Consider the following 114,681-nt stretch of genomic DNA (forward strand, 5'->3'; position numbering starts at 1 on the left):
GTTGCAGCTGCCGCTGTTCGCGCTGCTCGCGGGGCTCATCGGCGGCGCGCTGTCGCTCGGCTTCGCCATGCGGCTCCAGCGCCACGCGGCGGGCGTGCCCGGCGCCCCGGCCATGGAGACGAGCCTGCCCTATGCGGTGGCGCTCGCCGGCGCGGGGCTGCTGCTCCATCCCTATTCCAGCCTGATGCTCGGCGCCTGAGGCGCTTCTCCAACGGCGCGCCGGCATGCTACCCCGCAAGGCGAGGAGCAATGACATGCGTGAAGTGATCGTGAGCGCGCCGGCCGAGAGCCGGCCCATCTGGTGCGTCACCAAGACGGGCTTTGCCGAAGCCTCCCTGCCCGAGCCGGCGCGGCGGTTCGCGCGGAGCGCCGGCTTCGAGGCCGCCGCCGGCAAGCACCTGCTGGTGCCGGACGCCGACGGGACGCTGGCCGGGGTGCTGTTCGGCCTGGCCGAGGGCGGCGACCCGTTCGCGCTCGGCGTCCTGCCCGCGATCCTGCCCGCCGGCACCTACCGGCTCGAAGGCGCGCTCGAGAACCCGCGCCTTGCGGCGCTCGGCTTCGCGCTCGGCGCCTACCGCTTCACGCGCTATCGCAAGGCAACGGAGCGGGGCGTGCGCCTCGCCCTCCCGCCGGGCGTGGACGCCGACGGCCTGTCGCGCACCATCGCCGCGGTGGAGCTGGTGCGCGACCTCGTCAACACCCCTGCCAACGACCTCGGCCCGGCCGAGATCGAGGCCGCCGCGCGGGCGCTCGCCGCCGCGCACGGCGCGCGGGTGCGGGTGATCCGGGGCGAGGAGCTTTTGGCGCAGAACTTGCCCATGATCCACGCGGTGGGGCGGGCCTCGGCTTCGGCCCCGCGCCTGATCGAGCTCACCGCGGGCGAGGCGGGCCTGCCCAAGGTGACCCTGGTGGGCAAGGGCGTGGCCTTCGACACCGGCGGGCTCGACATCAAGCCCTCCTCGGCCATGCTGCTGATGAAGAAGGACATGGGCGGGGCGGCCTGCGCCCTGGGGCTCGCCCACCTGCTGCTGGCCCGCCGCGCCAGGGTGCGCCTCAAGGTGCTGATCCCGGCGGTCGAGAATTCCATCTCCGGCTCAGCCTTCCGGCCGGGCGACGTGCTGGCGAGCCGCAAGGGGCTGACGGTGGAGATCGGCAACACCGACGCCGAGGGCCGGCTGGTGCTCGCCGATGCGCTCACCCTCGCCTGCGAGGAGGAGCCCGACCTGCTGATCGACTTCGCCACCCTCACCGGCGCCGCGCGGGTGGCGCTCGGCCCGCAGCTGCCGGCCGCCTTCACCCATGACGAGGCGCTCGCCGCCGACCTCGCGCGCCATGCCCAGGCCGAGGCCGATCCCTTGTGGCGCCTGCCTTTGTGGAAGCCCTACGCCGCCATGCTCGACTCGAAGGTGGCGGACACCAGCAACGTCTCGTCCGGGGGGCTCGCGGGCGCCATCACCGCCGCCTTGTTCCTGGAGAAGTTCGCCGCCCCCGCCGGTTCCTGGCTGCACCTCGATCTGTTCGCCTGGAACCCCTCCACCCGGCCGGGCCGGCCCGAGGGCGGCGAGGCGCAGACCATCCGCGCCCTGGACACCCTGATCGCCGAGCGCTACGGCGCGACGAGATGAGCCCGCCGCGCTTTCCCCCCGGCCTCGACCCGCGCATCACGGCCGCGCGCCCGGACCTCGCCTGGGAGGGGTTGCGCGGGCAGGTTCCGGCGCCGCGCTACGTGGAGGGGGAGCTGCGGCGCGTGGCGGCGCCCACGGCGCCGCTGCGGCGCCAGCCGGCGGCCGACGCCCCGCTCGACACCGAGGCGCTCCACGGCGAGGCGGTGCGCGTGCTGGAGGCGGACGCCGAAGGCTGGTCCTGGGTGCAGCTGCTCGCCGACGGCTATGTGGGCTACATGCCCTCGCAGGCGCTGCTTCCGCTCGAGCCGGCGCCGACCCACAAGGTGACGGCCCTGCGCACCTTCCTGTTTCCGGGGCCCGACATCAAGCTGCCGCCCCTCGGCGCGCTGCCGTTCGGCAGCCGCGTCACCGTCACCGGCGAGCGCGGCCGCTTCCTGTCCACCGGCGACGGCTTCCTGTTCGCCGGGCACCTCGCCGGCCTGGACCAGAGCGAGAGCGAGCCGGTCGCGGTGGCGGCCCGCTTCCTCGGCACCCCCTATCTGTGGGGCGGGCGCTCCAGCCTCGGCCTCGACTGCTCCGGCCTGGTGCAGACCGCGCTCGAGGCCTGCGGCATCGCCGCCCCGCGCGACAGCGACATGCAGGAGGCGGCGCTGGGGGCGCCGGTCGCGCCCGAGGGCCCGTTCCGGCGCGGCGACCTCCTGTTCTGGCCCGGCCACGTGGCGTTCGTCGAGGCGCCGGACACCCTGCTCCACGCCAACGCCTTCCACATGGCGGTGGCGCGCGAGCCGCTCGGCCCGGCGCTGGCGCGCATCGCCGCCGCCGGCGCCGCGCTGCGCGCGGTGCGGCGCCTGTGAGGCGGGCTCAGCCGCCGGCCGCCACCACGCAATTGCGGCCGCGCCGCTTGGCCTCGTAAAGGGCAGCGTCGGCGCTCGCCACCAGCGCGTCGGGACCGCTGCCATTGGGTATCACGCTGGCGACGCCGAGGCTGATGGTGAGGCGCCGCGCCGCCGACTGGCGGTTCTCGATCCCGAGCGCCGCGACCATGGCCCGCACCTCCTCGGCCAAAGCGATGCCGTGCTCCACCTCCACCCCGGGGAGGAGGATCACGAACTCCTCGCCGCCGTAGCGGCCGACGAAATAGCCCGAGCCGGTCACCGCGGCGGCGAAGGTGCGGGCCACCGCCCGCAGCGCATCGTCTCCGGCGAGGTGTCCGTAGGTGTCGTTGAACGCCTTGAAGCTGTCCACGTCCGCCATCACCAAGGTGAGCGGCGCGCCCGCCTCGCGCGCCGCCACCCAGTCCTGGGAGAACTGCACGTCGAAGGTGCGCCGGTTGGCGAGCTCGGTGAGGCCGTCGGTGCGCGCCAGCGCCGTGAGCCTGTCATTGAGGCCGCGCAGCTCCCGGTTGCGCTCCGAGAGGCGACGCGCCATCTGGTCGACCGCCTCCACCAGCGGCTCGAACTCGGTGACGCCCACGTCGTCGACGGTCTCGGCCTCCTCCTGGCCCACCGCCTTGACCGCGCGGGTGAGCCGCTCGATGGGGGCGATGATGAGCCGCTCGGCGGCGAACCAGGCGAGCGCCAGGAAGCAGGCCAGCGCCACCAGATGGGCGACCGCGGTGGCGAGGATCTTCTGGTCGACGGGCTTGACTATGCGGTCGGCGTCGACGCCCACCGCGATGTGCACGTTGGTGCCCTCGAAGCGCATGAAGGCGAAGATGCGGTCGCGCCCGTCATAGCCCGGCAGGCGCACCACCCCCTCCTCGTCCGCCGCCACGGCGCGGGTGAGCGGATGATCCGGAAAGCGCCGGCCGACGAGGTCGGGGCCGATCGGGTAGCGCGCGATCACCGCCCCGTCGCTGCCGATCACGTTCACCACCGTGCCGGAGCCCGCCGCGGCGCGGGCGGCGATGCGCGAGAACCACTGCAGGTCGATGCTCGCCATGCCCACCGCCACCGGCTCGCCCGTCGCGTCGCGCTCGGCGCGCGCCAGGAACAGCGCGTTGCGGCCGGTGAGGCGGGAGATGGTGAGCTCGCTCATCACCATGTCCTGGGAGGCGAGCGCCGCCGTCATCCAGCGCCGGTCGGAAATGTTCACGCCGACGGCGGCCGGCGTGCTGGCGCACGCCACCCGCCCGTCCGGCAAAGCGATCTCGAGGCCCTGGATGCCGACCACCTCCTGCACCAGGGCGGCAAGGTGCGCGCTGCAGGCCGCCGGGTTGGCGAGCAGCATCGTGCTCTGGCGCGAGACCACGTCGAGCACCGCCTTGGCCGAGGCGAGGCCCTCCTGCTGGGCGAGGGCCGCGCGCTGCGCCAAGTCGCGCACCGTGTCCTCGGCGGCGGCGATCTGGTTCTGGCGGTCGGTGAGCAGCGACAGGATGCGCTCGGCCGAGAGCGGCACGGCGGCGAGGCAGATGAGCGCAAGGATGCGCAGGCGAATGCTCGTGCGGCGTTCGTGCGTTGCCAAAGCGGCGCGCTGCCTTCCCCCGCCCATCGACCGGACCGCCTCCCCGCCCGCGGCGCTTCGGCGCGGACCGAATCCTTCTAACCCCTTCTTGATCCATTGGGGAGATCGGTCCATCACGCCGTGGTGCAGGAGAGGACGGCCATGACGGACCCCGGTAGTGACGCCCACGCACCGCTTGCGGCGACCAGCGCCGCGCGGCTCGAAGCGGTGCGCCGGCAGATCGCCGACGCCTGCCGCCTCGCCGGGCGCGACCCGGCGCAGGTGTGCCTGGTGGCGGTCTCCAAGACCTTCCCCGCCGGCGACATCGCCCCGGTGCTCGCGGCGGGCCAGCGCGTGTTCGGCGAGAACCGGGTGCAGGAGGCGCGGGCCAAGTGGCCGCAGCTGCGCGCGGACCACCCGGACGTGCGGGTTCACCTCATCGGTCCGTTGCAGTCCAACAAGGCGCGCGAGGCGGTGGAGACGTTCGACGCCATCCACACCGTGGACCGCCCCAAGATCGCCGCCGCGCTGGCCGAGGAGATGGCGCGCCTCGGCCGGCGGCCGCAGCTGTTCGTGCAGGTGAACACCGGCGCCGAGCCGCAGAAGGCCGGGGTTCTGCCGGAGGCGGCGGACGCCTTCCTCGCCCGCTGCCGGGACGACTTCGCCCTGGAGATTTCCGGCCTCATGTGCATCCCCCCCGTCGACGCGGTGGCGGCGCCGCACTTCGCCCTGCTCGCCGAGATCGCGGCGCGCAACGGCCTCGCGGGGCTCTCCATGGGCATGAGCGCGGATTTCGAGGCCGCCATCCTCCAGGGTGCGACCCATGTGCGGATCGGCAGCGCCATCTTCGGCCACCGCCCCTCCCCGGCCTGACCTGCGGCCGGCAGCGCGCCCGCCGGCGGGGCGCCCCTGAGGCCGCCGGGCAGGCGCCAGCCGCCGAGGCGCCGGCGCATGGCGGCTTCGGAGGGCGGCGACCCGGGAGCATGGGGCGCCGGGGCAAGGTGGCCCTGCCCGCGGCGGAGCAAGTGGGGGAAATCACGCGCTCCACGCAGGCGCAAGGCTTGAAGTCGCCCCCATTCGCCGCTATGAAGACCGCCTTCCGCGAGATGCTCCCATCGTCTAGCGGTCTAGGACGTCGCCCTCTCACGGCGAAAACAGGGGTTCGATTCCCCTTGGGAGCGCCACCCGCGAAGCTAATCATTTGATTTTCCCTCGTTCTGAGAGGGTTTCCCCAAACTTTTCCGGTTTGGTTTGGGGCTTATTGTTCTCCCTTTGACCTTGAAGCTTCTCGAAGGCGCTGCTCGCGAGCCGCACCTGATCGGCCGCGCGCGTGTAGCGCTCGGCCTCGGCCAGGGTGGAATGGCCGAGCACCGCCATGATCTCGTGCGCCGTGCACCCCGCCTCGGCGAGCCGGCGCCCCGCCGCCTTGCGCAGACCATGGGGCTGGCACTCAAGCGGCAGGCCCGCCGCTCGGATCGCGTCGCGCATCCACTGGCTGAAGCCGTCGACCGTGAAGGGCTTGCCGAACTCGGTGTTGAGGATGGTCACATGCTCCCTCGGTGCCACGTCCAGCACCGCGCGAAGGTGCGCATGAACGGGAATGCGCAGCTTGCAGCCGGTCTTCTGTTGCACCACGTCGACGAACTCGCGGGAGATGTCCGCCCACGTCATGCGGTGCACGTCGGAGCGTCGCTGCCCGGTGTAGAGCATGAGGGCGAAGCCGAGCCGCTGCTTGGTGCCCACTGGCCACCGCTTCTCGAAGGTCGCAATCTCCCCCTCTTTCCAGGCCGAAATCTCCTTCGTCTTCGGCCGCTTTATGCCGAGCGTAGGATCGTGCCGCAGCCACCCGAGAACGATGGCGTGCCGCACGAGGATGCGCAGCTTCTTCAGGGTGTCGAGCGCGGCGCCCGGCTTTTCCGCGAGTGGGTCAAGGATCTTCATGACGCGGTCGCGCGTGAGGCCGGCAACGGTGCGCTTGCCGTGGGCAAGGCGGATCGCCTCAAGGCGCGATACATAGCCCGCGCGCGACGTCGCCCTCAGGCTGCGGAATGCAGTGCTGTGCATGTAGGAGATGATCAACGCCTCGAAGGTCCCCGGCTTGGCTGGCTGGCGCTTCTGGCGCATGCCGGGCACTGGCTCGCCAGCAAGGCACGCGGCATAGGCGATGTTGAAAGCCTCGGAGCCGATCTGGTCCGGCAGCTTGGTGCGTGGTCCCTTCCCGCGCCGGAAATAGACCCGCAGAAGGCCGCACCGATCCCGCCAGGTCTCCACATAGGGCGGCGTGCTACGCGGCATCGATGTCGTCCCACGTCTCATCGTCGGTCGGCCCCTCGTCGGGCAGGCCGTCGAATGCGCGGTCGAGCGCACGCACGTCCCACACCTTGCGGGCGTCGATGCGCTTCGGCGGCGGCATCCGATGGTCGTTCACCATCTCGTCGAACTTGGTCGGCGAGACGCCCACATAGGCCGCCGCTTCCACGCGGCAGATGCCGCGCGGCGAAAGATTGGGGGGCAGGGTCCGCGTCTTCGCCATGGCCGTTGTCCAACCTTCAAATCTATGCGGCTTCGTTCGCCTTGGCCCCGATATGCAACTCGGCGTGGGAAGGGAGGCGAACTTGTCGTTGTTGGGCCAGCCGCCGGCCCTCAAGGATGCCCACGCCGAATTCGTCAAACGCCCTTGGAAGAGTGGATGAGCACCGTGCGAACCGGTGCCCGTGTGAGAGCGGCAAGGCGCCGCTCCAGATCGGTGATCACGCGGCCCAGCTCATCGAGCGAGCCGTATTCGTGCGCGCGGCCGTCCGAGTACTGCACCTTGCGGACGCCGCGCGCCCGCGCCGCGCGAAGCTCGGCGAGCTGTGCTTCGAGGGTGGCGGCGTCCTCTGCCATGTCAGTTCCCCGGGTTGCGGTACCAGCCGCGCCAGTCGATGAAGGCGCACCCGAAGTCGAGCCGGATGCGGGTCTCGATGCCGTCCACGTCGAAGCCGGCGCGGCTCTCCAGCTGGGGGCCGGGCTCGCTGGCGAGATGGGCGTAGATCAGGCCGTCGACCAGGGGGTCGACGACGTACCAGGCATTGCCGGCGAGGCGCGGCTCGACGTGCACCGCCAGGGCGCCGACGAAGGGGTTCACCTCGCTCGGCTCGATCGGCGTGGTGGCCGCCGTGATCAGCTGCGCCTCGGTCTCCTTCGCCGGACCGACCACGAGGGCCTTGGGCACCACGCTGATGAGCTGGCCGGCGTCGTCCGTCTGCCCGCGCATGGTGAAGCGGGCAGTGCCGAGGCTGGTCACGTCGATGGCCGCTCCGGCGCCCGCCAGGTTGTGGTGGTCGGCGTGGAAGAGGGTCTTCCCGTCCGCCATCGTCGGGCCGGCGCCGGCCGCCTTCACCAGCAGCTTCGCGAGCTGGGCCGCCTCGAAGCGGGCGGCAGCGTCGCCGAACTTGCGGGGCACGTCGGAGAGCGCCCCGGTGTCGTCGTTCACGAGCGCCTGGCGCGTGATGCCGAACACCTTGCCGAAGGTCTCCAGGCTGACGGATTCGCCCGCCTCGCCGAAGGTGCCGCGCTTGAACTCCCCGGCCTCGTTCACCTTCTCCAGGTCGGAGATGCCCGAGGTGCGCAGGAACGTGCGCTTGCGGAAGTCCGGCAGCGTCACCTGCCGTGCCACCGGCTTCAGGCCGGAGGCAGCGGCGCGGTAGGCGGTCGCCAGCACGCGGCCCTGGGTATCGGCGAGCGCGAGCACGAAGTCCGAGGTCGAATGCAGCGCGCGCGTCACCACCTCGGCGGCGCCGAGGCCGGTCACGGACACGCCGCGCGCCCGCAGGCAGTCGCGGGCGATCTCCGGGATGGAGAGGCCCACATAGGCGCGCGCCGCCTCGGAAGGCGTATGCCCCGGCGTGGCGCGGGTATAGAGCGCCTCGCCGATGGCCGCCGCCCGCAGGGCCGGGTCGGTGTGGTCGACGCCGATGCTGATGGTGGTGGTGCGCAGTTGCCCGGCCGGGGCCGAGCGCGAGCGCAGGGCCTCGAAAGCGGCGGCGCGGGCCGCGTCGGTGGTGGCGGCGGCGTCGATCTGACCGTCGATCCACGCTTGATCCAGTCCCGCAACGGCGGCGATGGAGCGGATCTCCGCATTGACGGCGGCCCGTTCCGCGGACGCCGTGGGGGTGGGGGCCGCCGCGGCGGGCGGGGTCGCGGCCGCCGGGTCGGCGGTCGCAGGGGTGGGGGCCGTCATGGTCTCACCTCGAATGGTGGCCTGGCGGTCGGCGGGAATGGGGACGATGGAGAGTTCGACGGGGGTCCAGCGGGTCGCGGTCTTCACGCGCCGTCCGCCTTCCGTGCTCTCGCTCCACGCGTTAACGACGTAGCCGACGGACACCCCGCGCAGGTGGCCGTCGAGGATGTCCTGAATGATGGGCTCAACATCCCCCCGCCGGGACAACTTGATGACGGCGCGGGCCTCTCGGTTCCCGCCGACCGTCCAAGCCTTTTGGACGGAGCCCAGCACGTCGGTCAGGTCGCCCCGGCGGTGGCTGTTCAGGACCGGGGCGCCGATGAAGGCCGTCCAGTCCTGAGCAAGGTTGAGGCGCTCGGCATAGGCGCCGCGCGCGTCGAAGCGCTCCACCTCGGCGCCGGTGGAGAACGTCACCTCAAGGGTGCGCTCTTCGGCATTCCAGCTCGTGGCCGCGAGCGGCGCCCGGCGGGTGACGATGTCGGCAGGCGCGTTCATGCGGCAGTCTCCGGCTCGGGGTCCACCTCGGCCGAGGGGGCCGCCTGGAAGGTCAGGCCGAGGGCTGCGGCGCGGGCATTGTCGGCGGCGATCTCGGCGTCGAGCGCCTCAAGGTCGTAGCCGCGCGCCGCCACCGCCTGCCGGCGGCTCATGAGGCCGGCGCCGATGGCGGCAATCTCGGCCTGGCTGTCCTTCGCCGGGTCCACCCACTCCTGGCGCGGGGTGATCCAGCGGGCGGCGAGATAGGGCTCGGGGTCGCGCTCGAAGCCCGGCGCCGGGAGGCGGCCCGAAAGCACCTCTGCGGTGACGAACCGGCGCCAGACCGGGCGGCAGATCTGATAGACGAGCACGTTGTGCTGGAGCGCCTCGACACGGCGGCGGAAGGCCACCAGGCCGGCGCGGATCGACGAATAATTGGTGCCGGAGAGGTCGCCGGTGAGCGTCTCGTAGGGGACGCCGAGGCCGGCCGCGATCTCGCGCGCGGTGATCTTGAGGAACTCGATCACCTCGGCGCCGACGCTCGCGGGGTCGGAAAAGCGGATGTCCTGCCCCGGATGCAGCACCTTCAGCGCGCCGGGCTCCATGCCGCCTTCGAGGTTGCCGGAGCTGTCCGGCTGCCCACCGAAGCCCGCCGGCTCGGCGTTGGGGTCGATGATGAAGCCGGTCAGCAGCGCCGCCACCTTCTGGCGCACGAGCTGGGCATCGGAGGCCGCGTCATAGTCCGCGAGGCGCAACAGCACCGGCGCGAACCACGAGAGCCCGCGCACCTGGCCGGGCACGTCCATGCGGAAGACGTGTTGCACGTCGGCGGCGGGGACGCGCACCGTCTCGAAGCTGGTGCCCAGCGGCAGGCCCGGCCGCTCGCGGAACACGTGGTAGGCCAGCCGGCGGCCCGCCGCGTCGAACTCGATGCCGGCGATGATGCGCACCCCGTTCGCCAGCTCGCGGTGCAGCGAGGCGTCGACCTGCTCGGCGTCGATCAGGCGGACCTGCAGCGCGCCGCGCGCGTCGTACGTCAGCGCGCCGAACGCCTCGCCGTCCACCACCAGGCGGCGGGCCGCGAGCGCCTGCATGGCGTAGAAGTCGCCGAGCCCCTCGGCGTCGGCGTCGTCCGTCCAGCGCTCGAAGGCGGCGTTGAGGCGCGTGCGCGTGGTCTCGTCGGGGTGGGTGGACTGCGGCTTGATGCCGGTGCCCACGAGGGCCGACACCCACGCCTCGGCGCCGGAGGCCGCCAGCGGGTTGTTCGCCACCAAAGCGCGGGCACGCTTGCCCACCGGGCCGCGCGCCGCGAGCTGGGCGGCGAGCTGGTTGGGCATGTCGTTGAAGCCGCGCCAGCGCCGGCCGCCCCCGGCGCCGTCATAGGAGCGGCGGGCGGGCGCCAGCGCGCTTAGGATGCGGGCGAAGAGGCGCGCCATGGTGGCCTCAGAGCGTGTCCAGGCGCTGGAGCACGCGCGCCTGCAAGTCGGAGAAGTCGAGCCCGAAAAAGGCGGTCCCGACGCCGCCGGGATATTGGTTGGTGCCGCCGAACGTGGTCACATTGGCGAAGCTCTCCGGATTGCCGCGCACCGGCTGGCAAACCGCGAAGAGGTGCCCGCCCTCGGGGCGGCGGAAGTCGAAGGGTATGAGGTCATCAAACCGCTTCGAGCTGGCAAAGTAGGCCGACTCCTCCAGGCCGATGCCCATGCCGGACACCTCGCCGAGGATCGCCCAGCGCATAATGTCGCTCCAGCCCATCATGCGCTTGCGCTCCATGATGATCGGCTCGGCGTTCTCGAACGGCAGCGCCACGCGCGCACGGATGACACGCTGGCGGGACTGCTCGACCCCCGTGAGGATGGACTGCTCGCGCGGATCGAAGAACCGGCAAGCGATGAGGTGATTGGGGAGCGTGTCCATGGGCTTCCAACTTCCATATCTGCTACGTTCAGTAACAGATATCGCAGCGTTCATTGAAGCCGTCAAGGCTGACCCATCGTCGGCGCGTACCTTTCGGCCTGCACTTCCCCATCGGCCCACCCGAGGGCCGGCTCTTCGTCGGCGTCGGGCTCGATGCCGTCATGCTCTTCTTCGAGGTCGGCGCCGTGGTGGGTGTCGCCCTGCGCCCAATGCTCTTGGGAGGCATTGCCGAGGGGCGCGTACCAGCCCCAGCCGGGCGTCTTCAGGCCGCGCGGCCAGGAATAGGCGATGCCGCTGGGCTCAAGCGCCGCGAGGCTCGGTTCATCGTCGGCGCCGGGCTCCTCGTCCGTGTCCGGCTCAAGGTCCGGATCGCCCTCCAGTTCATCGAGCATGGCGATCATGGCCTCGATGGTCGCCTCGATGCGTTCGCGCAAGCGCGATTGATCGACCATCACGAACTCACGGACATGCCTTTCCCGTTCGCGGACATGGGTGCCCATGCGCGTGCTCCTGTGATATAAGCCGAAATCAGGCGAGATTGCCGATTTGAAGTATACCTAAAACAGGCAACATTGCAAGATGTCGCTCACACCAGCGCAATGCCGGGCAGCTCGGGCCCTGATTGATTGGTCTAGGGAAGATCTATCTCGCCATGCAGGTGTGGCGGTCCGAACGATATCGGACTTCGAAGCCGGCCGCCGAGACCCTATTAACGCGACGATGACCTCAATGCGGTCGGCACTTGAAGCCGCCGGAGTCGAATTCATCCCTGAAAATGGTGGCGGATCAGGAGTTAGATTTAAGAGAAAATCCGATCACTGATCGTTATTGTTGTGATTTTTTCCAAGAAGCGGCGCAATTTCAAATGCCGCATCTGTTATGTCAAATAACGCAAATGCCGCCATAAGAATGCAACCAATTGCGAACGAATTAACTGCGCAAGTTGCAAAATCCGTTGCTGGCATGAGCGGCTTTGCGACGACTACCACCAGAGATATCAACAGGAGATATATAAGAAAAAAAGAAGCGTCTTTAACATCTTTTCGAGTTTCTTTGAGGCTGTCTTTGCCAAAATTTGCCTCCAAACGATGCAGAGATACAAATAAATTTGCCGAGGAGGCAAGTGTAATAGTGACTAGAACGCCCATAAAATTCAAGAACTCATGATTCACGAAATTCCTTAGAAATTCATTGCGATCACTAAGAAGGCTAGGCGCCTGAACTGTGACCGCAACCGCGATCACAAACCACGTTATTAGCCCCCATCTCATCCACATCAGTTTTGCCCCAGGGCTTGCTGCGGATTTATCATCACATTTTGATGAACCTCAGCAGACTCGCCAGAAACAATCGCCGATTTCTGACTGGCGTCTGAATTATATTTAGTTCCACTTACCGTTCTAGCTTTAATACTTCCGCTACCTGACTCTGCATAATCAACAGCATCCTTGAGACCATTAGAAGATGTATCAAGGCCATTTGGGTTTGATACCGTCGTCTTGACTTTTGTGGCTCCGGTATTATTGACAATTTGCTTGACTTCTTCCCTTGCGCTCGAACCGGCGGTCCAAAGTCCGTTTGGAGGCGTGAACGTAATTGACAGGTACGAAATTGGCGATTCCGATTTTTCGACAAAACTGAAAAATGTTCCAGGATTATTGATGGGATTAATCTCCAACTCAAACGGAGAATCTATCAAATTGTTAATATGTCGTATCATAGATTTAAGTATGCTGAATCCATTTCCAATTTGGGGATTAACTTCAAATCCTAACTTATGTCCATCTGCATGATCTGTTGGATCTATTACTAAAGTTGACGCTTGCCATGCAGGCATTTGCTCGCGTTCGAATCCGCGCTCTGGAGCAGAGTGATACTCAATTAATCTCGCCCTTCCAATTCGCGCTATTATACGTTGATGAGAATTTTTTATATAAACGTAATCAAACGTTGTTTTTCGGTGCTCAAATTGCCAGTTTTGGGAAAAAATTTTCTCCATATAGGAATCTTTTTCTTCTACAGTTGCGAATAGAGAGGGTCTGCGCGTTGCCACAACAGAAATTCGAAACAGGTCAAATTGAGTTGCCATTCTACTAGTCCCCACCCCGACTCGCGCCATGGTTGCCGAGATTGGAAGCCGTGTCGAGAGGCCTATGTTTCAAGCCATCGCGAGCGGATGACTTCGCTCGGCTTTTGGCGCGAGCTTGGTTCCGCTTCATTCGAAATGGCTCGCTCCCCCCGCATTGTTATTGCGAGACGCTGGCCTATTGCCTGCATCGCAGCATAAGCATACACTCGGCAATCCAGGGCCTCATTCCTGACGCCTGGGTCTTTCCGCCATTCCCGAATTGGCACGCCGCGTCGCCAGGTCTTCATGAGCCGCTCGGCGCCGAGCTGGCGGAAGTAATCCAGGTCCCTCCCCACCGGGAAATGGCAGTAGCCGGGGCCTGGTGCGGCGAGGCGCAGGCGATTGGTGATCGCCTCTTTCGCCGCGTCCACGCCGACGATGAAGGGCGTCAGCAGCTTCGCCCGGTCCTTCGGCTTGGGCGGGCGCTTCGGCCACACCGGAAGGCCGGGACCGGCGCGGCCCTTGATGGCCCACACCCGCCGGCCGCCGCGGTCGCGGGCGAAGCGATAGACGGTTTGCGTGTGGTGGCCGCCCGAATCGATGGCGACGGCGCGGATGGGTACGGCGCCCATCATCCGATGCGGGAAGGTCCGCAGCAGCTCAGCGTCGAGCGCGCGCCACACCTCCGGCTCGGCCGGGTTGCCCCACAGCACCGTGTATTCGAGCGACCATGATTCCTCGCCCGGCCCCCAACCGACTATTTCAAGCTCCAGGCGGTCGCCCTGCACGTCCACCCCGGCGGTGATGACCGCCACCGGCTCCGGCAGTTCGTGGCCCCAATCTTCGAGGCGGGAGAGGAAGCCCGCCGCCTCGATGGCCGCGTCGTCGCGGTCCTCGAAGGGCTCGCCAAGCTTCAGGTTGGTCCAGGCCTTCAACCGCAGCGGGTCGTTCTTGGCGGCGAGGAAGTCGGCCGCGATCTCGCCCCAGCTCTCGAAAGGCGAATAGAGCGCCGAGAGGTGGAAGCCGGCGGTCAGCCCGTCGCCCTCGGCGGTCGCGCGCCACTCGCCGGCCGCCAGTAGCGCCGGCTTATCCGCCTCCTCGATCACGCCCCCGCACGTCTCACAGGCATAGAAGGCCCTGCGCGGCTCGCCCTGCGGCCATGTCACGCCGCGCCAGGCGAGCACCTGAGGCGTGCCGCAATGGGGGCACGGCACAAAGAACCGGCGCCGGTCACTCTCCGCATAGGCCTTCTCGATGCGGGAGAGGCCCGCCTCGGTGGGCGTCGAGATGAGGAAGATCTTGCGCCGGCCGCGAAAGGTCACGGTGCGCTGGATCGCGAGCGCCACCGGGTCGCCCTCGCCGTCCGCGTCGGCCGGGAAGGCGTCCACCTCGTCGAGCACCAGGTAGCGCGCCGGCGTCGAGCGCAGGCCGGTGGCCGAGTTCGCGCCGGTCATCACCAGGGCGCCGCCGGGAAACTCCTTCATGCCGACCGTGTTGCCGGGGTCCTTCGCGCGGGCGGGCGCGATCTTGTCCTTCAGGGCCGGCGTGCCCTCGATCAAGGGCTCGATGCGCGTGCGCGAGTTCCGCCGCACCATGTCGATGCTCGGCCACACAGCGAGGATTAGGCCCGGCGCATGGGCGATCCAGTAGCCGATGGCGTTGAGGCCGGCTTCGGTCCCGCCGGTCTGCGCCCCCTTCATGAGCACCACCCGTTCCATCGGCGAGGCGGTCGAAAGGCAGTCCATCACCTCGCCTAGATAGGGCACGCGGCCGGTGCGCCAGGGTCCGGGCTCGGCGTTCATGCCGGGCAGGATGCGGTGCCGATCCGCCCACTCGGTCACGGTGAGCTGGAGTTCGGGCTTGAGGCCCGCGCGCCAGGCGGCATCCACGAGCGCGGCGGTGAGGTCCGCGAGGTCATCCATGGTCGATGTCTCCGAGCGGCAGATCGGCGAGGCGCGAGAGCTGCTCGCGCACGAGGCGATCCAGCAGGGGCACCACGGCGGCGAGGTCCGCCCCCGTGAGGCGGGCGAGGTCCGGGGCGGCGCGGTGCACCCATCCGATCCAGGCGTCGCGCTCGGCGCGGGCGCGGGTCTCGACGGTGCGCAGCGTCGCCCGCCGGTCGATGAGCTGGCCGCCCATGCGCTCGGCCTTGAGGCGGGCGATCTCCGCCTCGGATTCCTCCTTCGCGGCGCGGGGCGAGAGCGGCGCCGGCCGGCGGTCCTCGTCGAGGGACGCGCGGCGACGGTTCGGGTCGACGTTCGCGGCCACCCACGCCCGGCCGCGCTCGATGTTGATCCGCCCGTTCGGCTCCACCGGGAGGCCGGCGGCGATAAGCTGCGACACCCGCCCCGGCGAGACGCCGATCAGCTCGGCGAAGCCCTTCTTCGACATAGTCTCCGGCGGCTTCCCGCCCCCGCCGAAGAGGTCGGAGCCATGCGTTTCCGGCATGCTCAAGCCTTTCTCAAGCCCCTGATTTTAGGTCTAAAATTGTTCCCCTCTAAAAGAACGTCGCACTACGACTGCCCGTATTGAGGTGGGCATCGGAGTACCTTTGCGAGCCCCCGCAATTCGGCTTCGATGGCCGACTTCTCCTCGTGGAATGCCTCGGGGTCGCGGTGCGACGGGGCCAGCCGGCGCACCCGGCCGGCGAGGCTCGACAAGGCGGCGGTGAGGCTGGTGTCGGGACACGGGACACCCCCCTTAGGGGGATGTCCCGTGTCCCGCTCCCACCGGGACAATCGGGACTGTCCCGCCGGGACATTGGTGTCCCGTTTCATCGGATGATCCATGCGAAGGGCTCCCAGATGCCGACAATGCCCTTGGCTTTGAGGCTCTCCCGCGCACGCTGGAACGCCTTCTTCTTCGCGTCCGGTGTGTCGCCGAGCCCTCGCCTGTAGGCGTACTCCCGCCACGTATCGATGCGCACGCCGCGGGTGGATGCCGGGGCATGACTGCCCGCCATCTCTTCGCCCTGCTCATCGATCGCCTCGGCCAACGCCTCTCGCGCAATCCGCTCGGAGTTGGTGAGCTTGGACAGTCCCTTCGTCTCACCGGGGCTCGCATCCGCTGGCGACACGACGCAGGAGGTGATGTCGTCACCCTCCTCATCGACGCCGAGAACCGATGGCCGCAGCTCGTACGTGAAAGGCGCGATGTCCCCGCCGTCCTTCACCTTCGCGATCTTGCCTTCACACAATCCCGTCTCATGACGGGATATCTCGATGGCCGCGTCGACGGCGCCCAGCAGGGCATTCGAGCCCCGCGCGCCGCGCTCGCGGTCCTTTCCGGAGTGGTGCACCACGAGGACGTGGCAGCCGAGTTCGCGCTGCATGCGCTCGGCCCGCTGCACGACGAGATTGATGTCTCGCGCCTTGTCCTCGTCGCCTGATCCGATCATGCGCGAGAGGGTGTCCAGCACCACCAGGCGCAGCGGCTCGCACATGAGGCCGGCATGCTGCTTCACGTCCGCAATGAGCGTCTCGACGCCGTCCTCATCGTCGAACAGGTTGACTGAAGAGGGCACGAGGACGAACGGGCGCCCCGCCTCCCCTGCCCGCTCCTGGCGCCACGCCTTCATGCGCTGGCGCATGCCGGAGCCGCCCTCACCCGACACGTAGACCACGCCGCCCGCCACGACGCGCCGACCAAACCAGGCGCGGCCATGGGCGACGTGCAAGGCGAGGTCCAGCACGAGGAACGTCTTCGACGTGCCGGGCGGGCCGTAGACGGTCGAAAGGCCGCCATCGATCAGCAATCCCTTCACGAGCCAGGAGAGCGCCGGCTGCTTGTCCTCATCGCCCCACCAGACCGCCGGCAGGCGCGTGGCGACGCTCGGCTTCCAGGGCGGCGCTTCTTCCGCAAGGCGGTGCAGTTCGTCGGCCGTGCCGCCAGCATCAAGCCAGTCCGACACATCGCCTTTGCGCGGGAGGTTCGCGAGCGAGAGCACGCGCACGCGCGCCGCAACAGGCGAGAGCGACCGTGCCACCTTGTCGGCGTGGTCCCGGCCGGCGTCGTCATTATCGGGGATGATGACCACATCGGCCCCGGCGAAATGGCCGGCGAACTCGTCGCGCCACTTTCCGGCGCCAGCAGCGTTGCACGTGGCCGGGATGTTCAGCGCTCCGAGCCGGTCAACGTCCTTCTCGCCCTCGACAATGAAGACGGTGCGCTCCTGTGCAATGGCCTCCAGCACCTCGGGAAGATGATAGGGTGCGAGGCGAACCCCCTTCAGGTTCCACAGGTGGCCGCCGTGCCCGTCCGGCCGGCGCTGGCGGAACTCCTTCGGCTCGAAGCGCACCACCTCGAAAAGCAGCGTCCCCGTCTCGTCGTGATAGGGATACGTGGCGACGATGCGCTTGCCCGCGCTGGGCATCTCGGGGCGGCCCGCGAAGTCGGGGAACTCCTGGCGCAGCCATTGAAGAGCAGCCTCTCTACCGCCCGCGATGCAATGCGCGATGAAATCGAGGACGCCACCGCCTTTGTCTGCCTCATTGTCGAACCAAGTGCCCTTGTGGGGACCTCCGATCTTGACCGACAAGCTGCCGTTGGTGCCGTACCGCCAATCCATCTCGGTAGACAAACGCGCGTTCGGCTCTCCACGGAGCCGCAGCGCAACCGCACCCATCATCTCGGGGAAATCGCTCATCGCGCACACCTCGTGCGCTTGGGGAGCGAGGCGGAAAACGATGGAATATCAATGGCCTCATTCGGCCCAAAACCATCGTCAACGCTTTGAACTAGATCAGGAAAACCCCATCCCTTGGGAGCGCCATTCTTTTCAAGATCTTAGCCCCGCCATTCGCGGGGCTTTTGTGTCTTTGGGAAGTATGCGTCGGCGGACGCCAGCGGATTTTGGCGGGATTTGGTGAGTCGGTGGGTGGAGGGCTGAACCGCCCCGCGTTTTCTAGCCGCCCCGGCTTTGGCTTTGTGCTGCCGTTCGAACTCGATGGGCGACAGCATCCCGTTGCGTGCGTGCTTGCGGGTGGGGTTGTAGAACATCTCGATGTAATCGAACACGTCCGGCCAGCTGCCCGCCGGCCCATGGCGACCGAATTGGCGCGATTCTGCACCGCCTCCTTCGCGGCTTCATTGCGGCGCCCGGTCCAAACGTGGGCGGCCGCTGGATGATCAGCGGGAGCGTGGCGTGGGTCGGCATGGGCTGCGCTCCGCGCGTTGGATCGGGGCACTCGATCCGTCAGCCGCGTGGGTGCCGGCAAAGTTCCGTATCAGGTCGCGGCCCGATGCCGATGCGCAGGGACATCGTCCGCTTTGGCGACCTCCGCCTGGCTCGGCCGCCGGTCGGCCCCGCCCGTTTCCGGCGCGCGGGGCGCGCTGCTCCCGCCGCGGGGGCGAGGCACGGCGGCCGCGCGCGGATGCGGCCGGCACTTCCGAGCAAGACTTGGCGCAAGCAAGAAGACTGCGCTGCTTGACGCGGATCAATAATATTTCGGACATAAATATTTCGCGAAACATATGCGATGCACGCCTAGCATTGAGGTCGGATCTTCCCGGCGCGCCATCCGGACAGGCGGACGCATCGCTTGAGTTCGCTTGGCCGGCGGACCCGCCGTCGGCGGGGTGACGCGGGACCGATTTGTCGCGTGGGGCGTGCATCCAAGACGAAACGAGCTGGACCAAACGGACTGGACCAAACGGACTGCCGGGGGCACATGTTCGCTCTTCACGATCACAAGGCGCTCGTGGTCGGCGTCGCCAATGACCAGTCCATCGCCTGGGGCTGCGCCAAGGCCCTGCGCGATCAGGGGGCGGACCTCGCCATCACTTATCTCAACGGGCGTGCGGAGAGCCATGTGCGCCCGCTCGCCGAATCGATCGGCGCGAGCCTCGTCCTGCCGCTCGACGTGAGCGTGCCCGGCGAGCTCGAGGCGGTGTTCGATCAGATCGCCGCCCGATGGGGGCGGCTCGACACCGTGCTGCACTCCATCGCCTTCTGCCCGAAGGAGGATCTGCACGGCCGGGTGATCGACTGCTCGGCCGAGGGCTTCGCCAAGGCGATGGACGTCTCGGTCCATTCCTTCCTGCGCATGATCCGCCTTGCCGTGCCGCTGATGCGCGAGGGCGGCACCTGCATGACGGTCTCCTTCTACGGCGCCGAGAAGGTGGTCGAGCACTACAACGTCATGGGTCCGGTGAAGGCGGCGCTGGAATCGGTGGTGCGCTACGCCGCCGCCGAGCTGGGGGAGAAGCGGATCTCGGTCCATGCCCTGTCCCCCGGCCCGCTCAAGACGCGCGCGGCCTCCGGCATCGGCCATTTCGACGACCTCTTGACCGCCGCCGCCGAGCGCGCGCCGACCCACCTGCTGGCCTCGATCGAGGACGTCGGCGCCTTCGCCGCCTTCCTGGCGAGCCGGGAGGCCGCCAACGTCACCGGCGGCGTCCACCAGATCGACGGCGGCTACAGCATCATCGGCTGACCTGCCGCCGCGCGCCGGAGGTCCGCCGGCCGTGATCATCCTCCAGCCGCCGCCCCCCGGGCGGCCGACACAGAAGGCTGCCTGTGCATGAAGCGCGAGAACAGGACGTTCGATGAACTCCAGGTCGGCGACGGCGCGGAGCTGCGCCGCGTCTGCACCGCCGACGACCTCTTCGTGTTCGCCACCGCCTCCGGCAACCACAATCCGCTGCATCTGCCGGGCTACGATCTCAACCGGGACGGCAAGCACGACGAGGTCACCGCCCCGGCCATGTGGGTCGGCTCGCTGATCTCGGCGGTGCTCGGCAACATCCTGCCCGGCGCCGGCACGCGCTACCGCGCGCAGACGCTCGAATTCCTCGGCCAGGCGAAGGCGGGGGACGACCTCGTGGTGCGGGTGCGCATCACCGAAAAGCGCGGCGACGGCGACGTGGTGCTGGCCACCACGGTCTACCGCGAGGCGCCGGAAGAGCTGCTGCTGCGCGGCGAGGCGGTGGTGACCGCGCCGCGGGCCAAGATCGAATACGAGGAGCAGGACATTCCCGGCCTGCTGGTGCAGCGCCACCGTCACTTCGACGCGCTGGTGGCCCGGGCCGAGGCCCTGCCGCCGCTCACCGTGGCGGTGGTGGCGCCGGAGGAGCCGAACTCCCTCGGCGGCGCCCTCTTGGCGGCGCGCCACGGCCTCATCACGCCGATCCTGATCGGCGCGCGCGACAAGATCGCGGCCGCCGCCAAAGAGTGCGAGGAGAGCCTCGAGGGCATCGAGATCATCGACGTCGGCGATCATGCCGCCGCCGCCAACACCGCGGTGGACCTGGTCGCCCAGCACCGCGCCAGCGCGGTGATGAAGGGCCACCTGCACACCGACGAGCTGCTGCACGCCGCTTTGCGCAAGGAGAACGGCCTGCGCAGCGGGCGTCGCTTCACCCACATCTTCGTCATGGACGTGCCGGGCCTGCCCCACCCGCTGCTGGTGACGGACGCCGCCATCAACATCCAGCCCGACCTTTCGACCAAGATCGACATCGTCCAGAACGCCATCGACCTCGCCATCTCGCTCGGCATCGCCCAGCCGAAGGTGGGCGTGCTGTCGGCGGTGGAGACGGTGAACCCGCAGATCGCCTCCTCGGTGGACGCGGCGCTGCTCTCGAAGATGGCCGAGCGCGGCCAGATCACCGGCGGCCTGGTGGACGGCCCGCTCGCCATGGACAACGCCATCGACGTCGCCGCCGCCCGCACCAAGGGCATCACCTCGCCGGTGGCCGGCCACGCCCAGGTGCTGGTGGTGCCGAACCTCGACGCCGGCAACATGGTGGCCAAACAGCTGACCTATGTCTCCCACGCCGAGGGCGCGGGCCTGGTGATGGGCGCCAAGGTGCCGATCATCCTCACCTCGCGGGCCGACAGCGCCAAGGCGCGCCTCGCCTCCTGCGCGGTGGCCGCGATCCACCATGCGCGCATGGCCGCGGAGAAGGCCGGCTCCAGGGACGCCGCGCCGAAGCAAGCCGCGCCGAAGGAAGCCGCCCCCAAGGAAGCCGCTCAATGACGACGCTGCCGGTCGCGCTCACCCTCAATGCCGGCTCGTCGTCGCTGAAGTTCAGCCTGTTCGACATCTCCGCCGCGCCGGCGCAGATGGCCATCGGCCTGGTGGAGAATATCGGCGGGCAGCCGCGGCTGAAGGCCGATCTCGGCGACACCCTGGCGCGGGTGGAGCGCGAGCTTCCCCCGCATGAGGCCGCCGACCACATCGGCGCCCTCGCCACCGTGCTCGATCTGCTGCGCGCCGCCTTTGCGGACGCCAAGGCCTCGGTGGTGGGCCATCGCGTGGTGCATGGCGGCCCGCTCCACGCCGAGCCCATCGTCGTCACCGAGCCGGTCCTGGCGGAGCTCAGGCGCCTGTCGCCGTTCGCGCCGATCCACCAGCCGCACAACATCGCCGGCATCGAGGCCGCGCGCGCCGCGTTCCCCGACGCCCTGCAGGTGGCCTGCTTCGACACCGCCTTCCACCGCCATCACCCGAAGGCCAACGATGTGTTCGCCCTGCCGCGCGAATATTACGACAGGGGCATCCGCCGCTACGGCTTCCACGGCCTCAGCTACGAATACATCTCGGGCGAGCTGAAGCGCATCGCGCCGCAGATCCATGCCGGGCGGGTGGTGGTGGCGCATCTCGGCAACGGCGCCTCCATGTGCGGCATCCTCGGCGGGCGCTCGGTGGCGTCCACCATGGGCTTCACCGCCCTCGACGGCCTGCCCATGGGCACGCGCTGCGGCCAGGTGGATCCCGGCGTCATCTTCTACATGGTGCAGCAGGAGGGCCGCACCATCGACGAGGTGCGCGACATCTTTTACACCAAATCGGGCCTGCTCGGCCTGTCGGGCATCTCCAACGACATGCGGGTGCTGGAGGGCGCGGGCGTGCCGGAGGCCAACGAGGCGATCGATTATTTCGTGTTCCGCATCCGCCGCGAGCTGGGCGGCCTCGCCGCGGCGCTCGGCGGCCTCGACGCCCTCGTCTTCTGCGGCGGCATCGGCGAGAATTCGCGCAAGATCCGCCGCCGCATCTGCGACGGGCTGGACTGGATCGGCCTGGAACTGGACCATGACCGCAACGACAGCAACGCCCGGGTGATCTCGACCGATTTCAGCCGGGCGCGGATCATGGTGATCCCGACCAACGAGGAAATCGTCATCGCCCGCGCGGCCCAACGATTGCTGTCCGCCCGGCAGGACGCGGCGAGCTGAAGGAGGGGAACATGAGGAAGGCAATCCGAGCGGAGGAGGCGGCGGAGATCATACCCGACGGCTCCGTCCTGCTCATCGGCGGCTTCATGGGCGTGGGCACGCCCGAGCGCATGATCGACGCGCTGGTGGCGCGCGGCGCGAAGAACCTGACCGTGGTGGCCAACGACGCCGCCATGCCCGGCCGCGGCATCGGCAAGCTGGTCAGCGCCGGCGCCGTCTCGCGCGCGATCATGTCGCATATCGGCCTCAACCCGGAGATCCAGAAGAAGATGATCGCCGGCGAGGTGGAGGTGGAGCTGGTGCCCCAGGGCACGCTGGTGGAGCGCATCCGCGCCGCCGGCGTCGGGCTCGGCGCGGTGGTCACCGCCACCGGCATCGGCACGCCGGTGGAGGACGGCAAGCAGGTTCTCGAGATCGGCGGCAAGCGCTATCTGGTGGAGCTGCCGATCCACGGCGACTTCGCCCTGATCGCCGCCCAGCAGGCCGACTATGCCGGCAACCTCATGTATTCGCTGACCGCCCACAACTTCAACCCGATCATGGCCCTGGCGGGGCGCACCGTGATCGTGGAGCCGGAGATGATCGTTCCGGTCGGCGTCATCTCGCCCGACGCGGTCAAGACGCCGGGCGTGCTCGTCGACCACATGCTCGCGAGGGCCGCGTGATGGATGCGAAAGTGACGGAACGCCCGCGCGCGGGCATGAGCGCCAAGGAAGTGATCGCCCGCCGCGTGGCGCAGGAGATCAAGCCCGGCATGCTGGTCAATCTCGGCATCGGCTTGCCGAGCATGGTGGCGAACTTCATTCCCCACGACTACGGGGTCTATTTCCAGGCCGAGAACGGCGTCATCGGGCTCGGCGCCCGGCCGCCGGAAGGCATGGAGGACCCCCATCTCACCGACGCCGGCGGCGGCTTCGTCACCGCGGTCCCCGGCGCCGCCGCCATCGACAGCGCCATGAGCTTCGGCATCATCCGCGGCGGCCATCTCGACATGACGGTGCTCGGCGGCCTGCAGGTGGACGAGCGCGGCTACCTCGCCAACTGGACGGTGCCCGGCAAGATGGTGCCCGGCATGGGCGGCGCCATGGACCTGGTGGCCGGCGCCAAGCGCGTGGTGGTGGCCATGGTGCATTCGGCCAAGGGCGAGGCGAAGATCGTGCCCGAATGCGTGCTGCCGCTCACCGCCATGCGCCGCGTCAGCCTGATCGTCACCGAGCTCGCGGTGATCGAGCCGACCCACGAAGGGCTGCAGCTGCGCGAGCGGGGGCCCGACGTGAGCGTCGAGCAGATCCTGGCGCAGACCTCCGCGCGGCTCATCTTCGACGGGGACGTGCCCGAGATGCGGATCGGCTGATGGCCGCCGTCACCGACCTGACGCGCGCCTTGGCCTTCGCGGCCGAGGCGCACGCCAACCAGCGTCGCAAGGGCGCGGCGCAGGAGCCCTACGTCAACCACCTCATCGAGGTGGCGGACCTGGTGGCGCGCGCCACCGACGGGGCGGACATCGAGCTGCTGATCGCCGCTCTGCTGCACGACGTGGTGGAGGACACGCCCCGTTCCGCCGCGGACGTGGCGCAGGCGTTCGGCGCCCGGGTGGCGCGCATCGTCACCGAGAATTCCGACGACATGGCGCTGCCGAAGGACGCGCGCCGGCGCCACCGCATCGCCGCCATGGCGGCGAAATCCCAGGACGGGCGCATCGTCAAGATGGCCGATGTCATCTCCAATCTGCGCGCCGTCGTGGTGTCGCCGCCCGCGGGCTGGAGCGCCGACCGCAAGCTCGGCTATCTGGAGGGCTGCCGCCAGCTGATCGATGCCGGCCGCGGCGCCAGCGCCATGCTGGAAGAGGTGTTCGACCAGACCGCCCGCGATGTGGAGCGCGTGATCCGCGAGGCCGCCGCGTTCGAGATCGAGGGGCACGCCGTCGCCGTGCGCCATCTCGAAAATGCGGTCGGCCAGCAGGTGCACCTGATCTACCTGCCAAACACCGGCTGCCGCCCGCTCGCCGAAGCCGACATGGACGCCTTCTGCCTGACGCTGGCGCGCACCTTCCCCTCCGCCACGGTCCAGCAGGCGCAGGCGATCTATGAGGGGCGGCGGCGGCCGATCCTGCTCGCCCGCATCCGCACCGACAGCACCGACGCCATCGTGGCGACCGCGCAGCGCCTGTGCATCGAGTTCGACCAGCGCTTCGTCGGGGTCGAGGTCGACGGGCGCTACGTGCGCATCTACGCCGACGACACCGCCTGAACCCGACACCGCCTGAACCCGGCACGGCCCGAACCCGGTCCGGCACCATCAAAGCGCCATCCGCAAGCGATCCGCCACCCCGTCCTGCGGGGCGGCGGGCGCAACGTGGGTGGCGGCGCTACTGCGCCGCCACCGGGAGGGTCGACAGCGGGTCGTCCAGCACGTCCAGGGTGGCCGGCGGCAGGTCCAGCACCTGGCGGAAGCGCTGGAGCATGGCGAGGGTGCGCGGCTCCATGTCCGCCAAAGCGCCGGGCACGAACTGCACCACCTCGCACGCGCGGTGCCGCTCCTCCGGCGTGCGCAGCAGGTCCGGCAGGGTGTCGATGGCCGCGGCGCCGGCATATTCCACGATCAGGCTCTGCTCGTGGATGATCTGGGCGCGCTGGGCGGTCTTCAGGGAGCGGAACGGCTCGTCGCGCGTCAGCACGCGGGCGGACCGCTCCAGCCGGTCGCGCCGCACCGTGCCGCGCGCATCCGCAAGCAGGATCAGCATGCGGATCACCGCCTCGACGAAGCCGCCGGAGGAGACGTGCAGCAGCGCCGACTGCACCTCGGGAAGCGCGACCAGCTCCTCCTTCGACTTGCGGGTGCGCTCGAAATTGAAGTTGCGGCCGAACCAGCGCATCTGGGGGGTGGCGTAGATGCTGAAGAACAGCACCTCGTACCAGGCGTCGCGCAGGTCGCGGATGATGTCGAACGACTGCTCGATCGCGTCGGCGACCAGCTTTTCCGCCAGCACGAAGGGATTGTCCTCGGCCGCCGGCTTGCGGCTCTGCGCCGTCGCCTCGGCGCTCGAGGGCAGCGCCGCGAGCAGCGGATTGCGCGAGGAGAGCATCGCCCGCTGCAGCCGCAGCGGGTGAAGCTGGCGGCCGAGCTCGGCGCTTGCCCGCGTCACGCTCGCCTGCACGAGGGGCCGCAGGAAGATGTCGTAGAGCTCGCCCTGCAGCTCGGACAGGCGCTCCACCGCGCCGAACGGCAGTTCGTCCTGGCGGCCGTCTGCGAAGCCGGGCAGATCGGCGATCCGGCGCTCGGCGAACGAGACGGTGAAGTGCTTGGCCTGACTGTCGGCCGCTTCCTCCTCATCCTCGATCACCATCTCGTAGAGGCCGGGCGCCAGCGCCTCGATGGTCTTGAGCGTCGAGGCCATCTCCTGGTGCTCGCGCTTGGCGATGGAGGAGGAGACGAAGATGCCGAGATGGCCGATGGTGTCGTGCACCATATAGACGATGCGCTGGCCGCGGATCTTGATCTCGGTCTCGTCCGCATAGGTGTCCATGATCCAGTTCACGGCCTGCTTCACCGGGGTGATGTTGTCGCCGTGGCTGGCGAAGACGATGATCGGCGAGCGGATCTGCTTCACGTCCAGCACCCGGCCGTGCTCCAGGCGCGCCTCGTTGCGGGCGAGCTTGTTGCCGACGAACAGCTCGCGCACGATCCACACGATCTCCGGCTCGTTGAGCAGGAAGAAGCCGCTCCACCACTTCTCGAAATCGAGGAAGCGGCCGCGCTCGGTGTCCACCTTCTCGAACAGGTCGTAATACTTGCGGAACCAGGTGCGGCCCGGATTGAGCAGCTCGAAATTGAGCACCAGCCAGGCGCCGTCGAAGACGCCGTCGCCATAATCCGACCAGAACATGGGCTGGACCTGACCGCCCAGGAGGCCGGCATTGTAGCGCATGGGGTTCGAGCCCACGTCGCCGGACCAAGTCTCCACCGGCGCGCCGTTCAGCACCAGCGGGCCGGTGATGTCGGGGTTGGACGCGCCGAGCACCAGGGTCGCCCAGCCGCCCTGGCAATTGCCCACCACCACCGGCTTCGGCGCGTCCGGATGCTGCGTCTGGACGTGCCGCACGAAGGCCGCTTCGGCGCGCGCCACGTCGGCCAGGGTCTGGCCGGGCTCGGGATCGCGCCAGAAGGCGGTGAAATAGACCGGATGGCCGCCCTTCAGCGCCACGCCCACCTGGCTGTCCGCCTTGAAGCCGCCGATGCCGGCGCCGTGGCCGGCGCGCGGGTCGATGATCATGTAGGGCCGCTTCCAGTCGAACACCTCGACGCCCTGCGGGGGCAGGATCTTCAGCAGCATGTAGTTGCACGGGCGCGGCAGCTTGCGGCCGTCCACCGCGATCTCGTAGTCGTAGATCAGCACCGGCGGGCAGCCGGCCGCCTCGTGGGCGAAGAAATTGTCGCCGCGCTCGCGCAGGCAATCGGCGAGCAGCACCGCGCGCTGCATCCGGTCGGTGGCGTAGTCCTGCGCGTCGCGCAGCAAAGCGTGCGGCGCACTGCCGGGCCGGGTCACCTGGGCGACCAGCGACGTCAGCGCGTCGAAGGTCGCGCGCAGGCGCTGGCCGTGGGTGGCCGAGATGTTGGCGAAGTGGCGACCGGCGGCCTTCGAGGTGAGATCGCCGACGGTCGACCATTCCGCGAGCTGCGCCGTGAGCGCCACGGCGCGCTGACCGGCGGTCCAGGCATTGCCGTCCGTCACCGCCGAGAAGAAGGGATTGGCGTGATCCTCCTGATGGCCGACACCGTTCACGATCCCCTCCCCTGTCCGATGGGACCGCCCCCGCTTGGGCGCCGGCTTCAAGGCATTCGCCCCCATCGCAGTTCATCAATACGCAAGATTTGCTGCAGATCGGTGTCTGACTTGAATCAAAATATTTGAGCCGACTTCATCTGTCCCGGTGGTAGGGGAGCCTGCTCTGCACGACATCCTGGTCGCGCGACCTTTGGCGCCGGAAACGCGGCGCGGTGCGCGCCTGGCCGCCGCACGGGCCGGATCGGCCGGCCCGCGCTTGCTCAGCGGGGGCTCTCCGCGCGGGCCGCGCGCACGCGCTCCTTGAGGGCGGTGAGCCCGATCGCGCCGGGGATGACCGCGGTGCCGATCACGTAGCCCGGCGTGCCGTTGATGCCGAGCGCGGCGGCGAGCCGGCGCGCCTCCGCCAGCGTCTCGTCCGCCTCGCTGCTCGCCATGTCGCGCTCGAGGCGCGCGCGGTCGAGGCCCGCCGTCGCGCCGGCCGCCAGCGCCCGCTCGCGCGAGACCCCGCGCTCGGCCATCAGCGCGCGGTGGAAAGCGAGGAATTTTTCGCCGCTCGGGTCCTGCATGCGCACCGCCACCGCCACCCGCGCCGCCTCCAGCGAGGTCGGCCCGAGCACCGGGAGCTCCTTGAGCACGAACTTGACGCCCGGATCCCCGCCGACCAGCGCCAGCATGTCGGCGAGCGCCCGTTTGCAGTAGCCGCAATTGTAATCCATGAACTCGACCACGGTGACGTCGCCCTGCGGGTTGCCGAGCGTCACCTGGTGCGGCGAGGCGAACAATGCGGCGGCCTGGCTGCGGATCGCCGGCGCCTTGTCCGCGCTCGCCTGGCGCCGGCTGCGCAGCAGCGCCTCGAGCGCCTCCTTCAGCACCTGCGGGTCGCGGGCCAGATAGTCCTTCACGATCGCCTCGACCACCTCGGGATGGCGCGCGAGATAGTCCCTAACGATCGCCTCGATCCGCGGGCGCTCCGGGTCCGCCGCCTCGGCGCGGGCAGGCATGGATCCCGCCGCGAGGACGAAGACGACGGTGACGGCGGTCGCGACCGCGCGCGGAACCAAGCGGGGCGGCATCCTCATCGCGATCCTCATTGGCGGGGCGGCGGACGGCCGCCCGGGGGTGTGGTGGGCTTCGGCTTTGCCTGTGGCTTGGCCTGGGGCCGGACTTGGGGCCGGACTTGGGGCCGGACTTGGGGCCGGACTTGGGGCCGCACCTGAGGCCTAGCCTGGGGCTGGATCCGGGGCTTGGGCCGCGCCGGCGCGGGCCGGACCTCGCGTGGCGGCCGCGCAAGGCTCGGACGGGCCTCGCCCGGACGGCCGGCGGGGCGCTCGGCCGCCGGCCGGCCGGGCGCCGGCCGGGGCCGCGTCGTGCCGGGCACCGCCCGCTCGTTCGAGGGCCGGAGCGGCGCCGGCGGCGGCCGGACGATGCTCGGCCCCGGTTGCCCGGCGGGCGGGCGCTGCGGCAGCGGGGTCTGAGCCGGCGGCGGCGGAAGCTGCGCCGGCGGCGGGTACAGCGGCACGAAGGCCGGCGGCTGGGTCGGCGTGCGGCAGCGCCCATCGCGCGTCATTTGTCCCGCCGGGCAGCACGCGCCGTCGCCGAGGCGGCTGAAGCCGCTCGGGCAGGCCTGCTGCAGGCTGGGGATCGGCGCCGCCGGGCAGCGGTTGGCCAGCGGGTCGACCAGCGCGGCGCAGCAGCGCGGCGCCCCCGTGCCGTCCTTGTAGATGTGGGAATCCGCGCAGCACGCGCCGTCCACCAGGGTCTTGCGCAGGCCGCACGACGGGGCGGGGACGCAGGCGCGCCGGTTCTTCGGATCGGGCTGCTGGCCGGCGGGGCAGCATTGGCCCACCGAGGTCACCTGGCCGGGCGCGCAGCAGGTTCCGCCGACGACCGGGACGAGGCCCGGCGCGCAGCAATATCCCCCGCCGGGCGGGCCGCCGCCGGGGGGACCGCCGCCCGGCGGCAGCCCCGGCGTGTCGCTTGGGCCGCACTGGTCCTTGCCGGGACCGGACGGTGCCTGCCCCGCCGGGCAGCACTGCCCGCTTGAGGTCACTTGGCTCGCGAGGCAGCACGCGCCGCCGGAGGCGGTGTAGCCCGCGGCGCAGCACTTGGGACCGGTCGAGCCCGGCGAGCACTGGGGCAGCATCGGGTCGCCGCCCAGCGGTCCGCATTTGCCGTTCACCAGCTTGCCGGCGCAGCAGTCCGGGGCGCCCTTGGGGTCGGCATAGACCTTGGCCGGATCGCAGCAGGCATTGGCGGCGCCGACCGGCACCTGTCCGCCGGCGCACGACGCCGCGGCGCAGGCTCCGCCGGCCTTGAGATCGGCGGGCGCGCAGCATGCGCCGCCCACCGCCTTGCCCGGCGGCGGGCACGCGGCAAGCGTGCAGGCGCCCCCCGCGCCGGCCGACTGGCCCGGCGGGCAGCAGCCCCCGCTCGCGGCGTTGGGCGTCCAGCCGGCGGGACAGCAGGCACCGTCCTTGGCGAGCTGGCCCGCGGGACACGCGGTCTTGGGCGGCGTCTTCTGGCAGATGCCGCTCGCCGGATCGAGCGTGAAGCCGGGCAGGCAGGCGGTGGTGGCGGTCTTGCAGTGGCCGGTCTTCGGGTCCTTGGCCGCGCCCGGCGGGCACCCCGCGCCGGGGGCGCACTGGGCGGCGGCGGCCTTCGCCTTCGCGCCCGGCGGGCAGGGATCGAAGGTCACCTCGGTGGTGCACTGGCCGCTCTTGGGATCGAACGTCGCGCCGGCCGGGCAGCATTGGCCGGTGCCGGTGACCAGCGAGCCCGGCGCGCAGCACTGCCGGCCCGGCCAGGCGGTGCCCCCGAGGCACAAGGCATGGCACTGCTGGTCGATAGCGCTGAACTGCTGGCCTGCCGGGCATTGCGCCTGGCCAAGCGTAGGCTGGCAGACGAAGCCGACAGTGGCGAGCGCCTGCTTCTCGAAGCCGGCCGGGCACACCGCCGCGCTCAGGACCGGCGAGGCCGCCGCGCAGCCGAGGATGCCCTTCGCCTTGTCCGGGGCCTTGCCGCCGATGCAGGTGAGCTTGCCGGGGGCGCCGGCATCATAGGTCGCCGCATCGAAGCCGAGGCCGCACAGCTGCTGGCTCTTGGCGTCCATGGCGCCGTTCGGGCACCAGGGCCGGCACTGGCCGCCGGCGTCGGGCGCGGTGCCCTTCGGGCAGCACTGGAAGCCGGGCCGCTGCTGGTCCGGCGGGCAGGCGAGGTCGGGCGGCGGCGGCAGCGGGCCGGAAAAGCCGCCCCACCACACCCAGCCGGTCATCCAGCCGGGCAGCATCCAGCCGCCCCGCAGCACTGGCCCGCAGACCCGCCAGATGGCGAGATCGCCCATCCAGCCGCTGGCGGCGGGGGCATCGAAGCGGTCGTCATAGTCGATGAAGTAGCTGCGCAGCGGCGGCGCGTTGAGCGGCCGCACGCGCCAGACGTCGTTGCCCTGCAGGCCGTCGACGTGCGCCGGCCCCCCGGCGGCGAGTTGCGCCGCCAGTACCGGATCGGGGCTCGCGCGCAGCTGCTGGCCGGTGGTCCACAGGAAGCCGCCGCAGCTCCAGCGGTTCATCGCCCCCGTGCGGTCGTGGTCATAGCCGAGCGCCGCGCCGCCATCGGCATTGGTCAGGGCGCCGGGAAAGCCGATGGCGTAGCCGTCCGGCTCCGGCTGCCAGGCGCGGGCGAGGCCGCCATAACGCTCGAACAACGCGTAGCGCAGCACCCGGCCGGTGCCGGGACCGGCGAGCGCCTGGAAGTCGTAGGCGCCGGTGGGGTCCGGCCGCTCGGCGAGGATCATGCGCCCCTGGTCGTCGAAGGTGATCTTGGAGATTTCCGTCGGCCCCGCCCCCGGCGGCACGCTCAGTTCCAATGTCGGCGCGCGGTCGCCGCCGGCGAGCGCGATGGACCAGACCTGGAGCCCGTCGGCCACGGCGTAATAGAGGCGGCCCTGGCGGATGCCGAGGCCGAACACGCGCCGCTCCGGCGCCGCAAGGCCCCAGGTGGCCGGCTGCGTGGCGTCGAAGGCGGGATCGGTGATCTCGGCCCGCCCGGCGGGATCGTAGGGCACCGGCGGCAGGCCGGCGGCGGCGCGGCCCTGCGTGCCGTGGTCGTAGCGCCAGAGCGGCGCGCCGGTCATGGCATAGCGCAGGATGAAGCCGGTCTCCCGGTCCGCCACGTAGAGCGAATTGCTGTCGGCGTCGAAGGCGAGGCCGCCGAGCGCCGCGCCGGCATTGGCGCGCCCCTCGGGGGCGACGTTGGCGAACAGGGTGACGGCGCCGGTGATGCCGTCGATCTTCCAGATCGAGCCCGGCCCGCCGTTCGGCGCCGCGGCGCCCCAGAGCCCCGGCATGAAGCCGGCGCCGGGGGCGCCTTGCTTCTGCCGCCGGAGCTGGCCGCCGGGGCCGGGCGCGATCAGAGGCAGGCCATAGACCGAGGTGGCGGCGGCATAGATGTTCGGCGGCACCGCATTGTCGAGCGCGACCGCGAACACCTGGCCGATCTGGCGCGCCGAGAAGGTGAAGGGCTTTCGTGCGCCGACCAGCTGCGCGGCGGGCGGGCCGCCGAGGTCGGCGAGGTCGACGATACGCAAAGACGGCCCGAAGAGGTCGATGACGGTGGCATCCGCAGGATCGACCCCCGGCGGGACGAGGGTCGGGCGCAGGACACCGGAAAAGCCGGCGACCGCCGCCTGTCCGGGCGCCAGCACGCCCGCCGGCAGGGGCTGGGCCCGCGCCGCGCCGGCGAGCGCGAGCGCCAGCAGGACGATCGCCGCCGCGCGGCGCCCAAGCGACAGCAGGAAAGGCCGGGCGACAGCGCGATCCATGGCTCACGGCCCCTTCGGCAGCTGCTTGGGGAGCTTTAGCGGCAACAGCGGCCCCTTGGGCGCGGTCGGCTTGGACAGCGCCGAGACGCAGCTCTGGCCCGCGGCGTCCGGCGTCATGCCGAGCGGACAGCAGGTGCCGCAAGCGGTTGCCTGGGAGGGCGCGCAGCAGGTGCCACCCTCGAGCATCAGCTGGCCCGGATCGGCGCACGGCGTCACGCAGGTGTCGCCGATCCGGGTCTGGCCGGCGGCGCAGCCGCAATTGCAGGTGCAGGACTTGGCGTCCTTGGAGATCAGGACCAGATTGTTCGGGCAGTCGCAATTGCACGGCTTGGGACAGGTGCCGTCCGCATTCACCGGCAGGCCGGTGTCGTTGCAGGTGCACATATAGCCGGACCCGCCCGCCCCGCCGACCGCGCTCGATCCCGCGGGACAGCCGCAGGTCAGATAGCGATAGCAGTCGCCGTCCCCGAGATTGTACCAGTTGAGCTGCTGCATGGCCTGCGGGCAGTAGCAATAGGTGCCGCTGCCGCTTTTGAGCAGGCCGTCCGAGAAGCAGACGTCGCCCTCGCAGGTGAAGCCGGCCACGAACTCGCCCTTCATCGGGCCGGCGTAATAGCGCTCGTTGCACATGCCGACGTCGCCGACCACGCCGACGCCGTAGTCCCAGATCTCGAACGCGCTGTTGGGATCATCCCGGCTGGGGTCGAGCCGGCAGTCCACCAGCTGCGGCGGCGCAGGCGGCGGACCGGTGCAGGCGGGAAACTCGTCCGGCAGAAGCTCGTGCGCGAAGTCCTGCATCTCGCAGAGCGCTTCCTTGAAGCATTCCCCGACCTCGCCGGCGACCGCGCCCGGACCCTCCCAGGTCACCACCGCGCAGGCGCAGGACATGGTGCCGAGCGCGAGGTTCGCGTCGGCCGACGATTCGCTGAGCGTCGAGAAATAGGGGAAATCCGCCTGCAGCTTGGTCTGCACGTCCGCGGGGAGATAGCTCCAGTAGTTCGAGAGCTTTTCCTGATCGTCGTCGAAGTCTTCCTTCAGCCCCGTCACGCCGCTGCAGAACGCCTTGCCCTCCGGCGTCTGGATGGCAGCGGCGAGGAAGGCCGTCAGCGCGTAGAATGCGGGGTTGCCGAGCTGGGCGCTGCACGCGACGGGGGCGTTCTGGAACGTGTCCTTGGTGGCGCTCCACAGATCGTCGACGCTGCAGCCCGCCCGCGCCGGTCCGGCGAGGACGAGCGCCGCGGCCAAGGCCGCCAGCAGCGGGCCAAGGCGGCGGCGGAGGAAAGCGGGCAGAAGGCCCCGGAAGCGCGCGCGGCCGCCGCCCGGCTGCCGGCGCGCAGGCGCGGCGCCCGGGCACGCCTTTTCCGGGGCCAGGGCCAGCGCGGAATGCTCGACCAGCCGCATGGCGTTCTCGTGATCCAGCCCCTCGGGGCGTCGGCCCACCCGACTTTCGAGCCGTCGCGCTTTCCGACTAGCACCTCTGCCCGCGGCCCGTCTTCGGCGGCGGCGCACCCGGTTGTGCGCCAATTGCCAAGTTTGGGCGCGAGCGATAGCGTGAGTGCGTGTAGCGATGGTTGCGGCCATGACCTCCGAGACAGGGAATCCAGCGGGCGGCGCCGCGGCGACGGCGCGGATCGCGTTTTCCTCCCGCGATCTGCCGGACGCCCTGACCCCCGCCCAGAAGGCGGCCATGTGGATCGAGGCGGCGAGCAACGCGGCGTTGCGCCTTGACATCGACTGCCCGGACCGCGACCGCTTCTACGGCGCCTGCGACACGCTGGCGGTGGGCCAGTTCGTGGTGACGGTGGCGGAAGCCAATGCGGTCCGCGTGTCACGCCGCGCCGCGCATATCGCCCAGGACGGCAACGACTCGGTGATGATGCTCTATCACCTGCGCGGCGGGCCGGTGGAAGGCCGGCAATATGGCCGCGAGATCCGGCTCGGCGCCGGCGAGGCCGCGTTCTTCGATTCCAAGGACGAGCAGATGACCCAGGCCCGCGACGGCGGCCGGGTGCTCGGCCTCTACGCGCCGCGCCGGGTGCTGCGCGATTGCGGTATCGAGGTCGAGGGGCTGGTGGCCAAGCCGTTCTCGGTGAAGGACAACGAGGCGCTGCGCATGCTGGTGGGCTATCTCGACGTCCTGCGCGGGAGCGCCGGCGCCTCGGCGTCGCTGGCCGAATGCGTCAGCCGCCACATCGCCGACCTCCTCACCCTCGCCGTCGGGCGCGGCGCGGAGGTCCGCGAGCGCGCGAGCGGCGGCCTGCGGGCGGCGCGGCTCGCCGCGATCCATCGCGAGATCGCCTGCCACGCGCACCGGCCGGGCTTCGGCGTCGACCATGTGGGCAAGGCTTTGGCGCTGTCGCCGCGCTACATCCAGCGCCTCTTGCACGAAGAGGGCACGACGTTCAGCGCGCAGACGATGGAGCACCGCCTCGCCATGGCCTGCCGGGCGCTCGCCGGCACGCAAGAGGGCCTTGCCGACATCGCCTTCCGCTGCGGCTTCGGCGACCTTTCGGTGTTCTACCGGGCGTTCAAGCGCAAGTTCGGCATGTCCCCCGGCCGCTTCCGCCGCCTGTGAATTTGGCCCGCCGGGACGCCCTCGGCCGGGCTCAGGCGGAGACATCGCCGGCGCCGGCCGCCCGGCCGGGGCCGCGGATCAGCTCCGGCACCCGCTCGTCGCCCGCCGCGAGCGCCGCCGCCTCCCGCAAGGAGCAGGGCCGGCCGAGCAGGAAGCCCTGGGCTTCCGTGCAGCGCGCCCGGCGCACCATCTCCCACTGCTCCGGCGTCTCGATGCCCTCCGCCGTGGTCCCCATGCCGAGACGCTCGGCGAGCGCCGCGATCGCCTCGACGATGGCCGCGCTCGCCGATTGCGTGCTGGCGTCGTGGACGAACGAGCGGTCGATCTTGATCTTGTCCAGCGGGAACAGACGCAGGCGCGCGAGGCTCGAATAGCCGGTGCCGAAATCGTCGAGGACGATCCGCATCCCGTCCTCCCGCAGGCCCTGGAGCACGTCGAGATTGCGCTGCTCGTTGGCGAACAAGGCGGTCTCGGTGATCTCCAGCTCGACCCGCTCGGGCGCGAGGCCGGCGGCGCGCAGCGCCTGCCTCACCGTCTCGCCGAGATTGCCGAACGTGAGCTGGACCGGCGAGAGATTGATGGCGAGCCGCAGATGGTGCGGCAGGCTCGCGGCCTCCGCCATCGCCCGGCGCATGGCCCAGGCGCCGATCTCGACGATGGCGCGCGATTCCTCCGCGAGCGGCACGAAGGCCGCCGGATCGATCAGGCCGCGGCGCGGGTGGTTCCAGCGCAGCAGCGCCTCGAAGCCGGAAAGCCGGCCCGAGGCGACCGTAAAGAACGGCTGGTAGGCGAGCTCCAGCTGACCCCTGGCCAGGGCCTGGCTCAGGTCCAGCTCCATCTCCAGCCGCGCCCGCAGGTGCACGCCCATCTCGGGCGCGAAGACGCACAGCGTGCCGCGGCCGCTGGCCTTGGCCTGGTAGAGCGCCAGGTCGGCGTGCTGCAGCAGGGTGTCGGCGTCGGTCCCCGCCGCCGGCGCCACCGAGATGCCGACGCTGACGCTGATGGAGATCGAATGCCCCCGAACCAGATAGGGCCGTGCCAGCAGCTCGATGATGCGCGCGCTCAAGGCGACGGCTGCTTCCGGCTGGCGCGGCGCAAGGCTGATGACGGCGAACTCGTCGCCGCTGAGGCGAGCGACCAGCTCCGGGGTGGAGACGCAGGTGACGAGCCGCTCGGAAGCGGCGCGCAGCAGCGCGTCCCCCACCGGATGGCCCAGCGTGTCGTTCACGTCCTTGAAGCGGTCGAGGTCGAGATAGAGCAGCGCCATCTGCGTGCCCTGGTCGATAGCGCTCTGCAGCGCGTCCGCCACGCGCTCGCGGAACAGGATGCGGTTCGGCAGCCCGGTGAGGTCGTCGTGATGGGCGAGGAAGCGGATGCGGCTTTCGCGCTCCATGAGAGCGATGTTCTGCCGCTGCGCCTCGGCCACGGCGCGGGTCGCGCGCGTGTTGGCCTCGGCGAGCTCGGCGAGGGCGGCCTTCAGCTCGGTGACGTCGGTGCGGATGCCGACGATCCCGCCGTCGGCGGTCCGCCGCTCGGTCATGAGCACCCAGCGGCCGTCGGGCAGCATCCGCTCGGTCGTCCCGCTGCCGGTGCGATGCCGGTGCAGCCGCTCGGCGACGAAGGCCTCGACGTCGTCCGCCGCCTCGGGATACTGGCCGACCGCGATGCCCTTGCGCAGGATGTCCTCGAAGCGCTCCCCCGGCACCAGGAACGGGGCGATCCGCGAGAACAGGTCGCGGTAGCGCTGGTTGCAGGTGACGAGGCGGTCTTGGCCGTCCCACATGGCAAAGCCGTCCGACATCGCCTCCACGGCGTTCGCCAGCACGCTCGCCGCCCGCGTGCGCTCGCTGTCCGCCCGCTCGCGCTGCCGCAGCGCCAGGACCAGCGCGCCGGCGAACGCCGCGATCAGCACGCCGCCGACCGAGAACGCCGCCACCATCCGGTCTCGATCGCGCCGCCACGGGGCGAGCGCCGCGGCAAGGCGCGTCGTGAGCACCACCCTGAGATCGCCGTGGAGCGAGGCGCGCACGACCGCCAGCAGCAGGTCCCCGTCGGGTCCCATGGTGACGAACGCCGCGCCGTCCGGCGCGCGCGTGCCGAGGGCGCCCTTGCGCACCACGCCGGTCTCCAGTTCGCTGTGCGGGAGCGAGGCGACGAGCTGGCCGTCGGGCCGCTCGATCTGGATCCGCACGCCGGGATCGAGCCCGGTCTCGGCGAGCAGGTTCATGAGGGTGGGAATGGGGACCTCGGCGACCGTCAGCACCCCGTTCCAGGCGGGCACCGAACGGACCACGTAGAGCGACCATTGCCCGGTGATCGAATTGCGCAGGGGCCCAGCCAGCGCCGCCGAACCGCGCATGTACTCCCGCGCCGCGAACGGCAGGGTGCGGCGCCCGCCCCGCGTGCGCGCGGAGGCGAGGATGGTGCCGTCCGGGGCCACCAGCATCAGGTCACGGAACGCCAGCGTCTGGAAATTCAGTCCGCGCAGCATGTCGGCGGCGGCCGGCATCTGGGGCGCGGCCTTGGCCGCGCCGAATAAGGTCGGCAGGCTGGCGAGCGCCCCATGCACCTGCAGCAGCTGTCGGTTGAGGGCGTTCTCCACCGCCTGGGCCGAGCGCTCGAGGCCGGTCTCGGCAGCCCGGCGCGCGGCGCGCTCGCTGCGGTCCACGAGCACCGCCGTGCCAGCAGCCAGGATAGCCAGGATGAGGATCGTCCCGGCGACCACGGCAAGCTTGAGACGGTGCCAGATCATCGCACGCCGTCGAACGAGGAACGCAAACTCACTCAGCCTTGACACGTATGGAATGAACTTCGGCAAGGTAGGCGTTCCAGGCGCCGGCGCAAGCGGGACCGCACCGCTCGACCCACTTCGGCAGCACGAACTCTTCGAGCAACCGGCGCCGGCGCGCCTCGTCCGCCGGCGACGTCGGCACCAGGGTCATGGGCCGCGCCGGCTTGCCGGCGCATGCAGCGGCGGCGGTGTTGCAGGCGAGCCCCCGGCCGGTGTCGCCCTCGGCCTGCAGCCAGATGCGGCGTTCGAGGTCGGCGATCCCGGCGCCGACCTCCGCCCGCAGATCCTCCGGCAGCGCCTGCCACGCGCTCACATTGGCGCCGAAGAAGGACAGCCCCCAGCTGATCGCCATGGCATGGACGTGGGTGGTTACCTCCGGAAGGCCGATCTCGTAGCCACTGAGCGTGCCGGTCACCGCGCAGTCCACGACGCCGTCGCGCAGCGCCTGCGTCGTCTCGGCGAAGGGCATCACCACCGGAATGGCGCCGAGCGCGGCCATCAGCTCCGACTGTCCGACCGACGAGGTGCGCACCTTGCGGCCGGCCATGTCGTCGAGGCCGGCGAAGGCGGCTTTGCAGAACAGCACCTGGGCGGGATAGACATAGATGCCGAGCAGCTCGATGTCGTAGCGATCGCGCAGCACCGTGGCGATGTGCTCACGGTAGCGCGCCACCGAACGCCGCAGGGTGGCCATGTCCGGGCTCAGCACCGGCAGGTCGACGGCGTTCAGCTCGGGCTCGTCGCCGGCGGCCACCGACAGCAGCGCGGTGCCGAAGGGCACCACGCCGAGCCGCATCAGCTGGAGCATCTCCTGTCCGCGCAGGCCGCCGCCATCGAGCGGCGTGATGCTCGCGACGATACGCCCGCCGGTCCGCTCCGTGATCTCCTTCTTCCAGAAAGGCTGCTCGAAATCGGTGAACTGGGTGACGCGCGCGAGGCCGCCGACGATCTGCAGCCGGACCGGCTCCCCGGCCGCGTCCTTGGTCGTTTCCTTGGGCGTTTCCTTGGGCTCGGCCTTGGGGTCGGCCTTAGGCTCGGCGTGCCCCCGGGCCGGGGCGCCGCCGAGGATCGCGGCGACGGCCGCAATCGCCAGGGCCACCGCAACGGCGCCCGGCATGAGGCGCAGCGCGCGGCCCACCGCGGATCGCCGCGCGCCGCTCCCACTTGTCCTGCGCTCCCAACTCGGCATGACCGTCTCTTCGCCTGCGCGACGGTCCCAGCCGGCCCGGACGGAGAGGCAGACGTCGGCCGAGGGCTGCGGCATCGCGGCCTCAAGATTGCCGGCACTCCGCCCGCCGGCGCAAGACGCCTTGGGTGGCATCGCGCGCCGCCCGGTCGATGATGCACGTAAAAACACCGTGACGCTGGGTCAGTCCGTGAATCCGAACAGCCGCGCCGGGTTCTCGACCAGTATCCGGGAGCGCTCTTCTTCCGATCTGGTAAAACTGTACAGCAGCTCCATCAGGTCGCCCTCGTTGGGCGGCTGCTTCACCGAGACCGGATGCGGCCAGTCACTGCCCCAGATGATCCGGTCGGGCGCCGCCTCGATATAGGCGCGGGCGAAGGGTATCAGGTCGACCCAGGGCGGACCCGCCTTGGAGATCTTCTCGCCGAGCGAGAGCATGACGTAGAAATTGCCGCGCTTCAGAAGCTCCAGCACCTTGAGGACGCTCGGGTCCTCAAGGCCGCGGGCGACATCGGGGCGGCCCATGTGGTCGATCACCACCGGTACGGCCAGATGCTCGAACGGGGCGATCTGCGCGGCGACGCCCGAGGCCTCCGGCTGCACCTTCACGTACCAGCCCAGTTCCTGCGTCTTCGCCAGAGCGGCCTTGAACTCGGCCTCAGAGAGGCTCGGCCCGAGGCCCTGGCGCGAGAAGCGCGCACCGCGGATGCCGGCGGCGTCGAGGTCGGCGAGATCGGCATCGCTCGCCTGCGTGAACACCGCCGCATTGGCGCAGCCGCGATAATTGGGCCCGGCCGCCTTCAGCCCGTCCACCACCACGCTGTGATCGGCGCCATAGGTGGTCGCCTGCACGATCACGCCGCGGGTGATGCCCAGCGTGCGGTGCATGTGGAGCCCGGCCTCAATGGTGGCGGTGGGCATCTCGTAGACCGCGCCGGGGCGCACCGGATAGCGCGCCGGATCGCCGAACACGTGGAACTGGCTGTCGCAGGCATTGGCGGGCGGCGGGGTATGGGGCGCGCGCGGATTGGGATTGAAGGGAAGATAATCGGGCACCTTAGGCCTCCTTGCGCGGATGGCGCCTCAGGCGCCAATCACGGCCATGAAATCGAGCTGGATCAGCATGCCGTTGCCGAGCTCGGTGGCCTGCATGGCCTGCCGGGCGGGGCGGTTGGCGGGCTCGGGGAACATGGCCAGCCATTCCTTGTTGAGGGGCGCCCGGTTGGCGCGGTCGGCCATCCACACGGTGACCTTGACGATGTCGTCCACCGTGCCGCCGCCGGCCTCGACGATGGTGCGCATGTGCGCGAACATCAGCGCGCACTGTTCGTCCAGCGTCGGCGCCACCTTGCCGGTCGCCGGGTCGAACCCGTAGACGATCCCGGAGGCGAGGATGTTGCCCACCCGCGCCGCGGCGGGGATGGGATTGGCGTGCCCAAAGGCGTCCACATAGATCGAAGTGCGTGCCATGGAAGCCTCACGCGAAATGACAGGTGACCTGGCCGAGCGGGCCGTAATCGGCGTGGAAGGTGTCGCCCTTGCGCACATCCACCGGGCGGACGAAGGAGCCGGCGAGCACCACGTGCCCCGGCTCCAGCGCCACGTCGAAGGCGGCAAGACGGTCCACCAGCCAGGCGACGCCGTTGGCCGGATGGTTGAGCACGCCGGCGGAGACGCCGGTCTCCTCGATCTGGCCGTTGCGGTAGAGCAGGCCGGCCACCCAGCGCAGGTCCACGTCGAGCGGGCGCACCGGACGGCCGCCGGTGACGATGCCGCAATTGGCGGCGTTGTCGGCGATGGTGTCGAACACCTTGCGGGTGGCGCCGGTCTCGGGGTCCACCCGCTGGATGCGCGCGTCGAGGATCTCGATGGCGGGCACCACATAGTCGGTGGCGTTGAGCACGTCGAAGACGGTGCAGCCGCGGCCTGCGAGCCGGCTCTTCAGGACGAAGGCCAGCTCCATCTCGATGCGCGGCTGGATCAGCGCGTCGAAGCTGACCGTGCCGCCCTCGGGCACGAACATGTCGTCGAGCAGGACGCCATAGTCCGGCTCGGCGATCTTCACCGCCGCCTGCATGGCCTTCGAGGTGAGGCCGATCTTGTGGCCGCGCACGGTGCGCCCCTGCGATGCCTTCAGCTCCATCCAGGCGTGCTGGATGGCGTAGGCGTCGGGAATGGTGATCTGCGGCCAGTCGAGGCTGAGCTGGCGGATCTGCACCCGCGTCTCCTCCGCCGCGTCGAGGCGGCGGGCGGCGTCGGCGATCGCCGCCGGGGACAGAGTGAGCGCGGGGCGGGCCATCGTGTTGCCGGTCATCGTGTTTCCGGTCATGGGCGCACCTCGTCGACGACGCCGTTGGCGAGCGTGCCGATGCCCGGCGCTTCGATCTCCACCACGTCGCCGGGGGCGAGCCAGCGCGGCGGGTCGAAGCGCACGCCGGCCCCGGTGGGGGTGCCGGTGAGCACCACGTCGCCCGGCACCAGGGTCGCGAAGGTGGACAGATAGGCGATGATGGCGTCGAACGGGAACATCAGCCGGTCGGTGGTGTCGTGCTGGCGCACCTCGCCGTTGACCCGGGTGGTGAGCTCCAGCGTGGACAGGGGGTTAAGCTCGTCGGCGGTGACGATCCACGGGCCCATGCTGCCGGAGCGGTCGAAGTTCTTGCCCTGGGTCACGTTGAACTTGCCGTGGCGCAGCCAGTCGCGGATCGTCCCCTCATTGGCGAGGGTGAGGCCGAAGATGTGCCCCGGCGCGTCCGCGCGGGAGATGTGCCGTCCGGCCTTGCCGATCACGAAGGCGATCTCGCCCTCATAGTCGAGCTGGGTGGAGACGAAGGGACGCTCCACCGGCACGCCATGGCCGACGAAGGAGGTGGCGCAGCGCACGAACAGGCTCGGATACTTGGGCGCCTCCGAGCCGTCCTTGTATTCGGCGTTGCGGTCGGCGTAGTTCACGCCGATGCACCAGATCTTCTGCGGCGCGATCACCGGCGGATCGAGCACCAAGTCCGCGAGCGCGAAGTCCGGCGCGGCGCCTTCGACGGCCGCGCGGGCGCGCGCGAGGCCGCCCGCGCGGATCAGGTCGAGCAGCGTCGGGCAGTCGGAAAGGCGCCGGGCGAGATCGATCACCCCGGCTTGCGTCACGACGCCGTAGCCCGGCGTTCCGGCGGCGGAATAGCTCGCGAGTTTCATATCGTGTTCCTTCGGCTCAGGCGTCGGCGGCCCGCGTCAGGATTTCGGGGTCTGGGCGATCGCGGAGAGGGTGACGATCTCGCCCAAGGTGGCGTAGTTGGGCCCGGCGATGCGGCAGATGGGGTTGAGCGCGCGGGTATCGATCTTGCCGTTGCGGGCGAGCCCCTCGCGCAGATGGATCATCACCACCTCGCCCACGATCAGGCGGCTCTTGGTCTCGCCGAATTCCATGCAGTGGCGGAAGCGGCACTCCATGGCGACCGGCGCGACGGCGAGGCGCGGCGGCGCCACCTTCTCGCTCGGCAGGGTCTGGAGGCCGAGCAGGTCCGCCTCGCTGACATGCGGCGGGTGCTCCACCGCGCTGGAATGAACCGCGCCGATCAGCGGCTGGTCGGCGATGTGCACCACGTATTCCTCGGTGCGCAGGATGTTGACGGCGGTGTCCTTGTAGACGCCGGCCTTGTGGCCGATGCTCACCGCCAGCATGGGCGGCTTCGGGGACACGAAGGTGAAGGCGCTGAAGGGCGCGAGGTTCACGGAGCCGGTCGCCGACAAGGTGGTGATCCAGGCGATGGGCCGGGGCACCACGATGCCAGTCAGCAGCTTGTACGCTTCCTCCGCTGCGAACTCTTCCGGCCGGATCTGCATGGACTTGCTCGCACGTAATGACTGCATCGCCCATAGGTCGCCCGGCGCGGCGCCGCAAGCTGGAGGCGCGCAAACTTCCATCATTTGGAAGCCCACGCCGGCCCGCCCGTTTACGGCCGAACGGCGCGCACCGGCCGCGCGCCACGGGCAAGCGCGGCGGGGCCGGCTTTCCCGGGCGGTTTCTTCCATCATATGGAAGTTCCTGCAGGCGCCGATTGCCGCTCCCCGGCCGAGGGCCTAATGCGGCTGCAACAAGGATGCGTTCGCGCGCCGCCCGGCGGGCTTCGGCCCATGCCGGTGCGTGCGCCGGATCGGAGCCGAACAAGCAAGATCAGAACGAGGGAGGCAGATCATGGTTCGACGTCTCATCCGCGCCTGCGCCGTGGCGACGCTCGCGGCGCTGATCGCCGCACCGGCGATGGCGCAAGCCTGGCCCGAAAAGACCGTTCGCCTCGTGGTGCCCTATCCGCCCGGCGGCAACGTGGACGGCGCGGCGCGCATCATCGCCGCCAAGCTCCAGGACATCTTCGGCAAGCCGTTCGTGGTGGAGAACAAGCCCGGCGCCGGCGGCATGATCGCCGGCGAGACGGTGGCCCGCGCCGCGCCCGACGGCTACACCCTGTTCGTCGCCGCCAACGGCCCGCTGCTGTTCAGCCCCATCATCTTCGGCCGCACGCCCTATGTCTGGTCCAAGGACTTCGAGACCGTCGGCTCGATCTCCTTCACGCCGATGGTGCTGCAGGTGTATCCCGCGGTGCCGGCCAAGACGGCGGCGGAATTTCTCGCCCTCGCCAAGACGAGCGAGCCCAAGCTCATCATGGCCTCGCCCGGCGCCGGCACCACCAACCACCTCGCCAGCGAGCTGCTGCAGAAGCTCTCCGGCGCCACCTGGACCACGGTCCACTACAAGGGCAATGCCCCCGCCACCACCGACGTGCTGGCCGGCCGCGTGCAGTTCAACTTCGATCAGATCTCGGTTGCCCTGCCTTATGTGAAGGACGGCAAGACGCGCGCCCTGGCGGTGACCTCCGCGACCCGGGTGCCGCAGCTTCCCGATGTCCCGACGCTCCGGGAGGTGGGGTTCGCCGACTTCGAGGCCTCCACCTTCACCGGCCTGTTCGCGCCCGCCAAGACGCCCGCCGCAGTGGTGAAGGCGCTCTCCGACGCGCTCGCGAAGATCCTGGCCGAGCCCGAGGTGATCGCGCGCTTCGCCACCATGGGCGCCGAGGCGCGCGCCATGAAGCCCGAGGCGTTCAGCGCCTACATCGCCGCCCTCGATACGCGCTGGACCAAGGTCATCAAGGACGCCAACATCAAGGCGGAATGATCCGCGGGGCGACGCCCGGACCGCAAGCCGGAACCGCCGTCCCGCGAGGGCGGGAGCGTGCGCCACAGCCGCTCCCGCCCTCCTTCAACCGGACAGGAAGAATCCCATGGTCGCGAACACGAGAGACGTCCTCGCCGGCCTCTTCTTCGTCGCCGTGGGCGTGGCGGTGTTCGTCCTGTCGCGCGGCTACGGGATCGGCACGCCGGCCCATCTCGGCCCCGGCCTCTTCCCCATGCTGCTCTCCGGGCTGCTGGTGGCGCTCGGCCTCGCCATCGCTCTGGTGGCGATGAAGGACAAGGCGGCGGCCGCCGTCGCCTTGTCGTGGCGCCCGCTGGCGCTGATCACCGCCGCCGTGGTCCTGTTCGGCCTCGCGCTCGACGCCCTCGGTCTGTTCGCGGCGGTGGCGCTCATGGTGCTGGTGAGCCGGGTGGCGCGCGCCGGCCAGTCGCCGGCCGAGAGCGTCGCGATCGCCGCCGGGCTCGGCGCCGCGACCTCCGTCCTATTCTATTACCTGCTCGGCCTGCCGGTGCCGCTATGGCCGGCCTTCGCCGCCTGAACGCGCCGCGGCCCGTGCCAAGGCTGGACCCGCCATGAGCTTCTTCGACAATCTGGTGCTCGGCTTCTCGGTGGCGCTCAGCCTCCAGAACCTCGCTTACTGCCTGCTCGGCACCGTGCTCGGCACGGCCATCGGCGTGCTGCCCGGCCTCGGGCCGGTGGCGACCATCTCCATGCTGCTGCCGATCACCTTCGGGCTCGATCCCACCGCCGCCATGATCCTGCTCGCCGGCATCTATTACGGCGCGCAGTATGGCGGCTCCACCACGGCGATCCTGGTCAACCTGCCGGGCGAGACCTCCTCCGTGGTCACCGCTATCGACGGCTACCAGATGGCCCGGCAGGGCAGAGCCCGCGAGGCCCTGGTGGTGGCCGCGCTCGGGTCGTTCTTCGCCGGCACGGTGGGCACGCTCGCCATCGCCGCCTTCGCGCCGGCCCTCTCGCGGCTGGCGCTCGGCTTCGGCGCGCCGGAATACTTCTCGCTGATGGTGCTCGGCCTGATCGCCGCCGTCGTGCTGGCGCACGGCTCGGTCCTGAAGGCGGTGGCCATGGTGGTGCTGGGCCTCGTCCTCGGCCTGGTGGGCACCGACGTGAACAGCGGCGTGCTTCGCTTCACCTTCGGCATCTCCGATTTGTTCGACGGCCTCGATTTCGTCGCTGTGGCCATGGGCCTGTTCGGGATCGCCGAGGTGATCTCCAACCTCGAGCGAAAGGACGAGATGCGCGCCGCCGTGACGCTCGAGGGCGAGGGCTCGTTCCTGCTGTCGCGAAAGGATTTCCGCGCCGCCTGGCCGGCGGTGGTGCGCGGCACCGGGCTCGGCGCGATCCTCGGCATCCTGCCCGGCGGCGGCGCCATCCTCGGCTCGTTCGCAAGCTACATGCTGGAGAAGCGCATCGCCCGCGATCCCTCGCGCTTCGGCAAGGGCGCGATCGAGGGCGTGGCGGGGCCGGAGAGCGCCAACAATGCGGGCGCGCAGACCTCCTTCATCCCCATGCTCACGCTGGGCCTGCCTTCCAACGCCGTGATGGCGATGATGATCGGCGCGCTGATCATCCACAACATCCAGCCCGGCCCGCAGGTGATGACCGCCAATCCGAGCCTATTCTGGGGCCTGATCGCCAGCATGTGGATCGGCAACCTGCTGCTCGTCATCCTCAATTTGCCGCTGGTTGGCGTGTGGGTGCGGATGCTGAAGATCCCCTATCGCCTGCTCTACCCGGCGATCCTCGTCATGTGCGCCATCGGCGTCTACAGCGTCTCGAACGCGACGGCGCTGGTCTATGTGATGGCGCTGTTCGGGGTGCTGGGATACGTGCTCGTCAAGTTCCAGTGCGAGCCGGCCCCGCTCCTGCTGGGCTTCGTTCTCGGGCCGCTGATGGAGGAGAACCTGCGCCGCGCGCTCACCATCTCCGGCGGCGACGCGACCGTGTTCTTCACCCAGCCGCTGTCGCTGGCTTTGCTGCTGCTCGCCGCCGGCCTGCTGGTGGTGATGTCGCTGCCGCGCGCCGCGCGCCTGCGCGAGGCGGCGTTCGATGAGGAGAGCTGAGCGTCCGCCGCGCTTCGCCCCGCGCGGGCGGGCGCCCTCAGTCGCGCCGGCGCGCCTTCGCCCCGAGCGCCGCGGACAGCTCCGCCGCCGCGCGGCGGAACAGGTTCACCAGCGCCGCGGTACGGCTCACCGGCAGGCGCTGGCGGATGGCGATGGTGCTGATGGCGCACGCCGGATTTCCCACCGAATCGTAGACCGGCATGGCGAGCGCGCGCGTGCTGCGCACGATCGCCGGATCGGCATAGACAAAGCCCTGCTCGCGCGCCTTGGCGAGGCGGGCGGCCAGGGTATCGAGCGACATCTTGTAGGGCGCGAAGCGCGCCGCATTGGCGGCGAGGATGGCGCTCGCCTTCGCCGGCGGCAGCGCGGACAGGATCGCCATGCCGCCGACGCTCACCCCGAGCGGCCGGCGCGAGCCGACGCCGATGGAGAGCACCTGCACCGGATAGGTGCCGATGCGCCGGTCCGCGCACACGGAATCGTAGCCCGAGCGCACGGTGAGGAAGACCGCATCCCCCACCTCGCCGCACAGCCGCGTCAGGATCGGCTCGGCAATCTCCTGCAGGCCGACGCGGGCGCGGATCGACAGGCCGAGCAGCGCCACCTCGGCACCGACCACGTAGCGCCGCTCCGAAGGCAGGCGCTCCACCGCCCCCTCCTCCATCAGCACCTGGAGGATGCGGTAGGCGGTCGGCGGGGTGAGGCCGAGATCCTGCGCGATCTCGGTGAGCCGCACGCCGCCCGCGCCGCTGTTCGCCAGCAGGCGCAGCACGCCGAAGGCGCGGTGGATGCTCTGTGCGCCGGTGACCGTGTTGGTGGGTGCCCGGCCGGCGCTGCGGGGCTCGCGATCGAGACCGGCGGGCACGGGAACGGGTTCGGCGATTTCTTCCATATGGTGGAATTTGCCGCGCCTCGATCTTGTCTTCAAGGGGCGCGCGCGCCCCATGCGATCGAGACCAACAAGCCGAGGAGCGCGCCATGGAGCCAAGCGTCATGGATCTGCCCGTCAACCCCTTCAAGCACGCCATCGCCGCGGGCCGGCGCCAGATCGGCCTGTGGTGCACGCTGTCCAATCCCTACGCGGCGGAAGTGGTGGCGGGCGCGGGCTTCGACTGGCTGCTGCTCGACACCGAGCATTCGCCGAACGAGATCGACACCGTGCTCGGCCAGCTCCAGGCGGTGGCGCCCTACCCCACCTCGCCGGTGGTGCGGCCGGCCTGGAACGATCCGGTGCTGATCAAGCGCTTCCTCGACATCGGGGCCCAGACGCTGCTGCTGCCCTACGTGCAGAGCCGCGCCGAGGCGGAGCGCGCGGCGGCGGCCATGCGCTATCCGCCGGACGGCATCCGCGGCTTCGGCGGCACCTCGCGCGCCACCCGCTTCGGGCGCGTGAGGGACTATGCGGCGCGGGCGGCGCAGGAGCTGTGTCTGCTGGTGCAGGTGGAGACCAGGACCGCGCTCGACGACCTCGAGGCGATCGCCGCGGTGGACGGAGTGGACGGGGTGTTCATCGGCCCCGCGGACCTCGCCGCGAGCCTCGGCCATCTGGGCGCGCCATCCCATCCGGAGGTGGTGGAGGCGGTGAGCGACGCCATCCGCCGCACCCGCGCCGCCGGCAAGCCGGCCGGCGTGCTGACCGCCGAGCCGCATCTGATCGAGCGCTATCTTGAGGCGGGCGCGGTCTTCATCGCGGTGGGCGTCGACATGGGCCTTCTGGCGCGCGCCACCGACCAACTGGCGGCACGCCACCGCGCGGGCCCCGCCGGGGCCGCCTGAGCGCGACGGCGGGCGCGCCTGGACACGGGGGCGCCAAGCATGGCACTCCTGGTGCCGGCCCCCGGCCCCGCTCGCGTCCCGCATGCGGGCCGGTCGGCCGCTTCGGGACAGGGAGCAGAAGCGTGTCCGCGGTGCAGCTGATCACCGATTATCTGAAGCTCATCGACATCCTCGCGCTCCTCGCTTTGGCGGTGTTCGCGGTCGCGGCGTTCTACCGCCGTGAGAATCTGTGGCTCTGGCTGCTGGGGATCGTGGTCCTGGCCTGGGCGAGCAGCCGCATGCTCGGCCTGTTCTGAGGCCCGGCCTGCGACCCGCGGTCCCCGCGACGGCGTCCGGCAAGCTGCTAGAGTGCGATTCGCCTGTCAGCCAACAATGGGGCGGCGGCCCGCCGGCGCCCGGCGGGGCGGACGTCAAGACCCGATCGGAAAGGGACTGATCATGCACCCTCGGCATCTCGCAGCGGCGGCTTTCGTCCTCGCCCTCGGCGCCGCGCAGCCGGCGCTGGCCGCGCCGTTCGCATGCCCGGCACAGCCGCCGGAAGGGGCGCTGCCGGCCGCCGCGAAGGCGCTCCTGCCGCCCGGCGACGCCCTCGACCGGCCGGACGCGCTCAATGCCGCCGTCGACAAGCTGCGCGCCCAGGGCGTGCGCCAGGTACTGATCATCGACGGCCTGGTCGCCGCCTATTGCCCGGTGGTGGCCGCGCAGGCGAGCCTGAGCGACGCCCAGAAGACGGCGCGCGTCACCCGCTTCGCCGCGCGCATCACCCGCACCGTCTATGCGATCGACGGCGCGGACGAGATCGTGCTCGACATCGGCCTGCCACCGGCGGTGGTGGACACCATCAACGCCAAGGCCCGCGCCGCCGGCATCACCGCCGAGGACTGGGTCCGCAACGCGGTCAACGCCGCCCTGAAATGAGCGCGGCCGGCGCCGACCCGGCGCTCAGCGCTCGGTGAAGGCGCGCCCGAGCGCGTCGCCCAGCGGGCGCAACAAATAGCTCAGCACCGGGCGCGCGCCGGTGGCGAACGCCAGCTCCGCGCCCATGCCCGGCCGCAGGCGCCGCCTCAGCTCAAGCGGGACGTCGGTGTCGGCCACGGCGACCCGCGCCAGGAAATAGGGCCGGTGGGTCGCCTCGTCCACCAGCCGGTCGCGCGAGACCGAGGCGAGCCGGCCGAGCACCAGCGGCGTCTCCCGGCCGTGGAACGCGGGGAAGCGCACCTCCACCTCGCCTTCCGCCTCCAGCCGGTCCACGTCCTCCACCGCCACCTGGGCGTCCACCACCAGCGGCGCGTCGAGGGGCACGATCTCCACCAGCGTGTCGCCGGGCCGCACCACCGCGCCGACGGTATAGATGCGCGGATTGAGGTTCTGCGCCGTGCCGGCGCGCGGGGCGCGGATCTCCACCCGCTCCAGCACGCTCGCCGCCACCCGGGCGCGCTCGGCGAGGTCGGCGCGCTTCTGGCGCACCTCGGCGAGCGCGGCGCCGGTCTCCTCCGCCCGCTTCTGGTGCAATTGCGCCATCTGCAGCCGCACCTCGGCGGCCGCGCCCTCGGCCTTGGCGGCGTCGGCGAGGTTGCGGCCCACCAGCCCCTCGAGCCGCGCCTTCTCCCGCTCCAGCCCCGAGACGCGCGCCTTGTTCACCAGGCCCTTGCGCGCCAGGAGCCGCACCGCGTCCAGCTCGTCGTCGATGAACGCCAGTTGCTGGCGCGCCGCCGCCCGCTCCTGCTTTAGCCCCTCCATCTCGTGGGCGAACTGCCCGAGCCGGGCGGCGAGAATGTCGAGCTGGCCGGCGAGCGCGGTCCGGCGGTCGCGGAACTGGGCCTCCTGGTCCGCCATCGCCGCGCGCACCGCGGCAAGGCCGGCTTGCGCGGTCAGTTCCGGCGGGAAGGCGACCGACGCGGCGCCGTCCCGCTCGGCGACGAGGCGCGCCTCCAAGGCGAGCGCCGCGCGAAGCTGGGCGCGGGCGGCATCGTCGGTGGCCTTCGGCTGGGTGGGGTCGAGGCGGAACAGCACCTGGTCCTGCGCCACAAGGTCGCCCTCGCGCACATGGATCGCGCCGACGATGCCGCCTTCGAGGTGCTGCACCACCTGCCGCTTGCCCTCCACCACCACCACGCCGGGCGCCACCACCGCGCCCTCGATGCTGGCGAGCGCCGCCCAGCCGCCGAGACCGAGGAAGGTGGCGGCGATGACCAGATAGCCGGCCCACGCCAGCGGCCGGAAATCCGCCGCCGCGGCCGGCGATGGCCCGTCCGGGGCGAAATCTGCGGCGGGCGGGGCGGCGGGGATCGCCATGTCAGGCCTCCGAGCTGCCGTCGCCGGCGGGCGGCGCGGCGCGCGCGGCGACGGGCGTCCGCTCGACCGCGGCGAGCGGCTTGCGGGGGCGCGCGAGCGCCGGCGCGGCCGGGGCGATGGCCTCGTCCGGCGGCCCGAGACCCTGCATCGCGCCGTCCTTCAGGCGCAGCACCAGATCGCAGGCGCCGAGCGCGGCCGGCCGGTGGGTGACCACCACCACCGTGCGCCGCGCCGCCTTGAGCTGCCGCAGCGCCTCGGTGAGCGCCATTTCGCCGGGCGGATCGAGGCTGGAATTGGGCTCGTCGAGCACCACCAAAGCCGGCAGGCCGAACACCGCGCGCGCGAGGCCGACCCGCTGGCGCTGGCCGCCGGAGAGCGCAAGGCCCCCCTCGCCGATCTGGGTGTTGTAGCCCTGCGGCAGACGCTGGATCAGATCGTGCACCCCGGCGAGGCGCGCGGCGGCGATCACCGCGTCCATGCCGGCGGCGGTGAAGCGGGCGATGTTCTCGGCCACCGTGCCGGCGAACAGCTCCACGTCCTGCGGCAGATAGCCGACGTGGCGGCCGAGCGCGGCTTCGTCCCAATGGGCGAGCTCCGCACCGTCGAGGCGCACGCTGCCGGCGGCGGGCGGCCAGACGCCCACCAGCGCCCGCGCGAGGGACGATTTGCCGGCCGCCGTCGGCCCCACCACGCCGAGCGCCGTGCCGGCGGCGACGCGGAAGCTGACATTGCGCAGCACCGGCGCCTCGCGCCCGGGCGCGCGCACCGAGAGCCCGTCGACCGCAAGCTCCCCCTTCGGCTCCGGCAGGGCCACCCGCGCCGGCGGGGCGGGAAAGCCGCGCAGCAGCTCCTGCACCCGCCTGCGGGCCGCCCCCATGCCCACCACCTGCTTCCAATTGGAGACCGCAAGCTCGATGGGCTGGATCGTGCGGCCCACCAGGATCGAGCCGGCTATGATCATGCCGGGCGAGATTTCCCGCATGATGGCGAGATAGGCGCCGAGGCCGACCACCGCGCTCTGCACCAGCGCGCGGTTGAACTTGGTGAGGCCGAGGAGCAGCGCGCCGCGCTGGCCCGCGGCGTCCTGGAACGCCGCCGCCTGGCCCCTGAGGGCGCGCCAGCGCCGTCCCAGCGCGCCGGACATGCCCATGGCCTTGAGCACCTCCGCATTGCGCAGGCTCGACGCCGCGAGCGCGTGGGCGGCGATGCTGGCTTTGCTCGCCTCGGCGAGGCGCGCGCCGGTGGCGCGGTTGTTGGCCACCGCGAGCAGCCCCGAAAGCAGGCAGCTGGCGAGCGCCAGCAGGCCGTAATAGGGATGCAGCAGGCTCGCGCAGATCATGTAGATCGGCACCCACGGCACGTCGCACAGCGCCGTCAGGCCGGCGCCGGCGAAGAAATCGCGCACCGTGTCGAGATCGCGCAGCGCCTGACCCTGGGCGGAATTGCGCTCGCGCAGCGCCATGCGCCGGGTGGCGTCGAACACCGGCATCGCCACTTTGGCGTCGAAGGCGAAGCCGGCGCGCTCCAGCAGCCGCGCGCGCAGCCCCTCGAGCAGCACCCAGATCAGATAGAGGAAGGCGGTGACGAGGGTGAGCAGCACCAGCGTCTCGATGCTGCGGCTCGCCAGCACCCGGTCGTAGACCTGCATCATGTAGATCGAGGCGTTGAGGCCGAGCAGGTTGATGAAGAAGCTGAAGATCACGACGGCGACGAAGGCCGGGCGGATCGCGCGCAGGGCGCGGTCGAGCTCCGTCGGCGCCTCGGCACGCGGCGCCACCCGCTCCTGCGGCATGCTCATGATGCGTCACCCTCGGCGCCCTGGGCCCCGGTCCGGGGCGGATCGCGCCAGGGTCGAAGACTAGATCATGCGGTCGCGCGCTTGAATGGCGAATTGCGGCCAAACCACTGGCTTGCAACGCACTTTTCACGCGCATCCGGCGCCGGCTCGCGCCGGCCCGGGGGTGTCAGACGGTGGCGAAGATCTTGCTGAAGTCGTATTCGTGCTGGGTGATGCCGCTGCCCGGCACCTCGGCCGAGGCATCGCCCGCATGGTCGCGGCTCAGCGCCCACATGGCGAGATAGGCCACGTGGTCGTTGCCGTCCGCATAGTCGGTGAGCTGCTGGGCATCCTCCAGCGTGAACACCTCGCCGGCAATGTCGTTCTCGCCGATCTGCGGCGTGATGCCCACCTTGGCGTCGATGCCGAGCGCCTCGAGCTGGGCGATGGTGGCCTCGGTGGCGGCGATGGCGTCGTCGCCCATGTCGCCGCTGTCGTGATACTCGCCGTAGTTCATCACCATGATGTTGACCGTGTCGATGTCGACACCGGCCGCATGCGCCTCGGCGAGCAGGTCGAGGCCGTCCTGGGTCAGCCCGGTCGGCAGCACCGGCAGGGTGAAGGAGATGGAGAGGTCGGGATTGTCCTCCTCCAGCGTCACCAGCGCCGCGTTGCGCAGCGCGCTCGCCGCGTCGTCGGTCAGCGCGTCCGCCTCAAGGTCGAAGTCCAGCGAGGTGACGCCGTATTTGTCGATCACCGACTGGTAGGCGGCGGCAAGCTCGCCGGCGTCGGAATAATAGAGCGCCGGCTCCTGGCCGAGCCCGCCGCCGAACGAGATGGTCACCGCGACGCCCTTGGCGTGCAGTTGGTCCACCATGGAAGCAATGCTGGTGCCGTCGGAGAGCGTGTCGTCATCGAGGCTGCCGAGCCCGGCCCAGCCGATCTCGCCCTCCCCCGTGCCGATGACGAAGGCGAGGGTGACGGCGGAGAGTCCCGCATCGTCCACGGTCTGGACCAGATTGTGGGCGTCGGCGCTCCACATGTTCATGTAGGGCGAGAAGACCTGGCCGTCCGACCCTCCGCTTCCGGCAGGCTCGGTGGTGACCGCGACGGGCGTCGCGAAGCCGGACGTGCCGGCCTCGTCGATCGCCACCACCGTGAAGCTGTAGTCGGTGTCCGGGGCGAGCCCCGCCACCTTGAAGCTGCGCGAGGACGTGGTGCCGACGAGCTCGCCGTCGAGATAGACGGCGTAGCCGGACACCGTGCCCACGCCCTTCACCTCGGCCGCGTCCCACATCAGCACCACCGAGGTGTCCGAGACTGTGAGGGCGGCGAGATCCTCCGGCGCCTCGGGCGCGACCGGCGTCGTGTCCGCATAGCCCACCACGGTCCAGACGTTGCCGGAGCCGGCGGGGCCGTTGGCGGCTTCGGGATCGGTGCCGAGCGTCCACCACTTGGCCTCATAGACCACGTTGCCGACGCTGGCGCGGTCGCCGCCCCAATAGATCACGTCCGCCGACCAGGCGGCGGAGACCGCGGCGCTGCCGGTGCCGTCCGGATCGCTCCCGCCGGTGGTGCCGCCGGACTCGGCCGGTGTGCCGGCATCGCTGTCGCCCAGATCCTCGGGCTCGGGCTCGGGCTCCGGCGCAGGCGCGGCGACGAGCGTGCTCCATTCGGCGAGCGCCGAGGCGTCGGCGGCGACGATGTTCGCCGTGGTCAGCTCGGCGAGCGAGACGCCGGCGAGCGTATAGGTCTGCCGGTTCTCCGGCAGGAAGATCACCACCGAGCCGTTCGCCTCGGCGACCGTGAAATAGTCGGCGCCGATCCAGCCGAAATCGAGCGTGTCCTTGGCCGGATCGAAGGCGAGCACGGTGTTTGTGCCGTAGGCCCAGGCGAGGCTGGTGGTCGTCCCCGCGCCGTCCGACGATCCGACCGCCACGGGGGTGTCGCCGGCATCGGCGGCGGCGATCGCGGCGGCGAATTCGGTGAAGGCGGTGCTGTCGGTCGCCAGGATGTTTGAGGCGGACAGCTCCTCCAGCGTAACCCCGTTCAGCGTGTAGCTCTGGAGGTTCTCGGGAATGAAGATCACCACCGAGCCATTCACCTCGGTGACCGAGAAGTATTGTGCGCCCATCCAGCCGAAATCGAGCCGATCCTTCGCCGGATCGAACTCGAGCACGCTCTGGGTGCCGTAGTTCCAGGCCACGTCGAAGACCGTGCCGCCCGACGCCACCGCCGCAGCGCCCAGCGCCTCGCTCCATTCCGCGAAGGCGTTCGCGTTCCTGGCGGCGATGTTGGCGAGCGAGAGATCGGCCAGCGCCACGCCCTGGAGCGTGTAGGAGTGCGTGTTGGTGGGGATATCGATCACCACCGACCCGTCCACCTCAGATAGGGTGAAGTATTCGGCACCGATCCAGCCGAAATCGAGCACGCCGCCGCTGGGATCGAAGGCGACGACCTCTCGGGCGCCCCACGACCAGGTAATCGTCGTCGTAGTCATGTTGTCACCCCCTGACGGGCACACCATGCCATTCCCACCCGGAACACACCCACGATGACAGAGGCGTAGCCGAGAGCAAGCGAAAAATCTTTGCAACTATTTCACGACACCTCGCCGACTGATTGTGCGGCGCACGCAAGCAGAGATGCGTCATTCTGCCGTGATTTCTTCAGTTGTACTTCGATAGTATTCGCCTTTAAGGTGGTGTTAACCAACCCCACCCTTGCCGCTCCGGCGCCGCGCCCCCGGCGATGGGACCGAATCACGCCGGGACGGCGCCGCTCGCCGGTGCCATGCCACGGCGGCGCGGGGCGATCCCGGCCGCCGCTGCGTGACCGCGGACCGGATGGAGCCGCAATTGACCGGCCGTGGCGCGGTCCGCTCAGGGCCCGGTGGTCGCCGATAGATTGAAGGCCGACAGCGCGCCGAACGGCGCGTCGGCGAGCAGCAGCGGCAGCAGCGGCGTCTCGGATTTCGGCGTCGCCGAAAGCGTCAGGGTATGCGGCGCCGAGATGAAGCGCTTGACCGCTTCGGCCACGCCGGTCACGTCGGGATTGACCTGGGCGAGCACGCCGGCGATCTCGTCGACCTGGGCCTTCACGTCGTTGCGGATCTCGTCGGGCGTCACGCCGGAGGCCTCGGCCAGCTGCTGGAGCATCAGCTCCGCGAGGCCGAGATTCTCCACCTTCAGCGTGAGCGGCCGCGCGGAGATCTCGCCGAGCGCGCCGATGGCGGCGGCGGCATCGGCGAACGCCTCCTTGGGCAGATTGCCGATGCCGGCATCCAGCGAGATCGCGAACGCCTTGTCCAGCTTCACGCTGGCCGGCGTGATCTGCAGCTCCTGGCTGGTCGGCTCGTAGGTGATGCTCAGGGCGGTGCTCATGGTGGCGCTGGTGACGCCGGCATTGGCGAGATAGACGAAAGGCTCGCCGTCGGCGGCGCTGATGGGGCCGCTCACGTCCTTCATCTCGAAGCGCACCGTGGTGGGAAGCTCGCCGAGCACGTTGCCCCAGCCGAGCGTCAAGGCGCCGATGCGCACCGTCTGTCCGGGTGCTGGTCCGTTCTCGCTCTCGTAGGGCACCTCGATGGCCGCCGCCTCGATGCCGGACACCACCTTGAACAGGCCGAGCGCGCCCAGCGCGCTCGGCTGGTCCACCTGCCGGGCGAGGTCCGCCAGCGCCTTCAGGTCCAGCCGGCGCACCGCCAGGTGGCCGGCGCGCACGGGGCGCTCGTCGGCGCCGAGACCATCGAGCCCGTCGAGCTCGAAGGTGTCGAGCACCCCGGCGGCGAAGCCGTCGAGGCGCACCGCGGCGATGCGCATGGTCTCGCCCTTGCTCGCCGCGGTGACGCCGGTCATGGCGAAGGTGCGGAAGGCGATGCCGTCGATGATGCGCCGGGTCTGCTCCACCAGGTCGCCGAGCTCGGCCATGGAAAAGTCCGGCCCCTTGCGGGAGAGCGCGTCGAGCTCGATGAGCCGGTCGAGCGCGATGGCGGAGGGCTTGATGCCCACATGCTCCAGGAGGAAGGAATCGGCGCCGGCCGTGCTGCCGTCGTGGTGCTTCACCTGGTAGGCCCCGGTCACCACCTTGCCGTACACTGCCTGATAGTCGTCGAGATTCCTGCCGGGCAACACGCCGGTGAGCACGGCAAGGAAGGGAGAGGTGTCGATGCGGGCGGCGACGATGCCGGTGATCTGGCCCTCCTGCCGGCCGGCGCCGGCGGCGCCCGGCGCCGGCATTTCGTCCGGGCCGGAGAAGGCCAGCTTGTCGATCAGCAGGGTGCGCACCTTGCCGGCGCCGATCTGCTCGGCGGCGATGCCCTCGTAGGCCACCTCCACCGGCACGGCCCCCGCCGGGCCCGGCACATGGCGCATCCGCATCGCCGGAATGGTGGCCTTGGCCGCGCTGGTGGCGGCGAATTGGCGCAGGGCGAAGCTCGCGGCGCCGAATGGGCTCTTCTCCCCGGCCAGCGCGGCCACCGGCACGACCGGGCCGCGATAGCGGTCGATCATGACCTTGGGGATGGCATAAGAGAGCGTGCCGCCGAACGCGGCGGCACCGGTCAGCGTGATCTCCACCCCTTCGAGGTCGAGCGCATCCGCCTCGGCATAGCCGTCGCGCGGCGGCTCCGCACCGGTGGCCGTCAGCCGGGCGATCCGCACCGCGGCGCTGCCGTCCGCGGCGCCGATCTCGACCCCGGACAGGACGATGACCTTCGCCGCCGGGTCGATACTCACGTCCGCGAAGCGCGCGGTGGCGCCCCGGCGCCGGATCTCCTCGAAGGCGCGCTCGACCTCCGCCCGGGCGGCGTGTTCGCCGAAGGCGCGCACGCCGAAATAGCCCGCGACCGCGAGCAGGACGACCGCGACGAGGCCGATGGCCAGCTTCTTGCTCATCGATGACAGCCCTTGGTTGCAAAACGCTTCGGCTTGGAATCCGAGTCCCGGGCGCGCGCCGGCGCGCCGCCTAACCATAGCCCATCTTCGGGCCGCGCGGCGGATCGCGCGGCGCCCGCGCCGTCACCCCGCGCTGCAGCATGAGGAAAGCGCGCGCGAGCCGTGACATCGGCAAGCGCGGCGGCTACCTTCCGGCCGCATTCGCGGGGAGCCGGAAGAGCACGAACGGGGGAAGGTATGGCGTCCAACATTTCCGAGGATCTGCGTTCCGGCGCACTGGTGTACCATCGCCTGCCGAAGCCCGGTAAGCTCGAGATCCAGGCCACCAAGCCGCTGGGCAACCAGCGCGACCTCGCGCTCGCTTATTCCCCGGGCGTCGCCGCCGCCTGCGAGGCGATCGCCGCCGACCCGCTGCTGGCGGCCGAACTGACCATCCGCGCCAATCTCGTGGGCGTGGTGTCCAACGGCACCGCCGTGCTCGGCCTCGGCAATATCGGCCCGCTCGCCGGCAAGCCGGTGATGGAGGGCAAGGCGGTCCTGTTCAAGAAGTTCGCCGGCATCGACGTGTTCGACATCGAGATCGACGCCGAGACCGTCGAGCGCATGGTGGAGGTGATCAGCGCGCTGGAGCCCACCTTCGGCGGCATCAACCTCGAGGACATCAAGGCCCCCGAGTGCTTCGAGGTGGAAAAGCGCCTGCGCGCGCGCATGAAGATCCCGGTCTTCCATGACGACCAGCACGGCACGGCCATCATCGTCGGCGCCGCGGTGCGCAACGCCATGGAAGTGGGCAACCGCAAGATCGAGGACCTGAAGATCGTCACCTCGGGCGCCGGCGCGGCCGCGCTCGCCTGCCTCAATCTGCTGGTGACGCTCGGCGCCAAGCGCGAGAACATCTGGGTCACCGACATCGAGGGCGTGGTCTATGACGGGCGCAACACCCTCATGGATCCCTACAAGGAGATCTACGCCCAGAAGACCGACAAGCGCACCCTCGACGAGGTGATCGAGGGCGCCCACATCTTCCTCGGCCTCTCGGCCGGCGGCGTGCTGAAGCCGGAGATGGTGAAGAAGATGGCGGACAAGCCGCTCATCCTCGCCCTCGCCAACCCCTCGCCCGAGATCATGCCCGAGGAGGCCCGCGCCGCGCGACCCGACGCCATGATCTGCACCGGCCGGTCGGACTTTCCCAACCAGGTCAACAACGTCCTGTGCTTTCCCTACATCTTCCGCGGGGCGCTGGACGTGGGCGCCACCGACATCAATGCCGAGATGAAGATGGCGGCGGTGGAGGCCATCGCCGCGCTCGCCCGCGAGACCCCCTCGGACGTGGTGGCGCGGGCCTATGGCGGGGAAACGCGGGCGTTCGGCGCCGATTCGCTGATCCCCTCCCCGTTCGACCCGCGCCTGATCCTGCGCATCGCGCCGGCGGTGGCGAAGGCGGCGATGGCGACCGGCATCGCCACCCGCCCCATCACCGACTTCGAGGCCTACGAGGACCAGCTCGATTACTTCGTCTTCCGCTCGGGCTTCATCATGCGCCCGCTGTTCGCGCGCGCGAAGCAATCCATGAAGCGGGTGATCTACGCCGAGGGCGAGGACGAGCGCGTGCTGCGCGCGGTCCAGGCGGTGGTGGAGGAGGGCATCGCCAAGCCCATCGTCGTCGCCCGGCCCAACGTGGTGGAGACCCGGGTCAAGCGCTTCGGCCTGTCCATCAAGCCCGGCAAGGACTTCGAGATCATCAATCCGGAGGACGACCCGCGCTACCGCGACTATGTGCGCAGCTATATCGAGGTGGCCGGCCGGCGCGGGGTGACGCCCGATGCGGCGCGCACTTTGGTGCGCACCCACCCGACCGTGATCGCGGCGCTCGCCGTCCATCGCGGCGAGGCGGACGCCATGCTGTGCGGCATTGAGGGGCGCTTCACGCGCCATCTGCGGCAGGTGCGCGACATCATCGGCCTCGCGCCGGGGGTGAAGGAGCTCGCGGCGATGTCGCTGCTCATCACGCCCAAGGGCAATTTCTTCATCTGCGATACGCAGATCCAGACCGAGCCCTCGGCCGCCGACCTCGCCGAGATGACGGTGCTCGCGGCCGCCCATGTGAAGCGGTTCGGGCTCGAGCCCCGGGTGGCGCTGCTCTCCCATTCCAATTTCGGCAGCCACGAAACGCTCTCCGCCAAGCGCCTGCGCATGGCGGTGGAGCTGCTGCGCGAACGCGCGCCGACCCTGGAAGTGGACGGCGAGATGCAGGCGGACGCCGCTCTGGTGGAGGACATCCGCAAGCGCGCGCTGCCCAATTCGCGCCTCTCGGGCGTCGCCAACGTGCTGGTGATGCCGGACCTCGACGCGGCGGACATCGCCTACAACATGATCAAGGTTCTGGGCGACGCGCTGCCCGTCGGCCCCATCCTCATGGGCACGGCGCGGCCGGCGCACATCCTCGGCCCGTCGGTGACGGCGCGCGGCATCGTCAACATGACGGCGGTGGCCGTGGCGGAGGCGCAGGTCGAGGAGTGAACGCGCGCGGCCGCTTGGGCGCGCACCTGGCGCCATGGCCGCCCCCACCGCAGGCGGCATCGGCCCCGCTTGCGTTAGCCCCTTCCCCCGGCGGGGAAGGCGGGGCATGGGCGGATTGCCGGGCGCGCCGCCACTTGCAGCGTCCCGCGGCCCCCTCTCCCCCTGGGGGAGAGGGGCGGGCGCATGCCGCGCGCGCCGCGGTCCCGGGTGGCCCCGCCTGACGTAGCGTTGAACCCGAGCGGCGCGCACCCTAGATTTACCCCATGAGACCCCATGCGGTGCCGGGAGCCCCGAGCGGGGCATTTCCCGCACCCTCCAGGAGCAGGCGCATCCATGGCCGAGGCCGGCCCCCTTGATCCCGCCCCCCGCGCCCCGCGCCAGACGACGCATGCGCGCATGGAGCCGCTGGCGCGCCTGCCGGTGTTCTTCAGCCTCGGCGGCCGGCGCGTGCTGGTGGCGGGCGGCGGCGAGCCCGCGGTCTGGAAGGCCGAGCTGCTCTCGGCCGCCGGCGCGCGGGTGGAGGTGATTGCCGCGCAGGTGTGCGAAGACATGTGGCGGCTTGCCGGGGCCGCCCCCGGCGGCCCGGTGGCGATCCATGTGCGGAGCTGGCAGGCCGACGACATCGCCGGCGCCGCGCTCGCCATCTGCGACGCCGCGGACGAGGCCGAGGCCGCGCGCTTCACCGCCGCCGCCCGTGCCGCGGGCGTGCCGGCGAACGTGGTGGACAAGCCCGATTTCTGCGACTTCTCCTTCGGCGCCATCGTCAACCGCTCGCCCCTGGTGGTGGGCATCTCCACCGATGGGGCCGCCCCGGTGTTCGGCCAGGCGGTGCGCGCCAAGATCGAGGCGCTGCTGCCCGCCGGCTTCAAGGCCTGGGCGGAAGCGGCCAAGACCTGGCGCCGCGCGGTCTCCGCGCTCGATCTGCCGTTCGCCGCCCGGCGCGCCTTCTGGGAGCGCTTCGCCGCCCGCGCGCTCACGGAGCCGAACCGCGCGCCCACGGAGACCGACCGCGACGCGCTGCTGTCCGGCATCACCGCCGACGCGGCGCCCCATCGCGGCTCGGTGGTGCTGGTGGGCGCGGGGCCGGGCGATCCCGAGCTGCTCACGCTGAAGGCGGTGCGGGCGCTGCAATCGGCGGAGGTGGTGCTCTATGACGACCTGGTCTCCCCGGCCATCCTCGACTTCGCCCGCCGCGAGGCGAAGAAGATGCTGGTGGGCAAGACCGGCTACGGCCCCTCCTGCAAGCAGGACGACATCAACGCTTTGATGGTGGACCTCGCCAAAGAGGGCCGCCGGGTGGTGCGCCTGAAGGGTGGCGAGGCCATGATCTTCGGCCGCGCCGGCGAGGAGATCGCCTATTGCCGCGCCGCCGGCATCGAGGTGGAGGTGGTGCCGGGCATCTCCTCGCCCCAGGGCGCGGCGAGCCGGCTGGTCACCTCCCTCACCCACCGCGACCACGCCCGGCGGCTGCAGTTCGTCACCGCCCATGCGCGCGACGGCAAGCTGCCGAAGGACCTGGACTTCAAGGCCCTGAGCGATCCGGCCGCCACCACCGTGGTCTACATGCCGCGCCGCACTTTGCCGGACCTCGTGGCGAACCTCGCCACGGCGGGCGCCGACCTCGCCACCCCGGCGGTGGCCATATTCTCGGTGACGCGGCCGCAGGAGAGGATCGTCCCCGCCAGCCTCGGCTCGCTCGCGCAGGCGTTGGAACAGGCGGTGGCGGCGGGGGCGGAAGGCCCCTGCCTGATCCTCTACGGCCATGCCCTGGCGGAGGCGGCGGTGTTCGCGGAGCGGGCGCCGGAGGCGGTGCGCCTCGGCCTGTGATGCTCAGGCCCGCACGAAGGTCCAGCGTCCGTCCGCTTCGCCCTGAACCAGCGCGCCCTTGAAGACGAGGTGGCGCAGGTGCGCCAGCGCCTCGCTCAGGCCGAAGCCGATCTGCTCCAGGGGCAGCGGGCGGAACAAGACCTGAAGCGTGTCCATGGCGGTGCGCGGCACGGCGCAGAAATCCATCAGCCGGTCGAGCCGCTCGGCATGGTGCGCCTTCAGCGTGGCGATGCGCGCATGGAGGCCGTCGAACGGCGCGCCGTGGGAGGGCAGCACGCGCGTTGCCTCCGGCAGCGCCTCGAACCGCTCCAGCGACCGCAGGAAGGCTGAAAGGTTGTCGGCCCGCGGATCGGACGGCTGCACGCCGATATGGGGCGAGATGTGGCCGAGGATCTGGTCCGCCGCGATCAGCAGGCCGCGCTCGGCCGAATGAAGGCACACCATCTCCGGCGCGTGCCCCTCGCCGATCATCACCCGCCAATGGGTGCCCGCCATTTCGAGCCCGTCGCCGGCCGACAGGCGGATGTAGCGGCGCGGCAGCGGGCCGACCCATTTGGGATAGAGCATGCCGCGCTTGGGGAGGAAATCGAGGAAGTCCTGGGGCGCCCCGGCGCGCCGGCAGTGGGCGACGAGGCTCGCCATCTCGGCCTCGGCGTCCTCGCGCAGGAACACATTGGCCTGCAGCCATTCGGTGCGGCTCATGTGCAGCTCGGCGCCGGTCGCGGCGGCAAGGAAACCGGTGAGGCCGATATGGTCGGGGTGGAAGTGGGTCACGAGGAGCCGCGCCACCGGCGCGCCGCCGAGCCGCGGGTCCGCAAGCACGCGGGTGAAGATGTCCCGCGTGCGGGCGTCGTCCACGCCCGAATCGATCAGCGTCCAGCCGTCGTCGCCGGAGAGCAGCCAGGCGCTCACCTCGCGCGGCGGGAAAGGCAAGGGCACCTCGACCCTGAGGATGCCGGGCGCGACCGTGCTCAGTTCGGGCGCCTCCATGGAAACCGTCATCGTCGTCCCGCCTCTTCCCGCCATCGCGGCCGAGAAGCGGTCGTGACAGCCACCCGGGGCCAATCTGGTGCCCCGCACCATGCCCAATGCCGCCCGCAAGGCAACGCCAAATGTGCGCCGCCCGCTGCCTGGGCGGCGGCGCCCGCTCAGCCCTTCCAGTCTGCGAAGCGTCCGCCGGCGCGCGCCAGTTCCACCAGCAGCGGCGCCGGCTCCGATCCCGCGCCGCCGGCGGCAGAAGCGGCCTCCATCTCGCCGAGCACGGCGCCAAGGCCCATGGCGTCGGCGGCGAACATGGGCCCGCCCTTGAGGCGCGGAAAGCCGTAGCCGTTGATGAAGACGAGGTCGATGTCGGAGGCGCGCAGCGCGATCCCCTCCTCGAGCGCCTTTGCGCCCTCGTTCGCCATCACGGCGAGCAGCCGGCGCTGGATCTGATCGGGCGTGAAGGCGCGCGGCGTGATCCCCTTCGCCGCCCGCGCCGCGGCGATCATCGCGGCCACGGCGGGATCGACCGACATGGCGCCGGCCGCGTCATAGGCGTACCAGCCGGCGCCGGTCTTGCGGCCGAGCCGGCCCGCCTCCACCAGCCGGTCGGCGACCACCACATAGCGCTCCGCCGGGTCGCGGGTCGCCGCCCGGCGCTGGCGCATGGCGTAGCCGATGTCGAGCCCCGACAGATCGGAGACCGCGAACGCGCCCATGGCGAAGCCGTAGGCCTGAAGCGCGGCGTCCACCTCCTGGGGCGCCGCGCCGTCCTCCACGAGATATTCCGCATGCCGCCGGTAGGCGGCATAGATGCGGTTGCCGATGAAGCTCTCGCCATTGCCGGCCACCACCGGCTGCTTGCCCATGCGCTTGGCCAAGGCGAGCGCGGTGACCAGAACGTCCGGCGCCGTCATTTTCCCGCGCACCACCTCCAGCAGGCGCATCACGTTGGCGGGGGCGAAGAAGTGCAGGCCCACCACGTCCTTGGGCCGCGCGGTCGCTTCGGCGATGGCGTCGAGGTCGAGATAGGAGGTGTTGCTCGCCAAAACCGCGCCGGGCTTCGCCACCTGGTCGAGCCGGCGGAAGATGTCTTCCTTCACCGCCATGTCCTCGAACGCCGCCTCGATCACGAGGTCGGCCTGCGCCAGCGCCTGCCAGTCGGCGGTGGCGCCGATGGCGGCGAGGCGCGCGTCCGCCTGCGCCTGGGTGAGACGCCCGCTCCTCACCGGGCGCTCATAGAGGTCGCGCACGCGCGCGAGGCCGGCGGCGGCGGCCTCGCCGTCGCGCTCCACCAGCGTCACGGGAAGTCCCGCGTCGGCCAGCGCCACGGCGATGCCGGCGCCCATGGTGCCGGCGCCGATCACCGCCGCCTGCGCAATCGGGCGCGCTTTGGCGCCGTCGAGGCCCGGCACCTTGCCGGCTTCGCGCTCGGCGAAGAAGAGATGGCGCAGCGCCTTCGCCTCCTCGCTCTCGCGCAGCTTGAGGAAGGTGGCGCGCTCGTCCGCCATGCCATCCGAGAACGCCGTCGTGCGGCTCGCGCGCACCACGCGCACCGCCTCGGCGATGGCGGGCACGCCCTTGGCGCCCTTGAGCGCGGCGGCCGCCGCCGCGTCCTCGCGCGCCGGATCGCCCGCGGGCACCGGCGCCTGGGACAGGCGCCGCTTGGGCGCATGAGGAGCGCGGGCGATGGCGGCGGCGAGGAGGTCGCCCTCCACCACCGCGTCCAGGATGCCCAGAGCCAGCGCGTCCCGCGCCTTGAGGATGCGGCCCTCGCTGATGAGGGCGATGGCCTGCGCGATGCCGACGAGGCGCGGCAGACGCTGCGTGCCGCCGGCGCCCGGGATGATGCCGAGCCGGGTCTCGGTGAGCCCCACCTGCGCCTTCGGGCTGGCGAGCCTCAGGTCGCAGCCGAGCGCCAGCTCGCAGCCGCCGCCCAGCGCGGGCCCGTCGATCGCCGCCACCACCGGCTTGTCCAGCGCCTCGAAGGCCGCGATCACGTCGGGCACGAAGGGCTCGTCCGGCGGCAGGTTCATCTCGCGGATGTCGGCGCCGGCGACGAAGCGGCCCGGCCCGCCGCTCAGCACCACGGCGGCGACGCCCGGGTCCGCCGCCAGGGCCGCAGCGGCATCGCGAAGACCATCGCGCACGCCCTTCGAGAGCGCGTTGACCGGCGCTTGGTCGATCACCACCACAGCGACGGCGCCGTGGCGCTCGACGCGCACGGGAGACGGCGCGGCCATGCTCACACCTTCTCGAGGAGGGCGGCGATGCCCTGGCCGACGCCGATGCACATGGTGGCCACGGCCCGCTTCTGCCCGCGCGTCTCGAGCGCGCTCACGGCGGTCATGGCGAGCCGCGCGCCGGACATGCCGAGCGGATGGCCGAGCGCGATGGCGCCGCCGTGCGGGTTCACATGCTCGGCGTCGTCCGGCAAACCGAGCTGGCGCAGCACCGCCAGCGCCTGGGAGGCGAACGCCTCGTTCAACTCGATCACGTCGATGTCGGCGAGCGCCAGCCGGTTCTTCGCCAAGAGCTTGGTGGTGGCCGGCGCGGGGCCGATGCCCATGATGCGCGGCGGCACGCCCGCCTGCACCACCGACACCACGCGGGCGCGCGGGGTGAGGCCATATTTCTGCGCCGCCGCGGCCGAAGCGAGGATCAGCGCCCCCGCCCCGTCATTCACCCCCGAGGCGTTGCCGGCGGTGACGGTGCCGCCCTCCTTGCGGAACGGCGTCTTGAGCGCGGCGAGCTGTTCGAGCGTGGTGTCGCCGCGCGGGTGCTCGTCCGCCGCAACGCGCACCACGGCGCCCTTCTTGCCCTTGATCTCGATCGGCGCGATCTCGCGGTCGAAGAAGCCGGACGCCTGCGCCGCCCGGGTGCGCTGCTGCGAGCGGAAGGCGAACAGGTCCTGGTCGGCGCGCGCGATCTGGAAATCGGCGGCCACGTTCTCCCCGGTCTCGGGCATGGAATCGACGCCGTACTGCGCCTTCATCAGCGGGTTCACGAAGCGCCAGCCGATGGTGGTGTCGTAGATCTCGGCCTGGCGCGCGAACGCTTCCGCCGCCTTGCCCTGAACGAAGGGCGCGCGGGTCATGCTCTCCACCCCGCCGGCGATCACGAGGTCGGCGTCGCCGGTCATGATGGCGCGCGCGCCGATGCCCACCGCGTCGAGCCCGGAGCCGCACAGGCGGTTGACGGTGGTGCCGGGCGCGCTCACCGGCAGGCCGGCGAGCAATGCCGCCATGCGCGCCACGTCGCGATTGTCCTCGCCCGCCTGATTGGCGCAGCCGAATACCACGTCGTCCAGCGCCTCCCAGTCGACGCCCGGATGGCGCCCGGCGAGCACGCGGATGGGATGAGCGGCAAGGTCGTCGGTGCGCACGTCCTTCAGCACGCCGGCATAGCGGCCGATGGGCGTGCGCGCGAAATCGCAGATATAGGCATCGGTCATCGCGTCCTCCATGCGCAGGCGGGCGCCGCGCGCTCAGTTCTTGGTCTTGTTCAGCAGCTCGCGGGCAATGATGAGCTGCTGGATCTGGGTGGTCCCCTCATAGAGGCGGAACAGCCGCACGTCGCGGAAGAATCGCTCCACCGCATAGTCCGCCATGTAGCCCGCGCCGCCGTGGATCTGCACCGCCCGGTCGGCGACGCGGCCCACCATCTCGGAGGCGAACATCTTGCAGGCCGAGGCCTCGATGGTGACGTTCTCGCCGGCGTCGCGCTTGCGCGCCGCGTCGAGCACCATGGAGCGCGCGGCGTAGGTCTCCGCATAGCTGTCGGCGAGCAGCGCCTGCACCAGCTGGAACTCGGCGATGGGCCGGCCGAACTGCTGGCGCTCGCGCGCATAGGCGGCGCTCAGCTCGATCAGGCGCAGCGCCGCGCCCACGCACACGGCGGAGATGTGCAGGCGGCCCTTGTCGAGCACCCGCATGGCGACCCGAAAGCCCTGCCCCTCGGCGCCCAGCAAGGCGTCGGGCGGCACCACGCAATCCTCGAACACCACGTCGCTGGTATGGGCGCCGCGCTGGCCCATCTTGCGGTCCCGCGGGCCGAGCGACAGGCCGGGCGCCGCGCGCTCCACCAGGAAGCACGAGATGCCGCCCGCGCCGGGCGTATCGGAGGTGCGCGCCATGACGGTGAACAGCCCGGCCTCCGGCGCGTTGGTGATGTAGCGCTTGGTGCCGTTGAGGACCCAGCTGCCGTCGTCGCGCTTCACCGCGCGGGTGCGCAGGGAGGCCGCGTCCGAGCCGGCGTCGGGCTCGGTCAGGGCGAAGGAGGCGACCAGCTCCCCGCTGGCGAGGCGCGGCAGATAGCGCGCCCGCTGCGCCTCGGTGCCCGCCAGCACCAGGGCTTGAGAGCCAATGCCGATATTGGTTCCCACCGCCGAGCGGAAGGCGGGGGAGGCGCGGCACAGCTCCATGACGATTTCCACCTCCTCGGCCATGCCGAGGCCGAGGCCGCCCCAGTCCTCGGGGATGGAGAGGCCGTAAAGCCCCAGTTCGCGCATCTGGGCGAGGATGGCGGGGTCGATGGCATCCCTCTCCGCCACCGCCGCCTCGGCGGGAATCAGCCGCTCGTCGACGAAGCGCCGCACGGCGTCCTTGAGGAGGGTGAAGGTTTCCTGGTCCAGCGCCACCGGCGCGCTCCTCGCGTTGCGGGGTTGGAGATGCGGGCTTTGCCTCGGCCGGAAGGGGTATCGGACTTTGCCGGCCAAGTCCATCATCAAAACCATTATGCGGAACGCATTTTTATTTTGTTGATTTCGGTCCGGTCCCGATTATCAGTTTGTCAGCGCCCCGCGCCAGCCGGAAGGATGCTCCGTGTTTCTCGCCAAGCTGATCGACCCAGCCTCCATCGCCATCGTCGGCGTCTCCAGCCGGAAGGCCGCCTTCCAGGTGGGCGGGCGCGCCATCTTCGATCACTTGCGGCTGCACGGCTACAACCAGCGCATCGACCTCGTGACCCGCGAGAAGACGGTCATCGAGGGTGTCGAGACCGTCACCAGCCTGTCCGAACTCCCCCACGTGCCGGACTGCGTGGTGGTCTCGGTGCCGGCGGACGACGTCTACGCCGCCGTTAAGGAGGCGCTCGGCCTCGGGGTGCGGGCGTTCATGGTGATCACCGGCGGCTTCTCCGAATCGGGCGAGGCGGGCGCCGCCATGCAGGCGCGCCTCGCCGCGCTGGTGCGCCGGCATGGCGCGGCGATGCTCGGCCCCAACACCACCGGCTTCGTCAATCTCGGCCGGCGCATCGCCATGAGCTCCACCAGCCGCATCACCGCGAGCCTGCCGCGGCCGGGCGTGGTGGGCCTCGTGGTGCAGAGCGGCGCGCTCGGCAGCGCGCTGATGGAGGAGGCCGAGCGCGCCGGCATCGGCCTCAGCCACGTCATCTCCACCGGCAACGAGGCGGCGACCGGCCTTGCCGACTTCGTCCAGTTCCTCGCCGACGATCCGGCGACGCGCGCCATCGCGCTCTATGTGGAAGGCATCCGCGAGAGCGGCCGGCTGCTGGCGGCGGCGCGCAGCGCCCATGCCGCCGGCAAGCCGGTGGTGCTCTACAAGGCCGGCCGCTCGGAGGCCGGCCGGCGCACCGCCGCGGGCCATACCGGCGCGCTCATGGGCGCGCGCGGCGCGTATGAGGCCGCGGTGCGCCAGCTCGGCTGGGTGGACGTCGCCGCCATCGAGGACCTGCTGCCGGTGGCGCAATATGTGGCGACCGCCGGCGTCACCCGCAGCCTCGGCATCCTGACCGTCTCCGGCGGCTATGGCGGCTGCGTCGCCGACGCGCTGGAGAGCAGCGGCGCGGTCACCCTGCCCTCCCCCGCCGAGGCGACGGTCGCGCGCATGCGCGGCGACATCCCCGCCTTCCTCTCCACCCGCAACCCGGTGGACATCGCCGGCACGCCGTTCCGCCGCCCCGAGGGCTTCGCCACCTGCCTCGACGCCTTCGCCGACGATCCCGCCTTCGACGGCATCGCGGTGGCGAACACGCCGATCATCCCGCCCTGGGCGGAGGCCGTGGCCGACGCGATGCTCGCCGCCCGCCGGCGCACCGGCAAGCCGATCTCGCTGGTCTCGCCGTCGGACATCTTCAACGGCGCCGAGCTGGGCCGGCTGCGGCGGGAGGGCGTTCCGGTGTTCACCCGCATCGACACCTACGTGGCGGCGGTGGCGGGCGCGGCCGCGGTCGACGCGGCGCGGCGCGCCCCCTCCCGCCTGCTGCGCGAGGGCCGGCCGGAGAGCGCGGCGCCGCACCTCGACGGCGCGCCGGTCGCGCTCAGCGAGGCGGCGAGCAAGCAGGCGCTGAAGGCCCGCGGGCTCGCCTTTCCGCGCGAGGCGTTCGTGCCCGGCGCGGACCCGGCCGCGATCCTCGCCGCCGCCCACGAGGTGGGCTACCCGGTGACGCTGAAGGGCATGGCCGCCGGGGTGGTCCACAAGTCCGAGCTCGGCCTCGTGGCGGTGGCGCTGCCCGACGCGGCGGCGCTCGAAGCAAAGATCGCGGCGATGCTCCGGAGCATGCAGACGCACGGCCTCACGCTCGAAGGGTTCCTCGTCGCCGAGACCGTCCGCCCGCAGGCGGAGGTGATCCTGGGCCTCGGCCTCGACCCGGAGTTCGGCCCCACCCTCACCTTCGGCGCCGGCGGCATCTATACCGAGATCATGCGCGACGTGGCGGTGCGCCTGCTGCCCCTGGACCGCGCGGAGGTCGCCGCCATGATCGGCGGCTGCCGCATCGCGGCGCTGCTCGAGGGCGCGCGCGGACGGCCGGCCCTCGACATGGACGCGCTCATCGATCTCGCGGTCGCGGTCGCCGACCTCGCGCCCGGCCTCGGCGCGGACTTCGCCGGCCTGGAGCTCAACCCGGTCGGTGTGGGACGCGCCGGCGAAGGCGCGTGGATCCTCGACGCCACGGTGTTCCGCATGGGCGCGCTTTCGTGAGCGCGCCGGGCAAGAGGCGCGAGAAGCGCATCAATGCGGAGGATGCCGGCGCGCTGATCGCGCGCGCGCTCGCCGACGGCGACCTGCTCGCCATCGGCGGCCTGTTCAAGCAGGGCCGCCCCATGGCCCTGGTGCGCGAGGTGATCCGGCTCAAGCGGCGCGAGCTCAAGCTCGTCTCCTCGCCCGGCTCCGGCTTCGACGTCGACCTCCTGATCGCGGCGGGCTGCGTGGCGGAGACGTTCCTGCCGGCGGTGACGCTGGAAGACCGCATGTGCCCGGCCTTCCGCGGCGCGGTGGAGGCGGGCACGCTCACCGCCCACTGCGTCGACGCGCTCTCCATCGTCGGCGGCCTGCTGGCGGCGGCGAACGGGGTGCCGTTCCAGCCGGTGGCGGCCTGGAAGGGATCGGACGTGCCGGCGCACAATCCGCTCGTCGCGCCCATCCTCTGCCCGTTCACCGGCGTGGCGCTCTACGCCACCCGCGCCATCCGGCCGAAGCTCGCGCTGCTGCACGCCCAGGAGGCGGACGTCTACGGCAACGTGCGCCACCTCGCCACCATGACCTATGCGGACCAATTGATCGCCCGCGCCGCCGAGACGGTGATCGTGAGCGTCGACCGCATCGTGCCGCCGGACGAGATCGTCGCACGCCCGCGCGAGACCTCCATCCCCTGCATCTATGTGGACGCGGTGGTGGAGATCCCCTACGGCGCCCACCCCACCGGCAGCTTTCCGCTCTATTCCATCGACGAGGCCTACATCGAGCATTATGCCGACCTCGCCGAGGCCGCCCGGCGCGGCGCCGACGGCGCGCGGGACAGGCTCGCCGACTACATCGCGGCCCAAGTGCATGGGAGCGCGCGCCAGGAGGACTACATCGCCGGCGCCGGCGGCGCCGCCCGCATGCGGGCGCTGGAGGAGGAGGCCGCGACCCTATGAGCCTCGACTGCACGCCGGCCGAGCTCCAGGCCGTCTATCTCTCCCGGGACCTCCAGGACGGCGAGCTCGGCGCCGCCGGGGCGTCGGCGGCGATCCCCATGGCGGCGATCCTGCTCGCCCGCCTCACCCACGCGCCGAACCTGCAGATCGCCGGCGAGATGTTCGTCAATCCGCGCCCGCGGCGGCTGTGGAACTCCATGCTGGACGACCGGGCGCTCGGCGCCTGCGAGGCGTCGGAGACGTTCCTGGAGCTGTTCGGCCACTCCCACCGCGGCCTCGACTTCTTCTTCCACAACGGCATGCAGGTGGACGCGCGCGGCAACATCAACCTGCATTTCGTCGGCGGCACAATCGAACGGCCGAAGATGCGCGGCCCCGGCGCGGCCAACATCTCCTACGCCGCCATGTCGAAGCGCTTCTACATCTGCACCACCGTGCATTCGCCGCGCACCTTCGTGGAGAAGGTGGATTTCGTCACCTCGCCCGGCTTCCTCGACGGCCCGGAGAGCGTGAAGGCAGCGGGGCTCAGAGGCGGCCCGCGCTTGTGCATCACGCCGCTCGCGGTGATGGACTTCGACCCCGCGACCCTGCGCATGCGGCTGAAGAGCGTGCACGCCTGGAGCTCGGTCGAGGAGGTGGCGGCGAAGACCGGCTTCGCCCTCGGCATGCCGGCCGACGTGCCCGTCACGCCGCCCCCCACCGCGCGGGAGCTGGAGCTGCTGCGCGGCGCGGTGGACCCGGACGGCCTGCTGCGCCGCTGAGCGCGGCCCGGCCTCAGGCGCCGCGGGCGCGCGCCGCGAGCGCCGCGTCGAGCGCCTGGTCGTGCTCGGCGCTGCCATGGGCGGCCGCCTGCATGGCGGCGGCGGCGGCGAGGAAGTCCTGGAGGTGGGTGCGCTCCGCCATGCGCAGCAGGCGCTTGGTCATGCGGATCGCCGGCGCGGACTTGGCGGCGATCTCGCCGGCGAGCGCGAGCGCCCGCGGCAGGAGCTCCGCGTCGGGCACCACCTCGAGCACAAGGCCGAGGCGCAGCGCCTCCTCGGCCTCGATGGGCCGGCCGCGGAAGCTGATCTCGCACGCCCGCTGGTAGCCGAGATGGCGCACCAGGAACCAGCCGCCGCCGTCGCCGGAGACGATGCCGAGATTGACGAACACCTCGCCGAACCGCGCGGTGCTGGCGGCAAGGCGCAGGTCGCACATCAGGCTGAGGTCGCAGCCCGCGCCCATGGCCGGGCCGTTCACCGCGGCGATGGTCGGAATGTCGAGCCGCTGCATGATCTGCGGGATCTGCTGCACGCCCGACAGATAGGCCTCGGCGATCTCCACCCCCGCGCCGGCGAACATGCCGGCCTTCGCCTGCATGTCCTTGACGTTGCCGCCGGCGGAGAACACCGGCCCGGCGCCGGTGATCACCAGCACGCGGATCGCCCGGTCCTGCTCCACCTGCCGCAGCCGCGCCACCAGGGCGTCGAGCATGTGTCGGTCGGAGAGCGGATTGCGCCGCGCCGGGTCGTTCAGGGTGAGCAGGGCGACGCCGTCGGGCCGGCGGTCGAGGAGGATCTCATCGGGCATCGGGCCGCTCCTGGACGCCGGGATGGGCCAGAACGTTTCCGTCCAGCAGACGGCGCTCGATCTCGCGGGCGATCTGCACGAGGCGCTGGCCGATCTTGCGCTGCTTCCAGCCCGGCAGATGCCGGGCCGGGGCGCCGCAGGCGAGCGCGTAGACCGGCGCGCCGCCGGGGAAGACGAGGGGCACCGCCACGCCGTTGATGTCGGTGTCCCAGCTCGCCGAGGCGGTGGTGAAGCCCTGCTCGGCGACCTCGCGCCGTCCGGTCTCGATGCTGGCGAGCAGGGTGTCCCAGCGCTTGGCATGACGATCGCGCAGGAGGCCGAGGAGATAGTCCAGCTCCGCCTCGGGCAGCGGCGCGATCAGCGCGTGCCCCGTGGCGGTGCCCGCCAGCGGGATCCGCGAGCCCACTTCGAGCCGCAGCGTCATCAGCGTGTTGAGGGAGTGGCACACTTCGAGCTCGATCACGTCGAGCCGGTCGCGCGCGGCGAGCGAGGCATGGACCGCGAAGGTGTCCGCCAGCTCCTTCAGATAGGGCCGTACCAGGTCGCCGAGGCTGAACGGCTCGCGCGCGGCGAAGCCCAGCGCCAGCACCGCCGTGCCGATGCGGTACTGCCTGCGGCGCGGCGAGTAGTGCAGGTAGCCCAGCCCGGCCAGCGCCTGGAGCAGGCGCGACGTGGTGGGCTTGGGCAGGCCCACCTTCTCCGCCACCTCCATGCCGCTGAGCCATACCGACTGGGTGGTGCCGAACGCCTCCAGCACGATGAGACCGCGCGCCAGCGCGTTCACGAAGTCGCGGTCCTGCGCGATCACGCCGCGCTGGCGCCGGCGGCGCACCCGGTCGCGCGGCGCCGCGGCCTCCTCGGCCCGGTGTTCGGCGATACGCTCGTCGGTCTGCTCGTCCATAAGAAGGTCAGTCGCCCCAGAAGCTCGCGCCCAGTTGATCCATGCGGTGGCCGATCTCGCTCGACATCGCCATCAGCTCCGGTCCCAGCTCGTCCTGGAACCGCGCCGGGTCGAGGTCGCGCCGCCGGGTGCCGCAATTGAGGGCGAGGATGGTCTCGCCGCGGTCGAGCCACACCGGCGCGCCGACCGCGAAGATCTCCCGGCGCCAGTCGCCGAACGACACCGAGAAGCCGCGCCGGTCCACCTCGGCGATGGCCTCGCGCACGCCGCTCTCCACCGCGTCGGCCGAGCCGCCGGCGGCGGCGCGGATCGCCGCGATGTGGGCCTCGCGCGCCAGCGGCGCCAGCGCCCACAGATAAGCGCGCCCCATGGCCGACTGGGCGATGGGCACCAGGGCGCCGACGTGCAGGCGCATGGTGATGGTCTCCGGCCCCGAGCAATAGTGCAGATAGATCATGTCCGCGCCGTCGCCGATGCCGAGCGCCACCGACATTTCGTGCCGGTCGGCCATGGCCTGCATCAGCGGCCCGGCCACCTGGCGTACCGAGAGCGTGCGCAGCACCGTGTAGCCGAGCGTCGAGACCTTGTCGCCCAGATGGTACTGGGCATGCGGCCCCACCTGCCGCAGATAGCCCATGGCGCACAGCGTGTAGGCAAGCCGCGCCACGGTCGCCTTGGGCAGCCCGGTGCGCTCGGCGATCTCCTTGTTGCCGAGCGGCGCGTCGATGGCGCGGAACGCCCGCAGGATGGCGAGCCCGCGCGCCAGCGAGACGACCTCGGTGGCCTTGTCCTTGGATGGCGCCATGATCTGCCCCGGCCCGCCGCTAGGTCCCGGTCCAGACCGGCGCGCGCTTCTCGGCGAAGGCGCGCGGTCCTTCCTGGGCGTCGCGGCTGTCATAGACGGAGCGATAGATGCGCTTGGCCTCGGCGAGCCCGTCGTCGCAGCCGAGGCTCATGGCCCTGAGCAGCGACTGCTTGCCGGCCGCCACCGAGAGCGGCGCGTTGGCGACGATGACGCGCGCTAGCGCCCGCGCCCGCGCCAGCACCGCCTCGGCGGTCGGCTCCACATGGTTGACGAAGCCGAGGGCGTGCAGGCGCTCGATGGGCTGGCTCTCGCCGGTGAGGACCATCTCCATCACCACCGGCTGGGGCAGCTGCCACAGCAGCGGCACCGCCCAGGGCGAGCCGCGCCCGCGCTTCACCTCGGTGATGCCGCCGCTCGTGCCGGCGACGCCGATGCGGATGTCGGCATTGAGCGCGAGCAGGAAGCCGCCGGCCGCGAAGTGCCCGGTCATGGCGGCGATGATGGGCGCGCGCACCCGGCGCATGCGCTCGTGGAACGGGTCGCGGATCATCTCCAGCACGTCGCCGCCCGTGGCGCCGATGCTGCTCGCCTCCTTGAGGTCCATGCCGGCGCAGAAGGTGCCGCACGGCGCGGCGGTGAGGATCACGGCGCGGATGTCGGGGCGCCGGTCCACCTCCTCCCAGAGGTCGAACAGCCGCTCGGCGGCGGCGACCGACAGCGCGTTGCGCCGCTCCGGGCGGTTCAAGGTGATGGTGGCGAGGCCGGCGGAAGCCTCGAATTGCACGATCTCGTCGGGGAGCATCACCGATTCCGTTCCTTGCCGAATGATGGCACGGACGTGAGGCTACATCAAAAAATCACTGTGCGGAACGAATTTTCAAAATGTGTTGTGCTACCCCCCGATCTATGCGACTCTCGGCAGCATCGGGACGAGCGGTCCGGACCGGCGCGCGCACGCGCCGGCGGTGTTCGTCCCGTGACCGCCGGCGCCAACCGGGGTCCGACAAGAAAAACCTTGGAGGAACGACATGCGGGGACTGTTCTCGCGCGCCATCGGGCTTCTCACGGGCCGCGGCGGCGCGTCGGCCCTGTTCTGCGGCGGCGCGTTCGCCGTGCTCCTGGCGCTGCCGGCGGGGGCGGAAACCCTGACGCTCGGCGCCACCAACGCCACGTCGAGCCACTACCAGGTGGCCGTCGGCATGGCGCAGGCCATCGAGAAGGGCAATCCGGGCACCACGGTCACGGTCGTCGAGACCGGCGCCAGCGTCGACAATGTGCGCCGGCTGGTGCGGGGCGAGATCGACCTCGGCCTCGTCGCCGGCGACGTCTTCGTCCAGGCCAAGCAGGGCACCGGCCAGTTCGAGGGCAAGGCGGTGAGCGACCTGGTCGCGCTCTACCCGTACGACGATTCCATCATCAACATCGCCGTGCGCGCCGACAGCGGCGTCACCGACCTCGCCGGGCTGACGGGCAAGAACTTCACGCCGGGCATCCGCGGCAGCGGCGGCGAGCTGCTGATCACCCAGAGCTTCAACCTGCTCGGCATCAAGCCGCGCTACATCTACGGCACGGTCAACGATGCCATCGAGGGCGTCAGCAACAACCAGCTCGTGGGCTATTCCAAGTACGCCGCCGCCTCGCGCGTCGACGCGACCCTGCGCGAGCTGATGACCAAGGTGGACATGCGCATCCTCGGCTTCACCAAGGAGCAGCAGGAGAAGGTGCTCGCGAAGATCCCCGGGGTTAGCTTCGTCACCATCCCGGCGGGCTTCATCAAGGATAATCCCGCCTTCGCGACGCCCTCGGTGCCGATCGTCTATGCGACGCGCCTGTCGCTGATGAACGACGCGACGGCCAAGAAGATCGCCGAGGCCATCGACAAGAATCGGCAGATCCTTATCAACGTCTGGCCGCAGCTGAAGGACTACAACTTCAAGAAGTCGCTGCTCGGGACCATCGACATCGGCATCGACGTCCATCCCGGCGCGCTCGCCTACTGGAAGACGGCGCAGTAATCCCCGCGGCTCCCAACGTCCGAGGCACCTGATGGCAGAGGGCACCATGGACCGCTGGCTCGGCAAGGGCACGACGCTGGCCTTGCGGATCATCCTCGTCGGCTTCGCCCTGTTCCAGATCTACACCTCGTTCGCGGGGATGATGGAGCCGCTGGTGCAGCGCGGGCTGTTCCTCGGCCTCGGGCTCGGGTCGGTGTTCCTGCTCGCGGCGGCCGAGGGCGGCCGCGGGGCATGGCGCCGCATGAGCGACATCGTGCTCGCGCTCGCAGGCTATTACGTCTGCTTCCACGTGGCGCTGAACAACCGGCGCCTGTCCGACTTCATGGTCGAGCTGACGGCCTTCGACATCGCGCTCGGCTTCATCGCGGTTGCTCTGGTGCTCGAAGCGGCGCGCCGGACCATCGGCTGGTTCCTGCCGCTGCTCGCGCTCGCCGGCCTGCTCTATTTCTATCTCGGCTACGGCTATGTGAGCGGACCGTGGCAGCCGCCGCGCGTGTCCACCCTGACCCTGATCGAGACCACCTACGCCTCCACCGAGACCATCTTCGGCTACATGGTGGACATGGGCACGCGGGTGATCGCGGTGTTCATCATCTTCGGCGCCCTGCTGCTCAGCACCGGGGCGACGGAGATCTTCATCAAGCTCGCCACCCTGATCGCCGGGCGCAGCTGGGGCGGGCAGGCCAAGGTGTGCACCGCCTCGTCCGCGCTGTTCGGCACGGTGACCGGATCGGCGGTGGCGAACGTGATGGCGCTCGGCCCCATCACCATCCCCACCATGCACCGGGCGGGCTACACCAAGAGCTACGCCGCCGCCATCGAGGCGGTGGCCTCGGCGGGCGGCCAGATCATGCCGCCGGTGATGGGCGCCGGCGCCTTCATCATGGCCGAGATGCTGGACATCCCCTATTCCAGCGTCGTCGTGGCGGCGCTGATCCCCGCGCTGCTCTATTTCCTCACCATCTGGTTCAGCGTCGGCTTCCGGGCGCGCAAGATGAACATCCGCCCGCTCGAGCGCTCGGAGATGCCGGCGGCGCGCGAACTGCTCGACCCCTACACCGCCTTGCCCATGTACCTGCCGGTGGGCGTCCTCATCTTCATGCTCGCCATGGACCTCACGCCGACGCTTGCGGGCGCGACGGCGGTGGCGACGCTGATCGCGACCCAGGTGGTGCTGCGCGGCGCCCAATGCCTGATCGAGGGCCGCGCGCGCGACCTCGGCGCCACCTACCGCGACTATCTGCGCCAGGTGCTGGAAGGCCTCTACGAGGCCGGCAAGGCGATCGCCATGATCGCGGTTCTGCTCGCCTGCGCGGCGATCGTGGTGAAGGTCCTCACCGCCACCGGGGCGGGCGTCAAGGTGTCGAGCCTCATCCTGTCGCTGTCGGGCGAGAACATCGTCTTGGTGCTGATCCTCACCGCGGTGCTCGCGATCCTGCTCGGCATGGACGTGCCCACCACCGCCTCCTACATCCTGGCGGCGGCGGTGGCGGCGCCCATCGTCATCAAGCTCGGCGTCGCCCCGCTCAACGCGCACCTGTTCATCTTCTACTTCGCGATCCTGTCCGCCATCACGCCGCCGGTCTGCGCCAGCGTGTTCGCGGCCGCGTCCATCGCCAAGGTGAACTTCTGGAAGGTGGGCGGGCACGCGGTGGTGCTCGCCATCGGGCTCTATCTGATCCCGTTCCTGTTCATCTTCCGCACCGGCGTGCTGATGGAGGGGTCCTGGCTCCAGATCGCCTACGACACCGGCGTCACCAGCATCGCCATCGTCGCCATCACGGCCGCCTCCACCGGCTATTTCTTCGGCCCGCTGAACTGGCCGCTGCGCATCTTCGTCTATGGCGCGGCGGCGCTGCTGTTCTACCCGGCGGCCTGGAGCGACATCGCCGGGCTTGCCATGATCGCGGCGCTGGCGGCGGTGAGCCATTTTCGCGAGGCCCGGCCGGCGGACGCCGCGGGGCGCCAGCCGGCGAACCTCGAGCTCTCGGGCCGGGTCCGGTCGGAGTGAGCCCGACCGACAGGCCAACATAAATCATTGATATATTAATCAGATCGATCCCAGGATCAGGCGCGCTCGGCGCCTTCCTCGGTGGAGCGGCGGGCGGCACGGGCGCGCCGCGCCAGCCACCAGCCGAACGGCTTCGGCCAGAGGTCCCATCCCGGCGCGCCCAAGAGCGTCTCGGCGGCATGGAGCGCCCAGTTCGGATCGGCCAGCATCTCCCGGCCGAGGGCGACGAGGTCGGCGTCCTCCCGCGCCAGCACCGCCTCGGCCTCAGCCGCTTGCGTGATGCCGCCGACGGCGATCACGCACGCCCCGGTCGCCCGCTTCAGCCGGCTTGCGAACGGCACCTGGAAGCCCGGGCCGCGGGGCACCATCATGTCGCCGCGGGGCAGGATCATGCCGCCGGAGGAGCAATCCACCAGGTCCACCCCGGCGGCGATCAGCGCCGTCACCAGAACCTGGGAATCCTCCAGCGACCAGCCGACGCCGATCCCGTCCACGGACGAGATGCGGCAGGCGAGCGGCTTGTGCGCCGGCCAGGCCGCCCGCACCGCCGCCGCCACCTCCAGCGGCAGGCGCATGCGGCCCGCGATCGGGCCGCCATAGGCGTCGGCGCGGGTGTTGGAGAGCGGCGAGAGGAAGCTGTGCAGCAGATAGCCGTGGGCCATGTGGATCTCGACCAGGTCCACCCCCGCCGCATCGGCGCGCCGGGCGGCCGCGGCGTAGGCCTCGACGATCCGGGCCATGTCGGACGGGCCCAGGGCGCGGGGGACGTGCCCGCCGGCGGCGGCAGGCGCAGCCGTGGGCCCGAGCACGTCTGCGCCGGCCGGGTCCGCCACCGGCCGGAATCCCTCCCAGGGGGCGGAGGTCGCCGCCTTGCGCCCGGCATGCTGGAGCTGCACCCCGAACGCCGCGCCGCAGGCGTGGACCGCCTCCGCGAGGCCTTCGAGCGCGCGCGCCTGCCCATCCTCCCACAGGCCGAGGTCGAGCGCCGTCGAACGCCCCTCCGGGGTCACTGCCGTGGCCTCCGCCATCACCAGCCCCGCCCCGCCGAGGGCGAAGCGCGCCAGGTGCGCCCGGTGCCAGGGCGTCGCCCGGCCCTCGGGCGCGCTGTAGGTCTGCATGGGCGAGACGACGACGCGGTTCTTCAGCGTCAGGCCCCGCAAATCAAGCGGCTGGAACAGCCGGGCCATCTCAGCCGAGGCCCTGGTGCATGGCCTTGGCGATGATGGTGCGCTGGATCTGCGAGGTGCCGCCGCCGATGGTGCTCTGCATGCCCTCGCGGAAATAGCGCTCCATGTCGGAGGCCGGCAGCATGGAGTGCCCGCCGAGGATCTGCATGCCCATGCGCGAGACGGTCTGCAGCGTCTCGGAGGCGAACAGCTTGCCCATGGCCACCTCCTTGGCGCAGGGCTCGTGCCGCGAGGCGAGCTCGGCGGCGCGGTAGACCAGGAGCCGCGCCGCGTCCACCTGGGTCTGCATGTCGGCGAGCATGTGGCGGATCACCTGGAAGTCGAAGATCGGCCGGTCGAACTGCTCGCGCGCGTGGGCATAAGCGAGCGCGTCGTCGACCGCGGTCTGGGCGTTGCCCACATAGGCGGCCGAGACCGCGATGCGCTCCAGCTCCAGGTGGTCGGTGATGATCTCCCAGCCCTGCCCCTCGTGGCCGAGCAGGTTGGCGGCGGGCACGCGCGCATCGTCGAGGAAGATCTCGGTGGTGCCGGTGGCGCGCCGCGCCAGCGTCGGCAGGCGGCGGATGTCGACGCCGGCCGCGTCGTTGGGCACCAGCAGCACCGAGAGGCCGCGGTGCTTCTCGGTCTGCGGATCGGTGCGCACCAGCATCTGGATGGTGACGTTCCGCGCCGCGGCGCCGCTGCACCAGAGCTTCTGGCCCTTGATGAGATAGTCCTCGCCGTCGCGGCGGGCGCGGGTGCGGGTGCTCGCCGCATCCGACCCGGCCGAGGGCTCGGAGATGGAGATGGAGAAGCGCCGCGCGCCGCTCATGAACGGCTCGAGATAGTCCGCCTTCTGCGCGTCGTTGCCGAACTTCACGATGTTCATGGCGGTGAAGGTGGGCACCAGGACGGCGGTCGCGAAGTCGAAGCCGAACTTGCCGAGCCCCTCGCACATGAGCGCATAGTCGAAGATGTCGCCGCCGTAGCCGCCATGGTCCTCTGGGATCAAAAGGCGCAGCCAGCCTTCCTGCGCAATCTTCTCATAGCCTTCGTAAGGATAGGTGCGCGCCTCATCCTCCTTGCGGATGTAGTCGCGCGTGATCTCCTTCTCCATGAAGCGGTCGACGGTGTCGCGCCAGGCGCTCTGTTCGCTGTTGAGGAAGTTCATTTCGCCGCGGGCTCCGCAAGGGTGAAGGGATCATTGGCAGGCGGCAGCAGCCGCGCGCCCCGGATGAGCAGGCTGAACTCGCAGCGCATGACGTGCTCCCGGCGCTGGTTGGCGCCGACCAGCTCGAGCGTCGCCACCCCGCCGCCGCCTTCCTTCGCGCGCAGCGCCAGGATCTCGGCGCGCGCCCACAGGGTGTCGCCGATGAAGGTGGGCTTGAGGAAGCGCAGGCGGTCGACGCCGTAGAACGCGTCCAGCACGCTCGAATCGAACGGCAGGAGCGCGTTGACGATGGAGAAGACGAGCGAGCCCTGGACCACCCGCCGGCCGAAGCGCGCGGTCTTGGCGAACTCCTCGTTGGCGTGGATCTCCAGCCAGTTGCCGGTGAGCATGCAGAAATTGACCACGTCGGTCTCGGTCAGGGTGCGCCCGCGCGAGACCTTGGCCTGGCCCACCTTCAGTTCGGGAAACGGCTGGTCGATCATTTTCGCTCTTCCTTCCTGTCACCGGCCCTGCCAGACCGGCGCGCGCCCCGCGGCGAAGGCCTTCGGGCCTTCCTCGGCGTCGGCGCTGGCATAGACCGCGCGGTGCAATTCGGCGCCGCGCGCGAGCCCGGCGGCGCAGCCGAGGTCCATGCCGGCGGCGAGCGTCGCCTTGGCGGCGCGCACCGAGAGCGGCGCGTTCCGGGCGATCGCGCCAGCGATGGCGCAGGCGCGCGCCAGCACCGCCTCCGGCGTCGGCTCCAGATGGTTGACGAAGCCGTGGCGCCACAGCTCCTCCACGGGCAAGGGCGCGCCGGTGAGCACCATCTCGCTCAGCACCGCCTGGGGCAGCATCCACAGCAGCGGCACCGCCCATGCGGTGCCGCGGCCGAACCGCGCCTCGGAGATGGCGGCGCGCGATCCGGCGAGGCCGACGCGGATGTCGGCGCCCATGGCGAGCAGCACGCCGGCGCCGCTGAAATGCCCGCCGAGCGCCGCGACCACAGGCTTCTGGACCGCCCGCAGGCGCGCCTGGAACGGATCGGCGATGCCCGCGAGGACATCGGCGCCGGCGGCGCGGGCGGCCGCCATCTCCTTGAGGTCCATGCCGGCGCAGAAGGTGCCGCAGGGGGCGGCGGCGAGCACCACGGCGCGGATCGCCGCGTCGGCGTCGACGCGCACCCAGGCGGCGGTGAGCGCGTTCGCCATCGACGCGCTGAGCGCGTTGCGGCGCGCCGGGCGGTTGAGGGTGACGCGGGCGATGCCGTCGGCGACGGCGAACTCGACCTCTTCCGCCTCCATGGCGAGGGGCCTTCCTCCAGGACTGGCCCGATGGGGCCGGGGCGCTCGGCGGCGTCCTTCTGTCTGCGCGAGCTTAGAGCCGGGGCCGTCGGCGGGTCAAACAAAAATCCATCTTGCGGAACTCAATTTCGAAATCTGCTTGACTTTGCCCCCCGCCGCGACGCACCCTCGGCCACGATCCGGACCCTGCGGGACCCGCCGCGGCGCGGCGTGGCCGCCCTTTGGGCGTTGCGGGAGAACGTTTTTTCGGGAGTGGCGCGGATGAGGCGGTCGCTGCGGCTCGGGGCCGGTTCCGGCTTCTGGGGAGATGCCCTCGACCCGGCGGTCGAGCTTCTGGAGCGGGGCGCGCTCGATTTTCTGTCCATGGACTATCTCGCCGAGCTGACCATGGCGTTGCTCCAGCGCCAGCGCCTGAAGGACCCGGAGGCGGGCTACATTCCAGATCTTCCGGCCCACCTTTCCGTTCTTCTTCCCCTCGCCCGCGCGCGCGGCACGCGCATCGTCTGCAATGGCGGCGGCGCCAATCCGCGCGCGGCCGGCGAGCGCATCCGAACGCTCGCCCGCGAGCTCGGCCTCGCCGGCCTGCGGGTCGGCGTGATCGAAGGCGACGACGTGATGGACCGGCTCGACGAGCTGATCGCGGCCGGCACCGACCTCACCAATCTCGACACCGGCGAGACCAACTTTTCCGCCATCCGCAACCGCGTGGTGGCGGCCAACGTCTATACCGACAGCTCCGGCATCGTGGAGGCGCTCGCCCAGGGGGCGGACGTGGTGATCGCCGGCCGGGTGTCCGACAACGCGCTCTATGTGGGACCGGCGATGCATGCGTTCGGCTGGCGCTACGGCGCGCCCGACACCGACCGCATCGCCGCCGCCATCACGGTCGGCCACGTGGTGGAGTGCGCCGCCGCCACCACCGGCGGCATGTCTTCGCGCTTCGACGAGATGCCGAACATGGGCCGCGTCGGCTTTCCCATCGTCGAGCTCGACGCTGACGGCACCGCGGTCATCACCAAGCTCGACCACACCGGCGGGCGGGTCGATCCGTTCACGGTCAAGGAGCACCTGGTCTACGAGATCGGCGATCCGCGCCGCTACCTGATGCCCGACGGCGTCGCCGACTTCACCCGGGTGCGTCTCGAGCAGATCGGGCCGGACCGGGTGAAGCTCTCGCACATGGGCGGCGGCCCGCGCCCCGAGACGCTCAAGCTGGTGGTGGGCTACGAGGACGGCTGGATCGGCGAGGGCATGATGTTCTTCCCCTGGCCCGACGCGCTGGCGCGCGCCGAGAAGGCGAAGCAGACCCTGGGCGAGCGCTTCGAGCGGCTGCAGCTGAAGGCCGACGCGGTGCAGTTCGACCTCGTCGGCGTCAACATGCTGCACGGGCCGGCCTCCCCCATGCCGGATTACGAGCCGGCCGAGATCGGGCTGCGCGTGGCGGTCCACACCGCCACCCGCCAGGAGGCGGAGAAGGTGCGCCGGGCCTGTGCCCAGCTGTGGATCATGGGCCCCGGCGGCACCTCGTTCGGCACCCCCATGAAGCCGCGCCCGGTCTACGGCGTGTGGCCCACCCTCGTGCCGCAGTCCGTGGTGACGCAGCGCGTCTCGCTCCTGGAGGCCTGAAGCCATGCCGCTGCTTCGCGACTTCGCCTATGTGCGCTCGGGCGACAAGGGCGACGTGGTCTCGGTGGGCGTCATCGCCCGCCGGCCGCAGGACTATCCGGTGCTGCTGGCGAGCCTCACGCCCGCGCGCGTCAAGGCGCTGTTCGGCGACTGGGTGCAGGGCGCGGTCGAGATCTATCCCATGGACAATATCGAGGCCGTGGTGGTGATCATGCGCGGCGCGCTCGGCGGCGGGGCGACCCGCACCCTGCGCCTCGACCAGACCGGCAAGGCCATGGGCAACGGCCTGCTGCGCCTGGAAGCCGTGATGCCGCCCGGCGGATCGGAGGCCGCCTGAATGGCCGCCCCGCCGGACGGCCCCGCGCCGGACGCGGCGGCGGAGCCCGCGCAAGGAACGGCGCAGGATCCCGCCGCCGACAATGCCGAGGCGTTCCGCCGCCAGTGCGCGGCGGTGGAGGCGGCGCGGCGCCTCGCCGCCGCCGGCGGACCGGCCGAGGCGGTGGCGCGGCACCAGGCGCGCGGCAAGCTCACCGCGCGCCGGCGCATCGCTTTGCTCCTCGACCCGGCGACGCCGTTCCTGGAGATCGGCGCGCTCGCCGCCCACGGCGTCTATGACGAGCCGGTGCCGGCGGCGGGCATCGTCACCGGCATCGGCAGCGTCGGCGGGCGCCTCGCCATGATCATGGCGAACGACGCCACGGTGAAGGGCGGCACCTATTACCCGCTCACGGTGAAGAAGCAGGTGCGCGCCCAGCAGGTGGCGCGGGAGAACGGCCTGCCCTCGATCTATCTGGTGGATTCGGGCGGCGCCTTCCTGCCGCTCCAGGAGGAGATCTTCCCGGACGCGCACCATTTCGGCGCCATCTTCCGCAACATGGCCGAGATGTCGGCGCTCGGCCTGCCGCAGATCGCCGCCGTCATGGGCTCGTGCACGGCGGGCGGCGCCTATATCCCCGCCATGGCGGACGAGACCGTGATCGTGCGCGGCACCGGCACCATCTTCCTCGGCGGCCCGCAGCTGGTGCAGGCGGCGACCGGCGTGGTGGTGGACGCCGAGACGCTCGGCGGCGCCGACCTGCACACCAGCCGGAGCGCGGTGGCCGACCATCTGGCGGACGACGACGTCGCGGCGCTGGCCACGGTGCGCGCCATCCTCGCCCGCGCCCCCGCCCCGCCGCTGCCCGGCCCCGATCTGCCGCCGGAGCCGCCGCTCGGCCCGGCGTTCGAGATCGCCGGCCTGATCCCGCAAAGCCCGCGCCAGCGCCTGCCCGCCCGCGAGATCCTCGCCCGGCTGATCGACGGCGGCCGGCTCGATGAATACCGCGCGCGCTATGCCCGCACCATCATCTGCGGCACCGCCGCCATCGCGGGCTACCGCGTCGGCGTGCTGATGAATGACGGCGTGCTCTATGCCGAGAGCGCGCAGAAGGCGGCGAACTTCATCGAGCTGTGCTGCCAGCGCCAGGTGCCGCTGCTGTTCCTGCACAACATCAGCGGCTTCATGGTGGGCGAGGCGTACGAGGCGGGCGGCATCGCCCGCCACGGGGCGAAGCTGGTGAACGCGGTGGCGACCGCCGCGGTGCCGAAATTCAGCCTGCTGGTGGGCGGCAGCTACGGCGCCGGCAACTATGCCATGTGCGGGCGCGCCTTCGGCCCGCGGCTGATGGCCATGTGGCCCAATGCGCGCACCTCGGTGATGGGCGGCGAGCAGGCGGCGACCGTGCTCGGTCTGGTGCGCGAGGAGCAGCTGCGCAAGGCCGGCCAGAGCTTCGACGCCGAGGCACGGGCGCGCTTCGAGGCGCCGATCCGCGCCGCCTACGAGGCCTCGAGCCACCCGATCCACGCCGCCGCCCGCCTGTGGGTGGACGCGGTGATCGAGCCGGAGGACACGCGCGCCTTCCTCGCCCTCGCCCTCGCCATGGCCAAAGGCGGCCCGAAGGGGGAGACGCGCTTCGGCGTGTTCCGGATGTAGCCATGACCGGCCCGCTTTCGATCGGCAAGCTCCTGATCGCCAACCGGGGCGAGATCGCCCGCCGCATCGGTCGAACCTGCGCGCGGCTCGCCCTGCCCTATGTGGCGGTCCATTCCGACGCCGACCGCGGCGCGCCCCATCTCGACGGCGCGGCGCAGGTGGTGCGCATCGGCCCGGCACCGGCGGCGCGCTCCTATCTCGACGGGGCGGCGCTGATCCGCGCCGCGCGCGAGACCGGGGCGGACGCCATCCATCCCGGCGTCGGCTTCCTGGCGGAGAATGCCGACTTCGCCGCCGCGGTGGAGGCGGCGGGGCTGATCTTCGTCGGGCCGCGGCCAGACACCATCGCCGCGCTCGGCGACAAGGCGCGCGCCAAGGCGCTCATGGCCAAAGCGGGGGTGCCGGTGGTGCCGGGCGCGGACGCGGCCTCCGACGACGTCGAGGCGGTGGTGCGGCTGATCGCGGCCACCGGCCTGCCGGCGCTGCTGAAGCCCGTGGCGGGTGGCGGCGGCAAGGGCATGCAGGTGGTCGACCGGCTCGACGCGCGCGCCGAGATCGCCTCGGCGATCCGCACCGCGCGCTCCAGCTTCGGCGACGGGCGCCTGCTGGTGGAGCGCCTGATCGAGCGCCCGCGCCATGTGGAGGTGCAGGTGTTCGGCGACGGCGCCGGCGGCGCGGTGCACCTGTTCGACCGCGAATGCTCGCTCCAGCGGCGCCACCAGAAGGTGATCGAGGAGGCGCCCGCCGCCAGCCTGCCGGACGATCTGCGCGCCCGCCTCGCGCAGGCGGCGGTGGCCGGCGCCAAGGCGGTGAAGTACCGCAACGCCGGCACCTTCGAGTTCATCGTCGGCGCCGACGGCGCCTTCTATTATCTGGAGGTCAACACGCGCCTCCAGGTGGAGCACCCGGTGACCGAGGCGATCACCGGGCTCGACCTCGTGGAATGGCAATTGCGCCTCGCCGCAGGCGCGCCGCTGCCGCTTCCCCAGGAGCAGATCCGCGCCCGCGGCCACGCGGTCGAGTGCCGGCTCTATGCGGAGGACCCCGCCGCCGGCTTCCGGCCGGCGCCGGGGCGCATCACCCATCTGGCCTGGCCCGCGGCGGCGCGCGTCGACAGCGCGGTGGAGGCGGGAAGCCCCGTGCCGCCCCAGTACGATCCCATGATCGCCAAGCTCATCGTCGCCGCGGACCACCGGCCGCAGGCGCTGGCGCGCATGCGCGCCGCCCTCGCCGGGACCACGGTGATGGGGGTGGCCACCAATCTCGGCTTCCTCGCCGCGCTCATGGCCCGGCCGGAGGTCGAGGCGAGCGCGGTCCATACCCGCTTCATCGACGACGTGCTGCCGGAGCTGCTGCCCGAGGCGGACCCTCTGGCGCATGCCGCCGTGGCGGGCGCGGCGCTCCTCCTCGACGCGATGGGAGCCGGCGACGGCCCGGCCTCGATTTGGCCCTCTCCCTGGCAGCCCGGCGGGCAGCCTTACGGCCGCCGGGCGCTCGCGGGCGCCGCCTTGGGCGAGATGGTGCTGGAGACGGCCGGCGGGCGGGTGGAGGTCAAGGTGCTCGCGGCGCAAGGCGGCGCGGTGCGCCTGGAGGCCGAGGGCTTCGGCCGGCGCCGCGCCATGGGCGTGGCCGGCGCGCGCGCCGCCGGCGGCCTGCTGGCGGGCACGGCGGACGGTCGGGACTGGCGCGCCCTGGTGCGCGCCGGCACCGTGGAGGTGCTCCTCGACGGCGCGCGCGCCGAGGTCTCGCGCGCGGTCGGCGGCGGCCCGGACGCGGCGCAGGCCGCCGACTGGGCCGGCGCCGAGATGCCCGGCCTCGTGGTCGCGGTGGCGGTGCAAGACGGCGCGCGGGTGGCGCGCGGCGACCTGCTGGCGGTGGTCGAGGCGATGAAGTTCGAGAACCCCGTGACCGCCCCGCGCGCCGGGATCGTCGCCGAGGTGGCGTGCCGGGTGGGCCAGCAGGTGGAGGCCGGCCAGAGGCTGGTGCGCCTGGCGCCGTGAGCGCCGGTCTCAGGCCGGCATCTGGAAGTCCAAGAGGCGGCCGGTGGGAAAGTCGTAGAGCCGGCCGGTCTGCTCGAATTCGGGCAGGCACAAAGGGACGATGGCGGCGGCCGCGGCCTCCGGGGTCGGGAGCGTGGCCGGATCCTCGCCGGGGAAGGCCCGGGCCCGCATGCGGGTGGCGATCGGGCCGGGATTGAACAGGTTCACCTTGAGGTTGGCGTTGGCGTGCTCGGCCGCCCAGGTGCGCGCCAGCACCTCGAGCGCGGCCTTGGTGACCGCATAGGGCCCCCAATACGCGCGCGCCTTGTGCGCCGCCCCCGAGGTGACGAACACCGCGCGCGGCGTGGTGGACAGGCGCAAGAGCGGGTCGAAGGAGCGGATGCAGCGCCAGTTGGCGGTGAGGTTGACCTGGACGATCTCGTCCCAGTCCTTGGGGAAGACGTGGCCGAGCGGGGTGAGCGGGCCGAGCACGCCGGCATTGCCGACGAACACGTCGAGCCTTCCGAATCGCTCGTAGAGCGCGCCGCCCAGACGGTCGATGCCCTCCACGTCCTTCATGTCGAGCGGCACCAGGGTGGCGCTGCCGCCCACGGCCTTCACCGCGTCGTCCAGCTCCTCCAGCGCCCCCTCGGTGCGGCCGGTGGCGATCACGTGGGCGCCGGCGGCGGCGAGCGCCACCGCGGTGGCGGCGCCGATGCCGCGCGTGGCGCCGGTGACGAGGGCGATCTTCTCGGAAAGCGGCCGGTCGGGCACGGATTACCTCGCGCTAGGGGTCGCCTCAGCCTGCCGCCGTGATCTCGACGCTGGGCGCCGAACGGCGGGCGGGGCCGTGATGGACCGCCTCGATGTTGTTGCCCTCGGGATCGAGCACGAAGGCGGCGTAATAATCGGCATGATAGTCGCGCAGGCCAGGGGCGCCATGGTCGCGGCCGCCGGCGGCGAGCGCCGCGGCGTAAAAGCGGTCCACGCTCGCCCGGTCGGGCGCCTGGAAGGCGAGATGGGCGCGCCCGGTCGGGGGCGTGCCCGCGCTCACGAACAGCTCGTCGGCGAAGAAGTGGTCCTCGCCGTCCACCACGGGGATGCCGAGCACCGCGAGCACCGCGCCGTAGAAGCGCCGGCAGGCGGCAAGATCGGCCACCACCAGCTGCACATGGTCGATCAGCCGGCCACGATGCCAGGTGGCAAGCTCCACCAAGGCTCAGCTCGCCTCGGCCAGCAGCGAGAGCTGCTGCGACGAGACCTGGCTGGAGCGGTCGGTGAGCGGGGTCGGGTAGTCGCCGGTGAAGCAATGGTCGGTGAATTGCGGCCGCACCGGGTCGCGCGCCTCGCAGCCCATGGCGCGGTAGACGCCGTTCACCGACAGGAAGGCGAGCGAATCGGCGCCGATATAGCGTCGCATGCCTTCCAGATCGTGGGTGGCGGCGAGCAGCTTGTCGCGGTCCGGCGTGTCGATGCCGTAATAGTCCGGGTGGGTGATGGGCGGGGAGGCGATGCGGAAATGCACCTCCTTGGCCCCCGCGTCGCGCATCATCTGCACGATCTTCACCGAGGTGGTGCCGCGCACCAGGCTGTCGTCCACCAGCACGATGGAGCGCCCCTCCACCACCGAGCGGTTGGCGGAATGCTTCATGCGCACGCCCTGGTCGCGCACCGACTGGGTCGGCTGGATGAAGGTGCGCCCCACATAATGGTTGCGGATGATGCCGAGCTCGTAGGGGATGCCGGAGAACTGGGAGAAGCCGATCGCCGCCGGCACGCCCGAATCGGGCACCGGAACGATCACGTCGGCCTTGGCCGGGCTCTCCTCGGCGAGCACCTGCCCCATGGTCTTGCGCACCTGGTAGACCGAGCGCCCGCCCACCACCGAATCGGGCCGGGCGAAATAGATGTACTCGAAGATGCAGGGGCGCGGTGCCATGGCCGGGAACGGCTTGAACGAGGTCACGCCCTCCTCGTCGATGACGATCACCTCGCCGTTCTCCACGTCGCGCACGTAGCGCGCGCCGATGATGTCGAGGGCGCAGGTCTCCGAGGCGAGGATCGGCGCGCCGTCGAGCGAGCCCAGCACCAGCGGACGGATGCCGAGCGGGTCGCGCGCGCCGATCAGCTTCTTGTTGGTGAGCGCCACCAGCGAATAGGCGCCCTCCAGCGCGCGGATGGCATCGACGAAGCGGTCGATGAAGCGCGGCTTCTTGGAGCGCGCCACGAGGTGCAGGATCACCTCGGTGTCGGTGGTGGACTGGGTGATGGCGCCCTCGCGCACCAATTGGCGGCGCAAGGTGAGGCCGTTGGTGAGGTTGCCGTTGTGCCCCACCGCGAAGCCGCCGGCGTCGAGCTCGGCGAACAATGGCTGGACGTTGCGCAGCAGCGTCTCGCCGGTGGTGGAGTAGCGCACGTGGCCGACCGCGCTGTCGCCCGGCAGGCGGGCGATGATCCGGGCGTCGGAGAAGGTGTCGCCCACAAGGCCCAGGCGCCGCTCGGAATGGAAGCGCCGCCCGTCATAGGAGACGATGCCCGCCGCCTCCTGGCCGCGGTGCTGGAGCGCGTGCAGGCCGATGGCGGTGATCGCCGCCGCATCGGGATGGTTGTAGATGCCGAAGACGCCGCACTCCTCGCGCAGGCGGTCGCCGTTCAGGTCGAGATCCAAGTCCGAATGCGCCGGGAAGGATGCGGACCCATGGTCCGCCGCCTCCGGCGCCGCCTCGTGTTGCGCGTCCATTCCAAACCTCCGCGGCCCTTGGCCGGTGCCGCGCATCCGGAGCGCGATCCGATCAGATTGACTCAATCCGACCGACGGATCGCCCTCCAAGTGAGACTAGAGAACGCGTATCCGTTCGGCTTGCATGCAAGCAGAACGGCGCGTGCCCCAGCGGCAGGCGGGGCACATCCCGCTGCCATCGTGGTGCCCCACGCCGGGGCTGGCGCCGGGCGGATCGGCAAGATCCCGCCGCGGCGCCGTCCCCATGCCGGAATCCGCGGTCCAAGACCGCGGCCCGTCCGTCCGTCCGCGTGTGGCGGCGGAGAACCGGGCTCTAGTTGCTCCCGCCTCCCGAAGGAGCCGGCGCATTCGGGGCGGCGGGCGCGGCAGGCACGTCGCCCTCGTCGCCGGCGGGCGGCTTCTTAAGCCTATTCAAAATGGTGTTTTCAGGGTCATCCGGCAACTGGGCCATCAGCCAATCCCCCGCACTTTGCAGCGCCGGGCGCGATTTGGCGTCCAGAACCCACGGCGGCTGGCTCTTGGAGGGGACGAGCCAATTGAAGAACAGGAATGCGACCACCATGACGAGCAGGCCGCGCGCGAGCCCGAACAGGAAGCCCAGCGAACGGTCCACCGGACCGATGCGGCTGTCGAGCACCGCGTCGGAGATGCGCGCGGTGATGATGGAGGCGATCAGCAGCGTACCGAGGAACAATATTCCGATCGTCGTTGCCGTGGCGGCCATGTCTTGCGTGATGTAGGGCTTCACGTAAGGCAAGGTCGACTTGTAGAAATAGAGGGTCACGCCGGCCGCGACGACCCAGGAGAGGATACTGAAGACTTCGCGCAGTAGCCCGCGCACCATGGCGAGGATGCCCGAAAGCAGCATCACCGAGATAACAATTATGTCCAGCAAGGTCACAGGCATCGGTGCTATGATCCGTGGTGGGCGCGGGCCCGAAGGCGCCCGCGCGCAGGACACGACCTCACGCCCCCCGAAAGGACGAGCCGCGCGGGTCATATAGCCCGCGCGCAAGGCCGCGTCATCTCTTGATCTGCGCTTCCGTCTCGTAGCCTTGTACCGGCGCCGGATCCGCCTCCGCCGGCCGCTGCGGAAGGCCGGGCCGGCCCCCTGTGTCCTGCGTCTCGCGCATGGGAGCACGGCGCGGAGCGCGGGCGGCGACCTGCGCCACCAGGGCCGCGAGCGAGGCCACCGGGGCCACGGCGATGCCGTCGCTGCCCTCGGCGCCGCCCGGCGGCACCACCGCCTGGCCGAATCCCAGCTTGGCCGCCTCCTTCAGCCGCGCCGCCCCCTGGGCGACCGGCCGGACCGCGCCGGTGAGGCTCGCCTCGCCGAAATAGACCGCGTCGGCCGGCAGCGGCGCGCCGGTGAGCGCCGAGACCAGGGCGGCGGCGACCGCGAGGTCGGCCGCCGGCTCGCCGATGCGGAAGCCGCCGGCGACGTTGAGATAGACGTCGTGGCCGCCGAGCCGCACGCCGCAGCGCGCATCCAGCACCGCCAGCACCATGGACAGGCGCGCCGGGTCCCAGCCCACCACGGCACGGCGCGGCGTGCCGAGGGTGGAGGGCGCGACCAGCGCCTGGATCTCCACCAGCACCGGGCGCGTGCCCTCCATGCCGGCGAACACCGCCGTGCCGGGGGCGCCCGCGTCGCGGTTGGACAGGAACAGCTCGGACGGGTTCGCCACCTCGCAGAGCCCGGTGCCGGTCATCTCGAACACGCCGATCTCGTCGGTGGGACCGAAGCGGTTCTTCTGGGCGCGCAGGATGCGAAACTGGTGGCCGCCGTCGCCCTCGAAGGAGAACACCGCGTCCACCATGTGCTCGACCACGCGCGGGCCGGCGATCTGGCCGTCTTTGGTGACGTGGCCGACCAGGATCACGCAGGCGCCGGTCTGCTTGGCGTAGCGCACCAGCAGCTGGGCCGAGGTGCGCACCTGGGTCACCGTGCCGGGGGCGGATTCCACGCTGTCGGACCACATGGTCTGGATCGAATCGATCACCGCCAGATGCACCGGCGGGCCGGCGGCGAGGGTGGCGATGATGTTCTCGGCATTGGTCTCGGCGGCGAGGCCGACGGGGGATTGGGCGAGGCCGAGGCGCTGGGCGCGCAGCCGCACCTGGTCCACCGCCTCCTCGCCCGAGACATAGACCACCCTGAGGCCGCGCCGGGCGAGCGCGGCGGAGGCCTGCACCAGCAGCGTCGACTTGCCGATGCCGGGGTCGCCGCCGATCAGCAGCACCGAGCCGGGGACGAAGCCGCCGCCCGCCACCCGGTCGAGCTCGCCGATGCCGCAGACGAGGCGCGGCGCCGGCCGGCCGACCCCTTCCAGGCTCTCCAGCGCCACCGCGCGCCCCTTGCGGCCGGCGCGCTGGGCGGCCGGCACCGCCTGGGCCACGGCGGCCGCCTCCTCGGCGATGGTGTTCCAGCCGCCGCAGGCGTCGCACTTGCCCTGCCAGCGGGTGTAGACCGCGCCGCAGGCCTGGCAGGCGAAGCTCGGCTGGTCACGCTTGGCCATGGATGCGCTGGTCTCCGGCGGCGCGCGAATCTGCGGCCGCGCGGCGAGTTTAAGCGGGCGGGGCGCCAGCGTCTCGCCGCACCGGGGGGCAAGCGGGCGCGCCCGGCACAGCGCCGGTCAGCCGGCGGTCACCACCTGGGGCTCGCGGCCGATCAGCCGGGCGAGCTGGCGCAGCCGGTTGAGGACGCGCTCGTTGATCAGCGCGGACAGCGCCCGCGGCACGCTCAGCACCAATTGGTCGCCCTGCACCTTCAGCGGGGTGCGCGGCAGGATGCCGGGCATGGCGGCGGACAGCAGATAGGCGACCCGCATGGCCGCGCCGAGGATGCGCGCGCGGTCCAGCATGCCGGTGGTGACCAGCTCCAGCACCCGGGAGCCGTATTCGTCCTCGCCGAGCCCCATGTGGCGGAAATAGACCGCGAGCGCGATATAGCCCCGCCCCGGATGGTCCACCCCGACGAAGGCGGCGTGGGCGATGATGTTGAGGCTCTGCTCGCCGCGATAGTCCGGATGGGCGCGCCAGCCGATGTCGGCCAGCAGGCACGCCGCCCGGCGCAGGCGCGCCTCGTCCTCGCCCTCCTCCAGCACCAGCGAGGAGCCGAAGAAGGCGTCGGTCCAGGCGATCAGCTCCTCGCCGTGGCGCGGCGCGCGCGAGCGCAGGAGGTTCAGCTCGCGCGCGGCGGCGATCAGCGGGTCCTCGCGCCGCGCCTCGGGGGTGAGCAGCGAATAGAGCAGGCCCTCGCGCACGCCCATGGCCGAGATCACCACCTCGGAGGGGCGCCCGAGCCGCACCACGTTCTCCAGCACCAGCGCGCCGTAGGTGAGCAGCGGGCGGCGCGCGTCGGAGACCATGTCGATATGGGCGAGCGCCTCGGGCGCGGCGCGGTGGACGATGCGCGAGAAGTCCAGCGCCTCCCTGGCGGGCAGGGTGTAGCCGTGCATCACGTGCAGCGGATAGCCCTTCTGGAACATGTGCAGCCGCGCCAGCGCGCGCCAGGTGCCGCCGACCGCGTAGAAGGTGCGCCCCGCCAGCTGGCCGAGCACCTCCGCCTCCGGCATGGTGTCGCGCACGATCTTCTCGGCCTTGCGCGGCGATTTCGCCGAGCGGTCTTCGAGCGCGAGGCCGCCGAGCGGCAGGGTTACGCCGGTGCCGATCTTCTGCCCGCGCACGTCCACCAGCTCCAGCGAGCCGCCGCCGAGGTCGCCGACGATGCCGTCCGGGTGGTGCACGCCGGACACCACGCCGGAGGCGGCAAGCTCGGCCTCGCGCCGGCCGGTGAGCAGCTCGATCGGCACGCCGCAGATCGCCTCGCATTCGGCGATGAAAGCGGGGCCGTTCTGGGCGTCGCGGGCGGCGGCGGTGGCGAGGGCCAGGACGCGGCCGACGCGCATGGCCTCGCACAGGGCGCGGAAGCGGCGCAGCGCCGCGAAGGCGCGCTCCACCGCGTCCTGGGCGAGACGGCCGGTGGAGAGCACCTCGCGGCCGAGGCCGCACAGCGCCTTCTCGTTGAAGATCGGGGTCGGCGCCCGCGTCAGCCCCTCATAGACCACGAGGCGGACCGAGTTGGAGCCGATGTCGATCACCGCGATGGGCGGGCCGGAGGCGATGCGCCCCGGCGCGCCGTGCAGGTCGTCCGCCGGCTCAGCGGCGGACGAGGAGACTGCGCGGCGAAGAATCTTTGAGAGACTTTCCACGTCCAGACAAGCTCGGGTTGGTCATGAAATACCGATGGGCGTTGAAATGCTCCTCGCCCGGGCCGGGAACGATGCGCTCGGACGAGCCGTCCGGAAGCACCCGCCAACTCTGCTCGTTGTCGATGAGATTCGCCACCATGATTTGGTCGAGAACCTGCTCGTGCACGGTGGGATTGATAATGGGGCAAAGTGTCTCGACGCGGCGGTCGAGGTTGCGCTGCATCAGGTCCGCCGAGGAGATGTAGACGATCGCCTGCGGGCTCGGCAAACCGTGGCCGGCGCCGAAGCAGTAGATGCGCGAGTGCTCGAGGAAGCGCCCGACGATGGATTTCACCCGGATGTTCTCCGACAGGCCGGGGATGCCGGGGCGCAGGCAGCAGATGCCCCGCACCACGCAGTCGATCTGCACCCCGGCCCCGCTCGCCGCGTAGAGCGCGTCGATGATCTCCGGATCCACCAGCGAGTTGCACTTCAGCCAGATCGCCGCCGGGCGGCCGGCTCTGGCGTGGGCGACCTCCTCGGCGATGTTGCGCAGCAAACGCGGCTTCAGCGTGGTGGGCGAGACCGCCATCACGTCCAGTTCGCCGGGCGTCGCATAGCCGGTGATGAAGTTGAAGATGCGCGCCACGTCCTGGGCGATCACCGGGTCGGCGGTGAAGAAGCTGAGGTCGGTGTAGATGCGCGCGGTAATGGGGTGGTAGTTGCCGGTGCCCACGTGCACGTAGGTGGCGAGGGTGCCGCCTTCCCGGCGCACCGCCATGGAGAGCTTGCCGTGGGTCTTCAGCTCGATGAAGCCGAACACCACCTGCACGCCCGCGCGCTCGAGGTCGCGCGCCCAGCGGATGTTGGCCTCCTCGTCGAAGCGCGCCTTCAATTCCACCAGCGCGGTCACCGACTTGCCGGCCTCCGCGGCCTCCGCCAGCGCCTTCACGATCGGGCTGTCGGAGGAGGTTCGGTAGAGGGTCTGCTTGATGGCGACGACGTTGGGGTCGCGGGCGGCCTGGCGCAGAAACTGAACCACCACGTCAAAGGATTCATAAGGGTGGTGAACCAGAATGTCCTTCTCACGAATAGCAAGAAAGCAGTCTCCGCCGTGATCCCGGATGCGTTCGGGAAATCGGGCGTTGTAGGCCTGAAACTTGAGGTCGGGCCGGTCCACCGAGACCAGCTGCGAGAACTCGTTCATGGCGAGCACGCCGTCGATCACGAAGATCTCGTCGTCGTTCACGCCGAGCTCGCGGGCGACGAAGTTGCGCAATTCGTCCGACATGGCGGCGTCCGCCTCCATGCGGATCACCTCGCCGTAGCGGCGCTGCTTCAGGGCGGTCTCGAACAGGCGGACCAGGTCCTCCGCCTCCTCCTCGATTTCCAGGTCGCTGTCGCGCACCACCCGGAACACGCCCTGCCCGCGCACCTCGTAGCCGGGGAACAGGCGGGCGATGAACAGGCTGATCATCTGCTCCAGGGTGATGAAGCGCATGGCCTGCCCCTCGTCGGGCAGGCGGATGAAGCGATCCACCTTGGCGGGGATGCGGATCAGCGCGTTCATGCCCCGGCCGTCGCCCGCGCGCACCAGCTGCAGCGCCAGCGAGAAGCCGAGATTGGGGATGAAGGGGAAGGGATGGGCCGGATCGATGGCCAGCGGGGTGAGCACCGGGAAGACGTAGTTGAGGAAATGCTTCTCCAGCGCCTGCCGGTCCGCGCCGGTGGTGTCCGCGCCGTCCACCAGCACCACGCCGACGCCGGCCAGCTCCGGGCGCAGCTCGCGCCAGCGCGCCTGCTGGTCGGCGATCAGCTGGGCCGCCCCCGCCATGATCTTCACCAGCTGCTCGGAGGGGGTGAGGCCGTCCGGGCTCGGGGTCTGCACGCCCTCGCGCACCTGCTCCTTGAGGCCGGCGACGCGCACCATGAAGAATTCGTCGAGATTGTTGGCCGAGATGGACAAGAAGCGCAGTTGCTCGAGCAGCGGGTGGTCCTTGTTGGAGGCTTCCTCCAGAACCCGGCGGTTGAAGTGCAGCCACGACACTTCGCGGTTGATGAAGCGCTCGGGCGAGGCCGAAAGCGAGACCGCCTCGCGGGCGTCGTCGGCGACGAATTCCTCAACCTCCACCAAGGCTGCGACGTCGTTTGCGCTCATGCTGGGTCCCCCTTGCTCGGCCGGACCATGGCCGCCTAGCGTGACTACTCTATGACGGCCGGCGCGCTCAGTCCTCGTCTTCGTTGGTCGCCAGTTCCGCATGCTCCTTGAGCACTTGGGCGGCGAGCGCGCGCGTCACCGGACGGGCGGCGGCGAGCGCGGCCGCGTCGATCGCCTCCACCACCCGCTTCGCCCCGGCGACCGAGCGCGGCGCCCGCAGCAGGAGGTATTGGACGGTCGCCTCGTCCACCGTCAGCTGGCGGTCGGCAAACAGCTTCACCAGAACCGCCGCGAGCAGCGCGTCGTCGGCGGGGGCGATCTCGAACACCGGCACGGTGCGCAGGCGCGAGGCGAGGTCGGCGGTGGCGAGCGGCAGCTGGGCCGGCGGCAGGCGGGCGGTGAGCAGCAGATAGGCGTTCTGCTCGCGGGTGAGGTTGAGCAGGTGGAACAGCGCCGCCTCCTCGAAGCCCCCCGGCTCCAGGTCTTCCAGCACCAGGGCGCCGGTCTCGACCGCCTCCGGCACGCCGGCCCGGTCGAGCGCCCGCGCCTCGACCAGGCGCGCGCCCGAGCGTTCGGCGAAGATCGCCGCGAGGTGGCTCTTGCCCGCGCCCTCGGGCCCGACCAGGCACACCACGCGGGCCGGCCAGTCGGGAAAGGCGTCGATGAGCGCGAGCGCGGCGGCATTGCCCGGCGCGGCGAGGAAGTCCTCGCGCCGCAAGGCCGGCTGGCCGGAAAGCTGGAGCGGCAGCTGGCGCGGGGGGGAGGCCTTGGGCATGGCGCTCAGGTCGGACCGGCGGCCGGCGGCGGCAGCGGGTCGTCGCCCTCGCCCCGGTAGAGGCTGGAATCCAGATACTGGCTGATGGCGAAGCGCACCAGCACCCCGGTTGCCGCGGTCAGCGGCACCGCCAGCAGCAGGCCGACGAAGCCGAACAGGTAGCCGAAGGCGAACAGGGCGAACATGAGCCAGACCGGGTGCACGCCGATGCTGTCGCCCACCAGCTTGGGATAGAGCACGTAGCCCTCGATGGTCTGGCCGGCGACGAAGATGACGAGCACGCTGCCGATCATGCCCCAGTCGGGGAAGAACTGGACGATGGCGACCCCCATGGCGAGGATGAAGCCGGTGAGCGATCCCACATAGGGGATGAAGGAGATGATCCCCGAGACGATGCCGATCAGCAGGCCGAAATTGAGGCCGAGCATGGAGAGCGAGACGGCGTAGAAGGTGCCGAGGATCAGGCACACCATGGCCTGCCCGCGCACGAAGCCGGCGATGGCAAGGTCCATGGACCGGGCGAGATCGTGCACCACCGGCCGGTGCGGGATCGGCACCAGCCGGTCCACATAGCCCACCATCGTGTCCCAGTCGCACAGGATGTAGAACATCACCACCGGCGTCACGACCATGAGCGCGAACATGGAGATCAGCGCCTGCCCGCCGGACCACACCGAGGACAGGAGGCCGAGCAGATAGGCGACGCCCTGCGTCATCAGCTCGGAGATCGAGCGCTGCATGTCCGGCAGCCGGTCGCCGACGATGTGGCTGAGCCACTCCCGGTTCTCCTCGGTGACAAGGCCCTGCAGGCGCGTCACGTAGGACGGCAGGCGCTGGATGAAGTCGAACAGCTGGCTCGAGAGCACCGGCAGCAGCACCAGGAAAAACAGCATCACGAACAGCAGCATGATGCCGACGATGACGACGCTCGACGGCACCCGGCCGATGCCGAGCGTTTCCAGCCGCATCACCACCGGATTGAGGAAATAGGCCAGCACGATGCCGGCGACGAACGGCAGCAGGACGCCGCGCAGCAGCCAGAGGACGAGGATGGCGGCGATCAGCGTGCCAATCCAGAAGCCCACCTGAACCCTGCCGGCCATCGCGCCTCCTCGCATCATGCGCCGCACCGCGTCGTACCAGTTGTTCCGCGCCGGTCGTTGCGCGTCAATCGACCCGTGTCAATCGCCCGTGTCAAACGGTCCGCGCCGAAGGTGCGTCGCGAGCGTCCGGCCTCGACCGTCCGGCATCATGGCCGAAGCGCTTGCTGCTGATGCGCCGGGCGCGGCTTGGCGCGGGCCGGCGTCCGCGCCGCCGTTCAGTCCTGGTCGTTCAAGCCCCTGGTCGTTCAAGCCCTGGTCGTTCAAGCCCTGGCCGTGCCATGCCACGCCGTTCCGAGCCGGACCCCTTCGATGCCGGCGAGCGGATGCCGGCGAGCGCCCGCTTGCCCGCGTCACGCGCGCCGAGGGGACCGCCCTGCGCGCCGGGCCGGGATCACTTCGCCATGTGGCGCGTCCATTCCGCGAGATAGGCCGCGGCGGAAACCCCCGTCAAGAGGCCCACCGCCACCAGCCCGAGCTCGACCAGCTCGGGCGCCTCGATGTCGAACCCGGCGCACGCCAGTACCAGGGCCGCGAAGCAGATCTGCGCCACGGTGTTGGCCTTGGAGATCAGCAGCGGCGCGATCGCCACCGGCCGGGCGAGCACCAAAGCGAGCAGCACCGCGCCGACGATCAGCACGTCGCGCGTCACCACGGCGATGGCGACCCAGCTCGGCACCAAAGCGGTGGCGGCGAGCGCCAGGTAGATGGAGACCAGGAGCGCCTTGTCGGCGAGCGGGTCGAGATAGGCGCCGAGCTCGGTCTGCATGCCGAATTTCTTGGCGATGAGGCCGTCGAGCGCATCGGAGATGCCGGCCGCCACGAACAGCCAGAAGGCGAGCTGCGGGCGCCCCGAGGCGATGGCCCAGATGACCACCGGCACCAGCAGGATGCGGACCAGGGTGATGATGTTCGGCAGGCTCACGCGGCGTTCCCCGTTCTGCTTTGGCGGCAAACATAGGGAAGGCGCCGGCGTGGCGGTAGGCCCCGGCCGATCGCCCCGACCGGCCGGGCGCTGACGCGGCTGGAATCGGCGCGCGCGGCAACAGCCGGTCGGCGCCGGCCGCGCCGCCCGGCCAAAGGCGCGCCGGTCAGTCGCGGCGCACGGCCATGTTGCCGAAGGTCTGGCGGCTGGGCATGGCCTGGATGCGGTTGATGTTCACGTGGCGCGGCAGGGTGCAGCAGAAGAACACCTGCTCGGCGATGTCGGCGCCGGTCATCGGGTCGGCGCCGGCATAGACCTTGTCCGCGCGGCCCTTGTCGCCCTCGAAGCGCACCATGGAGAACTCGGTCTCCACCAGACCGGGCTCGATGTTGGTGACCCGCACGCCGGTGCCGGCGACGTCGGCCCACAGGTTCAGGGAGAACTGCTTCACGAACGCTTTGGTGGCGCCGTAGACGTTGGCGCCGGGATAGGGAAAGTCGCCGGCGAGGGAGCCGGTGAGCACCACGTGGCCCTGCTTGCGGGCGATCATCGCCGGCAGGCTCGCGCGCACCGTGTAGAGCAGGCCGTTGATGTTGGTCTCGACCATGGTGTCCCAGGCGTCGAGGCTGGCCTGCTGGGCCGGATCGAGCCCGACCGCGAGGCCGGCATTGGCGAACACCACGTTGTAGTCGGCGAACGGCGCCGGCAGGCCGGCGAAGGCGGCCAGCGTCGCGTCGCGGTCGCGCACGTCGAGCTCCACCGGCAGGATCGCCTCGCCCAGCTCCGCGCGCAGGTCGGCCAGGCGATCGGTGCGGCGGGCCATCGCCACCACGCGGCTGCCGGCGGCGGCAAAGCGGCGCACGGCGGCCGCGCCGATACCCGAGGTGGCGCCGGTGACGACCACGGTGAGGGAACGGGGATCGAGCATGGCGGACATTTGCGGGTTCCTTGGTCGGCGCCTGGGAACGGGTTTTCCGCGCACGGCGCCGGAGCGTCGCCGTTTGGCGGCGGCCGGCGCGGGAGGCGGCGGTGGGATAGCGCGCATTAACCATTGCGTCCATCCGCGTCAAATTTACGGTATCGAAGTAGTCATGCGGCCATGGTGATGCCATGTTCTCGGAAAAGGCTTGCAGGCTTACAGTCTGTGCGGGCGACGCGCGCCAAGGGCGCCACGAGCCGAACGTTGTGAATGGCCATGGAAGACCTCCGATCGCGCCGCGGGCGGTGGCGGATCGGGTTGGAACTGGCTAGGGTTGCGGGGAACGTCCGGAGAGTGTGGATGAAGGTGGTCTATCTGGGGGCGGCGATCGCTTCTGCGGTCATGGTGGGCGGCTGCAGCACGGAGCTCGACGGCTTCGGCGCCAAGCCCTCTGCCATGGACAGCAACCGCGTGACGACGGCGCCCACCGGCGCGGCGGAGAGTTCCCCCGCCCCGGTGGGGGTCTCCGCGGCCGCCACCGGGGCCATCACCACCCGCACCGCCGCCACCGTTCCGCTGACGCCGCCGCCCGCCAATCCCGGCGGCACCGCTTATGCCCCGACCGCCGCCAAGGAGCAGATGTCCGGCGCGTGGAGCTTCGGCTGGGACAACGGGCGCAACTCCTGCCCGGTGATGCTCTCCACCACGCGCGGCCTCAACGGCCTCGCCGCGCAGGCGGACGTATCCTGTCCGAGCGAGATCTTCATGACCAAGGGCTGGGACATGATGGGCCCGGACCTGGTGCTGCAGAACCACCAGGGCAAGGTTACCGCCCGGCTCCAGCCGTCCGGCCCGAACCGTTACGTGGGCACCATCGCCGACACCAACCAGCAGGTGGTCCTGGTGCGCTGAGCGCGCGCCGGCGCCGGTCGAGGCCGCGCGGACGGGGGTCTGTCGCGGCCGCCGGCCTCAGTCCTCGGGCCCGAGCGCGGCCGAGATGGCGCGCTCCACGGTCGCGCCGGGATCGAACGCCACCGGCACGCCGAGCACCCGGGGCCAGAACAGCGGCTCCTTGATGGCGCCCATGAACTGGGCCGCCGCCAGTTCCGGGTCGACGCCGGGGGCGAGCCGGCCCGCCCGCGCCAGCGTCGTGAAATAACCTTGCAGCGCCTTGACGATCGGCTCCTTGCCGGCGGCGAAATAGGCCTGGGACAGTTCCGGGAAGCGCGGCGCCTCGGCGATGACGAGCCGCAGCAGCGGGATCACGTCCGGCCGGTCCCAATGGGCCTTCAGCCCCTCCACATAAGCGCGCAGCACCGCGCGCGGGCAGCCCGCGGTCTCCGCCGGCAGCGGCGGGGCGCGGGTGAGGTGCGACCAGGCCTCGTCGATCACCGCCGCGAACAGCTCCGCCTTGCTGGCGAAATGCTGGTAGAGCGTGCGCTTGGAGACCGGGGCGGCGGCCGCAACCGCGTCCATGGAGGTGGCGCCATAGCCCTTTTCCAGGAACAAAGCGCGCGCCGCCTTGAGGATGCGCGCCGCCGTGCCGCGCGGGTCGCGGCGGCGGGCGGCGGGCGCGGGTTCCGATCCGGGTCGAGGTGGTGCGCTGGCACCTGGCGCGTCGGTCATTGACTTATGTAAACCGTTCGGTGTACTTATTGCGCGTCCCGGCCGACATCGCCTGCCGGGGCGTCCCCCATTCCAATCCCCAGGAGGTCCCCCATGGACCACCGCCCCCTCGGTCGCTCGGGTCTGTCCGTGTCCGCCATCGGCCTCGGCTGCATGGGCATGTCCGAATTCTATGGCCCCAGCGACGACGAGCAGTCGCTGTCAACCCTAGCAGCGGCCCTCGATCTCGGCATAAATTTCTTCGACACAGCCGACATGTACGGCTGTGGCCACAACGAGCGCCTGATCGCCCGCTTCCTGAAGGGCCGGCGCGACAAGGTGGTGCTCGCCACCAAGTTCGGCCTGGTGCGCGGGCCGAACGGCGAGCGCCTCGGCGTCAGCGGCGCGCCGGACTATGTGCGGTCCGCCTGCGAGGCGAGCCTCGCGCGGCTCGGCGTCGACACCATCGATCTCTATTACCTGCACCGCGTGGATCCGAAGACCCCCATCGAGGACACGGTGGGCGCCATGAAGGGCTTGGTGGAGGCCGGGAAGGTGCGCTTCCTCGGCCTGTCCGAATGCGCCGTGGAGACCCTGAAGCGCGCGCACAAGGTGCACCCGATCACCGCGGTGCAGTGCGAGTACTCGCTGTGGACCCGCGATCCCGAGCGCGGGATGCTGGCGGCGTGCCGGGAGATCGGCGCCGCCCTCGTCGCCTACAGCCCGCTGGGCCGCTCGTTCCTCACCGGCGCGGTGGCGAGCACGGACGGTCTGGCGGAAGGCGACTTCCGCCGCACCAATCCGCGCTTCCAGGGCGAGGCGCTGGCGCAGAACCGGCGCCTGGTGGAGGCGCTCGCCGACTTCGCCGCGCAGAAGGGCGCGACCAGCGCCCAGATCGCCCTCGCCTGGATCCTGAACAAGCAGGACCACGTGGTGCCGATCCCCGGCACGCGGCGCGAGAAGTATCTGAAAGAGAACGTGGCGGCGACCGCGATCCGGCTTTCGGCGCCGGAGATCGCCACCCTCGACGCGATGTTCGCGCCGGAGAAGGTGGCCGGCACGCGCTATCCCGCCGCCGGCATGGCCGCGGTCGGGCTCTGATCGGCGACGCCCCTCCCCGCCTCCAGATTGTTTGACGGCAGGACCGGCCGGATCGCACCGCGATCCGGCCGGTTTGCGTCAGGGCCCCGGGATCGCGGCCCCTTGCGTTTTAGATATATCTTACGATATGAAAGTTACAGTCATATCTTTCGACATATCTGAGGAGACGCAATCATGTTCGGATGCAGACCCGGCTGGAACCCGGAACGCTTCGCCGGCGGCCCTGGCCGCGGCGATTGGGGCCATCGCGGCGGCGGCGGCCGCCATGGGCGCGGCGGCGGCGACATGTTCCGCATCGGCCGCATGCTGGCCCAGGGCGACCTGAAGCTGGTGGCGCTCTCGCTGATCGCCGAGCAGCCGCGGCACGGCTACGAGATCATCAAATTGATCGAGGAGAAGACCGCCGGCTGGTATTCGCCGAGCCCCGGCGTGGTCTATCCCACCCTCACCTTCCTGGAGGAGGCGGGCTACGTGACCGCCGAGCCGGACGGCGCGAAGAAGCGCTACGCCATCACCGAGGAGGGCCGCGCTTTCCTCGCCCAGAACCGCGACTTCGCCGACGCCATCACCGGCCGGCTCTCGGAGATCGGCCTCAAGATGGGCCGGGTGCGCAAGTGGATGGGCTGGAGCGAGGACGGCCCGAGCCACGGCGCCGAGCTGCCGCGTCTGGTGGAGGCCGCGCTCGAGAACCTGCGCGACGTCGCCCAGCAGCGCCTCGCCGACAATCGCGGCGCGGAGACCCGCATCGTCGAGATCCTGGCCCGCGCGGCCAACGACATCCGCGAGGCGTGAGCCCGGCGGGCGGGCCCGCCCGCCCATCCTGGACGCCCTTCGGTCCTGGAGCCGCCCTTCCCCACCTGGAGCCCCCTCCCCCTTGCGGGGAGGGGCAGGGGTGGGGGTGTCGCGGCCCTCGGAGGGCTGGGGTCCAAAGCCACGTCCGCCATTGCCGGCGCGGCGCGACCCCCACCCCCTCACCCCTCCCCACAAGGGGGAGGGGAGCCGCCACCTTGGACAGCGTGCGGCGAGGGACTCCTGCGCAGCAGGCCATGCCCTACCCAGCCTTTGGCGCCCCCGCGACGGCAAAGCCGGCGCCGTTCCCCGGCCAAACGACGGCGCAGCCGGAGCGCCGAGCCGGGGTCCAGCGCAGGACTCCTGCGCAGCAGGCAATCCCCGGCACCGCCACCGTAGAAGACGCCGCCTGCGGCGCAGCTCTTGCGCTGGGCCCCGGCTCTCCTTCCACGGCGCCGTGCGCCGTTCCAGTCGGCCGGGGCACGAGGGTGGGGCCAGTCCCCGCCGCGCGGGCAAAACCTGCGCGTGTTTCCCTGCCCCGCGACGGTGCAGCCGGCGCCCTTCCCCTGGGGCAAAGCGACGGCAAAGCCGGCGCCGTTCCCTTGCCCGCCGCGGCGGCGGCTGCTAAGAGCCGCCATCCCGCGCTCAGGCGCGGTTTCCTTTATTCGCAACAGACAGGACGGTCCCCATGGCGATCGAGCGCACCTTCTCGATCATCAAGCCCGACGCCACGCGTCGCAACCTCACCGGCGCCGTGAACGCGGTCATCGAGAAGGCTGGCCTGCGCATCGTCGCGCAGAAGCGCGTACTGATGACCAAGGCGCAGGCCGAGACCTTCTATGGCGTGCACAAGGAGCGTCCCTTCTTCGCCGACCTTGTGGCCTTCATGACCTCCGGCCCGGTGGTGGTGCAGGTGCTCGAAGGCGAGGACGCGGTGGCGAAGTATCGCGACGTGATGGGCGCCACAAACCCGGCGAACGCCGCCGAGGGCACCCTGCGCAAGCTGTTCGCCGAGTCCATCGAGGCCAATTCCGCCCATGGCTCCGACAGCGTCGAGAACGCCAAAGTGGAGATCGCCCAGTTCTTCGCCGGCAACGAGATCGTCGGCTGAGCGGCACCCGGCCCGCCGCCGCCGGAATGGGTGAAAGCGGGCCGCCGGTGCGCTAACATGGCCGCCTTCCCATTGCGGCCTACCTTTGTGCGGCGCGGAAAGGAATTTGCGCGCTGCGAAGTCCAGTTTTGGTTGAGACGCCCGGTCCCTTTGGGTAACGTTCCCACGTTAAATTCAAAATACGGCGCACCAGACGCCAAATACCAGGCTCCGATACCGGACCTCCCAGGGGGATGGAAGACATGTCGCTCGACTCGCCGGTGCTGTGGCTCGCGCTGCTGCAGATCATCTGGATCAACATCCTGCTCTCCGGCGACAATGCCGTGGTCATCGCCATGGCGTGCCGCTCGCTGCCCGAGAAGGCCCGCAAATGGGGCATCATTCTCGGCGCGGGCGTCGCGGTGGGCCTGCGCATTCTCTTCACCGGCATCGTGGCGACTCTGCTCGGCCTGCCCTGGCTGAAGCTCGTGGGCTCGCTCGCGCTCATGTGGATCGCCGTCGACCTCGCGGTGCCGAGCGAAGGCAATGACGAGACGGTCGAAGCCAGCGAGAGCCTGTGGAAGGCCGTGGGCACCGTGGCGCTCGCCGACATCGTCATGAGCCTCGACAACGTGGTGGCCGTGGCCGCCATCGCCAAGGACAACTGGTACCTGCTGGCATTCGGCCTCGCCATCTCGATCCCGCTCATCATCGCCGGCTCGTCGATCGTCATGGCGCTGCTCGACCGCTTCCCGGCCCTGGTCTGGGCCGGCGCGGGCCTGCTCGGCTGGGTCGCCGGCGAGATGCTGATCGGGGACACCGCCATCACCTCCCGCATCAGCCACGAGCTCACCGAGAGCCTCGCCCACGTCGCCCCGGCGGTCGGCGCGACGCTGGTTCTGGTGACCGCCTTCCTCATCGGACGATGGAAGGCCCGCCACGCCGAGCAGGCGGGCCACTGACGCGACGGCCCCGCCGCAGGCGCGGACGGGGGCAGGAAAAGGGGCGCGAACCGCCCCTTTTTTCTTGCCACCCACATGACGTTGCGTAAATTTTACCTTACGAAACATGACCTAAGGGTAGCTGACCGTCCTCAGGACAAAGAGCCCGATCACGCAGCAGGGGTAACCGATGGACTTTGCGTCACCGACCTTCTGGGTCTCGCTGCTTCAGATCATCTGGATCGATCTGCTTCTGTCCGGCGACAACGCGGTCGTGATCGCCCTCGCCTGCCGCTCGCTGCCCGAGAAGCAACGCAAATGGGGCATCCTGCTCGGCGCTGGCGCCGCCGTGGGCCTGCGCATCCTGTTCGCCTTGGCGGTGTCCTATCTGCTGGGGATCCCGTTCCTGAAGGTGGTCGGCGGCCTCCTGTTGCTGTGGATCGCGGTCAAGCTGATCACCGACAATGAGGGCGAAGCGCACGACGTGGCGGCATCCGACAGCCTGTGGAAGGCGGTGCGCACCATCGCCATCGCCGACGCGGTCATGAGCCTCGACAACGTGGTGGCGATCGCCGCCGCATCGCGCGGCCATCCCGAGCTGTTCATCTTCGGGCTGCTGCTCACCATCCCGCTGATCATCTTCGGCTCGCAGCTGGTGCTGGCGCTGCTCACCCGCTTCCCGCTGCTGATCTGGGCCGGCGCGGCGCTGCTGGGGTGGATCGCCGGCGAGATGCTGGTGGGCGACGTGATGTCGCTCCAGTACCTGCAGCACTTCGACCCCGCTTGGGTGAAGCCGGACGCGGAGGCGCCCACCGGCCTCAAGCCGGCGGCCCTGCCGCACTATGTGGCGAGCATCGTCGGCGCGGCGGTGGTGCTGGCGCTGGGCTACGTCCTGCGCGGGCGCGGCCAGAATGCAAGCGAGGCCGAGCACCGCGCCTGACCGCCGGACCGCTTGGTCCCGACCCGACGAGAAAGGGGGCGACGGCATCCGTCGCCCCCTTTAAATTTGCCGCCATGAACACCCATGTCCCATCCCCCGGCGCCGCCCCCCACGTCCAGGCCGCGGCTCCGGCCCGGCTGCGCGCCTCCGCCTGCCCGCACGACTGCCCCTCCACCTGCGCCCTCGAGGTGGAGGTGGACGACGACGGCCGCATCGGCCGGGTGCGCGGCGCCAAGGACAACAGCTACACGGCGGGGGTCATCTGCGCGAAGGTGGCGCGCTACGCCGAGCGCGCGCACCATCCCGACCGGCTGACGCGGCCTCTGGTGCGCACCGGCCCCAAGGGCTCGGGCCAGTTCGCTGCGGTGTCCTGGGACGAGGCCCTCGACCGGGTGGCGGACGGCCTCGCCGACGCCGAGCGGCGCCACGGCGCCGAGGCGGTGTGGCCCTATTATTATGCCGGCACCATGGGCCTCGTGATGCGCGACGGCATCAACCGGCTGACCCACGCCAAGAAGTATTCGCGCTTCTTCTCGTCGATCTGCGTCAACCCGGCCTGGAGCGGCTATCTCGCCGGCGCCGGCCGGCTTTCGGGCGCCGATCCGCGGGAGATGGCGCAGTCGGACCTGATCACGCTGTGGGGCACCAACGCGGTCGCGACCCAGGTCAACGTGATGACCCACGCGGTCCAGGCGCGCAAGACCCGCGGGGCGAAGATCGCGGTGGTGGACGTCTACCGCACCCCCACCATGGCGCAGGCGGACCTGCCGCTCCTCATCCGCCCGGGCACCGACGGGGCGCTCGCCTGCGCGGTGATGCACGTGCTGTTCCGCGACGGGCGCGCGGACCGCGCGTATCTCGCGCGCTACGCGCGCGATGCGCAGGCGCTGGAGACGCACCTTGCCGCGCGCTCGCCCCAGTGGGCCGCCGCCATCACCGGGCTGGAGGTGGAGGAGATCGAGGCCTATGCGCGGCTGGTGGGCTCGACGCCGCGCGCCTATTTCCGCATCGGCTACGGCTTCACCCGCTCGCGCAACGGCGCCGTGGCGATGCATTCGGTCGCCTCGATTCCGGTGGTCTCGGGCGCCTGGCAGCACGAGGGCGGCGGCGCGGCGCATTCGCTCTCGGGCCTCTACCGCTGGCGCAAGACCTTGATCGAAGGGCTGGATCTGCTCGACCCCAGGACCCGCGCGCTGGACCAGTCGCGCATCGGCCCGATCCTCGTGGGCGAGGCGGAGGCGCTCGCGGGCGGGCCAAAGGTCGCCGCTCTGTTCATCCAGAACACCAATCCGGTGGCGGTGGCGCCCGCGCAGGACAAGGTGCGCGCCGGCTTTGCCCGCGCGGACCTGTTCGTCACGGTGCACGAGCACTTCATGACCGACACCGCCAGGATGGCCGACGTGGTCCTGCCCGCCACCATGTTCACCGAGCACGACGATCTCTACCAGGCGGGCGGCCATCCCCACATCCTGCTCGGCCCCAAGCTGGTGAATCCGCCGGGCGAATGCCGCTCCAACCACGACGTGGTCTGCGCCCTCGCCGACCGGCTCGGGGCGGAGCACGAAGGCTTCGCAATGACCGCGCGCGAGATCATCGACCGGACCCTGCGTGAGACCGGCCGCGGCACGCTCGACGCGCTCGAGGCGGCGCGCTTCATCGACATCGCCCCGCCGTTCGCCGAGGCCCATTTCCTCGACGGTTTCGGCCACCGCGACAAGCGCTTCCACTTCGCCCCGGACTGGCGCGCCAGCGGCCTGCCCGCGCCCGGCCTGTTCGGCCCCTGGCAGGAGATGCCGGCGCTGCCCGACCATTGGGCGGTGATCGAGGAGGCGAACGCGGACTATCCCTTCCGCCTGGTGACCGCGCCGGCGCGCTCGTTCCTCAACACCACCTTCACCGAGACTGCCTCCTCCGCCGAGCGGGAAGGCCCGCCGACGCTGATGATCCACCCGGACGACGCGGCCGGCCTCGGCGTCGCGGCGGGCGACAATGTGCGGGTCGCCAGCGCGCGCGGCGAGGTGGTGCTGCGCGTGCGCCTGTTCGACGGGCTGCGGCGGGGGGTGGTGGTCTCCGAGCAGATCCAGCCCAACCGCGCCCATGCCGGCGGACGCGGCATCAACACGCTGACCGGGGCCGATCCGGTGGCGCCGGTGGGCGGGGCGGCGTTCCACGACAACCGGGTGCGGATCGCGCGCTCGTGATCCACCCGCCTGGGCCGGCGCCGGCCGCCGGCGCCCGCCGCGCGGACAGGGGTCGGGCCCGGCACGGCATTGAGGTAGTGCAATGAGGCAATTGCGCCTCGGGGCGCTTCCGGCTATCCAGTGGCGCGATCCATTGCGAGCGGGGGGCGGCTCCGCGCTGCAAGGCGAAGCTTGATGAGCCGTCTCGACCGCTACATTCTTTCCACCGCGACCGTCGCATTCCTCGGCGTCGTGGTGGTGCTCGCCGGCATGATCTGGGTCACCCAGGCGCTGCGCCAGCTCGACCTGGTGACCAGCCAGGGCCAGACCATCATCGCCTTCCTCGCCATCACCAGCCTCACCATGCCGACTTTGGTGCTGGTGATCGCGCCCGCGGCGCTGTTCATCGCCACCGCCTACACGCTGCTGAAGCTCAACGGCGACAGCGAGATCGTGGTGATGGCCTCGGCCGGCATGAGCCATTGGCGCCTGCTGCGCCCGCTCGCTTTGCTGGCGATCGCGGTCTCGCTGCTGTGCGAGGTGCTGGCGATCGAGGTGGTGCCGGCGAGCCTCAGCGGCTTCCGCGAGCAGGTCTCGCGGGTGCGGGCGGACGTGGTGTCGTTCATCGCCCAGCCCGGACGGTTCGTGAACCTGACCCAGGGCCTCGTCTTCCACGTGCGCGAGCGCACCCAGAGCGGGGTGATGCACGGGGTGTTCATCAATGACGGGCGCGACGTAAAGGAGATCTCCACCTATCTCGCCGATCGTGGCCAGATCGTCGAGAACGAGGCGGGTATCTTCCTGGTGCTGGAGAGCGGGTCCATCCATCGCCGCGGCAGCGACAAGGCCGCCAGCACCTCGGTGGTGGAGTTCCAGCGCTACGCCTTCGACCTGTCGTCGCTGGCGCCGAGCGCGAAGGGCGACCTGATCCGGCCCATGGAGCGCTCGTTCGCTTATGTGCTCGACCCGCCCAAGGACGACGCGTTCCTGATCCACACCCCCGGCCGCTTCCGCGAAGAGGTGCACAAGCGCCTGTCCGCCGGCCTTTATCCATTCGCCTTCTTCGCCATCGCCGCCGCGGCGCTGGCGCGGCCGCGCACCACGCGCCAGAGCCGCGGGCTGGCGCTCACCGCCATCATCCCCGCCATGGCGGCGGTGCAGGCGGGCAATTTCGCCATCGCCGGCCAGCTCAAGGCGCAGATCGCCGCCGTGCCGCTGATCTACGCCCTGCCGGTGGTCACCGTCATCCTGTGCGCCCTGGTGCTGCAGGGCTGGATCAGCTTCTCGACGCCGCAGTGGCTGATCAATGGGCTCGACGGCCTCAAGGGGCGCTTCGCGCGTCGCACGGCCGCCGCCAACCCATGATCGGGCGCACCCTCGGGCTCTATTTCGCGCGCCGTTTCGCCTCTTCGGTGGCGATGATCTTCCTGTCGTGCGTCGCGCTCATCATGCTGGTGGACTTCCTGGAGATGGCCCGCCGCACGGCGGACCGCGAGCAGGTCACCACCAGCCTCGTGGGGCTCGTCACGGTCTACCGGGCGCCCGCCTTCACCGAGCAATTGCTGCCGTTTGCGGTGCTGTTCGGGGCGATCGCCACCTTCGTGCTGCTGTCCCGCAGGCTGGAACTGGTGGTGGCGCGGGCGGTGGGGCTCTCGGTGTGGCAGTTCATCCTGCCGCCGGTGGTCGTCGCCTTCCTGGTCGGCGTGTTCGCCACCACCGTGTTCAACCCGATCTCCGCCGACTTCAAGGAGCGCGCGAACCAGATCGAGGGCGAGATCTTCGGCTCCACCTCCTACTCGCTGACCCTGGACAAGAAGGAATTCTGGGTCCGCCAGCAGAGCGTGGACGGCCAGTCCATCATCCAGGCCGCGGCCTCCCAGCAGGGCGGGCGGGTGCTGTCCGGGGTGGTGATCTACGAGTTCGACGCCAACGACAAGCTGATCGAGCGGGTGGAGGCGCGCACCGCCACCCTCGGCGAGGGCGTGTGGTCGCTCACCGAGGCGCGGGTGCTGGTGCCGGGCTTCGACGTCCAGACCTTCGCCACCTATCTCGTGGCCACCAACCTCGACCCGCGGGAGATCCAGGACTCGCTGGTGGCCCCCGAGACCGTGTCCTTTTGGCAACTGCCGGGCGCCATTCGCAGTGCAGAACAATCCGGCTTCGGCGCCGCCCGCTATCGACTTCAGCTCCAGAGTCTTCTGGCCCGGCCCTTTTTGCTGATCGCCATGGTGCTGATTGCCGCATCCGTCGGCCTCCGCGTGTTCCGGTTCGGGGGGGTGGGGCAGACGATTCTCGGTGGCGTCACGGCAGGGTTTCTGCTTTATGTTGGGTCGAAGCTCGCCGAGGATCTCGGGGAGGCCGGCATCGTTCATCCCGTTGCCGCAGCGTGGTTTCCGGCGGTCGCGGGGATTTTCATGGGGGTCCTCATTCTTCTGCACAGGGAGGACGGATGACGGTCGGGTCCTTCCCCGACGCTGCGCGAAGCCAGCCGGCACGCCGAATCGGCGAGCATCGGACGGGAGCTTTTGCGCGCGCGGGGCTCGCCGCAATCTGCATCCTGGCGCTGATCGGCGCCGCTCCCGCCCTGGCACAGGGGGCGCGAGGCGGCAGCAGCGCGTCCGGCCTCATGACCGCGCCGAAGCTGGACCCGAATCAGAAGATGCTCGTCACCGCCGACGAGATGGAATACGACTACCAGAAGGATACCGTCGCGGCGGTCGGCAACGTCCAGATCTATTATGACGGCTCCACCCTGGAGGCGAATCGGGTGGTGTTCGACCGCAAGGCGAACGCGCTGGTCGCCGTGGGCAACGTCCGCCTGAAGCAGAAGGACGGCAAGATCGTCACGGCCGACAATCTGGAGCTGACCCAGGACTTCAAGCAGGGCTTCATCGATTCGCTGCGCCTCGACACGCCGGAAAAGACCCATTTCACCGCCGCCCGCGCCGACCGCATGGACGGCAACGTCACGGTGTTGCAGAACGGCACCTACACCGCCTGCGAGCCGTGCAAGGACAATCCGACCAAGCCGCCGCTGTGGCAGATCCGCGCCAAGAAGATCATCCACAACGAAGACCAGCAGATGGTCTACTACCAGGATGCCACGGTCGAGTTCTTCGGCTTCCCGGTGGCGTACTTCCCGTACATGTCCTCCCCGGACCCGACGGTGAAGCGCAAGACCGGCTTCCTGATGCCGGAATTCCTGTCCTCGAGCCAGCTCGGCTACGGTGTCGGCACGCCGTTCTTCTGGAACATCGCGCCCGACCGTGACCTCACCATCACGCCCACCTACCTGACGCAGCAGGGCGTGCTGATGCAGGGCGAGTGGCGCCAGCGCCTGATCAACGGCAGCTACACCATCCGCGCCGCCGGCATCGTCCAGCAGGACAAGGACGCCTTCCTCAACGTCTATTCCAATGGCGTGGTGGAGCCGCTGCCCGGCTACCGCGACGAGCGCGGCGCCGTCCAGAGCACCGGCGCCTTCGCCATCAACCGGTTCTGGACCATCGGCTGGGACGCCACCCTGGTCTCCGACCGCACCTTCCTGCGCGACTACAACCTCGTGCCGCTCGCGAAGACCGAGCAGGTGTCCACCGCCTACCTGACCGGCCAGGGCGACCGCTCCTATTTCGACCTGCGCGGGCTCTATTTCCTCGGCCTGTCGGTCACCGACGATCAGGACCGCCTGCCGGTGGTCGGCACGCTCAACTACAACAAGGTGTTCGACAAGGCGCTGTGGGGCGGCGAGGCGGGCGTGAAGGTGAACCTCACCAGCCTCACCCGCGACCAGGCCGATTTCATCGGCACCTCCGCTGCCACCTCCGCGGTGGGCGCCATCGGCGTGCCCACGGGCGCCTGCACCCTCGCCAACCCCAACGCCCGCGAATGCCTGCTGCGCGGCGCGCCGGGCGACTACACCCGCCTGTCGGCGGAGGTCTATTGGCGCAAGACCGTGACCGATTCCATCGGCCAGATGTGGACGCCGTTCGTCACCGCCCGCGTCGACGTCGCCTCGGTGAATATCAGCCAGCTGCCCCTCAGCTATTCCTACGGCCCCATCTTCCCGGGCCAGAACCCGCTGGATTCGGGCAGCGACGGGCTGATCCGCGGCATGCCGGCGGTCGGCCTCGACTACCGCTATCCGTTCATCTCGGCCGAGAGCTGGGGCACCCAGACCATCGAGCCGCGCGCCCAGATCATCATCCGGCCCAACGAGACCGAGATCGGCGAGTTCCCCAACGAAGACGCGCAGAGCCTCGTGTTCGACGACACCAACCTGTTCGAGATCAACAAATATTCCGGCTGGGACCGGGTGGAGGGCGGCGGTCGCGTCAACGTGGGCGTGACCTATACCGCGGCGGTGAACGGCGCCGGCCTCTTCACCGCGGTGGTCGGCCAGTCCTACAGCCTGTTCGGCAAGAATTCCTTCGCCTATGGCGACATGGCCAATACCGGCCTCGAATCCGGCCTGGAGACCGGCGCCTCCGACTATGTGGCGCGCTTCAGCTACTCGCCGACTAAGAATCTCGAACTCACCACCCGCTTCCGCTTCGACGAATCGAACTTCTCCATGCAGCGCTTCGAGCTGCAGGGCCGCGCCGAGGTGGATCGCCTGAGCGTCTCGACCATCTACGGGCGCTACGAGGCCCAGCCGCTGCTCGGCTATTACGAGCGCCGCGAGGGCGTGCTCGCCAATGGCAGCTACAAGCTGACCGACAACTGGTCGGTCAAGGGGGCCATCCGCTACAATATCGGTGAGGCGGCGTTCGACTACACGCTGGTGGGCCTCAGCTATATCGACGACTGCTTCACCCTCGCCTTCAACTACATCACCGACTACACCCTGAACGGGCCCAACGCGCCGCCGGACACCAAGGTCACGGTACGGATCGGCCTGCGCACCCTCGGCGAGGGCGGCTTCTCCACCTCCTTCGGCTCCGGCTCGGACTGATCCGGCCGCCCTGCGGCGCGGGCCTTCGAGCGCCGACTTTCCTGCCGCAGGCTGCCGCTGCGGCGGTCTTCCCCGGCTTCGCCGGTCGCCTTTGGCGCGCCACCGTTCGCCACCGCCGCTGGCCGGCCTACCGCCGGACCGCAGCGCAAAAGGCCGCAACCGATCACAATGGGGCGATACCGGCCCGCCGCGCTTGCGCCGAAGGGTGGCGTCCCGGCGCGTTTGGTGGCAAAACCACAGTGGCGAGCCGGCTCACTCCGCCGCCCGCTGCCCAGGCCCCATTGCCGCCAGGAACGGAGCCCATCCTCATCCTTGAGCTCCACGGTCGACACGGATCGTCGCTCTGCGCGCACCAACCCGCGGAAGCACCATGCCCTTTCTGATGCGCCTCTCTTTTGCCGCCCTGCTTGCCACGTTCGCGCTGGCGACGCCCGCCGCAGCGCAGAAGGTGGTCGTGGTGGTGAACGGCGACCCGGTCACCTCCTACGACATCAGCCAGCGGCAGCGCCTGCACCAGGTGATCGATCGCAAGTCCATCGGCCCCAAGGAGGCGCTGGACGAACTCATCGACGACCGCATCAAGACCCAGCAGATCCGGCGCCTGCAGACATCGGTCGAGCAGAAGGACATCGACCGCCTGTATGCGGGCATCGCCGAGCGCTCCGGGCGGACCGCGGCCGAGCTCACCGCCAGCTTCGCCCAGGCCGGGCTCGACGCCCGCGCCTTCAAGGACAAGGTGGTGGCGGACTATATCTGGAGCCAATATGTGCGCGGGCGCGCCGGAACCACCACCATCCGCGATTCCGACGTGATCGCCGCGCTCCAGCGGCGCGGCACCACCCAGCTCGTGGCCACCGAATACACGCTCTACCCCATCGTCTTCGTGGTGCCCCGCAACAGCTCCAATTATTCGGCCCGCCTGCAGGAGGCGAACGCGCTCCGCCAGCGCTTCGCCGGCTGCGAGACCGGGCTCGACATGGCGAAGAGCCTCAAGGAAGTGGTGGTGCGCCAGCCGGTCCTGCGCCTGTCCTCCGACATGCCGGCCCAGCTGCGCCAGCTGCTCGACAAGACCGAGGTCGGCCGCCTCACCCCGCCCGAGGTGACCCAGACCGGGGTGGAGACCTTTGCCATCTGCAGCAAGGCCCAGGTGCGCGGCGAGAGCTCCGAGAAGCGCGAGATCAAGGACCAGCTCAGCACCGCGCAGTTCACCGCCGAATCCAAGAAGATGATCGAGGAGCTGAGGAAAACCTCGCTCATCGAATACCGCTGATGGCCCCGTCCCCAAGGCGGCCGCTCGCCTTGGCGCTGGGCGAGCCGGCCGGAATCGGGCCCGAGATCGCCCTCCTCGCCTGGCAGGCCCGGCACACGGCGCAAGTGCCGGCCTTCATCGCTTTGGGCGACCCGGCTTTGCTGGAGGACCGCGCCCGGCGGCTCGGCCTTGCCGTGCCGATCGTCGGCACGGCGCCGGAGGCGGCGGCGGAGCGGTTCGCCGACGCCCTGCCGGTGCTCGCCGCCGGCCCCGCGGCCACCGCGGCGCCGGGCCGGCCCGACGCCTCCAGCGCACCGTGCGTGCTCGAGGCGCTCGCCGCCGCGCTCGATCTGGTGAGCTCGAGGCGCGCCGCGGCGCTCGTCACCTGCCCGCTCGCCAAGGCGGTGGTCCAGGCGGCGGGCTTTCCCTTCCCCGGCCACACCGAATATCTCGCTTATCACGCGCGCGCCGCGGACGGCGCGATCCCGCGCCCGGTGATGCTGATCTGGTCGCCGCTGCTCGCGGTTGCGCCCGCCACCATCCACGTGCCGCTCAAGGACGTGCCCGGCCTCCTGACCCGCGACCTGCTGGTGGAGACCGGCCGCATCGTCGCCCGCGACATGGAGCGGCGCTTCGGCCTGCCGCGCCCGCGTCTCGCCTTTTGCGGCCTCAACCCCCATGCGGGCGAGGACGGCCACATGGGTCGCGAGGACGAGGAGGTGGTACGCCCCGCGGTCGAGGCGCTCGCCGCCGAGGGCATCGCCGCCACCGGCCCGCTGCCCGCCGACACCCTGTTCCATGCCGAGGCGCGCGCGCGCTACGACGTGGCCATCGGCATGTATCACGATCAGGTGCTGATCCCGGCCAAGACGCTCGCCTTCCATGACGGGGTGAACGTGACCCTGGGCCTGCCCTTCATCCGCACCTCGCCCGATCACGGCACCGCGTTCGACATCGCCGGCACCGGGCGCGCCAACCCGTCGAGCCTGATCGCGGCGCTGCGCCTCGCGCGCCGGCTTGCCGACACCGAGGCGGCGCGGGAGCAGGCGGCGTGAGCGCCCTCGACGACCTTCCGCCGCTGCGCGACGTGATCCGCGCGCACGGCCTGTCCGCCCAGAAGTCGCTCGGGCAGAACTTCCTCCTCGACCTCAACCTCACCGCCCGCATCGCCCGCGCCTCCGGGCCGCTGGAGGGCGCGACGGTCATCGAGGTCGGCCCCGGCCCCGGCGGCCTG

95 protein-coding genes, 1 tRNA gene and 1 pseudogene (2 of these 97 cut by a window edge) are annotated in these 114,681 nt (G+C 70.7%); 43 read left to right on the top strand and 54 right to left on the bottom strand.

Annotated features, from left to right (window positions below; genetic code table 11):
* The 3 genes in view from ABLE88_RS07590 to ABLE88_RS07600 are tightly spaced (at most 55 nt apart) and all read left to right on the top strand, a layout consistent with a single transcriptional unit that may run on beyond the window.
* On the top strand, window positions 1-199 hold the 3' portion of the coding sequence (locus tag ABLE88_RS07590) for an A24 family peptidase (RefSeq protein WP_348830831.1). 287 nt of this gene lie to the left of the window's left edge; the window shows 199 of its 486 coding nt (coding positions 288-486); the start codon falls outside the window, past its left edge; its stop codon occupies window positions 197-199.
* Between the two features lie 55 nt (window positions 200-254).
* Window positions 255-1,625, top strand: coding sequence for a leucyl aminopeptidase family protein (locus tag ABLE88_RS07595; protein WP_348830832.1), 1,371 nt, complete (start codon window positions 255-257; stop codon window positions 1,623-1,625).
* Entirely contained in the window at window positions 1,622-2,479 is an 858-nt protein-coding gene (locus tag ABLE88_RS07600; protein ID WP_348830833.1) for a C40 family peptidase, read from the top strand. The genes ABLE88_RS07595 and ABLE88_RS07600 overlap by 4 nt, the downstream gene beginning before the upstream one ends.
* A 7-nt stretch (window positions 2,480-2,486) precedes the next feature.
* Here ABLE88_RS07600 and ABLE88_RS07605 read toward each other — a convergent pair whose 3' ends face one another.
* Entirely contained in the window at window positions 2,487-4,088 is a 1,602-nt protein-coding gene (locus tag ABLE88_RS07605) for a sensor domain-containing diguanylate cyclase (protein ID WP_348830834.1), read from the bottom strand.
* A gap of 141 nt (window positions 4,089-4,229) precedes the next feature.
* Between ABLE88_RS07605 and ABLE88_RS07610 the strand changes: the two genes are divergently transcribed.
* A complete protein-coding gene (locus tag ABLE88_RS07610; protein ID WP_348830835.1) occupies window positions 4,230-4,940 on the top strand; it encodes a YggS family pyridoxal phosphate-dependent enzyme in 711 nt (236 codons plus the stop codon).
* Window positions 4,941-5,175: 235 nt separating this feature from the next.
* A tRNA-Glu gene (locus ABLE88_RS07615) sits at window positions 5,176-5,251 on the top strand.
* Window positions 5,252-5,264: 13 nt separating this feature from the next.
* On the opposite strand, the gene ABLE88_RS07620 is transcribed toward ABLE88_RS07615, so the two are convergent.
* From ABLE88_RS07620 to ABLE88_RS07650, 7 genes are all read right to left on the bottom strand, one after another.
* On the bottom strand, window positions 5,265-6,362 hold the full coding sequence (locus ABLE88_RS07620) for a tyrosine-type recombinase/integrase (RefSeq protein WP_348830836.1): 1,098 nt from the start codon (window positions 6,360-6,362) through the stop codon (window positions 5,265-5,267).
* On the bottom strand, window positions 6,352-6,600 hold the full coding sequence (locus tag ABLE88_RS07625; protein ID WP_348830837.1) for a helix-turn-helix transcriptional regulator: 249 nt from the start codon (window positions 6,598-6,600) through the stop codon (window positions 6,352-6,354). The genes ABLE88_RS07620 and ABLE88_RS07625 overlap by 11 nt, the downstream gene beginning before the upstream one ends.
* 134 nt (window positions 6,601-6,734) lie before the next feature.
* Window positions 6,735-6,953, bottom strand: coding sequence for a phage head-tail joining protein (locus ABLE88_RS07630; protein ID WP_348830838.1), 219 nt, complete (start codon window positions 6,951-6,953; stop codon window positions 6,735-6,737).
* A 1-nt stretch (window position 6,954) separates the two neighbouring features.
* Window positions 6,955-8,784, bottom strand: a complete 1,830-nt coding sequence (locus tag ABLE88_RS07635) for a prohead protease/major capsid protein fusion protein (RefSeq protein ID WP_348830839.1) — start codon at window positions 8,782-8,784, stop codon at window positions 6,955-6,957.
* Window positions 8,781-10,199, bottom strand: coding sequence for a phage portal protein (locus ABLE88_RS07640; protein WP_348830840.1), 1,419 nt, complete (start codon window positions 10,197-10,199; stop codon window positions 8,781-8,783). Before ABLE88_RS07640 ends, ABLE88_RS07635 begins: the two co-directional genes overlap by 4 nt.
* Window positions 10,200-10,206: 7 nt before the next feature.
* Window positions 10,207-10,680 carry a hypothetical protein gene (locus tag ABLE88_RS07645; RefSeq protein ID WP_348830841.1) on the bottom strand — a complete coding sequence of 158 codons (474 nt, stop codon included), beginning with the start codon at window positions 10,678-10,680 and terminating at the stop codon, window positions 10,207-10,209.
* Between the two features lie 62 nt (window positions 10,681-10,742).
* The gene (locus ABLE88_RS07650; protein WP_348830842.1) at window positions 10,743-11,180 is read right to left on the bottom strand and encodes a hypothetical protein; all 438 of its coding nucleotides are present in this window, start codon (window positions 11,178-11,180) and stop codon (window positions 10,743-10,745) included.
* Between the two features lie 79 nt (window positions 11,181-11,259).
* Here ABLE88_RS07650 and ABLE88_RS07655 point away from each other — a divergent pair, with 79 nt between their 5' ends.
* The gene (locus ABLE88_RS07655) at window positions 11,260-11,502 is read left to right on the top strand and encodes a helix-turn-helix domain-containing protein (RefSeq protein ID WP_348830843.1); all 243 of its coding nucleotides are present in this window, start codon (window positions 11,260-11,262) and stop codon (window positions 11,500-11,502) included.
* Here ABLE88_RS07655 and ABLE88_RS07660 read toward each other — a convergent pair.
* The 6 genes and pseudogenes from ABLE88_RS07660 to ABLE88_RS07685 all read right to left on the bottom strand — a co-directional run.
* On the bottom strand, window positions 11,496-11,852 hold the full coding sequence (locus ABLE88_RS07660) for a hypothetical protein (protein WP_348830844.1): 357 nt from the start codon (window positions 11,850-11,852) through the stop codon (window positions 11,496-11,498). The two genes, ABLE88_RS07655 and ABLE88_RS07660, sit on opposite strands and share 7 nt — an antisense overlap.
* A 104-nt stretch (window positions 11,853-11,956) precedes the next feature.
* Window positions 11,957-12,769, bottom strand: a complete 813-nt coding sequence (locus tag ABLE88_RS07665; RefSeq protein ID WP_348830845.1) for a hypothetical protein — start codon at window positions 12,767-12,769, stop codon at window positions 11,957-11,959.
* Window positions 12,770-12,831: 62 nt separating this feature from the next.
* Window positions 12,832-14,670 carry a phage terminase large subunit family protein gene (locus ABLE88_RS07670; RefSeq protein ID WP_348830847.1) on the bottom strand — a complete coding sequence of 613 codons (1,839 nt, stop codon included), beginning with the start codon at window positions 14,668-14,670 and terminating at the stop codon, window positions 12,832-12,834.
* On the bottom strand, window positions 14,663-15,196 hold the full coding sequence (locus ABLE88_RS07675; RefSeq protein WP_348830848.1) for a hypothetical protein: 534 nt from the start codon (window positions 15,194-15,196) through the stop codon (window positions 14,663-14,665). Before ABLE88_RS07675 ends, ABLE88_RS07670 begins: the two co-directional genes overlap by 8 nt.
* A gap of 325 nt (window positions 15,197-15,521) precedes the next feature.
* Entirely contained in the window at window positions 15,522-17,393 is a 1,872-nt protein-coding gene (locus tag ABLE88_RS07680; RefSeq protein ID WP_348830849.1) for an AAA family ATPase, read from the bottom strand.
* A gap of 284 nt (window positions 17,394-17,677) precedes the next feature.
* Window positions 17,678-17,767, bottom strand: a pseudogene (locus tag ABLE88_RS07685) (IS3 family transposase); the annotation flags it as partial.
* 650 nt (window positions 17,768-18,417) lie between these two features.
* On the opposite strand from ABLE88_RS07685, the gene fabI reads away from it, so the two are divergent.
* From fabI to ABLE88_RS07715, 6 genes are all read left to right on the top strand, one after another.
* The gene (gene fabI, locus ABLE88_RS07690; protein WP_348830850.1) at window positions 18,418-19,182 is read left to right on the top strand and encodes an enoyl-ACP reductase FabI; all 765 of its coding nucleotides are present in this window, start codon (window positions 18,418-18,420) and stop codon (window positions 19,180-19,182) included.
* A gap of 87 nt (window positions 19,183-19,269) precedes the next feature.
* Window positions 19,270-20,727: a bifunctional enoyl-CoA hydratase/phosphate acetyltransferase gene (locus ABLE88_RS07695; protein WP_348830851.1), complete on the top strand. Its 1,458-nt coding sequence runs from the start codon at window positions 19,270-19,272 to the stop codon at window positions 20,725-20,727.
* Window positions 20,724-21,926, top strand: coding sequence for an acetate/propionate family kinase (locus tag ABLE88_RS07700; RefSeq protein ID WP_348830852.1), 1,203 nt, complete (start codon window positions 20,724-20,726; stop codon window positions 21,924-21,926). Before ABLE88_RS07695 ends, ABLE88_RS07700 begins: the two co-directional genes overlap by 4 nt.
* An 11-nt stretch (window positions 21,927-21,937) precedes the next feature.
* Window positions 21,938-22,591 (top strand): CoA transferase subunit A, encoded by a 654-nt coding sequence (locus ABLE88_RS07705; protein WP_348830853.1) that lies wholly within the window; start codon window positions 21,938-21,940, stop codon window positions 22,589-22,591.
* Window positions 22,592-22,626: 35 nt separating this feature from the next.
* A complete protein-coding gene (locus ABLE88_RS07710) occupies window positions 22,627-23,280 on the top strand; it encodes a 3-oxoacid CoA-transferase subunit B (protein ID WP_348831112.1) in 654 nt (217 codons plus the stop codon).
* Entirely contained in the window at window positions 23,280-24,176 is an 897-nt protein-coding gene (locus tag ABLE88_RS07715) for an HD domain-containing protein (RefSeq protein WP_348830854.1), read from the top strand. Before ABLE88_RS07710 ends, ABLE88_RS07715 begins: the two co-directional genes overlap by 1 nt.
* Before the next feature lie 118 nt (window positions 24,177-24,294).
* Here the strand turns inward: ABLE88_RS07715 and ABLE88_RS07720 are convergent, their stop codons facing one another.
* The 4 genes from ABLE88_RS07720 to ABLE88_RS07735 all read right to left on the bottom strand — a co-directional run bounded on the left by ABLE88_RS07720 (window position 24,295) and on the right by ABLE88_RS07735 (window position 32,968).
* Window positions 24,295-26,709: a DUF3141 domain-containing protein gene (locus ABLE88_RS07720; RefSeq protein ID WP_348830855.1), complete on the bottom strand. Its 2,415-nt coding sequence runs from the start codon at window positions 26,707-26,709 to the stop codon at window positions 24,295-24,297.
* A 263-nt stretch (window positions 26,710-26,972) separates the two neighbouring features.
* Entirely contained in the window at window positions 26,973-27,791 is an 819-nt protein-coding gene (locus ABLE88_RS07725) for a DsbA family protein (RefSeq protein WP_510182861.1), read from the bottom strand.
* Window positions 27,792-27,799: 8 nt separating this feature from the next.
* On the bottom strand, window positions 27,800-31,528 hold the full coding sequence (locus ABLE88_RS07730; protein ID WP_348830857.1) for a hypothetical protein: 3,729 nt from the start codon (window positions 31,526-31,528) through the stop codon (window positions 27,800-27,802).
* Window positions 31,529-31,531: 3 nt separating this feature from the next.
* Complete coding sequence (locus tag ABLE88_RS07735; protein WP_348830858.1) at window positions 31,532-32,968, bottom strand: hypothetical protein; 1,437 nt, start codon at window positions 32,966-32,968, stop codon at window positions 31,532-31,534.
* Window positions 32,969-33,107: 139 nt separating this feature from the next.
* Here ABLE88_RS07735 and ABLE88_RS07740 point away from each other — a divergent pair, with 139 nt between their 5' ends.
* Window positions 33,108-34,103 (top strand): helix-turn-helix transcriptional regulator, encoded by a 996-nt coding sequence (locus tag ABLE88_RS07740; RefSeq protein WP_348830859.1) that lies wholly within the window; start codon window positions 33,108-33,110, stop codon window positions 34,101-34,103.
* Window positions 34,104-34,134: 31 nt separating this feature from the next.
* On the opposite strand, the gene ABLE88_RS07745 is transcribed toward ABLE88_RS07740, so the two are convergent.
* The 7 genes from ABLE88_RS07745 to ABLE88_RS07775 all read right to left on the bottom strand — a co-directional run bounded on the left by ABLE88_RS07745 (window position 34,135) and on the right by ABLE88_RS07775 (window position 41,944).
* Window positions 34,135-36,855 carry a bifunctional diguanylate cyclase/phosphodiesterase gene (locus tag ABLE88_RS07745; RefSeq protein ID WP_348830860.1) on the bottom strand — a complete coding sequence of 907 codons (2,721 nt, stop codon included), beginning with the start codon at window positions 36,853-36,855 and terminating at the stop codon, window positions 34,135-34,137.
* A 28-nt stretch (window positions 36,856-36,883) separates the two neighbouring features.
* A complete protein-coding gene (locus ABLE88_RS07750; RefSeq protein ID WP_348830861.1) occupies window positions 36,884-37,993 on the bottom strand; it encodes a TRAP transporter substrate-binding protein in 1,110 nt (369 codons plus the stop codon).
* Window positions 37,994-38,263: 270 nt separating this feature from the next.
* Window positions 38,264-39,136, bottom strand: a complete 873-nt coding sequence (locus tag ABLE88_RS07755) for an amidohydrolase family protein (protein ID WP_348830862.1) — start codon at window positions 39,134-39,136, stop codon at window positions 38,264-38,266.
* A 27-nt stretch (window positions 39,137-39,163) separates the two neighbouring features.
* Window positions 39,164-39,550 carry a RidA family protein gene (locus ABLE88_RS07760; RefSeq protein WP_348830863.1) on the bottom strand — a complete coding sequence of 129 codons (387 nt, stop codon included), beginning with the start codon at window positions 39,548-39,550 and terminating at the stop codon, window positions 39,164-39,166.
* 7 nt (window positions 39,551-39,557) lie between these two features.
* Complete coding sequence (gene hpaH / locus ABLE88_RS07765; RefSeq protein ID WP_348831113.1) at window positions 39,558-40,379, bottom strand: 2-oxo-hept-4-ene-1,7-dioate hydratase; 822 nt, start codon at window positions 40,377-40,379, stop codon at window positions 39,558-39,560.
* A gap of 26 nt (window positions 40,380-40,405) precedes the next feature.
* Window positions 40,406-41,269 (bottom strand): fumarylacetoacetate hydrolase family protein, encoded by an 864-nt coding sequence (locus ABLE88_RS07770; RefSeq protein ID WP_348830864.1) that lies wholly within the window; start codon window positions 41,267-41,269, stop codon window positions 40,406-40,408.
* A 36-nt stretch (window positions 41,270-41,305) separates the two neighbouring features.
* A complete protein-coding gene (locus ABLE88_RS07775) occupies window positions 41,306-41,944 on the bottom strand; it encodes a flavin reductase family protein (RefSeq protein ID WP_348830865.1) in 639 nt (212 codons plus the stop codon).
* A 325-nt stretch (window positions 41,945-42,269) separates the two neighbouring features.
* Here ABLE88_RS07775 and ABLE88_RS07780 point away from each other — a divergent pair, with 325 nt between their 5' ends.
* From ABLE88_RS07780 to ABLE88_RS07790, 3 genes are all read left to right on the top strand, one after another.
* Window positions 42,270-43,244, top strand: coding sequence for a Bug family tripartite tricarboxylate transporter substrate binding protein (locus tag ABLE88_RS07780; protein ID WP_348830867.1), 975 nt, complete (start codon window positions 42,270-42,272; stop codon window positions 43,242-43,244).
* Between the two features lie 106 nt (window positions 43,245-43,350).
* Window positions 43,351-43,800, top strand: coding sequence for a tripartite tricarboxylate transporter TctB family protein (locus ABLE88_RS07785; protein ID WP_348830868.1), 450 nt, complete (start codon window positions 43,351-43,353; stop codon window positions 43,798-43,800).
* A gap of 34 nt (window positions 43,801-43,834) precedes the next feature.
* Window positions 43,835-45,346, top strand: coding sequence for a tripartite tricarboxylate transporter permease (locus tag ABLE88_RS07790; protein WP_348830869.1), 1,512 nt, complete (start codon window positions 43,835-43,837; stop codon window positions 45,344-45,346).
* A 37-nt stretch (window positions 45,347-45,383) separates the two neighbouring features.
* Here ABLE88_RS07790 and ABLE88_RS07795 read toward each other — a convergent pair whose 3' ends face one another.
* Window positions 45,384-46,211 carry an IclR family transcriptional regulator gene (locus ABLE88_RS07795; protein WP_348830870.1) on the bottom strand — a complete coding sequence of 276 codons (828 nt, stop codon included), beginning with the start codon at window positions 46,209-46,211 and terminating at the stop codon, window positions 45,384-45,386.
* 128 nt (window positions 46,212-46,339) lie between these two features.
* Here ABLE88_RS07795 and hpaI point away from each other — a divergent pair, with 128 nt between their 5' ends.
* The 3 genes from hpaI to ABLE88_RS07810 all read left to right on the top strand — a co-directional run bounded on the left by hpaI (window position 46,340) and on the right by ABLE88_RS07810 (window position 48,040).
* Window positions 46,340-47,122: a 4-hydroxy-2-oxoheptanedioate aldolase gene (gene hpaI / locus ABLE88_RS07800; protein WP_348831114.1), complete on the top strand. Its 783-nt coding sequence runs from the start codon at window positions 46,340-46,342 to the stop codon at window positions 47,120-47,122.
* Window positions 47,123-47,244: 122 nt separating this feature from the next.
* Window positions 47,245-47,418 carry a hypothetical protein gene (locus ABLE88_RS07805; RefSeq protein WP_348830871.1) on the top strand — a complete coding sequence of 58 codons (174 nt, stop codon included), beginning with the start codon at window positions 47,245-47,247 and terminating at the stop codon, window positions 47,416-47,418.
* 142 nt (window positions 47,419-47,560) lie between these two features.
* The gene (locus tag ABLE88_RS07810; protein WP_348830872.1) at window positions 47,561-48,040 is read left to right on the top strand and encodes a hypothetical protein; all 480 of its coding nucleotides are present in this window, start codon (window positions 47,561-47,563) and stop codon (window positions 48,038-48,040) included.
* A 24-nt stretch (window positions 48,041-48,064) separates the two neighbouring features.
* On the opposite strand, the gene ABLE88_RS07815 is transcribed toward ABLE88_RS07810, so the two are convergent.
* From ABLE88_RS07815 to ABLE88_RS07830, 4 genes are all read right to left on the bottom strand, one after another.
* Window positions 48,065-49,417, bottom strand: a complete 1,353-nt coding sequence (locus tag ABLE88_RS07815; RefSeq protein WP_348830873.1) for an HlyD family type I secretion periplasmic adaptor subunit — start codon at window positions 49,415-49,417, stop codon at window positions 48,065-48,067.
* A 1-nt stretch (window position 49,418) separates the two neighbouring features.
* A complete protein-coding gene (locus tag ABLE88_RS07820; protein ID WP_348830874.1) occupies window positions 49,419-51,215 on the bottom strand; it encodes a type I secretion system permease/ATPase in 1,797 nt (598 codons plus the stop codon).
* A gap of 166 nt (window positions 51,216-51,381) precedes the next feature.
* Window positions 51,382-53,694 carry a fibronectin type III domain-containing protein gene (locus ABLE88_RS07825; protein WP_348830875.1) on the bottom strand — a complete coding sequence of 771 codons (2,313 nt, stop codon included), beginning with the start codon at window positions 53,692-53,694 and terminating at the stop codon, window positions 51,382-51,384.
* Window positions 53,695-54,076: 382 nt separating this feature from the next.
* Window positions 54,077-56,089, bottom strand: a complete 2,013-nt coding sequence (locus ABLE88_RS07830) for an aq_1923 C-terminal domain (protein ID WP_348830876.1) — start codon at window positions 56,087-56,089, stop codon at window positions 54,077-54,079.
* 237 nt (window positions 56,090-56,326) lie between these two features.
* Between ABLE88_RS07830 and ABLE88_RS07835 the strand changes: the two genes are divergently transcribed.
* Window positions 56,327-58,609, top strand: a complete 2,283-nt coding sequence (locus ABLE88_RS07835) for an NADP-dependent malic enzyme (protein WP_348830877.1) — start codon at window positions 56,327-56,329, stop codon at window positions 58,607-58,609.
* 333 nt (window positions 58,610-58,942) lie between these two features.
* Window positions 58,943-60,436, top strand: a complete 1,494-nt coding sequence (gene cysG / locus ABLE88_RS07840) for a siroheme synthase CysG (RefSeq protein ID WP_348830878.1) — start codon at window positions 58,943-58,945, stop codon at window positions 60,434-60,436.
* A gap of 3 nt (window positions 60,437-60,439) precedes the next feature.
* Here the strand turns inward: cysG and ABLE88_RS07845 are convergent, their stop codons facing one another.
* From ABLE88_RS07845 to ABLE88_RS07860, 4 genes are all read right to left on the bottom strand, one after another.
* Window positions 60,440-61,438, bottom strand: coding sequence for an MBL fold metallo-hydrolase (locus ABLE88_RS07845; protein WP_348830879.1), 999 nt, complete (start codon window positions 61,436-61,438; stop codon window positions 60,440-60,442).
* A gap of 146 nt (window positions 61,439-61,584) precedes the next feature.
* Window positions 61,585-63,660, bottom strand: coding sequence for a 3-hydroxyacyl-CoA dehydrogenase NAD-binding domain-containing protein (locus tag ABLE88_RS07850; protein WP_348830880.1), 2,076 nt, complete (start codon window positions 63,658-63,660; stop codon window positions 61,585-61,587).
* Between the two features lie 2 nt (window positions 63,661-63,662).
* Window positions 63,663-64,871, bottom strand: a complete 1,209-nt coding sequence (gene pcaF / locus ABLE88_RS07855) for a 3-oxoadipyl-CoA thiolase (protein WP_348830881.1) — start codon at window positions 64,869-64,871, stop codon at window positions 63,663-63,665.
* A 33-nt stretch (window positions 64,872-64,904) separates the two neighbouring features.
* Entirely contained in the window at window positions 64,905-66,056 is a 1,152-nt protein-coding gene (locus tag ABLE88_RS07860) for an acyl-CoA dehydrogenase family protein (protein ID WP_348830882.1), read from the bottom strand.
* Between the two features lie 184 nt (window positions 66,057-66,240).
* Between ABLE88_RS07860 and ABLE88_RS07865 the strand changes: the two genes are divergently transcribed.
* The 3 genes from ABLE88_RS07865 to ABLE88_RS07875 are packed head-to-tail and all read left to right on the top strand — an operon-like array spanning window position 66,241 to window position 70,057.
* Window positions 66,241-68,358: an acetate--CoA ligase family protein gene (locus ABLE88_RS07865; RefSeq protein WP_348830883.1), complete on the top strand. Its 2,118-nt coding sequence runs from the start codon at window positions 66,241-66,243 to the stop codon at window positions 68,356-68,358.
* Window positions 68,355-69,296: a CoA transferase subunit A gene (locus ABLE88_RS07870; protein ID WP_348830884.1), complete on the top strand. Its 942-nt coding sequence runs from the start codon at window positions 68,355-68,357 to the stop codon at window positions 69,294-69,296. Before ABLE88_RS07865 ends, ABLE88_RS07870 begins: the two co-directional genes overlap by 4 nt.
* The gene (locus ABLE88_RS07875; protein ID WP_348830885.1) at window positions 69,293-70,057 is read left to right on the top strand and encodes a CoA-transferase subunit beta; all 765 of its coding nucleotides are present in this window, start codon (window positions 69,293-69,295) and stop codon (window positions 70,055-70,057) included. The genes ABLE88_RS07870 and ABLE88_RS07875 overlap by 4 nt, the downstream gene beginning before the upstream one ends.
* Window positions 70,058-70,070: 13 nt before the next feature.
* Here ABLE88_RS07875 and ABLE88_RS07880 read toward each other — a convergent pair whose 3' ends face one another.
* Genes ABLE88_RS07880 through ABLE88_RS07895 form a run of 4 tightly spaced genes read right to left on the bottom strand, consistent with a single transcriptional unit; the run spans window position 70,071 to window position 73,373 of the window.
* Entirely contained in the window at window positions 70,071-70,865 is a 795-nt protein-coding gene (locus tag ABLE88_RS07880; protein ID WP_348830886.1) for an enoyl-CoA hydratase-related protein, read from the bottom strand.
* Window positions 70,855-71,766, bottom strand: coding sequence for an IclR family transcriptional regulator (locus ABLE88_RS07885; RefSeq protein ID WP_348830888.1), 912 nt, complete (start codon window positions 71,764-71,766; stop codon window positions 70,855-70,857). The genes ABLE88_RS07880 and ABLE88_RS07885 overlap by 11 nt, the downstream gene beginning before the upstream one ends.
* 7 nt (window positions 71,767-71,773) lie before the next feature.
* Window positions 71,774-72,571, bottom strand: coding sequence for an IclR family transcriptional regulator (locus ABLE88_RS07890; protein ID WP_348830889.1), 798 nt, complete (start codon window positions 72,569-72,571; stop codon window positions 71,774-71,776).
* 19 nt (window positions 72,572-72,590) lie between these two features.
* Complete coding sequence (locus tag ABLE88_RS07895) at window positions 72,591-73,373, bottom strand: enoyl-CoA hydratase/isomerase family protein (protein ID WP_348830890.1); 783 nt, start codon at window positions 73,371-73,373, stop codon at window positions 72,591-72,593.
* Between the two features lie 226 nt (window positions 73,374-73,599).
* On the opposite strand from ABLE88_RS07895, the gene ABLE88_RS07900 reads away from it, so the two are divergent.
* Together ABLE88_RS07900 and ABLE88_RS07905 are read left to right on the top strand one after the other, a co-directional pair.
* Window positions 73,600-74,586: a TAXI family TRAP transporter solute-binding subunit gene (locus ABLE88_RS07900; RefSeq protein ID WP_348830891.1), complete on the top strand. Its 987-nt coding sequence runs from the start codon at window positions 73,600-73,602 to the stop codon at window positions 74,584-74,586.
* 31 nt (window positions 74,587-74,617) lie between these two features.
* Window positions 74,618-76,597 carry a TRAP transporter permease gene (locus tag ABLE88_RS07905; RefSeq protein ID WP_348830892.1) on the top strand — a complete coding sequence of 660 codons (1,980 nt, stop codon included), beginning with the start codon at window positions 74,618-74,620 and terminating at the stop codon, window positions 76,595-76,597.
* A 56-nt stretch (window positions 76,598-76,653) separates the two neighbouring features.
* Here ABLE88_RS07905 and ABLE88_RS07910 read toward each other — a convergent pair whose 3' ends face one another.
* The 4 genes from ABLE88_RS07910 to ABLE88_RS07925 are packed head-to-tail and all read right to left on the bottom strand — an operon-like array spanning window position 76,654 to window position 80,214.
* Window positions 76,654-77,784, bottom strand: a complete 1,131-nt coding sequence (locus ABLE88_RS07910; protein WP_348830893.1) for an oxidoreductase — start codon at window positions 77,782-77,784, stop codon at window positions 76,654-76,656.
* A 1-nt stretch (window position 77,785) separates the two neighbouring features.
* Entirely contained in the window at window positions 77,786-78,934 is a 1,149-nt protein-coding gene (locus ABLE88_RS07915; protein WP_348830894.1) for an acyl-CoA dehydrogenase family protein, read from the bottom strand.
* Window positions 78,931-79,416: a MaoC/PaaZ C-terminal domain-containing protein gene (locus ABLE88_RS07920; protein ID WP_348830895.1), complete on the bottom strand. Its 486-nt coding sequence runs from the start codon at window positions 79,414-79,416 to the stop codon at window positions 78,931-78,933. The genes ABLE88_RS07915 and ABLE88_RS07920 overlap by 4 nt, the downstream gene beginning before the upstream one ends.
* Before the next feature lie 18 nt (window positions 79,417-79,434).
* Window positions 79,435-80,214 (bottom strand): enoyl-CoA hydratase/isomerase family protein, encoded by a 780-nt coding sequence (locus ABLE88_RS07925; RefSeq protein WP_348830896.1) that lies wholly within the window; start codon window positions 80,212-80,214, stop codon window positions 79,435-79,437.
* 261 nt (window positions 80,215-80,475) lie between these two features.
* On the opposite strand from ABLE88_RS07925, the gene ABLE88_RS07930 reads away from it, so the two are divergent.
* The 4 genes from ABLE88_RS07930 to ABLE88_RS07945 are packed head-to-tail and all read left to right on the top strand — an operon-like array spanning window position 80,476 to window position 85,812.
* On the top strand, window positions 80,476-81,840 hold the full coding sequence (locus tag ABLE88_RS07930; protein WP_348830897.1) for an acyclic terpene utilization AtuA family protein: 1,365 nt from the start codon (window positions 80,476-80,478) through the stop codon (window positions 81,838-81,840).
* Between the two features lie 4 nt (window positions 81,841-81,844).
* Window positions 81,845-82,177 (top strand): AtuA-related protein, encoded by a 333-nt coding sequence (locus ABLE88_RS07935; RefSeq protein WP_348830898.1) that lies wholly within the window; start codon window positions 81,845-81,847, stop codon window positions 82,175-82,177.
* Complete coding sequence (locus ABLE88_RS07940) at window positions 82,178-83,812, top strand: carboxyl transferase domain-containing protein (protein ID WP_348830899.1); 1,635 nt, start codon at window positions 82,178-82,180, stop codon at window positions 83,810-83,812. It abuts the gene before it with no gap.
* Between the two features lie 2 nt (window positions 83,813-83,814).
* Complete coding sequence (locus ABLE88_RS07945; RefSeq protein ID WP_348830900.1) at window positions 83,815-85,812, top strand: acetyl/propionyl/methylcrotonyl-CoA carboxylase subunit alpha; 1,998 nt, start codon at window positions 83,815-83,817, stop codon at window positions 85,810-85,812.
* 9 nt (window positions 85,813-85,821) lie between these two features.
* On the opposite strand, the gene ABLE88_RS07950 is transcribed toward ABLE88_RS07945, so the two are convergent.
* From ABLE88_RS07950 to ABLE88_RS08000, 11 genes are all read right to left on the bottom strand, one after another.
* The gene (locus tag ABLE88_RS07950; RefSeq protein ID WP_348830901.1) at window positions 85,822-86,565 is read right to left on the bottom strand and encodes an SDR family NAD(P)-dependent oxidoreductase; all 744 of its coding nucleotides are present in this window, start codon (window positions 86,563-86,565) and stop codon (window positions 85,822-85,824) included.
* 25 nt (window positions 86,566-86,590) lie between these two features.
* A complete protein-coding gene (locus tag ABLE88_RS07955) occupies window positions 86,591-87,004 on the bottom strand; it encodes a VOC family protein (protein ID WP_510182874.1) in 414 nt (137 codons plus the stop codon).
* Between the two features lie 6 nt (window positions 87,005-87,010).
* Window positions 87,011-88,531 (bottom strand): amidophosphoribosyltransferase, encoded by a 1,521-nt coding sequence (gene purF, locus ABLE88_RS07960; RefSeq protein WP_348830903.1) that lies wholly within the window; start codon window positions 88,529-88,531, stop codon window positions 87,011-87,013.
* A gap of 313 nt (window positions 88,532-88,844) precedes the next feature.
* A complete protein-coding gene (locus ABLE88_RS07965; RefSeq protein WP_348830904.1) occupies window positions 88,845-89,438 on the bottom strand; it encodes a CvpA family protein in 594 nt (197 codons plus the stop codon).
* A 115-nt stretch (window positions 89,439-89,553) separates the two neighbouring features.
* Window positions 89,554-91,050, bottom strand: coding sequence for a DNA repair protein RadA (radA, locus tag ABLE88_RS07970; protein ID WP_348830905.1), 1,497 nt, complete (start codon window positions 91,048-91,050; stop codon window positions 89,554-89,556).
* Between the two features lie 117 nt (window positions 91,051-91,167).
* The gene (ppx, locus tag ABLE88_RS07975) at window positions 91,168-92,679 is read right to left on the bottom strand and encodes an exopolyphosphatase (protein WP_348831115.1); all 1,512 of its coding nucleotides are present in this window, start codon (window positions 92,677-92,679) and stop codon (window positions 91,168-91,170) included.
* Window positions 92,680-92,692: 13 nt separating this feature from the next.
* Complete coding sequence (locus tag ABLE88_RS07980; RefSeq protein WP_348830906.1) at window positions 92,693-94,882, bottom strand: RNA degradosome polyphosphate kinase; 2,190 nt, start codon at window positions 94,880-94,882, stop codon at window positions 92,693-92,695.
* Window positions 94,883-94,949: 67 nt separating this feature from the next.
* Window positions 94,950-95,657, bottom strand: coding sequence for a P-loop NTPase family protein (locus tag ABLE88_RS07985; protein ID WP_348830907.1), 708 nt, complete (start codon window positions 95,655-95,657; stop codon window positions 94,950-94,952).
* 5 nt (window positions 95,658-95,662) lie between these two features.
* Window positions 95,663-96,760, bottom strand: coding sequence for an AI-2E family transporter (locus ABLE88_RS07990; RefSeq protein WP_348830908.1), 1,098 nt, complete (start codon window positions 96,758-96,760; stop codon window positions 95,663-95,665).
* A 391-nt stretch (window positions 96,761-97,151) separates the two neighbouring features.
* On the bottom strand, window positions 97,152-97,682 hold the full coding sequence (locus ABLE88_RS07995; protein ID WP_348830909.1) for a CDP-alcohol phosphatidyltransferase family protein: 531 nt from the start codon (window positions 97,680-97,682) through the stop codon (window positions 97,152-97,154).
* A 166-nt stretch (window positions 97,683-97,848) separates the two neighbouring features.
* Complete coding sequence (locus ABLE88_RS08000; protein ID WP_348830910.1) at window positions 97,849-98,619, bottom strand: SDR family NAD(P)-dependent oxidoreductase; 771 nt, start codon at window positions 98,617-98,619, stop codon at window positions 97,849-97,851.
* 342 nt (window positions 98,620-98,961) lie between these two features.
* Here ABLE88_RS08000 and ABLE88_RS08005 point away from each other — a divergent pair, with 342 nt between their 5' ends.
* On the top strand, window positions 98,962-99,513 hold the full coding sequence (locus ABLE88_RS08005) for a protease inhibitor Inh/omp19 family protein (RefSeq protein ID WP_348830911.1): 552 nt from the start codon (window positions 98,962-98,964) through the stop codon (window positions 99,511-99,513).
* Between the two features lie 57 nt (window positions 99,514-99,570).
* Here the strand turns inward: ABLE88_RS08005 and ABLE88_RS08010 are convergent, their stop codons facing one another.
* Entirely contained in the window at window positions 99,571-100,227 is a 657-nt protein-coding gene (locus tag ABLE88_RS08010) for a TetR/AcrR family transcriptional regulator (RefSeq protein WP_348830912.1), read from the bottom strand.
* 93 nt (window positions 100,228-100,320) lie between these two features.
* Between ABLE88_RS08010 and ABLE88_RS08015 the strand changes: the two genes are divergently transcribed.
* The 12 genes from ABLE88_RS08015 to rsmA all read left to right on the top strand — a co-directional run.
* Window positions 100,321-101,307: an aldo/keto reductase gene (locus ABLE88_RS08015; RefSeq protein WP_348830913.1), complete on the top strand. Its 987-nt coding sequence runs from the start codon at window positions 100,321-100,323 to the stop codon at window positions 101,305-101,307.
* Between the two features lie 174 nt (window positions 101,308-101,481).
* Window positions 101,482-102,099 carry a PadR family transcriptional regulator gene (locus ABLE88_RS08020; RefSeq protein WP_348830915.1) on the top strand — a complete coding sequence of 206 codons (618 nt, stop codon included), beginning with the start codon at window positions 101,482-101,484 and terminating at the stop codon, window positions 102,097-102,099.
* A 685-nt stretch (window positions 102,100-102,784) separates the two neighbouring features.
* Window positions 102,785-103,207: a nucleoside-diphosphate kinase gene (ndk, locus tag ABLE88_RS08025; RefSeq protein WP_348830916.1), complete on the top strand. Its 423-nt coding sequence runs from the start codon at window positions 102,785-102,787 to the stop codon at window positions 103,205-103,207.
* A 242-nt stretch (window positions 103,208-103,449) separates the two neighbouring features.
* Window positions 103,450-104,148: a TerC family protein gene (locus tag ABLE88_RS08030; protein ID WP_348830917.1), complete on the top strand. Its 699-nt coding sequence runs from the start codon at window positions 103,450-103,452 to the stop codon at window positions 104,146-104,148.
* Window positions 104,149-104,317: 169 nt separating this feature from the next.
* The gene (locus ABLE88_RS08035; protein ID WP_348830918.1) at window positions 104,318-105,067 is read left to right on the top strand and encodes a TerC family protein; all 750 of its coding nucleotides are present in this window, start codon (window positions 104,318-104,320) and stop codon (window positions 105,065-105,067) included.
* A 74-nt stretch (window positions 105,068-105,141) separates the two neighbouring features.
* The gene (locus tag ABLE88_RS08040) at window positions 105,142-107,268 is read left to right on the top strand and encodes a molybdopterin-containing oxidoreductase family protein (protein ID WP_348830919.1); all 2,127 of its coding nucleotides are present in this window, start codon (window positions 105,142-105,144) and stop codon (window positions 107,266-107,268) included.
* A gap of 174 nt (window positions 107,269-107,442) precedes the next feature.
* On the top strand, window positions 107,443-108,612 hold the full coding sequence (gene lptF, locus ABLE88_RS08045) for an LPS export ABC transporter permease LptF (protein WP_348830920.1): 1,170 nt from the start codon (window positions 107,443-107,445) through the stop codon (window positions 108,610-108,612).
* On the top strand, window positions 108,609-109,700 hold the full coding sequence (lptG, locus tag ABLE88_RS08050; protein WP_348830921.1) for an LPS export ABC transporter permease LptG: 1,092 nt from the start codon (window positions 108,609-108,611) through the stop codon (window positions 109,698-109,700). The genes lptF and lptG overlap by 4 nt, the downstream gene beginning before the upstream one ends.
* A gap of 173 nt (window positions 109,701-109,873) precedes the next feature.
* Entirely contained in the window at window positions 109,874-112,198 is a 2,325-nt protein-coding gene (locus tag ABLE88_RS08055; protein WP_348830922.1) for an LPS-assembly protein LptD, read from the top strand.
* 370 nt (window positions 112,199-112,568) lie between these two features.
* Complete coding sequence (locus ABLE88_RS08060; protein WP_348830923.1) at window positions 112,569-113,468, top strand: peptidylprolyl isomerase; 900 nt, start codon at window positions 112,569-112,571, stop codon at window positions 113,466-113,468.
* A complete protein-coding gene (gene pdxA, locus ABLE88_RS08065) occupies window positions 113,468-114,502 on the top strand; it encodes a 4-hydroxythreonine-4-phosphate dehydrogenase PdxA (RefSeq protein WP_348830924.1) in 1,035 nt (344 codons plus the stop codon). The genes ABLE88_RS08060 and pdxA overlap by 1 nt, the downstream gene beginning before the upstream one ends.
* Window positions 114,499-114,681, top strand: the start of a protein-coding gene (gene rsmA, locus ABLE88_RS08070; protein ID WP_348830925.1) for a 16S rRNA (adenine(1518)-N(6)/adenine(1519)-N(6))-dimethyltransferase RsmA. 696 nt of this gene lie beyond the right edge of the window; 183 of the gene's 879 nt are visible here — the first part of the coding sequence; the start codon lies at window positions 114,499-114,501; the stop codon falls past the right edge of the window. The genes pdxA and rsmA overlap by 4 nt, the downstream gene beginning before the upstream one ends.

The organism is Xanthobacter luteus (assembly GCF_040049235.1).
GTDB lineage: Bacteria > Pseudomonadota > Alphaproteobacteria > Rhizobiales > Xanthobacteraceae > Xanthobacter.

Bases quoted from the DNA above. Each gene is read 5' to 3' on its own strand.
- ABLE88_RS07640 (WP_348830840.1), bottom strand. From the start codon at position 10,199: ATGGCGCGCCTCTTCGCCCGCATCCTAAGCGCGCTGGCGCCCGCCCGC.
- ABLE88_RS07925 (WP_348830896.1), bottom strand. From the start codon at position 80,214: ATGGAGGCGGAAGAGGTCGAGTTCGCCGTCGCCGACGGCATCGCCCGC.
- ABLE88_RS07695 (WP_348830851.1), top strand. From the start codon at position 19,270: ATGAAGCGCGAGAACAGGACGTTCGATGAACTCCAGGTCGGCGACGGC.
- ABLE88_RS07890 (WP_348830889.1), bottom strand. From the start codon at position 72,571: ATGGCGCCATCCAAGGACAAGGCCACCGAGGTCGTCTCGCTGGCGCGC.
- ABLE88_RS07680 (WP_348830849.1), bottom strand. From the start codon at position 17,393: ATGAGCGATTTCCCCGAGATGATGGGTGCGGTTGCGCTGCGGCTCCGT.
- pdxA (WP_348830924.1), top strand. From the start codon at position 113,468: ATGGCCCCGTCCCCAAGGCGGCCGCTCGCCTTGGCGCTGGGCGAGCCG.
- ABLE88_RS07875 (WP_348830885.1), top strand. From the start codon at position 69,293: ATGAGCCTCGACTGCACGCCGGCCGAGCTCCAGGCCGTCTATCTCTCC.
- ABLE88_RS07900 (WP_348830891.1), top strand. From the start codon at position 73,600: ATGCGGGGACTGTTCTCGCGCGCCATCGGGCTTCTCACGGGCCGCGGC.
- ABLE88_RS07760 (WP_348830863.1), bottom strand. From the start codon at position 39,550: ATGGCACGCACTTCGATCTATGTGGACGCCTTTGGGCACGCCAATCCC.
- ABLE88_RS07635 (WP_348830839.1), bottom strand. From the start codon at position 8,784: ATGAACGCGCCTGCCGACATCGTCACCCGCCGGGCGCCGCTCGCGGCC.
- lptG (WP_348830921.1), top strand. From the start codon at position 108,609: ATGATCGGGCGCACCCTCGGGCTCTATTTCGCGCGCCGTTTCGCCTCT.
- ABLE88_RS08015 (WP_348830913.1), top strand. From the start codon at position 100,321: ATGGACCACCGCCCCCTCGGTCGCTCGGGTCTGTCCGTGTCCGCCATC.
- ABLE88_RS07595 (WP_348830832.1), top strand. From the start codon at position 255: ATGCGTGAAGTGATCGTGAGCGCGCCGGCCGAGAGCCGGCCCATCTGG.
- ABLE88_RS07935 (WP_348830898.1), top strand. From the start codon at position 81,845: ATGCCGCTGCTTCGCGACTTCGCCTATGTGCGCTCGGGCGACAAGGGC.
- ABLE88_RS07670 (WP_348830847.1), bottom strand. From the start codon at position 14,670: ATGGATGACCTCGCGGACCTCACCGCCGCGCTCGTGGATGCCGCCTGG.
- ABLE88_RS07600 (WP_348830833.1), top strand. From the start codon at position 1,622: ATGAGCCCGCCGCGCTTTCCCCCCGGCCTCGACCCGCGCATCACGGCC.
- ABLE88_RS07775 (WP_348830865.1), bottom strand. From the start codon at position 41,944: ATGCAGTCATTACGTGCGAGCAAGTCCATGCAGATCCGGCCGGAAGAG.
- ABLE88_RS07850 (WP_348830880.1), bottom strand. From the start codon at position 63,660: ATGGCCGCGCCGTCTCCCGTGCGCGTCGAGCGCCACGGCGCCGTCGCT.
- ABLE88_RS07625 (WP_348830837.1), bottom strand. From the start codon at position 6,600: ATGGCGAAGACGCGGACCCTGCCCCCCAATCTTTCGCCGCGCGGCATC.
- ABLE88_RS07980 (WP_348830906.1), bottom strand. From the start codon at position 94,882: ATGAGCGCAAACGACGTCGCAGCCTTGGTGGAGGTTGAGGAATTCGTC.
- ABLE88_RS08020 (WP_348830915.1), top strand. From the start codon at position 101,482: ATGTTCGGATGCAGACCCGGCTGGAACCCGGAACGCTTCGCCGGCGGC.
- ndk (WP_348830916.1), top strand. From the start codon at position 102,785: ATGGCGATCGAGCGCACCTTCTCGATCATCAAGCCCGACGCCACGCGT.
- ABLE88_RS07825 (WP_348830875.1), bottom strand. From the start codon at position 53,694: ATGACTACGACGACGATTACCTGGTCGTGGGGCGCCCGAGAGGTCGTC.
- ABLE88_RS08060 (WP_348830923.1), top strand. From the start codon at position 112,569: ATGCCCTTTCTGATGCGCCTCTCTTTTGCCGCCCTGCTTGCCACGTTC.
- ABLE88_RS07940 (WP_348830899.1), top strand. From the start codon at position 82,178: ATGGCCGCCCCGCCGGACGGCCCCGCGCCGGACGCGGCGGCGGAGCCC.
- ABLE88_RS07705 (WP_348830853.1), top strand. From the start codon at position 21,938: ATGAGGAAGGCAATCCGAGCGGAGGAGGCGGCGGAGATCATACCCGAC.
- ABLE88_RS08010 (WP_348830912.1), bottom strand. From the start codon at position 100,227: ATGACCGACGCGCCAGGTGCCAGCGCACCACCTCGACCCGGATCGGAA.
- ABLE88_RS07845 (WP_348830879.1), bottom strand. From the start codon at position 61,438: ATGACGGTTTCCATGGAGGCGCCCGAACTGAGCACGGTCGCGCCCGGC.
- ABLE88_RS07945 (WP_348830900.1), top strand. From the start codon at position 83,815: ATGACCGGCCCGCTTTCGATCGGCAAGCTCCTGATCGCCAACCGGGGC.
- ABLE88_RS07740 (WP_348830859.1), top strand. From the start codon at position 33,108: ATGACCTCCGAGACAGGGAATCCAGCGGGCGGCGCCGCGGCGACGGCG.
- ABLE88_RS07655 (WP_348830843.1), top strand. From the start codon at position 11,260: ATGTCGCTCACACCAGCGCAATGCCGGGCAGCTCGGGCCCTGATTGAT.
- ABLE88_RS07620 (WP_348830836.1), bottom strand. From the start codon at position 6,362: ATGCCGCGTAGCACGCCGCCCTATGTGGAGACCTGGCGGGATCGGTGC.
- ABLE88_RS07820 (WP_348830874.1), bottom strand. From the start codon at position 51,215: ATGAGCATGCCGCAGGAGCGGGTGGCGCCGCGTGCCGAGGCGCCGACG.
- hpaI (WP_348831114.1), top strand. From the start codon at position 46,340: ATGGATCTGCCCGTCAACCCCTTCAAGCACGCCATCGCCGCGGGCCGG.
- ABLE88_RS07770 (WP_348830864.1), bottom strand. From the start codon at position 41,269: ATGAAACTCGCGAGCTATTCCGCCGCCGGAACGCCGGGCTACGGCGTC.
- ABLE88_RS07965 (WP_348830904.1), bottom strand. From the start codon at position 89,438: ATGCCTGTGACCTTGCTGGACATAATTGTTATCTCGGTGATGCTGCTT.
- ABLE88_RS07665 (WP_348830845.1), bottom strand. From the start codon at position 12,769: ATGGCAACTCAATTTGACCTGTTTCGAATTTCTGTTGTGGCAACGCGC.
- ABLE88_RS07715 (WP_348830854.1), top strand. From the start codon at position 23,280: ATGGCCGCCGTCACCGACCTGACGCGCGCCTTGGCCTTCGCGGCCGAG.
- ABLE88_RS07810 (WP_348830872.1), top strand. From the start codon at position 47,561: ATGCACCCTCGGCATCTCGCAGCGGCGGCTTTCGTCCTCGCCCTCGGC.
- radA (WP_348830905.1), bottom strand. From the start codon at position 91,050: ATGGCCAAGCGTGACCAGCCGAGCTTCGCCTGCCAGGCCTGCGGCGCG.
- ABLE88_RS07710 (WP_348831112.1), top strand. From the start codon at position 22,627: ATGAGCGCCAAGGAAGTGATCGCCCGCCGCGTGGCGCAGGAGATCAAG.
- ABLE88_RS07885 (WP_348830888.1), bottom strand. From the start codon at position 71,766: ATGGACGAGCAGACCGACGAGCGTATCGCCGAACACCGGGCCGAGGAG.
- fabI (WP_348830850.1), top strand. From the start codon at position 18,418: ATGTTCGCTCTTCACGATCACAAGGCGCTCGTGGTCGGCGTCGCCAAT.
- hpaH (WP_348831113.1), bottom strand. From the start codon at position 40,379: ATGGCCCGCCCCGCGCTCACTCTGTCCCCGGCGGCGATCGCCGACGCC.
- ABLE88_RS08035 (WP_348830918.1), top strand. From the start codon at position 104,318: ATGGACTTTGCGTCACCGACCTTCTGGGTCTCGCTGCTTCAGATCATC.
- ABLE88_RS07780 (WP_348830867.1), top strand. From the start codon at position 42,270: ATGGTTCGACGTCTCATCCGCGCCTGCGCCGTGGCGACGCTCGCGGCG.
- ABLE88_RS07990 (WP_348830908.1), bottom strand. From the start codon at position 96,760: ATGGCCGGCAGGGTTCAGGTGGGCTTCTGGATTGGCACGCTGATCGCC.
- ABLE88_RS07880 (WP_348830886.1), bottom strand. From the start codon at position 70,865: ATGCCCGATGAGATCCTCCTCGACCGCCGGCCCGACGGCGTCGCCCTG.
- ABLE88_RS07985 (WP_348830907.1), bottom strand. From the start codon at position 95,657: ATGCCCAAGGCCTCCCCCCCGCGCCAGCTGCCGCTCCAGCTTTCCGGC.
- ABLE88_RS08005 (WP_348830911.1), top strand. From the start codon at position 98,962: ATGAAGGTGGTCTATCTGGGGGCGGCGATCGCTTCTGCGGTCATGGTG.
- ABLE88_RS07835 (WP_348830877.1), top strand. From the start codon at position 56,327: ATGGCGTCCAACATTTCCGAGGATCTGCGTTCCGGCGCACTGGTGTAC.
- ABLE88_RS07895 (WP_348830890.1), bottom strand. From the start codon at position 73,373: ATGCTCCCCGACGAGATCGTGCAATTCGAGGCTTCCGCCGGCCTCGCC.
- ABLE88_RS07930 (WP_348830897.1), top strand. From the start codon at position 80,476: ATGAGGCGGTCGCTGCGGCTCGGGGCCGGTTCCGGCTTCTGGGGAGAT.
- ABLE88_RS07745 (WP_348830860.1), bottom strand. From the start codon at position 36,855: ATGATCTGGCACCGTCTCAAGCTTGCCGTGGTCGCCGGGACGATCCTC.
- ABLE88_RS07730 (WP_348830857.1), bottom strand. From the start codon at position 31,528: ATGGATCGCGCTGTCGCCCGGCCTTTCCTGCTGTCGCTTGGGCGCCGC.
- ABLE88_RS07915 (WP_348830894.1), bottom strand. From the start codon at position 78,934: ATGAACTTCCTCAACAGCGAACAGAGCGCCTGGCGCGACACCGTCGAC.
- purF (WP_348830903.1), bottom strand. From the start codon at position 88,531: ATGGACGCGCAACACGAGGCGGCGCCGGAGGCGGCGGACCATGGGTCC.
- cysG (WP_348830878.1), top strand. From the start codon at position 58,943: ATGGCCGAGGCCGGCCCCCTTGATCCCGCCCCCCGCGCCCCGCGCCAG.
- ABLE88_RS07905 (WP_348830892.1), top strand. From the start codon at position 74,618: ATGGCAGAGGGCACCATGGACCGCTGGCTCGGCAAGGGCACGACGCTG.
- ABLE88_RS07630 (WP_348830838.1), bottom strand. From the start codon at position 6,953: ATGGCAGAGGACGCCGCCACCCTCGAAGCACAGCTCGCCGAGCTTCGC.
- ABLE88_RS07830 (WP_348830876.1), bottom strand. From the start codon at position 56,089: ATGAGCAAGAAGCTGGCCATCGGCCTCGTCGCGGTCGTCCTGCTCGCG.
- ABLE88_RS07785 (WP_348830868.1), top strand. From the start codon at position 43,351: ATGGTCGCGAACACGAGAGACGTCCTCGCCGGCCTCTTCTTCGTCGCC.
- ABLE88_RS07675 (WP_348830848.1), bottom strand. From the start codon at position 15,196: ATGCCGGAAACGCATGGCTCCGACCTCTTCGGCGGGGGCGGGAAGCCG.
- ABLE88_RS07725 (WP_510182861.1), bottom strand. From the start codon at position 27,791: ATGAGGATGCCGCCCCGCTTGGTTCCGCGCGCGGTCGCGACCGCCGTC.
- ABLE88_RS07645 (WP_348830841.1), bottom strand. From the start codon at position 10,680: ATGGACACGCTCCCCAATCACCTCATCGCTTGCCGGTTCTTCGATCCG.
- ABLE88_RS07700 (WP_348830852.1), top strand. From the start codon at position 20,724: ATGACGACGCTGCCGGTCGCGCTCACCCTCAATGCCGGCTCGTCGTCG.
- ABLE88_RS07815 (WP_348830873.1), bottom strand. From the start codon at position 49,417: ATGGCGATCCCCGCCGCCCCGCCCGCCGCAGATTTCGCCCCGGACGGG.
- ABLE88_RS08040 (WP_348830919.1), top strand. From the start codon at position 105,142: ATGAACACCCATGTCCCATCCCCCGGCGCCGCCCCCCACGTCCAGGCC.
- ABLE88_RS07650 (WP_348830842.1), bottom strand. From the start codon at position 11,180: ATGGGCACCCATGTCCGCGAACGGGAAAGGCATGTCCGTGAGTTCGTG.
- ABLE88_RS07610 (WP_348830835.1), top strand. From the start codon at position 4,230: ATGACGGACCCCGGTAGTGACGCCCACGCACCGCTTGCGGCGACCAGC.
- ABLE88_RS07910 (WP_348830893.1), bottom strand. From the start codon at position 77,784: ATGGCCCGGCTGTTCCAGCCGCTTGATTTGCGGGGCCTGACGCTGAAG.
- ABLE88_RS07790 (WP_348830869.1), top strand. From the start codon at position 43,835: ATGAGCTTCTTCGACAATCTGGTGCTCGGCTTCTCGGTGGCGCTCAGC.
- lptF (WP_348830920.1), top strand. From the start codon at position 107,443: ATGAGCCGTCTCGACCGCTACATTCTTTCCACCGCGACCGTCGCATTC.
- ABLE88_RS08000 (WP_348830910.1), bottom strand. From the start codon at position 98,619: ATGTCCGCCATGCTCGATCCCCGTTCCCTCACCGTGGTCGTCACCGGC.
- ABLE88_RS08030 (WP_348830917.1), top strand. From the start codon at position 103,450: ATGTCGCTCGACTCGCCGGTGCTGTGGCTCGCGCTGCTGCAGATCATC.
- ABLE88_RS08055 (WP_348830922.1), top strand. From the start codon at position 109,874: ATGACCGCGCCGAAGCTGGACCCGAATCAGAAGATGCTCGTCACCGCC.
- pcaF (WP_348830881.1), bottom strand. From the start codon at position 64,871: ATGACCGATGCCTATATCTGCGATTTCGCGCGCACGCCCATCGGCCGC.
- ABLE88_RS07920 (WP_348830895.1), bottom strand. From the start codon at position 79,416: ATGATCGACCAGCCGTTTCCCGAACTGAAGGTGGGCCAGGCCAAGGTC.